General features: G+C 61.3%; 81 protein-coding genes and 1 other RNA gene. 35 read left to right on the top strand and 47 right to left on the bottom strand.

The annotated features are described in order from the left end of the window. Positions 1-260 precede the first annotated feature (260 nt). From ccoG to hemN, 6 genes are all read left to right on the top strand, one after another. Positions 261-1664, top strand: coding sequence for a cytochrome c oxidase accessory protein CcoG (ccoG, locus tag ACW9IB_RS09825; protein ID WP_457413423.1), 1404 nt, complete (start codon positions 261-263; stop codon positions 1662-1664). Positions 1665-1678: 14 nt separating this feature from the next. After that, entirely contained in the window at positions 1679-2218 is a 540-nt protein-coding gene (locus tag ACW9IB_RS09820; RefSeq protein WP_457413421.1) for a FixH family protein, read from the top strand. Positions 2219-2333: 115 nt separating this feature from the next. After that, entirely contained in the window at positions 2334-4784 is a 2451-nt protein-coding gene (locus ACW9IB_RS09815; RefSeq protein ID WP_457413420.1) for a heavy metal translocating P-type ATPase, read from the top strand. 14 nt (positions 4785-4798) lie between these two features. Continuing rightward, on the top strand, positions 4799-5011 hold the full coding sequence (ccoS, locus tag ACW9IB_RS09810) for a cbb3-type cytochrome oxidase assembly protein CcoS (RefSeq protein ID WP_457368624.1): 213 nt from the start codon (positions 4799-4801) through the stop codon (positions 5009-5011). After that, complete coding sequence (locus ACW9IB_RS09805; RefSeq protein ID WP_457413419.1) at positions 5004-5687, top strand: sulfite exporter TauE/SafE family protein; 684 nt, start codon at positions 5004-5006, stop codon at positions 5685-5687. Before ccoS ends, ACW9IB_RS09805 begins: the two co-directional genes overlap by 8 nt. 103 nt (positions 5688-5790) lie before the next feature. Then, positions 5791-7173: an oxygen-independent coproporphyrinogen III oxidase gene (gene hemN, locus ACW9IB_RS09800; protein WP_457413418.1), complete on the top strand. Its 1383-nt coding sequence runs from the start codon at positions 5791-5793 to the stop codon at positions 7171-7173. Between the two features lie 7 nt (positions 7174-7180). On the opposite strand, the gene ACW9IB_RS09795 is transcribed toward hemN, so the two are convergent. After that, positions 7181-7648, bottom strand: a complete 468-nt coding sequence (locus ACW9IB_RS09795; RefSeq protein ID WP_457368627.1) for a hypothetical protein — start codon at positions 7646-7648, stop codon at positions 7181-7183. 153 nt (positions 7649-7801) lie between these two features. Here ACW9IB_RS09795 and fnr point away from each other — a divergent pair, with 153 nt between their 5' ends. Next, positions 7802-8536, top strand: a complete 735-nt coding sequence (fnr, locus tag ACW9IB_RS09790) for a fumarate/nitrate reduction transcriptional regulator Fnr (RefSeq protein ID WP_457368628.1) — start codon at positions 7802-7804, stop codon at positions 8534-8536. An 80-nt stretch (positions 8537-8616) separates the two neighbouring features. After that, positions 8617-9165, top strand: a complete 549-nt coding sequence (locus ACW9IB_RS09785) for an adenine phosphoribosyltransferase (RefSeq protein ID WP_457368629.1) — start codon at positions 8617-8619, stop codon at positions 9163-9165. A 109-nt stretch (positions 9166-9274) separates the two neighbouring features. On the opposite strand, the gene ACW9IB_RS09780 is transcribed toward ACW9IB_RS09785, so the two are convergent. From ACW9IB_RS09780 to dnaX, 5 genes are all read right to left on the bottom strand, one after another. Further along, positions 9275-10423 (bottom strand): acyl-CoA dehydrogenase family protein, encoded by a 1149-nt coding sequence (locus ACW9IB_RS09780; protein WP_457413416.1) that lies wholly within the window; start codon positions 10421-10423, stop codon positions 9275-9277. Between the two features lie 198 nt (positions 10424-10621). Continuing rightward, on the bottom strand, positions 10622-11224 hold the full coding sequence (gene recR / locus ACW9IB_RS09775; protein WP_176996300.1) for a recombination mediator RecR: 603 nt from the start codon (positions 11222-11224) through the stop codon (positions 10622-10624). A 57-nt stretch (positions 11225-11281) separates the two neighbouring features. Next, entirely contained in the window at positions 11282-12307 is a 1026-nt protein-coding gene (locus tag ACW9IB_RS09770) for an NADP-dependent oxidoreductase (RefSeq protein ID WP_457368631.1), read from the bottom strand. Between the two features lie 199 nt (positions 12308-12506). Further along, a complete protein-coding gene (locus ACW9IB_RS09765; protein ID WP_003193199.1) occupies positions 12507-12845 on the bottom strand; it encodes a YbaB/EbfC family nucleoid-associated protein in 339 nt (112 codons plus the stop codon). Between the two features lie 43 nt (positions 12846-12888). Continuing rightward, positions 12889-14937 carry a DNA polymerase III subunit gamma/tau gene (gene dnaX, locus ACW9IB_RS09760; protein ID WP_457413415.1) on the bottom strand — a complete coding sequence of 683 codons (2049 nt, stop codon included), beginning with the start codon at positions 14935-14937 and terminating at the stop codon, positions 12889-12891. A gap of 133 nt (positions 14938-15070) precedes the next feature. Between dnaX and ACW9IB_RS09755 the strand changes: the two genes are divergently transcribed. Further along, on the top strand, positions 15071-15823 hold the full coding sequence (locus ACW9IB_RS09755; RefSeq protein WP_457413414.1) for a substrate-binding periplasmic protein: 753 nt from the start codon (positions 15071-15073) through the stop codon (positions 15821-15823). A 55-nt stretch (positions 15824-15878) separates the two neighbouring features. Next, the gene (locus ACW9IB_RS09750) at positions 15879-16256 is read left to right on the top strand and encodes a VOC family protein (RefSeq protein WP_457413412.1); all 378 of its coding nucleotides are present in this window, start codon (positions 15879-15881) and stop codon (positions 16254-16256) included. Here the strand turns inward: ACW9IB_RS09750 and ACW9IB_RS09745 are convergent. After that, positions 16164-17132: a DMT family transporter gene (locus ACW9IB_RS09745; RefSeq protein ID WP_457368636.1), complete on the bottom strand. Its 969-nt coding sequence runs from the start codon at positions 17130-17132 to the stop codon at positions 16164-16166. The genes ACW9IB_RS09750 and ACW9IB_RS09745 overlap by 93 nt on opposite strands. A gap of 101 nt (positions 17133-17233) precedes the next feature. Between ACW9IB_RS09745 and ACW9IB_RS09740 the strand changes: the two genes are divergently transcribed. Next, positions 17234-18097, top strand: a complete 864-nt coding sequence (locus ACW9IB_RS09740) for a LysR family transcriptional regulator (protein ID WP_457368637.1) — start codon at positions 17234-17236, stop codon at positions 18095-18097. Here the strand turns inward: ACW9IB_RS09740 and ACW9IB_RS09735 are convergent, their stop codons facing one another. The 9 genes from ACW9IB_RS09735 to ACW9IB_RS09695 form a co-directional block, all read right to left on the bottom strand. Further along, on the bottom strand, positions 18098-18688 hold the full coding sequence (locus tag ACW9IB_RS09735) for a hypothetical protein (protein ID WP_457413411.1): 591 nt from the start codon (positions 18686-18688) through the stop codon (positions 18098-18100). Next, positions 18689-19735, bottom strand: coding sequence for an N-acetylmuramidase family protein (locus ACW9IB_RS09730; RefSeq protein WP_457368639.1), 1047 nt, complete (start codon positions 19733-19735; stop codon positions 18689-18691). A gap of 177 nt (positions 19736-19912) precedes the next feature. Then, positions 19913-21874: a hypothetical protein gene (locus ACW9IB_RS09725; RefSeq protein WP_457413410.1), complete on the bottom strand. Its 1962-nt coding sequence runs from the start codon at positions 21872-21874 to the stop codon at positions 19913-19915. A gap of 145 nt (positions 21875-22019) precedes the next feature. Further along, an RNA gene (gene ffs / locus ACW9IB_RS09720) (signal recognition particle sRNA small type) lies at positions 22020-22116 on the bottom strand. Positions 22117-22352: 236 nt separating this feature from the next. After that, positions 22353-23513 (bottom strand): zinc-binding metallopeptidase family protein, encoded by a 1161-nt coding sequence (locus ACW9IB_RS09715; RefSeq protein ID WP_457413409.1) that lies wholly within the window; start codon positions 23511-23513, stop codon positions 22353-22355. 204 nt (positions 23514-23717) lie between these two features. After that, the gene (ligA, locus tag ACW9IB_RS09710) at positions 23718-26075 is read right to left on the bottom strand and encodes an NAD-dependent DNA ligase LigA (protein WP_457413407.1); all 2358 of its coding nucleotides are present in this window, start codon (positions 26073-26075) and stop codon (positions 23718-23720) included. A gap of 64 nt (positions 26076-26139) precedes the next feature. Next, a complete protein-coding gene (gene zipA, locus ACW9IB_RS09705) occupies positions 26140-27003 on the bottom strand; it encodes a cell division protein ZipA (RefSeq protein ID WP_457413405.1) in 864 nt (287 codons plus the stop codon). 260 nt (positions 27004-27263) lie between these two features. Next, positions 27264-30752, bottom strand: coding sequence for a chromosome segregation protein SMC (gene smc / locus ACW9IB_RS09700; protein WP_457368647.1), 3489 nt, complete (start codon positions 30750-30752; stop codon positions 27264-27266). A 2-nt stretch (positions 30753-30754) separates the two neighbouring features. Continuing rightward, positions 30755-31414, bottom strand: coding sequence for a GntR family transcriptional regulator (locus tag ACW9IB_RS09695; RefSeq protein WP_457368648.1), 660 nt, complete (start codon positions 31412-31414; stop codon positions 30755-30757). A 281-nt stretch (positions 31415-31695) separates the two neighbouring features. Here ACW9IB_RS09695 and xdhA point away from each other — a divergent pair, with 281 nt between their 5' ends. From xdhA to guaD, 4 genes are all read left to right on the top strand, one after another. Continuing rightward, positions 31696-33144 carry a xanthine dehydrogenase small subunit gene (gene xdhA, locus ACW9IB_RS09690; RefSeq protein WP_457413403.1) on the top strand — a complete coding sequence of 483 codons (1449 nt, stop codon included), beginning with the start codon at positions 31696-31698 and terminating at the stop codon, positions 33142-33144. Next, complete coding sequence (gene xdhB / locus ACW9IB_RS09685) at positions 33137-35536, top strand: xanthine dehydrogenase molybdopterin binding subunit (protein ID WP_457413402.1); 2400 nt, start codon at positions 33137-33139, stop codon at positions 35534-35536. The genes xdhA and xdhB overlap by 8 nt, the downstream gene beginning before the upstream one ends. A 115-nt stretch (positions 35537-35651) precedes the next feature. Further along, positions 35652-36491, top strand: a complete 840-nt coding sequence (gene xdhC, locus ACW9IB_RS09680) for a xanthine dehydrogenase accessory protein XdhC (RefSeq protein WP_457368652.1) — start codon at positions 35652-35654, stop codon at positions 36489-36491. Positions 36492-36503: 12 nt separating this feature from the next. Then, entirely contained in the window at positions 36504-37808 is a 1305-nt protein-coding gene (gene guaD, locus ACW9IB_RS09675; protein WP_457413400.1) for a guanine deaminase, read from the top strand. Between the two features lie 216 nt (positions 37809-38024). On the opposite strand, the gene ACW9IB_RS09670 is transcribed toward guaD, so the two are convergent. After that, complete coding sequence (locus ACW9IB_RS09670; RefSeq protein ID WP_457365288.1) at positions 38025-38789, bottom strand: GntR family transcriptional regulator; 765 nt, start codon at positions 38787-38789, stop codon at positions 38025-38027. 226 nt (positions 38790-39015) lie between these two features. On the opposite strand from ACW9IB_RS09670, the gene ACW9IB_RS09665 reads away from it, so the two are divergent. Next, complete coding sequence (locus ACW9IB_RS09665) at positions 39016-40206, top strand: benzoate/H(+) symporter BenE family transporter (RefSeq protein ID WP_457413399.1); 1191 nt, start codon at positions 39016-39018, stop codon at positions 40204-40206. A 54-nt stretch (positions 40207-40260) separates the two neighbouring features. Here ACW9IB_RS09665 and ACW9IB_RS09660 read toward each other — a convergent pair whose 3' ends face one another. After that, a complete protein-coding gene (locus tag ACW9IB_RS09660; protein ID WP_034099703.1) occupies positions 40261-40605 on the bottom strand; it encodes a YggL 50S ribosome-binding family protein in 345 nt (114 codons plus the stop codon). 236 nt (positions 40606-40841) lie between these two features. Here ACW9IB_RS09660 and dacB point away from each other — a divergent pair, with 236 nt between their 5' ends. Continuing rightward, entirely contained in the window at positions 40842-42302 is a 1461-nt protein-coding gene (dacB, locus tag ACW9IB_RS09655) for a D-alanyl-D-alanine carboxypeptidase/D-alanyl-D-alanine endopeptidase (RefSeq protein WP_457413398.1), read from the top strand. Between the two features lie 249 nt (positions 42303-42551). On the opposite strand, the gene ACW9IB_RS09650 is transcribed toward dacB, so the two are convergent. Continuing rightward, positions 42552-44936, bottom strand: coding sequence for a sensor domain-containing diguanylate cyclase (locus tag ACW9IB_RS09650; RefSeq protein ID WP_457413397.1), 2385 nt, complete (start codon positions 44934-44936; stop codon positions 42552-42554). 138 nt (positions 44937-45074) lie between these two features. After that, positions 45075-47339: a bifunctional 23S rRNA (guanine(2069)-N(7))-methyltransferase RlmK/23S rRNA (guanine(2445)-N(2))-methyltransferase RlmL gene (gene rlmKL / locus ACW9IB_RS09645; protein WP_457413396.1), complete on the bottom strand. Its 2265-nt coding sequence runs from the start codon at positions 47337-47339 to the stop codon at positions 45075-45077. 532 nt (positions 47340-47871) lie between these two features. On the opposite strand from rlmKL, the gene rmf reads away from it, so the two are divergent. Then, complete coding sequence (gene rmf / locus ACW9IB_RS09640) at positions 47872-48087, top strand: ribosome modulation factor (protein ID WP_002553055.1); 216 nt, start codon at positions 47872-47874, stop codon at positions 48085-48087. Positions 48088-48362: 275 nt separating this feature from the next. Here the strand turns inward: rmf and ACW9IB_RS09635 are convergent, their stop codons facing one another. The 5 genes from ACW9IB_RS09635 to sctC all read right to left on the bottom strand — a co-directional run bounded on the left by ACW9IB_RS09635 (position 48363) and on the right by sctC (position 52160). Next, positions 48363-49382 (bottom strand): quinone-dependent dihydroorotate dehydrogenase, encoded by a 1020-nt coding sequence (locus tag ACW9IB_RS09635; RefSeq protein ID WP_457413395.1) that lies wholly within the window; start codon positions 49380-49382, stop codon positions 48363-48365. Positions 49383-49468: 86 nt separating this feature from the next. Continuing rightward, positions 49469-49930 carry a transglycosylase SLT domain-containing protein gene (locus ACW9IB_RS09630; protein WP_457365282.1) on the bottom strand — a complete coding sequence of 154 codons (462 nt, stop codon included), beginning with the start codon at positions 49928-49930 and terminating at the stop codon, positions 49469-49471. Beyond that, a complete protein-coding gene (locus ACW9IB_RS09625) occupies positions 49923-50321 on the bottom strand; it encodes a winged helix-turn-helix domain-containing protein (protein ID WP_457365281.1) in 399 nt (132 codons plus the stop codon). Before ACW9IB_RS09625 ends, ACW9IB_RS09630 begins: the two co-directional genes overlap by 8 nt. Before the next feature lie 168 nt (positions 50322-50489). Continuing rightward, the gene (locus ACW9IB_RS09620; RefSeq protein ID WP_457413394.1) at positions 50490-50702 is read right to left on the bottom strand and encodes a FliM/FliN family flagellar motor switch protein; all 213 of its coding nucleotides are present in this window, start codon (positions 50700-50702) and stop codon (positions 50490-50492) included. A 15-nt stretch (positions 50703-50717) separates the two neighbouring features. Further along, positions 50718-52160: a type III secretion system outer membrane ring subunit SctC gene (sctC, locus tag ACW9IB_RS09615; RefSeq protein WP_457413392.1), complete on the bottom strand. Its 1443-nt coding sequence runs from the start codon at positions 52158-52160 to the stop codon at positions 50718-50720. 249 nt (positions 52161-52409) lie between these two features. On the opposite strand from sctC, the gene ACW9IB_RS09610 reads away from it, so the two are divergent. From ACW9IB_RS09610 to cobA, 5 genes are all read left to right on the top strand, one after another. Then, positions 52410-53636, top strand: coding sequence for a CmpA/NrtA family ABC transporter substrate-binding protein (locus tag ACW9IB_RS09610; RefSeq protein WP_457413390.1), 1227 nt, complete (start codon positions 52410-52412; stop codon positions 53634-53636). Between the two features lie 13 nt (positions 53637-53649). Further along, on the top strand, positions 53650-54225 hold the full coding sequence (locus ACW9IB_RS09605) for an ANTAR domain-containing response regulator (protein WP_457365277.1): 576 nt from the start codon (positions 53650-53652) through the stop codon (positions 54223-54225). A gap of 211 nt (positions 54226-54436) precedes the next feature. Next, positions 54437-55648 carry a nitrate/nitrite transporter gene (locus ACW9IB_RS09600; protein ID WP_457365276.1) on the top strand — a complete coding sequence of 404 codons (1212 nt, stop codon included), beginning with the start codon at positions 54437-54439 and terminating at the stop codon, positions 55646-55648. Continuing rightward, positions 55648-57318: a protein kinase domain-containing protein gene (locus tag ACW9IB_RS09595; RefSeq protein ID WP_457413425.1), complete on the top strand. Its 1671-nt coding sequence runs from the start codon at positions 55648-55650 to the stop codon at positions 57316-57318. The genes ACW9IB_RS09600 and ACW9IB_RS09595 overlap by 1 nt, the downstream gene beginning before the upstream one ends. Positions 57319-57344: 26 nt before the next feature. Next, positions 57345-58088, top strand: coding sequence for a uroporphyrinogen-III C-methyltransferase (cobA, locus tag ACW9IB_RS09590; RefSeq protein WP_457413388.1), 744 nt, complete (start codon positions 57345-57347; stop codon positions 58086-58088). Between the two features lie 60 nt (positions 58089-58148). On the opposite strand, the gene ACW9IB_RS09585 is transcribed toward cobA, so the two are convergent. The 8 genes from ACW9IB_RS09585 to ppsA all read right to left on the bottom strand — a co-directional run bounded on the left by ACW9IB_RS09585 (position 58149) and on the right by ppsA (position 66244). After that, positions 58149-59132 carry an OmpA family protein gene (locus ACW9IB_RS09585; RefSeq protein WP_457413387.1) on the bottom strand — a complete coding sequence of 328 codons (984 nt, stop codon included), beginning with the start codon at positions 59130-59132 and terminating at the stop codon, positions 58149-58151. A 107-nt stretch (positions 59133-59239) separates the two neighbouring features. Beyond that, positions 59240-59830 carry an RNA polymerase sigma factor SigX gene (sigX, locus tag ACW9IB_RS09580; RefSeq protein ID WP_457365273.1) on the bottom strand — a complete coding sequence of 197 codons (591 nt, stop codon included), beginning with the start codon at positions 59828-59830 and terminating at the stop codon, positions 59240-59242. Between the two features lie 87 nt (positions 59831-59917). After that, complete coding sequence (locus ACW9IB_RS09575; protein WP_457365272.1) at positions 59918-60742, bottom strand: mechanosensitive ion channel family protein; 825 nt, start codon at positions 60740-60742, stop codon at positions 59918-59920. A 2-nt stretch (positions 60743-60744) separates the two neighbouring features. Next, positions 60745-60990, bottom strand: coding sequence for a CrfX protein (locus ACW9IB_RS09570; protein WP_411392141.1), 246 nt, complete (start codon positions 60988-60990; stop codon positions 60745-60747). 86 nt (positions 60991-61076) lie between these two features. Next, positions 61077-62072 (bottom strand): zinc transporter ZntB, encoded by a 996-nt coding sequence (locus tag ACW9IB_RS09565; protein WP_457365271.1) that lies wholly within the window; start codon positions 62070-62072, stop codon positions 61077-61079. A gap of 25 nt (positions 62073-62097) precedes the next feature. Continuing rightward, positions 62098-62589, bottom strand: coding sequence for a ribonuclease E activity regulator RraA (rraA, locus tag ACW9IB_RS09560; RefSeq protein ID WP_457413386.1), 492 nt, complete (start codon positions 62587-62589; stop codon positions 62098-62100). 183 nt (positions 62590-62772) lie between these two features. Beyond that, on the bottom strand, positions 62773-63762 hold the full coding sequence (locus tag ACW9IB_RS09555; protein ID WP_457413384.1) for an alpha/beta fold hydrolase: 990 nt from the start codon (positions 63760-63762) through the stop codon (positions 62773-62775). Positions 63763-63868: 106 nt separating this feature from the next. Continuing rightward, positions 63869-66244 (bottom strand): phosphoenolpyruvate synthase, encoded by a 2376-nt coding sequence (ppsA, locus tag ACW9IB_RS09550; RefSeq protein ID WP_457413383.1) that lies wholly within the window; start codon positions 66242-66244, stop codon positions 63869-63871. 178 nt (positions 66245-66422) lie between these two features. On the opposite strand from ppsA, the gene ppsR reads away from it, so the two are divergent. Beyond that, positions 66423-67241 carry a posphoenolpyruvate synthetase regulatory kinase/phosphorylase PpsR gene (gene ppsR, locus ACW9IB_RS09545; RefSeq protein ID WP_457365267.1) on the top strand — a complete coding sequence of 273 codons (819 nt, stop codon included), beginning with the start codon at positions 66423-66425 and terminating at the stop codon, positions 67239-67241. A 132-nt stretch (positions 67242-67373) separates the two neighbouring features. On the opposite strand, the gene ACW9IB_RS09540 is transcribed toward ppsR, so the two are convergent. Further along, a complete protein-coding gene (locus tag ACW9IB_RS09540; RefSeq protein WP_457413381.1) occupies positions 67374-68798 on the bottom strand; it encodes an aminotransferase-like domain-containing protein in 1425 nt (474 codons plus the stop codon). 160 nt (positions 68799-68958) lie between these two features. Here ACW9IB_RS09540 and ACW9IB_RS09535 point away from each other — a divergent pair, with 160 nt between their 5' ends. The 5 genes from ACW9IB_RS09535 to ACW9IB_RS09515 are packed head-to-tail and all read left to right on the top strand — an operon-like array spanning position 68959 to position 74442. Continuing rightward, positions 68959-69852 (top strand): DMT family transporter, encoded by an 894-nt coding sequence (locus ACW9IB_RS09535; RefSeq protein ID WP_457365293.1) that lies wholly within the window; start codon positions 68959-68961, stop codon positions 69850-69852. 35 nt (positions 69853-69887) lie between these two features. Beyond that, the gene (gene moeB / locus ACW9IB_RS09530) at positions 69888-71750 is read left to right on the top strand and encodes a molybdopterin-synthase adenylyltransferase MoeB (protein WP_457413380.1); all 1863 of its coding nucleotides are present in this window, start codon (positions 69888-69890) and stop codon (positions 71748-71750) included. Between the two features lie 16 nt (positions 71751-71766). Beyond that, on the top strand, positions 71767-72681 hold the full coding sequence (locus ACW9IB_RS09525) for a PLP-dependent cysteine synthase family protein (RefSeq protein ID WP_457365292.1): 915 nt from the start codon (positions 71767-71769) through the stop codon (positions 72679-72681). A gap of 37 nt (positions 72682-72718) precedes the next feature. Beyond that, complete coding sequence (locus tag ACW9IB_RS09520) at positions 72719-73711, top strand: serine O-acetyltransferase (protein ID WP_457365264.1); 993 nt, start codon at positions 72719-72721, stop codon at positions 73709-73711. A 2-nt stretch (positions 73712-73713) separates the two neighbouring features. After that, positions 73714-74442: an alanyl-tRNA editing protein gene (locus tag ACW9IB_RS09515; RefSeq protein ID WP_457413379.1), complete on the top strand. Its 729-nt coding sequence runs from the start codon at positions 73714-73716 to the stop codon at positions 74440-74442. Positions 74443-74516: 74 nt separating this feature from the next. Here the strand turns inward: ACW9IB_RS09515 and ACW9IB_RS09510 are convergent, their stop codons facing one another. The 7 genes from ACW9IB_RS09510 to ACW9IB_RS09480 all read right to left on the bottom strand — a co-directional run bounded on the left by ACW9IB_RS09510 (position 74517) and on the right by ACW9IB_RS09480 (position 83863). Beyond that, positions 74517-75299 carry a hypothetical protein gene (locus ACW9IB_RS09510; RefSeq protein ID WP_457413378.1) on the bottom strand — a complete coding sequence of 261 codons (783 nt, stop codon included), beginning with the start codon at positions 75297-75299 and terminating at the stop codon, positions 74517-74519. 148 nt (positions 75300-75447) lie between these two features. After that, entirely contained in the window at positions 75448-76932 is a 1485-nt protein-coding gene (gene prpD, locus ACW9IB_RS09505; protein ID WP_457413377.1) for a 2-methylcitrate dehydratase, read from the bottom strand. A 155-nt stretch (positions 76933-77087) separates the two neighbouring features. Next, positions 77088-78278, bottom strand: a complete 1191-nt coding sequence (gene prpF / locus ACW9IB_RS09500; RefSeq protein WP_457365260.1) for a 2-methylaconitate cis-trans isomerase PrpF — start codon at positions 78276-78278, stop codon at positions 77088-77090. Between the two features lie 11 nt (positions 78279-78289). Further along, positions 78290-80884, bottom strand: coding sequence for a Fe/S-dependent 2-methylisocitrate dehydratase AcnD (gene acnD / locus ACW9IB_RS09495; protein WP_457413376.1), 2595 nt, complete (start codon positions 80882-80884; stop codon positions 78290-78292). A gap of 207 nt (positions 80885-81091) precedes the next feature. Beyond that, positions 81092-82219: a bifunctional 2-methylcitrate synthase/citrate synthase gene (prpC, locus tag ACW9IB_RS09490; RefSeq protein WP_457413374.1), complete on the bottom strand. Its 1128-nt coding sequence runs from the start codon at positions 82217-82219 to the stop codon at positions 81092-81094. Positions 82220-82259: 40 nt separating this feature from the next. Further along, positions 82260-83153, bottom strand: coding sequence for a methylisocitrate lyase (gene prpB, locus ACW9IB_RS09485; RefSeq protein ID WP_457365257.1), 894 nt, complete (start codon positions 83151-83153; stop codon positions 82260-82262). Beyond that, the gene (locus tag ACW9IB_RS09480; RefSeq protein WP_457365256.1) at positions 83153-83863 is read right to left on the bottom strand and encodes a GntR family transcriptional regulator; all 711 of its coding nucleotides are present in this window, start codon (positions 83861-83863) and stop codon (positions 83153-83155) included. The genes prpB and ACW9IB_RS09480 overlap by 1 nt, the downstream gene beginning before the upstream one ends. Positions 83864-84135: 272 nt before the next feature. Here ACW9IB_RS09480 and rloA point away from each other — a divergent pair, with 272 nt between their 5' ends. From rloA to pabB, 4 genes are all read left to right on the top strand, one after another. Further along, positions 84136-84672, top strand: coding sequence for a retropepsin-like aspartic peptidase RloA (gene rloA, locus ACW9IB_RS09475; protein ID WP_457365255.1), 537 nt, complete (start codon positions 84136-84138; stop codon positions 84670-84672). A 5-nt stretch (positions 84673-84677) separates the two neighbouring features. Next, positions 84678-86210 carry an osmotic stress tolerance membrane protein RloB gene (gene rloB / locus ACW9IB_RS09470; protein ID WP_457365254.1) on the top strand — a complete coding sequence of 511 codons (1533 nt, stop codon included), beginning with the start codon at positions 84678-84680 and terminating at the stop codon, positions 86208-86210. Next, positions 86210-87196 carry an alpha-L-glutamate ligase-like protein gene (locus tag ACW9IB_RS09465; protein WP_457413373.1) on the top strand — a complete coding sequence of 329 codons (987 nt, stop codon included), beginning with the start codon at positions 86210-86212 and terminating at the stop codon, positions 87194-87196. Before rloB ends, ACW9IB_RS09465 begins: the two co-directional genes overlap by 1 nt. Positions 87197-87397: 201 nt before the next feature. Then, positions 87398-88741 carry an aminodeoxychorismate synthase component I gene (pabB, locus tag ACW9IB_RS09460; RefSeq protein ID WP_457413372.1) on the top strand — a complete coding sequence of 448 codons (1344 nt, stop codon included), beginning with the start codon at positions 87398-87400 and terminating at the stop codon, positions 88739-88741. Positions 88742-88819: 78 nt separating this feature from the next. On the opposite strand, the gene ACW9IB_RS09455 is transcribed toward pabB, so the two are convergent. The 3 genes from ACW9IB_RS09455 to ACW9IB_RS09445 form a co-directional block, all read right to left on the bottom strand. Next, entirely contained in the window at positions 88820-89023 is a 204-nt protein-coding gene (locus ACW9IB_RS09455; RefSeq protein WP_177037561.1) for a YbdD/YjiX family protein, read from the bottom strand. Next, positions 89016-91124, bottom strand: a complete 2109-nt coding sequence (locus ACW9IB_RS09450) for a carbon starvation CstA family protein (RefSeq protein ID WP_457413370.1) — start codon at positions 91122-91124, stop codon at positions 89016-89018. The genes ACW9IB_RS09455 and ACW9IB_RS09450 overlap by 8 nt, the downstream gene beginning before the upstream one ends. 246 nt (positions 91125-91370) lie before the next feature. Beyond that, positions 91371-91823: a MarR family winged helix-turn-helix transcriptional regulator gene (locus tag ACW9IB_RS09445; RefSeq protein ID WP_177037559.1), complete on the bottom strand. Its 453-nt coding sequence runs from the start codon at positions 91821-91823 to the stop codon at positions 91371-91373. Between the two features lie 255 nt (positions 91824-92078). Between ACW9IB_RS09445 and ACW9IB_RS09440 the strand changes: the two genes are divergently transcribed. Next, the gene (locus ACW9IB_RS09440; protein WP_457413368.1) at positions 92079-92393 is read left to right on the top strand and encodes a cupin domain-containing protein; all 315 of its coding nucleotides are present in this window, start codon (positions 92079-92081) and stop codon (positions 92391-92393) included. 228 nt (positions 92394-92621) lie between these two features. On the opposite strand, the gene ACW9IB_RS09435 is transcribed toward ACW9IB_RS09440, so the two are convergent. From ACW9IB_RS09435 to thrH, 3 genes are all read right to left on the bottom strand, one after another. Further along, a complete protein-coding gene (locus ACW9IB_RS09435) occupies positions 92622-92978 on the bottom strand; it encodes a helix-turn-helix domain-containing protein (protein WP_457413367.1) in 357 nt (118 codons plus the stop codon). After that, entirely contained in the window at positions 92978-93280 is a 303-nt protein-coding gene (locus ACW9IB_RS09430) for a type II toxin-antitoxin system HigB family toxin (protein WP_457365247.1), read from the bottom strand. The genes ACW9IB_RS09435 and ACW9IB_RS09430 overlap by 1 nt, the downstream gene beginning before the upstream one ends. A gap of 237 nt (positions 93281-93517) precedes the next feature. Then, entirely contained in the window at positions 93518-94135 is a 618-nt protein-coding gene (thrH, locus tag ACW9IB_RS09425; protein WP_457365246.1) for a bifunctional phosphoserine phosphatase/homoserine phosphotransferase ThrH, read from the bottom strand. 151 nt (positions 94136-94286) lie between these two features. Between thrH and ACW9IB_RS09420 the strand changes: the two genes are divergently transcribed. After that, on the top strand, positions 94287-95021 hold the full coding sequence (locus ACW9IB_RS09420; protein WP_457365245.1) for a phosphoadenylyl-sulfate reductase: 735 nt from the start codon (positions 94287-94289) through the stop codon (positions 95019-95021). Positions 95022-95068 lie beyond the last annotated feature (47 nt).

Genomic DNA, 95068 nt, shown 5'->3' with positions numbered 1-95068 from the left:
TGCGGTGTATCAGTCAACTTGATTTGCGACTGACGCATCGCATTCGCGAGCAAGCCCGCTCCCACAGGGGACCTCCTTCGTTTTTGACGACCGAGCCAGCCAAAACCGAGCCTACTTGCCAGATCAATTGATCCAGGTCACGTAGGTCGCCCCCGATCAGCAGCAATGGAGGCGTATCATAACGACACTGCAACAGCCTGTTTTGACCCCGACCGGCACGTACTGGCCGAGGCAAATCTCCACCGCCGTGGGATGCAATGATGAGCAACCAGATACCGGTACATGACGTTACCCCGCCTGCCAAGACCGTCGATCTCTACGCCTCGCGAGAGAAAATCTACACCCGCGCCTTCACCGGCCTGTTCCGCAATTTGCGCATGCTCGGTGGCGCCTTGCTGTTCCTGCTCTACTTCGGCACCGTGTGGCTGAACTGGGGCGGTCACCAGGCGGTATGGTGGAACCTGCCCGAGCGCAAATTCTTCATTTTCGGCGCGACCTTCTGGCCCCAGGACTTCATCCTGCTCTCGGGCATTCTCATCGTGGCGGCCTTTGGCCTGTTCTTCATCACCGTGTATGCCGGACGCGTCTGGTGCGGTTACACCTGCCCGCAAAGCGTGTGGACCTGGATCTTCATGTGGTGCGAAAAAATCACCGAAGGCGACCGCAACCAACGCATCAAGCTCGATAAAGCGCCGATGGGCGCCAACAAATTCCTGCGCAAGTTCAGCAAGCACACCCTGTGGCTACTGATCGGTTTTGTCACCGGCATGACTTTTGTCGGCTACTTCTCACCGATCCGCGAACTGGTGTTCGACTTCTTCACCGGCCAGGCCGATGGCTGGTCGTATTTCTGGGTCGGGTTTTTCACCCTCGCCACCTACGGCAACGCCGGCTGGCTGCGCGAACAGGTGTGTATCTACATGTGCCCCTACGCGCGCTTCCAGAGCGTGATGTTCGACAAGGACACCCTGATCGTCTCCTACGACCCGCGCCGTGGCGAAGCACGTGGCCCGCGCAAGAAAGGTATCGACTACAAGGCCCAGGGCCTGGGTGACTGTATCGATTGCACGATGTGCGTGCAGGTCTGCCCCACCGGCATCGATATCCGCGACGGCCTGCAGATCGAATGCATCGGCTGCGCAGCATGCATCGACGCCTGCGACAACATCATGGACAAGATGGAATACCCGCGCGGCCTGATCAGCTACACCACCGAACACAACCTGTCCGGGCAGAAGACCCACACGTTGCGCCCGCGCCTGATCGGCTATGCGCTGGTGTTGCTGGCGATGATCAGCCTGTTGGTGACGGCGTTCTTCATGCGTTCGCTGGTGGGTTTCGACGTGAGCAAGGACCGCGTGCTCTACCGCGAGAACGCCGAAGGCCGCATCGAAAACGTCTACAGCCTGAAGATCATGAACAAGGACCAGCGCGACCACACTTACATACTCGACGCGGCAGGCCTGCCGGACCTCAAGCTGCAAGGCCGGCGCGAAATCAAGGTGGCGGCCGGTGATATCGTCAGCATGCCGGTAGAGCTGTCGAGCGCGCCGGAACAACTGCCGTCGAGCACCAACGAGGTGAAATTCATCCTTACCGATGCCGATGACGCCAGCGTCCATATTGAAGCCAAGAGCCGATTCATCGGCCCACAAGTTCGTTGAAAGAGAGCCCGACAATGTCCACAGCAACTGCCACAAGCCCTTGGTACAAGCACCTCTGGCCCTGGATCATCATCGGGATCCTGGCCTGCTCGGTGACCCTGACGTTGTCCATGGTGACCATCGCGGTAAAAAACCCGGACAACCTGGTCAACGACAACTACTACGAGGCCGGTAAAGGCATCAACCGCTCCCTGGACCGCGAACTGCTGGCCCAGACCCTGCAACTGCGCGCCAAACTGCACCTGGATGCGCTGACCGGTGAAGTCGAACTGCACCTCACCGGCAACAGCAACCCGAATACCCTGGAACTGAACCTGATTTCCCCGACCCAGCCCGAGAAGGATCGCAAGATCAGCCTGGCCCGCAGTGACAGCGAAGCAGGGCGCTACATCGGCCAGGTTACCGACAAGGTCGAAGGTCGCCGTTTCGTCGAACTGCTGGGCGTGGAAGGCGACCGCACCTGGCGCCTGTTCGAAGAGGAACAGGTCGGCCATGACAAGGATTTGCTGCTGGGTGATGAGCCGTTGCAGGGTGCCGAGGCGCTGAAAAAGTAAAAAGCCTGCGCTTCGCGCATCGCGGGCAAGCCCGCTCCCACAAGGGATTGTGGTCCGAATGTGGGAGCGGGCTTGCCCGCGATGAGGCCCTCCCAGCCAACCAAGATTCATAACCATGACCAGCCCCACCCCTTGCTACCACTGCGCCCTGCCCGTCCCCTCCGGCAGCCGCTTCACTGCCATGATCCTCGGCGAACGCCGCGAACTCTGCTGCCCGGGCTGCCAGGCCGTGGCCGAGGCCATCGTGGCCGGCGGCCTGGAAAGCTATTACCAGCACCGCAGTGAAGCCTCGGCCAACCCTGAAGCACTGCCGGTGCAACTGGTGGACGAACTGGCACTGTACGACCGCGCCGAGGTGCAAAAACCTTTTGTGCGCCACGACGGCGAACAGGCTGAAACTACGCTGCTGATGGAAGGCATCAGTTGTGCGGCCTGCGGCTGGCTGATCGAAAAGCACCTGCGGCGCCTGCCCGCCGTGGCCGAGGCGCGGCTGAACCTGTCCAACCATCGCCTGCATGTGCGCTGGGCCGATGGGCAATTGCCGCTCAGCCAGTTGCTCAGCGAACTGCGCCATATCGGCTACGCCGCGCACCCTTACCAGGCCGACCGCGCCGCCGAGCAACTGGCCGGTGAAAACCGTCTGGCCCTGCGTCAGTTGGGGGTAGCGGGCCTTTTGTGGTTCCAGGCCATGATGGCGACCATGGCCACCTGGCCGGAATTCAATATCGACCTGAGCCCGGAACTGCACGTGATCCTGCGCTGGGTCGCGATGTTTCTCACCACGCCCATTGTGTTCTACAGCTGCGCGCCGTTCTTCAAAGGCGCCCTGCGTGACGTGCGCACACGCCATCTGACCATGGATGTGTCAGTGTCCCTGGCGATTGGCAGCGCTTACCTGGCCGGCATCTGGACCGCGATCACGGGCGTGGGCGAGTTGTATTTCGATGCCGTGGGCATGTTCGCCCTGTTCCTGCTGGCCGGCCGCTACCTGGAGCGCCGGGCCCGGGAGCGCACGGCGGCCGCCACGGCGCAGTTGGTCAACCTGCTGCCGGCCTCGTGCCTACGCCTGAAGAACGACGGCCAGAGCGAACGCATCCTGTTGAACGAATTGGCGCTGGGTGACCGGGTGCTGGTGCAACCGGGGGCGGTCTTGCCCGCGGATGGCATGATCCTCGAGGGTCAGTCGAGCATTGATGAATCCCTGCTGACCGGCGAGTACCTGCCGCAGCCGCGCCAGATCGGCGACGCCGTCACCGCCGGCACCCTCAACGTCGAAGGCGCATTGACGGTCGAAGTGCGCGCCCTGGGCCATGACACGCGCCTGTCCGCCATCGTGCGCTTGCTGGAACGCGCCCAGGCCGAAAAACCGCGCCTGGCGCAAATCGCCGACCAGGCGGCGCAATGGTTCCTGCTGTGTTCGCTGATCGCCGCCGCCGTCATCGGCCTGGTGTGGTGGGAGCTGGATTCATCACGGGCCTTCTGGATTGTACTGGCGATGCTGGTAGCCACCTGCCCCTGCGCATTGTCACTCGCCACGCCGACGGCACTCACAGCCGCCACCGGCACTTTGCATAAACTCGGACTGCTGCTCACCCGTGGCCATGTGCTGGAAGGCCTGAACCAGATCGACACGGTGATCTTCGACAAGACCGGCACGCTCACCGAAGGGCGCCTGGCGCTGCGTATCATCCATCCCCTGGGCACGCTGAACCGCGATGAGTGCCTGAGCCTCGCCGCGGCCCTGGAGAACCGTTCCGAACACCCGATTGCCCGCGCTTTTGGCCGTGCGCCACTGGCCGCCGATGAAGTCACCAGTTCGCCGGGGCTGGGCCTTGAAGGCCGTGTCGGCGAGCGCATCCTGCGTATCGGCCAACCCGGTTTTGTCTGTGGGTTGAGTGGTTGCCCGGTCCCCGCCGCACCGGATGAAGCCGGACAGTGGTTGTTGCTGGGCGACCGCGAGGGTGCCCTGGCCTGGTTCGTATTGGATGACCGCCTGCGCAGCGACGCCCCCGCCCTGTTGGACGCCTGCAAGGCACGGGGTTGGCGCACGCTGCTGCTGTCCGGGGACAGTTCGCCGATGGTTGCCAGTGTCGCCACCGAATTGGGCATCGACGAAGCCCACGGCGGCCTGCGCCCCGACGACAAGCTGCAGGTGCTGCAACAGCTTCACCAGCAGGGCCGCACCGTGCTGATGCTCGGTGACGGGGTCAACGATGTGCCGGTGCTTGCCGCCGCCGATATCAGCGTGGCCATGGGCTCGGCCACGGACCTGGCCAAAACCAGCGCCGACGCGGTGCTGCTGTCCAACCGCCTGGATGCTCTGGTGCACGCTTTTGGCCTGGCGCAACGCACCCGCCGGATAATCCTTGAAAACCTGCTGTGGGCGGGGTTGTACAATGGCCTTATGCTGCCGTTTGCCGCCCTCGGCTGGATCACCCCGGTCTGGGCGGCGGTGGGCATGTCCATCAGCTCGTTGACCGTGGTGCTCAACGCCTTGCGCCTGACTCGCCTGCCGGGTTCGCAGGGCGCCAGCGCCCCCACACTCACCCGCCCGCTGCCGGCCTGAGCCCTGGAGTACCGATGCCAGCTTTATACGTGATGATTCCGGCAGCGCTGTTGTTGGTGGGCGTGGCCATCTACATCTTTTTCTGGGCGGTGGACAGCGGCCAATACGACGACCTCGACGGTCCGGCCCACAGCGTGTTGTTCGACGACCAGGACCCCAACCACCTGGCCGGCATCGAAGAAGCCAACCCATCCGAGCAACCGCCCAAAGATCCACCCCATGCTTGAGCTGCTGCCTCTGCTGGTCTCGGCCCTGATCCTCGGCCTGTTGGGCGGCGGCCATTGCCTGGGCATGTGCGGCGGGCTGATGGGCGCGCTGACCCTGGCGATCCCCAAGGAGCAACGCAGTCGCAGGTTTCAACTGCTGCTGGCCTACAACCTGGGACGTATCCTCAGCTACGCCGCTGCCGGCCTGTTGATCGGCCTGGCCGGCTGGGCCGTCGCGAACAGCCCGGCGGCGATGTTCATGCGCGTGCTGGCCGGGTTGCTGCTGATCAGCATGGGCCTGTACCTGGCGGGCTGGTGGAGCGGCCTCACCCGCATCGAAAGCCTGGGACGCGGCCTGTGGCGGTACCTGCAACCGATCGCCAATCGTTTGCTGCCGGTGTCCAGCCTGCCCCGCGCCTTGCTGTTGGGCGCGTTGTGGGGCTGGTTGCCGTGCGGATTGGTCTACAGCACATTGCTGTGGGCCGCCAGCCAGGGCAACGCGCTGGACAGCGCATTGCTGATGCTGGCGTTCGGCCTGGGCACCTGGCCGGTGCTGCTGGCCACCGGCCTGGCCGCCGAACGTGTGACTGCGTTGCTGCGCAAGCGCAGCATACGCATGGCCGGTGGCGTGCTGGTGATCCTGTTCGGTATCTGGACCTTGCCAGGCCCCCACCAGCACTGGCTGATGGGGCATTGAAACACCCTGTGGCATAGCGCCGCTCCCCGTTGATGCAAATCAAGATGCCCCTGGCGCCACGCCCCTAGACTCGGCCCACTAGCCTTTTCGGGGGACTACCCGCATGCTCGACGCCATTCGTTGGGACACTGACCTGATTCACCGCTACGACCTGGCGGGACCGCGCTACACGTCCTACCCCACTGCCGTGCAATTCGACAGCCAGGTCGGCACCTTCGACCTGCTCCATGCCTTGCGCGACAGTCGCAAAGCCGCGCGGCCCTTGTCGCTGTATGTGCATGTGCCGTTCTGCGCGAACATTTGCTACTACTGCGCTTGCAACAAGGTGATCACCAAGGACCGTGGCCGCGCCCAGGCCTACCTTCAACGTGTGGAGCAGGAAATCCAGCTGCTGGCCTGCCACCTCGACCCCAAACAGAAGGTTGAACAGCTGCACTTCGGCGGCGGCACCCCGACTTTTCTCAGCCATGACGAATTGCGCCAGCTCATGGGTTGCCTGCGTCGGCATTTTCACTTGCTGGATGAAGACGGCGGTGACTACGGCATCGAAATCGACCCGCGCGAAGCCGACTGGGCCACCATGGGCCTGCTGCGCGAACTGGGCTTCAACCGCGTGAGCATCGGCCTGCAAGACCTCGACCCCGAGGTGCAGCGAGCGGTCAATCGCCTGCAAAGCCTGGAGGAAACCCGCGCAGTCATCGATGCGGCCCGTACCCTGCAATTTCGCTCGATCAATATCGACCTGATCTACGGCCTGCCCAAGCAGACACCGCTGAACTTCGCTCGCACCGTGGAGGAAGTGATCCGCCTGCAACCGGACCGCCTGTCGGTGTTCAACTACGCGCACCTGCCGGAGCGTTTCATGCCCCAGCGGCGCATCCACAGCGACGACCTGCCCTCGCCGGCGGCCAAACTGCTGATGCTGCAAACCACCATCGAACAACTGACCCAGGCCGGTTATCGCTACATCGGCATGGACCACTTCGCCCTGCCGGACGACGAACTGGCCATCGCCCAGGAAGAAGGCACCCTGCAACGCAACTTTCAGGGCTACACCACCCACGGCCATTGCGACCTGATCGGTCTTGGCGTGTCAGCCATCAGCCAGATCGGCGATTTGTATTGCCAGAACAGCAGCGACCTCAATGGTTACCAGAACACCCTGGCCAGCGCGCAACTGGCCACCAGCCGTGGCCTTTTGTGCACCGGGGATGACCGCTTGCGACGGGCAGTGATTCAGCAGTTGATCTGCAATTTCAGCCTGGCATTCGAGGGGATCGAACAGGCCTTCAACGTGGATTTTCGCGGGTATTTCGACGAGGTCTGGCCACAGCTGGAGGCCATGGCCGCGGACGGCCTGATCGAACTCGACGCCCGCGGCATTCAGGTATTACCCGCCGGGCGGCTGCTGGTACGGTCGGTGTGCATGGTGTTCGATGCCTACCTGGAGCACCAGAACCGGCAGCGTTTCTCGCGGGTGATCTGAACCGGCGTTATTTCGACGCCAGGCTCATCGCTTGCAGTTGCGCTTCGGGCGACTCGTCCTTCATGGCCTTGCCCAGTTGCATCTGGGCCATGGTCAGGCTGCCCTGCAAGGTCGACAAGGCTGACTGCAAGTTACCCACGCGGGCCTGGCGCTGCTCCGGCGTCAGGGAGGTATCGGCCATGGCCGCCGCGATCTCGGCCATCTTGTCGGCGATCTGCTTTTTCAACTCGCGGATCATTTTCAGCAGTTGCTTGACGTTGTCCTTGAGGTTGCTGTCATCAATGTCTTTGTTGCGATCATTCTTGACGGCCTGAAAACCCGCGCTGGAGATGGTGACGGCCACACCCGCAGTGGTCTTGGGATCGCCCTGAGGCGCCAATGGATTACTGGTGTCTTCTCCCACAGCATCCTTTCTGGGCTCCGGCACCGTTGGAATTTGAACATTTGCGGGGTTGACACCACTGATGGAAACCATGATCCGGGCCCTGGATAGTTGAGATGTAGACCTGTATCGACCCTGATACAAAAACCTTTATACCGTTGCCGGTTTTTTGTACACGCTGGCCTCATGGGGGCCCGGTGCGTTACCCTTACGTCTTATGTGTGTTTTCCCACAAGGATTTAAGAGATGTCCGAGCCAGTCAAACTGCGCGCTCACAGCCAGGCTCACTGCAAGGATTGCAGTCTGGCCCCCCTCTGCCTGCCACTTTCGCTGAATCTGGAGGACATGGATGCACTGGACGAGATCGTCAAACGCGGTCGCCCGCTGAAAAAGGGCGAGTTCCTGTTTCGCCAGGGCGACCCATTCGACTCCGTCTATGCAGTCCGTTCCGGCGCGTTGAAGACCTTCAGCCTGAGCGATGGCGGCGAAGAGCAGATCACCGGTTTCCACCTGCCCAGCGAACTGGTGGGCTTGTCGGGCATGGACACCGAGAGTCACCCGGTGTCGGCCCAGGCCCTGGAAACCACGTCGGTGTGCGAAATTCCCTTTGAGCGCCTGGATGAGCTGGCCCTGCAATTGCCGCAATTGCGTCGCCAACTGATGCGGGTGATGAGCCGCGAGATTCGCGACGATCAGCAAATGATGTTGCTGTTGTCGAAGAAAACCGCCGACGAGCGAATCGCCACTTTCCTGGTCAACCTGTCGGCGCGCTTCCGTGCCCGGGGGTTCTCGGCCAACCAGTTCCGTCTGAGCATGTCGCGCAATGAAATCGGCAATTACCTGGGTCTGGCGGTGGAAACCGTATCCCGCGTGTTCACCCGTTTTCAGCAAAACGAGCTGATCGCCGCCGAAGGCAAGGAAGTGCATATCCTCGACCCGATCCAGTTGTGCGCGCTGGCCGGCGGGTCGCTCGACGGCTGATCCAGACACCTGCGGCCGCGCCAACCGACGAGGCCGCAGGTATACTTCGAGTCCGTTTCCAGCCCCAGGACTCTTCGACGATGACCTTCGACTCGTTCGACATCAAATCCCTGATCCGCCCCGTCATCGACTTCCCCAAGCCTGGGGTGATCTTTCGTGACATCACGCCCCTGTTCCAATCGCCCCGCGCCCTGCGCCTGGTGGCCGACAGCTTTGCCCAGCGCTACGTCGAAGCCGACTTCAGCCACATCGGCGCGATGGATGCGCGGGGCTTCCTGATCGGTTCGATCATCGCCTACCAACTGAACAAACCGCTGATCCTGTTCCGCAAGCAAGGCAAGCTGCCCGCGGATGTGCTGGCCGAGGGTTACCAGACCGAGTACGGCGAGGCCTTTCTGGAAGTGCACGCCGACAGCCTGTGCGAAGGCGACTCGGTGCTGATGTTCGATGACCTGATCGCCACTGGCGGCACCTTGATTGCGGCGGCCAACCTGGTGCGGCGCATGGGGGCGAAGATCTTCGAAGCGGCGGCGATCATCGACCTGCCGGAGCTTGGCGGCTCGCAGCGCCTGGAAGACATGGGGATCCCGACGTTTTGCCTGACGCAATTCGGGCTGACTGAAAAGTAACGTTTGCATGAGCCGGCCTCATCGCAGGCAAGCCAGCTCCCACTTTTGAAATGCGATCCTCTGTGGGAGCTGGCTTGCCTGCGATAAAGCTCTCAAGAACAACACAAGATCAAAGCCCCATCTGCTTGGCGATGATTTCATTCATCACCTCGCGCGTCCCACCCCCAATGGACAGAATGCGATTGTCACGGTACAGCCGCTCCACCAGGTTGCCGCGCATGTAGCCCTGGCCGCCGAAGATCTGCACAGCATCATGGGTGACGCGGTCGGCGGTGTCGGTGGCGAGGTTCTTGGCCATGGAAATCTCCTTGATCACGCTGATGCCAGTGGCCATTTTTGCCGCCTGCCGGTAGGTAAATTCCCGGGAGACTTCCACGGCAGTGGCCATCTCGGCCAGGCGATGCTTGAGTACCTGGAACTTGCCGATGGGCTTGCCGAACGCTTCGCGCTGGGCGGCCCATTGGAGGCTTTGCTCAAGGGCCATCTGCGCGGTCATGTTGGCCATCAGCGCCAGGGCCAGACGCTCGCTCTGGAAATTGCCCATGATGCAGGCAAAGCCCATGTTTTCGGTGCCGATGAGATTGCCCACAGGCACCCGGCAGTCGTCGAAGAACAGCTCGGCGGTATCCGACGCCCACCAGCCCATTTTTTTCAGGGGCTGGCCGACGGTGAAACCGGGCGTGTCTTTTTCGATCAACAACAGGCTGATTCCCGCGAAACCAGGCCCGCCCGTGCGGACCGCCACGGTGTAATAGTCGGCACGGACACCGCTGGTAATGAAGGTTTTGCTGCCGCTGACGCGGTAATGATCGCCGTCACGAACGGCACGGGTTTGCAAGCTGGCCACATCGGAACCGCCGCCCGGTTCGGTCACGGCCAGGGCGATGATTTTCTCTCCGGCCAGCACCTGGGGCGCCACTCGCTCACGCACTTCGGGCCGGGCCCATTTGACGACCGGGGGCAAGCTGATATCCAGCGACCCCAAACCGGCCACCACCCCGCCCGAGCCGCAGCGCATCAGCTCTTCGCTGGCCGCTACCTTGGCGAACAGATCGCCCTCGTGGCTGCCGCCCAGCGCTTCGGGATAACCAATACCCAGGATCCCCGCCGCACCGGCCTTGAGGTACAGCTCACGGGGAAAGCCTTGCGCCTCTTCCCACTGCTCGATGCCCGGCAACATCTCGCGCTCGACAAAACGGCGCACGCTGTCGCGGACCAATTGGTGGCTGGGGTCGAAGTAGTCCTGAAAGGCAGACATCGGCAAGCTCCACGGAGAGGTGGAGCGAAATTACCAAGCGCTTGCTTGGTTATCAAGCCTGATGCCAATCTCACTTACTGTACAAAACAGATGTGGGAGCTGGCTTGCCTGCGATACAGACACCGAGGTTTATCAGAAACAGTCTCGGTGATGCTATCGCAGGCAAGCCAGCTCCCACGTTTTGATTTGTGCCGCGCTCTAGAGCGCGATGGGCTTGCGGCCTGCGAAGGAATGCGCCAGCGTCCCGCCATCCACCAGTTCCAACTCGCCTCCCAACGGCACGCCGTGGGCGATGCGCGAAGTGATCAAGCCTTTGTTGGTGAGCAACTGGGCGATGTAATGCGCGGTCGCCTCACCTTCCACCGTGGGGTTGGTGGCCAGGATCACCTCGGTGAAGGTGCCCTGTTCTTCGATACGCGCCACCAATTGCGGAATGCCGATGGCCTCGGGGCCCAGGCCGTCCAGCGGCGACAAATGCCCCTTGAGCACAAAATAGCGACCGCGATAGCCGGTCTGTTCCACCGCATACACGTCCATCGGCCCCTCCACCACGCACAGCAGCGTGTCGTCGCGGCGTGGGTCGGCGCATTGCGGGCAGAGTTCTTCTTCGGTGAGGGTGCGGCACTGCCGGCAGTGGCCCACGCCCTCCATGGCCTGGCTCAGGGCCTGGGCCAACCGGGCACCGCCACTGCGGTCACGCTCCAGCAGTTGCAGCGCCATACGCTGGGCGGTTTTCTGGCCCACGCCCGGCAAAATACGCAGGGCGTCGATCAGTTGGCGAATCAGGGGGCTGAAGCTCATGGGCAAGGGTCCGACAAAACAACGAGACGCGGTTTATACCCGCGCCCCGGATGAGCGTCAAATGCGCACCACCAACTTGCCGAAGTTGCGCCCCTCCAGCAAACCGATAAAGGCTTCGGGCGCTTGCTCAAGACCGTCGACCACGTCTTCGCGGAACTTGATCTTGCCGTCCCGTACCCAGGGCGCCATGGCACTGAGGAATTCGGGCTGGCGGTCACCATAGTCGTCGAACACGATAAAGCCCTGGATGCGCACACGCTTGGTCAACAGTGTGCGTTGCAACGCCGGCAGCCGATCCGGGCCGCTGGGCGGCTGATGGGCGTTGTAGCTGGCGATCAGCCCGCACAGGGGAATGCGCGCCTTGGCGTTGAGCAGCGGCACTACGGCGTCGAACACCTTGCCGCCGACGTTTTCAAAGTAGATATCCACGCCCTTGAAACAGGCCAGCGCCAGTTCCTCGGCGAACCCTGGGCTCTTGTGATCGATACAGGCATCGAACCCCAGCTCGTCCACCACGTAGCGGCACTTGTCAGCGCCTCCGGCGATGCCCACCACCCGCAGGCCCTTGAGCTTGGCCACCTGCCCCACCACCGACCCCACCGCGCCGGAAGCAGCAGCCACCACCAGGGTTTCCCCCGCTTTGGGCTGACCGATGTCCATCAAGCCCATATAGGCGGTCATGCCCGGCATGCCCAACACACCCAGGGCCATGGAAGGGCTCGGTAGACCACGCGGCACCGGCACCAGGTTTCGTCCATCGGAAATGCTGTGGCTCTGCCAGCCGGTAGAGCCAACCACCAGGTCACCCACCTCGAACTTGGGGTTGCGCGACTGTTCGATTCGGCTGACAGCGCCACCGGTCATCACCTCATCGATTTCCACCGGCGCTGCGTAGGACGGCGCATCGCTCATGCGCCCGCGCATGTAGGGGTCGAGGGACAGGTAGAGGGTCTTGAGCAGCACCTGGCCGTCCGCCAGCTCCGGCAGGGTGACGCGCTCCAGGCGGAAGTTTTCCGGGGTCGGCGCGCCCTGGGGGCGTGAAACCAGAACGATGCGCTGGTTGAGGGTCAGTTCTTGAGGCATCAGAGGCTCCTTTTATCGAATCCATCGGTATAGGGTGCAGACCGTGCTGGCTGGGTCAGGGTTCAGATTGGACGCGAAGCGTCCAGGCCGGCATTCCCTCGCAGAGCATGGGAACGATGCACACCGAGGTGCAACTGAATAACCCAAAAAAAATGCCAGGCACGGGGCCTGGCATTGGAGTCTAGCTAACGCTCGCCGATCAGAACGGCAGCTTCATGCCCGGCGGCAGTTGCATGCCGGCGGTCACGCCGGACATTTTGTCCTGGCTGTTGGCTTCGATCTTGCGCACAGCGTCGTTGACGGCCGCAGCGAACAAGGCTTCGAGCATTTCCAGATCGTCTTCGCCGACACCCGGCAGCACGCTTGGGTCGATGCTCACGCGCTTGATGTCGTGGCGACCGGTCATCACCACGCTGACCATATCGCCGCCGGCTTTACCGGTGACTTCGGCGTTGGCCAGTTCTTCCTGCATCTTGGCCATCTTTTCCTGCATCTGCTGCGCCTGCTTCATCAGGCCGGCCATGCCACCTTTCATCATGGGAATCACCTCAAAGTACGTGGATCAAGTAAGTAGCCCGGTGTCAGGACGCCTGGGGCACCGGGGCTTCGACAGGTTCAATAGTATCGTGACGGACGACCGCACCGAACTGTTGCATCATTTGCTGGATGAGCGGATCACCGTGGATCGACTCCTCGGCCTCGCGCTGACGGTTGAGGCGCCGGCGGGTCGCGGCCTGGGCCGGGGTTTCCTGCTCGGGCTTGATCAGCTCGATGGCGATGGTCAGCGTGCGCTCATGGTACTGGTTCAGTGCATCATTCAGACGGCGTTGCTGGGTGGCGTTGAACAGGGCGCTGTGGGCCGGGTCCAGGTGCAACAGCCAGTGGTCGCCGTCGATGGAAATGAGTGTGCAGTTGGCCGCGATGCTGCCGGTCATGCCGGAAATCGGCAATTTCGGGAACAGCTCCAGCCATTGCAAGGCCAGGCCGGTAGCCGGGGCGGCAGCCGGTTCCGCCTCGGGCTCCGGAGCCGGCTCGGCGGTGTGCTCGCTGGCCATGTCATCCAGGTAGCTGTAGGCCGAATCCATGTCCGGCTCGATGTAGTCTTCGTCCAGCGGCGGCTCGTCGTCGAGGTCGATGCCGGGAATGGCAGCCTCCACCTGGGCGACGGTCGGCTCGGGAACCGGCGCGCTGACCCACTCGGGTGCATCCGGCACCACGCTGTCCGGGGTCGGCGTGGGCATGGGCGTCAGTTCGGGCTGCTCGCCAGTGGTTTCCAGCACCGGCTCCACAGCGGGTTGCTGCTCGACTTCGGCGTCGACCGGGTCGTTCCAGGGCAAATCGACCACCGGAGCCGGCTCTGGCTCTGGCAAAGGTTCCGGCTCGACTACCGGCGCGGCCACCACGGGCGCAGGCGCGGGGGCAACCGGCTCCGGAGCGACAGCCACTGGAGCGACAACGGCCGCGCCAGCCACTGGTTTGGCGGAATCAACTGTGGCCTGGCTGATCCCCACTGGCTTTAGCGGCTGTCTCGGCGCGTCTGCCGCATCGGCAGGCCGGAAGGCGAGCATCCGCAACAGGACCATCTCAAACCCGCCTCGCGGGTCCGGCGCCAGGGGCAGGTCCCGACGGCCGATCAGGCCCATCTGGTAGTAGAACTGCACATCTTCGGCGGGCAGCGCCTGGGCCAGGGCCAATACGCGGTCGCGGTCGCCATGGCCGTTGTCGACACCGTCGGGCAGGGCCTGGGCAATGGCCACGCGGTGCAGCACATTGAGAATCTCGGACAACACGCCGTTCCAGTCCGGGCCCTGCTCCGACAGGTGGCGCACGGCCTCAAGCAGCGCCTTGGCATCGCCGTCGAGCAGCGCGTGCAGCACGTCGAACACCTGGCCATGGTCCAGGGTGCCGAGCATGGCACGCACGTCGCTGGCCATGACCTTGCCTTCACCAAAGGCGATGGCCTGGTCGGTAAGGCTCATGGCATCGCGCATCGAACCGTCGGCGGCGCGGCCCAGCAACCACAATGCGTCGTCTTCGAACGGCACGTTCTCGACACCCAGCACGTGGGTCAAATGCTCGACCACCCGCTCGGGGGTCATGTTCTTCAGGGAGAACTGCAGGCACCGCGACAAAATCGTTGCAGGAAGTTTCTGCGGGTCGGTGGTGGCGAGGATGAATTTGACGTAGGGCGGCGGCTCTTCCAGGGTTTTCAACAGGGCGTTGAACGAGTGGCTGGACAGCATGTGCACTTCGTCGATCAGGTAGACCTTGAAGCGGCCACGGCTCGGCGCGTACTGCACGTTGTCCAGCAGCTCGCGGGTGTCTTCGACCTTGGTACGGCTCGCGGCGTCGATCTCGATCAGGTCGACGAAACGCCCTTCGTCGATTTCCCGGCATACCGAGCAGGTGCCGCAGGGCGTGGAGGTGATGCCGGTTTCACAGTTAAGGCACTTGGCGATGATGCGCGCAATGGTGGTCTTGCCCACCCCCCGCGTACCGGTGAACAGGTAGGCGTGGTGCAGCCGCTGGCTGTCCAAGGCATTGATCAGAGCCTTGAGCACATGGGTCTGGCCGACCATTTCGCGGAACGAGCGCGGGCGCCATTTACGTGCAAGAACCTGATAACTCATCGAAAACCGTCGCAACTGGGAAGCAGAGGCCGGTAATGCTAGCGGAGCAAGGGGGAAATTGCATCCGGCACGCTCGCCTAATCTGACTAAGCTCTCCTGAGTGGCCCCGAAAAGGCCTGAACCCGGAGAGTCTATGCGCGTAGTCCTGGGCGCTTTATGGATGATTACCACGGCCAGCCTGGCGGCGCCTGCCCCGCTGCGCTTCGCGATTTCCGACAGCTGGGCGATGCCCATGGTGCAACTCGAGGAGGGCCGGCCCACCCAAGGCATTTTGTATGACCTGATGCTGAGCCTGGCCACCCAGGTCGGCCACCCGGCCGAATTCCATGTGCTGGCGCGGGCGCGCATCGCCGGCGCCATGGAGCACGGTGAAATCGACGTACGCTGCTACGTCTCCCAGGCCTGGCTCGACAACCTGTCCGGCGACTACACCTGGAGCGTACCGCTGATGGTGCAACGCAACGTGTTGGTGAGCGCCCGCGTGCCGGCCCAGCCCTTGCACCTGAACCACTTGCCGCCGCAATCGATCGGGACGGTGCTCAATTACCGCTACGCCACCCTTGACCCGCTGTTCGCCAGCGGCCAGCTCACCCGCGATGACGCCCGCAGCGAGGAACAGGTGCTGCACAAGCTGGTGGCCGGTCGCTTCAAGTACGCGGTCAGCAACGAATGGATCCTGGAACGCTTCAACCAGCGCATGCCGGTCGCCAAACGGCTGCACCAGGTTGCAGTGATCGACGAGCAAAGCCTGGGCTGCATCGTGCGCAATGACCCGAACGTACCGGTGCAACACATCCTGCGCACCTTGTTGCGCATGAAGATGTCGGGAGAAATCGACGAGATCATCCGGCTGTACACCGGCGAACACACTCCTGACAAGAACTGACAAGGCCGCCCCCTAGACTGGCACCTGCCTACTCATCAGTTCTCAAGGAAACCCCATGGACACCCTCGCTCATTACTTTCTGCTCTACGTCGACAGCACGGCCACCAGCGCCAACTTCTACAGCCGCCTGCTCGATACACCTCCGGTGATCCTCGATCCCACGTTCGCCCTGTTCAACCTGGCTGACGGCGTGAAGCTTGGCCTGTGGGCACGTCACGCCGCCAAACCCGAGGCCCAGGCCCCGGGCGGCGGCAGCGAGGTGGGGTTCTCCCTGCCCGACCCGGGCGCCATCGATGCCTTGCACGCCCAATGGGTCGAGCGCGGCGCAACGATCATCCAGTCACCGACCGCCCTGGACTTCGGCTACACCTTTGTCGCCGAGGACCTCGACGGCCATCGCTTGCGGGCGTTCTGCGTGAACGAGAACAGCTGACCGCCGCCAGCGCCCTTCCAGGCTGATGGCCGCGACGCTGGCCAGCACGATCACGCCGCCGAGCATCACCTGCACGGCAATGTGCTCGCCCAGCAACGTCGCGGCCATGCCCATCGCCACCGGTGGAATCAGGTACATCGCCGCCGACGCGCGGCTGACCTCGACATGCTTGAGCACATAGCCCCAGGCCAGGTACGCCAGCGCACTGGGAAATATGCCGAGCACCAGCACCGCCAGGTTTTCCGCCAACGGTGCGTGCACCACGGCGGCGGGCAGGCCCGGCAGGTTCACGCAGAGCATCAGCGTGCCCACCCACACCATGTAGCACGCCATGGTCAGCGGGCTGTAGCGATGGGCGTAGTGTTTCTGAATGGCGAAGTACAGGCTCCACGACAGCGCCGCCAGCAGAATCAGCAAGCCGCGCGGATCGATGTCGCCCATGCCATGGTCCCCCCAGATCACCACCAGCACGCCGAACAACCCCAGCAGCAAACAACTCCAGCGCCAGGCGCTGACCCGCTCCTTCAATACAAAAAACGCAATCAGCACACTGAACAGCGGCGCCGACTGCGCCAACACGCTGGACGCCGCCGCTGTCACCCATTGCTGCCCATAGTTGAGGCTGGTGTGGTGCAGGAACACGCCGAAGAAGCCCAACACCAGCAACCAAGGCAGATCGCGCAAGCGTGGCCGACCGATACCCGCCACCAGCGCCACCCCGCCCATGAATACCGACGCGATCAGAAACCGCAGCAGCGCCAGTTGGCCAGGGCTGTAGCTGTGCAGGCCCATGTGCACACCGATCGGCGAATAAGCCCAGCAAAGGATGACGCTGGCGATGACTAGCGTAAGCTTCAGGGGTGACGGGGAATTCATCGGCAGCGTCCAGAAACAGGAAGGAATGCCGTCAGTCTTGGCCCAGGCAAGGCGCAGGACAATTAACCGTTTCTGACTTCTGAAATCACTGGAACTGAGCAATGGAACTGGCCCAACTGAAAATGGTGAGAGCCGTGGCGCAAACCGGCAGCGTGGCCCAGGCCGCCCAGCTCTTGCATTGCGTGCCATCCAACATCACTACGCGCATCAAGCAGTTGGAAAGCGAATTGGGCACGCCGCTGTTTATCCGCGCCGGTCGCGGACTGGCGATCAGCGCCGCGGGGGAGATTTTCCTGGATTACTGTGAGCGCATCCTGGCGCTGGTGGACGAGTCCAAGCGCGCCGTGGACGCCAACGCCATTCCCCGTGGCACCCTGCGCATCGGTGCCGTGGAGTCCAGCGCCAGCGGCCGTTTGCCGCCACTGCTGGCCGAATACCACCGACGCTATCCCGACGTCACCCTTGAACTGGTCACCGGCGCCTGGGGCCCGTTGCTCGACGACTTGCAACACCACCGCCTGGATGTGGCGCTGGTGGCCTGCGGCAGCAAGCGCGCCAAGCTCGAACACAGCGTGGTCTACAGCGAGCGCCTGGTGCTGATCGCCAGTGCCTCCAGCGCGCCGATCCATAGCGCCGCCGACCTGGCCGGGCGTACCTTGCTGGTCTGGCCCACCGGGTGTCCTTATCGGGCGGCGCTGGAAAACTGGGTCAAGCCCCATGACTTCAAACCGGCCATCGCCAGCTATGCCAGTTGGGGCACGATCATCGGTTGTGTGAGTGCAGGGATTGGCGTGGCGCTGGCACCGGAAGGCATCCTGGCCCGCTATGAGCAGGCCAATCAGCTGGCGTCCTACCGCTTCGACGAACTGCAAGCGGTGGACAACCTGCTGTTCTGGCACAAGGACACCCAGCGGCATCTGGCGCGGGATGCGTTCGCCGGGCTATTGCGCGAAACCTTCGGCTGATCAGCTCTTCGGCGCAGCCAACCGGGTGTACTGGTCCTGCTTGATCCAGCCAGTGAACGAACGGTCATCGGCGTTGATGAACTCGACCTGGGCCCAGCCGTCCTTGTAGGCCAGCACGCCGACCACATCATTCTTGACGATGTACGGACGCTTGGCAGTGTTGGTACCCGGGTTTTTCAGCAGGTAGGCCTTGTCGGCGGCAACCGTGACCAGGCCGATCCAGTTCTTGTTGGCGGTCTGGCTCAGCTCCAGGCCGGTGGCGATTTCGGGCATCAGCACATTGAGGCAACCGGGATGCTGACGGCCCTGTTCCACGGTCAGGGTCACGCCATCGGACGAGGCGGCCACGCTGCCGGGAAAGACGTCTTTGCGCCAGGTGGTCAGCGCGCCGGGCTTGCCTTGCAGGTAGAACGAACAACTGCGGCTCACGCCCTCGCCCATGGCTTCGGTGTAGAAGCCCTCCACCTGATGGTCCGGCGTGACCGCCAGCATCAACCCTTCGTACTTGCCCGAGTGCAACGAAGCAGTGCCTGCGAAGGCAGGTACCACGGCACACAACGACAGCACACCAATCGCGAGAAAACGGGTCATTTAATGTTTCCCTTCCAGTTTGTCATAGGCTTTTTTCATCAGGACGTCGTAGTTGCCGTAGTCCTCGCCGTTATAGTTCAAGGCCATGCCGGTAAAATCCTTGGCTTTCATGGCCTTCATCAAGGCCGGGCTCTTGCTGCAAAAACCGAGAAACGCCTTTAGTTGGTTGCCGGCATTCACCTTTAATGCCGCCGCGAATTCAAATACGGTCTTGTAACCGCACGAGGCATAGTTGAAACCCATGATCTGAAACATGCCCCACGAAGCCGACATCAACGCGGCCTCCTGGTCCAGGCCAAACGCGGTAGCCATGGTTTCCCAAGCCTTGGTCTGGTCCTTGTTATTGGTCTGCCACTGCGGCCCGGCCTTCTTCTTGTAGGGATAGGACAACAGCGGGTGAGCCTGGTCGTAGATGTGCTTGGTGTACTTGCGAAACAGATGCCCTTCGAAGGCGATCACCGGCAACTTGGCCGGCCCGAATCCCGAACGTCCGCCGGACTCCACGGTGGCGAAGGCCTTGATGATGTTCACGGAAATACCGTTGCCCAATTGTGTGGCGGCGTTCTGGAAGTCCGTCTCGCTGAGGGTCATGCCCCCGTCGCACGTGGCCTGGAGCATCAATTGCCGGTTGCGCCGCTCGGCTTCGATCATTGCGCGCATGCGGTCCAGGTACACATTGACCGTGGCCTGTACGGCGTCGCCGTTGTTATTGCCGAATACGTTGAGAAAGCTCGGAATGCGCATCGTCGGAAACGCTTTCACCGGCACCTTCACCGCTTCTTCGATCAAGCTGTTGAAGGTGCGGCCCGTGGGGTCGATCACGCCGTCGGGGTGGGCATATTTGAGATGGCGGAACTGATACTGGCTGATGCACTGCACCAGCTGGCCGTCGCACTTGCCGTTTTCGGCCAACGGAAAACCCAGTTTGGGAATGATCAAATTGAACAGGTACTGGATGCACTGCACATCGGCGGGCAAGTTGCGGGCTTTGCCCGGAGCGCCTACCGAAGCACTGATAAGACGGGGCAACCCTTGCAGGCTTTTCATGACAGACATCCTTGTTAGTTAAAGAAGTGATAGCACTTCAATATCAAGTCCGCGCCCTTGTCATACTCTGAAACAAGTGGCTGGCGCAAACTAACAAGGCAGTTTTGGGTTGTAAAGCGACGGGATTGAAAGTTGTGAAAAGCTCGTGGGTTTTCCAGGCCTTTAATCCCGGCTCAATCAATAACCGTGTGACTCACGGAATTTCTGATACTTGTGGTAATCGATCCAGTCGACCACGTCATAGGGCAGATACAGCTGGAGCCTGGCACGGGACACCGCGATGTAGACCGCACAAATGCGCTGGTCGAACTCATACGCATCCTTGAACTTCGTGTTGGTCAGCAGTTCGGGGGTCAGCAGGACCCGATCGAATTCCAGCCCTCCGGCTTCCTGCGCCAGCATCAGCATGCAGCGCTGACCGGGGCGGCCATTCGGCCTGTTCAAGCGGGTGACGTCGGACACGTAGAAGCCTTCTTCCAGCTTGGCGTCGATCCAGGCAAACGACGCATCGAACTGGGCTGCATCACGCACCTGACGCCAGTCCGCCATGTCGCTGAAGTACGGATGGGGGCCCTTCTCGGTGTAGTCATCGCTGTAGAAGTCCGGCTTGAACAACGCGATGGCGGTCATCATGAACAGCGTGAGATCGTCCTGCGCCGCCTTGTCCACGAAGCTGAACGCACAATGGGCATCCTGCAACTGGACGGCCCACTTCATCGTGTCCCAATGGGAAGCGGTCAACACCACACAGCCCTCGGGCGGCACGAAACCTTCCGGGTACAACTCGATGCCCACGTCCGCGTCGCGAGCGCCTTCGAACAGCTCCTTGCTCTTCTCGGTGTGAAGGCTGATCAACGGGTTGACCAGCCGCTCGATATTTCGACCCGAGCGCACCGAGAACGTGACGTTGCTCTGGCGCACTTCGCGCGTTCGCTTGGCCAGGGTGCCACTGGCCCGCTGGTACTCGTCTCCCAGTGTGATCAGCGCCTGCCGGCCACGCTCGATGATCTGCAACAGCGACGGCGGGATGTCCTGGCTTTCGTCGATCAGCACGTGGGTATACCGAGGCGGCACCACGCCACCGGCCAGACTGGCCCGCTTGATCATCAGCAGCGTCTCGAAGCCGGTCTGCCGACCCCATGCCGGGTTCGCCTCCAGGTACGTCCACAGACGGGCCGAATACTCCAGCAGCACCCGGGACTCGACGTTGGACAGCGCGAGCTGGAAGTACGGCAGGTGGCGGGCCGTCAACGTGTGGCTGGCGGAATGGCAATAGCCTTCAAGCACTTTGAGGCACAGGTCCAGCGTAGCCTGGGCGTCGTGCCCGCGAAAACCGAGGATATTCAGTTCCTGCGCCACCGCCCGCTTGCCTGGCAGGCGAGTACCTGAAGCCTGCGGTTGAGGCCTTGGACCGTACAACAGGCCCCTGGCAAACGCGGCGAAAGTCAGCACCGAACGCCCTTCGGGAGAGAGCCCCGTGCGTGCGCACAGCGTTGCCAGCTTGCCGCCGGTGCGCGCCAGCACCAGCGTGACACCGGGCCGCAGACACTCCACCAAGGCACCGATCAGATGGCTTTTGCCGATCCCGGCATAGCCCTGCACGTGCAAGTCCTCATCCAGATTGGCACGAAAGGTCCTGACCAGCTTGTCCTGCTCGGCACTCAGCCAGCGCTCGCGATGCCGGGGCGTGACCATCTGCTGGCGAAACGGATTATTGCCCTGAAGGTGGCGCAGCTTGTAGTCAAAGTCCCATTTGCCATCGGGTAACAAATAACCTTGCGCCCGGACCTCATCCTCAAGGAGAAAACGCAGCTTCAGCTTTTTGACGTTTTCCAGGCCGAAGTACAACTTGCGCGGGTCGAACAGACGCTGCGCCTCCGACTGCAAGCCGTCACCCCCTGCCTGCCGGTTATCGACAGCCCACCCCATCAGCCTGGCCAGCACCTTCTCCGCCGCGCCGGCGGTGAGGTCCTTTTCAGCCACTTGCGCCAGGTTCTGAATAACCAGAACCGCCGCCAGCTCCGGATCGGAGAGAGAGAGAAGGGATTTCGCGTCGGCCGCGTCCAACACACCTTTGGCGGTTTCAAAGGTGACAGGCAGGAAGACGGGGCTGGATAAGTCAAAGTGTTCCGAGTGCATACATCCTCATGGCTTGGGGAAGACACGACAGGCGTTGTGAAACAGCCGTCATGCACCGCGCAGCAGAACATTGCGTGGACTGGTTGGAAGTTCTTTGGAGTGTGACGCGAAGGAGATACTGCAAGAAGGAGCGCTATGGAGGCAACCCCACCAGCCACACCCCGGCACACAATGTTCCCGCTGTGGCTGCTGCCTTCCGGCTCTGACCAGGTTCACGGGTAATCGTTGCGGGGGGACCGATGGGGTCACCATAACGACACTTGCCTCTCGGCAAGCGGGGCCATTGTACCGATCTCATAGGAAGTTACAACCGCTGATGTCGGTTTAAAAATATGAAGAGGCTCAAGCACTTGTCGGTGCCCCCGAGCGCACCCTAACACCCTGTGGGAGCCGGGCTTGCCCGCGATGCGGGTGACTCGGTGCATCTGAGCGACCATCGGGAGGCCATCGCGGCGAGCCCGCTCGCACATCCAGCGAATTATTGAGCCTGTACCACCTCATCCGCCCGGCCACCCTCTTCCTGGATCACCAAGTGAATGAAGTGCAGCTTGGCGATGACCGCAGGCGGCAGGACAAAGGGGTAGAAATCCGGCTGGCCCATGCTGCGGGACAGTTCGTTGAGCATGCCGGCCAGCTCGATCCAGGCGTTGACGAATGACAGGAACGCCGGCCCGCCAGGGTGTGTCGGGTCGTAGAGGCTGGTGAGGGGGAACGGCTGGTAATCCAGGTCCATCTCGCGGGCGCTCATGCCGAAGCCAAGCGCGGTGTCGACAGCGTCCATCATGTGCAGGTAGTGGGCCCAGGTTTCGGCCCAGTCTTCCCAGGGGTGCATGGTGGCGTAGGCACTGACGCAGGTTTGTTGCCAGTCCGGGCGTGGGCCGTTCTGGTAGTGCTGGTCGAGGGCGTCGGCATAACTGGCGCGTTCGTCGCCGAACAGGTGTCTGAAGGGTTCGATCCATTGAGTCGTGGCGATCAGCCGATCCCAATAGTAATGGCCGACCTCATGTCGGAAATGCCCGAGCAAGGTGCGGTAGGGCTCGCGCATCTGGACCCGGACCTTTTCCCGGTGAGCGTCGTCGGCTTCCTTGATATCCAGGGTGATCAGGCCGTTGGCATGGCCGGTCATGGGCACGTTGCCTTCCAGGTCGATACCGACGAAGTCGAAAGCCAGGCCGGTGTCCTCGTCGACGCTTTTGGGCACCACGGGCAGGCCGAGGCTGATCAACTGCGCCACCAGGCGGCGCTTGGCGGTCTCCACTTTGCGCCAGCGTTCGTGGTTTTCCGGGATGGATAGATCGGGGATGGTGCGGTTCAGGCTACACGCCACGCACAGCGTGGCGGTGCTGTGGGCCGGGATCAGCCAGTTGCAGGCCGCCGGGGTGTCCAGGTTGGCGCAGCGGCGAAACGCCCCGGCTTCATGGTTATCGTCTTGCAGCCAGGTGCCTTCCACCGGGCCCGGTTGCAGGGACGCCAGCCGGGCTTGCTGGGGCTGATAACCCAGCAGCGCCTGGCACGCCAGGCATTGGCTGTTGCGAAAGAACAGGGATTGCCCGCAGCGGCACTGCCACACCTTACTGTTGCGGCCTGCCGTGAACGGGGCGGCGATGCGCGAACTGAGCTGCTCGAAGTAGCGGAACATGGCGATCTCTCCCTGGAAGACAGAGACTAGATCAATTTCCCTTCGAAATCGTTCCGTACGCGTGTGGTGAGCGGGCTTGCCCGCGCTGGGTGGCGAAGCCGCCCCAACAAGGGCGCTGCAATGTTTCAGGAGGATCGCGGCGCCTGGGTTTGGGGCTGCTTCGCAGCCCGGCGCGGGGCAAGCCCGCTCACCACAAAGTCCCAATCAGACGGAAATGTTGTGTTTGGCGAGGAAGGCGACGAATGCTTCTTCATCCAGCACTTTCAGGCCCAGCTCGCTGGCCTTGGCCAGCTTGGAACCGGCACCCGGGCCGGCGACCACGCAGTGGGTCTTCGCCGACACAGAGCCGGCCACCTTGGCGCCGAGGCTTTCCAGCTTGTCCTTGGCCACGTCGCGGCTCATCAGCTCCAGGGAGCCGGTGAGCACCCAGGTGTGCCCGGCTTCCGGCAAGCCTTCGACCACCTTTTTCTCGCTCTGCCAGTGCATGCCGAAGTCCTTGAGCTGTTGCTCGATGGCCAGGGCGTGGTTGGCGTTGTCCGGGTTATCGAAGAAATCGCGCACGGCCTTGGCCTGTTTCTCGGGCAACGCCTGGCGCATATCCAGCCAGTCGGCCTTGATCACGCCTTCCAGGGTGATGAACTTGTCCGCCAGTTTCTGCGCAGCACCCGGGCCGACGCTGGGCACGTGCAGCTTGTCGAGCAGGCCGCCCAGGGTGGTACTGGCGGCGAACTCCGCGCTCAACTCGCCCTGATCCTGCAATTGCAGCGCGCATTCATCCGGGGACAACAGCGCGCCGATGACGTCCTGGTTGTGGCTGTCTTCGAAAAAACTGTGAATCTCATGCGCCACTTCCAGGCCCACATCCGGCAGGTAAGTCAGCACTTCCGGCAAGGCTTTCTGTACCCGCTCCAGGGAGGCCAGGGAGCGCGCCAGCACCTTGGCGGTTTCCTCGCCCACATCGGGAATGCCCAGCGCGTAGATAAACCGTGCCAGGGTCGGGCTCTTGCTGTTTTCGATGGCGGTGATCAGCTTCTTGCTGGAGATGTCGGCGAAACCTTCCAGGTCGATGATCTGCTCGTACTTGAGTTTGTAGAGATCCGCCGGCGAGCCGATGAGTTTTTCGTCCACCAGTTGCTCGATGGTCTTGTCGCCCAGGCCGTCGATGTCCATGGCGCGGCGCGAGACGAAATGAATGATCGCCTGCTTGAGCTGCGCACCACAGGCCAGGCGCCCGACGCAACGGTACACCGCGCCTTCGCTGACGGTTTCCTTGCCCTTGCTGCGCTTGACCAGTTGCGTGCGCTCCACATGGGAGCCGCACACCGGGCAACTCTCGGGGATCTGCACGGCGCGGGCATTTTCCGGGCGACGTTCGGCGACCACCGACACCACCTGCGGGATCACATCACCCGCACGGCGGATGATCACGGTGTCGCCGATCATCAAGCCCAGGCGCGCCACTTCGTCCATGTTGTGCAAGGTGGCGTTGGACACGGTGACACCCGCGACCTTGACCGGTTTCAACCGCGCCACCGGGGTTACGGCGCCGGTGCGGCCGACCTGGAACTCCACGTCGAGCAGTTCGGTGAGTTCTTCCATGGCCGGGAATTTATGGGCAATGGCCCAGCGCGGTTCGCGGGCGCGAAAGCCCAGTTCACGCTGGGACGCAATGCTGTTGACCTTGAACACCACGCCGTCGATTTCATAGGCGAGGCTGTTACGTCGCTCGCCGATGTCGCGGTAATAGTCCAGGCAATCCTGAATGCCCTTGGCCAGCTTCAGCTCGTGGCTGATGGGCATGCCCCATTTTTTCAGCTGTTGCAGGTTGCCGATGTGGGTGTCGCTGAGGTCGGTGGTCACACCGTAGCAGCAGAATTCCAGCGGGCGGCTGGCGGTAATCTTCGAGTCCAACTGGCGCAAGCTGCCGGCGGCGGCATTGCGCGGGTTGGCGAAGGTCTTGCCGCCGACTTCCAGTTGAGAAGCATTGAGCCGCTCGAAACCGGCCTTGGACATGAACACTTCGCCACGTACTTCCAGGGTCGCCGGCCAGCCACTGCCGTGCAGTTTCAAAGGGATATTGCGTACGGTGCGCACGTTGACGCTGATGTCTTCGCCGGTAGTGCCATCCCCCCGGGTAGCGCCGCGCACCAACTCGCCATTTTCATACAGCAGGCTGACCGCCAGGCCATCCAGCTTGGGCTCGCAGCTGTACTCCACCGCCGCACCGCCGCCGAACAGATCACCTACCGGTAGGTCAAGGCCCTCGGTGACCCGGCGATCGAACTCCAGCATGGTGCTTTCATCGAACGCGTTGCCCAGGCTGAGCATGGGAATTGCGTGCCTGACCTGAGTGAACGCCGACAGCGCCGCACTGCCCACCCGCTGCGTCGGTGAGTCCCGGGTGACCAGTTCCGGATGCTCGGCCTCCAGGGCCTTGAGCTCGTGGAACAGTCGGTCGTACTCGGCGTCCGGAATGCTCGGCTCGTCGAGGACGTGGTAACGGTAGTTGTGCTGATCCAGTTCAGCGCGCAGTTCGAGGATGCGGGTGTGGGCGGCGGTCATGGGTGTTCTCTCATAAAGCAAAAGAGCAGCCGAAGCTGCTCAAATGTTGGTGCGCTTATGTTACTCAGCGTTTCTGGGTCAGGGCGCGACGCTCGAACTCGACGATGCGCTGACGGTAATGCTCGATGGTCTGGGCGGTCAGGACGCTGCGTTGATCGTCCTTGAGTTCGCCGTTCAGTTCCTGGGACAGCTTGCGCGCCGCCGCCACCATCACGTCGAAGGCCTGCTTCGGGTGACGCGGGCCTGGCAGGCCGAGGAAGAAGCTCACCGCCGGGGTGCTGAACAGGTCGATATCGTCCAGATCGAAGGTACCCGGCTTGACCGCGTTGGCCATGGAGAACAGCACCTCACCGTTGCCGGCCATGCTTTCGTGGCGGTGGAAGATGTCCATTTCGCCGAAGCGCAGGCCGCTTTCGAGGATGTTCTGCAACAGCGCCGGGCCCTTGAAGCCAGCCGCATCACGACAAATAACGCTGATCACCAGCACTTCTTCGGCCGCCGGCTGATCGCTCACGGACTGACGCGACGCCTGCTTGCCAATGTTCTCATCGGGGAAATCATCGTCGCGGCTGCTGAAGCTCGGACCTTCGTCCACGTCCAGGTTCAGGTCGCCCTGGTGGGGCTCGGCCACCGCAGTAGCAGCGCGTTTCCCACGCTTGGCGGACGGCTCGCGGGCTTCACGCACCGGCGCGCTCATCGACGGCAAGTCGTGCTCGTCCAGTTGCGGCTCCTTGTGGGTGTCCAGCACGCGGGACGGGCCCAGCAGCTCGGCATTGCCGTCGTCATCGGGCAGGTTGGACAGATTTCGGTCCAGACGGAATTTGAGCTTGCCCTTGCCACCGCGCATGCGGCGCCAGCCATCAAAAAGAATACCGGCAATGACAATAATGCCGATGACGATCAGCCACTCGCGCAGACCGATTTCCATGTAATCCCGTGCCTCTAATAAAAAATGCTGAAAAATAAGGGGTTTAGCACTGTGCAAACCGCTTTAAAACGTGGCGCCAACTCTATGTTCTGACTGACGTTTTGCCCACGCATACGCAAAATTGACATTAAACTAGCACGACCAAAGATAACTTTACACCGTCTGTCAAAATGCCTTCGAACAATTATGTCGTTAGGCCATCTTTACGCGACCTGCAAAAGACCTTACCGCGCGCCGAAAATTCTCCTGCAAAGCGCAGGTCAGGATTCCACCATCGCCATCGCTTCTTCCACATCCACCGCCACCAGACGCGAACAGCCCGGCTCATGCATCGTGACCCCCATCAACTGATCGGCCATTTCCATGGCGATCTTGTTGTGGGTGATATAGATGAACTGCACGGTCTGGGACATCTCTTTCACCAACCGCGCGTACCGTCCAACGTTAGCGTCATCCAGCGGGGCGTCAACTTCGTCGAGCATGCAGAACGGCGCCGGGTTCAACTTGAAGATGGCAAATACCAGGGCCAATGCGGTCAGGGCTTTCTCGCCACCGGACAACAAATGGATGGTGCTGTTCTTCTTGCCCGGAGGCCGCGCCATGATCGTCACCCCAGTATCGAGTAGATCTTCGCCCGTCAGTTCCAAGTAAGCGCTGCCACCACCGAAAACTTTCGGGAATAACGCCTGTAAACCGCCATTAATCTGATCAAAGGTATCCTTGAAGCGGTTGCGGGTTTCCTTGTCGATCTTGCGGATCACGTTCTCCAGGGTGTCCAGGGCTTCGACCAGGTCGGCATCCTGAGCATCCAAATAACGCTTGCGCTCGGATTGCTGCTGGTATTCGTCGATGGCCGCGAGGTTGATCGCACCGAGGCGTTGAATACGCGCGGCGATGCGCTCAAGTTCTTCTTCGGCTTCTTGCTCGCTGGCCTGGGCGGTCAGGGTGTTGAGCACGCCGTGCAGGTCGTAGCCGTCCTCCAGCAACTGGTCTTGCAGGGTTTTACGGCGCACGGTCAGGGCCTGCCATTCCATGCGCTGTTGTTCGAGCTGGCCGCGGATCAGCTGGGATTGCTGCTCGGCCTGGGTCCGGCGTTTTTCCGCGTCGCGCAGTTCACGGTCTGCATCTTCGAGAGCGATCTGCGCGGTCTTGAGTTCTTCGTCGACAGTCATGCGCTTGTCGAGCAATTCCTCGAGCTTGAGCCGCAGCTCTTCCAGCGGCGCTTCGCCCTCCTCCAGGTTGAGACTCAATTGCTCGCGCTTTTCGGTGAGGCGTTCGGACTGCATCTCCAGACGCTCAAGGGCCTGGGCCGTCGACGCGTGCTGGGCTTTGAGCGAGCCCAGGCGCACCGCCAACTGATGGGCGTGGTCCTTGTGCTGGCGGGCTTCCTGGCGTACGCGATCCAAGCGTTCACGCAGACTGTCACGCTGGGCCAGCAGCAATTCGCGCTGCTCGGTGTCGAGAGCCATGCTGTCGAGCGCGTCCTGCAAATGCACACGCGCTTCGCCGATCTGTTCGTGCTCCAGGGCACGTTGCTCGCCCATCTCGGCAATTTCTTCATCGAGACGGGTGCGACGCAAGGACAATTGCTCCACCTTGGCCTTGCTCGCCGAAAGCTGGGCCTTGAGCTCGCCTTGCTGGCGCGCCTCGTCCTGCAACAGGCGACGCAGGTGTTCGCGGCCGGTTTCCTGCTGGCGTTGGGTGGCGCGCAGGGTTTGCAACTGGGTTTCCAGGCCCTCAAGGGTAGCTTCGCGTTCTTCACGCTCAGCGATCAGGTTGACGATTTCCTGGCCGCGAGCCAGCACGCCGCTTTCCGCTTCACTGGCGCGGCGCACCCGCAGGAAGTGCCGCCCCACCCAGTAGCCATCGCGGCTGATCAGGCTTTCACCGGCAGCCAGCTGGCCGCGCTGAGCCAACGCGTGTTCCAGGGAGTCCACCGGTTTGACCTGGCCCAGCCACGGTGCCAGATCAATCGCGGCCTCAACCTTGTCCAGCAGGCTGCCCGGCACCCGCGTGCCGTCCGCCGCCGGGCTGAGCAAACGCAAATCGCCCTGGGCGAAGCCTGTCAGGTCAAAACCGCCGAAATCATCCACCAGCACCGCTTGCAGGTCGGCACCCAGTACGGTTTCTACCGCCAGTTCCCAGCCAGCTTCGACTTTCAAGCCTTCAGCCAGGCGTGGGCGCTCGGCCAGGTGCTGGTCGCGCAGCCACTCGGCGGTGCCGGTGCCGGGGTCCAATGCCGCTTGCTGCAAGGCTTCGAGGGAGGCCAGGCGACCATTGAGGCGCTGCAGATCGCCCTGGGCCTGTTGCTGCGCCTGGGTTGCCTGTTGCAATTGCTGACGCAGTTGCTCCAGGCGTTCCACTTGCTGCTCTTCGCTGGCCTCCAGCTCTTCCAGGGTCATCTCGCTTTCAGCCAGTTGCTCGCTGAGTTCCAGGATCGCGGCATCTTCCGGGTCGGCGGAGAGCAACGCACGCTCTTCCTGCATGCGCCGCTGGCGTTCGGCCAGGCGCTCCATGCTGGTTTCCAGTTGCTGGATGCGCGACTGCTGCACTTCGGCCTGGCGGCGTGGCTCGGCGGATTGCAGGTTGAAGGCGTCCCACTGCTCCTGCCAGCCGTGCATGGTGGTTTCGGACTCTTCCAGCGCAGCGGCGGCTTCTTCGGCGGCGGCGCTGGTGACTTCCTGCTCGGGCGTGAGCATGTCCAGCTCTTCGCCGAGCGTCAGCAGCAAGGTGCGGTCATGGCCCAGGTGAGACTCGGTCTCCAGGCGCGCGCGCTCGGCTTCTTTCAAATCATCCTGCAACTGGCGCAAGCGCTGCTGGCCATGCTGGATGCTTTGCTCGACGCGGGCGATATCGCCGCCCACCGAATAGAAGCGCCCCTGCACCAGATTGAAGCGCTCGGACAGGTCATGGTGCCCGTCGCGCAGGCGTTCGATGCTGGCGTCGGCATTGCGCTGTTCGGCCACCAGGGCTTCGAAGCTGATTTCCTGGGTGCCGATGATCGCTTCGCGCTGACCCACCTGGTCATTCAGCGCCTGCCAGCGCAGGGCCGAGAGCTGCGCCTTGAGTTGGCGTTCTTCGGCCTTGTATTCCTGATACTTCTCCGCTGCCTGGGCCTGGCGATGCAAGCGTTCAAGCTGGCGCTCCAACTCCTCACGCAGGTCGGTCAGGCGCGCCAGGTTTTCGTGGGTGCGGCGGATACGGTTTTCGGTCTCGCGACGGCGCTCCTTGTATTTGGAGATGCCGGCGGCTTCTTCGATAAAGTTGCGCAGGTCTTCGGGCTTGGCCTCGATCAGCTTGGAGATCATGCCCTGCTCGATGATCGAGTAGCTGCGCGGGCCCAGGCCAGTGCCCAGAAAGATGTCGGTAATGTCCTTGCGGCGGCACTTGGCGCCGTTGAGGAAGTAACTGTTCTGACTGTCGCGGGTCACTTTGCGGCGAATGGAAATCTCGGCATAGGCCGCGTATTCGCCGATGAGGGTGCCGTCGGAGTTGTCGAACACCAGCTCGATGCTCGCCTGGCTCACCGGCTTGCGGCTGGTGGAGCCGTTGAAGATGACGTCGGTCATCGACTCGCCGCGCAGGTTTTTGGCCGAGCTCTCGCCCATCACCCAGCGGACGGCGTCGATGATGTTCGACTTGCCGCAACCGTTGGGCCCGACCACCGCCGCCATGTTACTGGGGAAGTTCACCGTGGTCGGGTCGACGAAGGATTTGAACCCCGCCAGTTTGATGCACTTGAGCCGCACGTTTAGGCGTCCGCCAACGCAGCGATGATCAACGAGCAACTGCGCTGGCCGTAAGCCGACAGCACCAGGCGAATTTGCACCAGGTCACGGGCCAGGACGGCGGCGAGCAGTTGCTCGAACAACACCAGGTATTCGCTCATCGAGGCCTTGCGCTGGTCCAGGGCCAGGTAATAGGCACGGTTCATCGCCGGCTGCAGGTTCTCGACAGTCTCTTGCAGGTACGGGTTGTTGGCGAAGGGGTACGCCGGGCGCATCACATTGAAGCTTTCGGCGACGAAGGCGCGGATGTCCTGACGGTCGTAGGCGCTGACCAGACGCTGCTGGATCTGCAGGAACGGCGCCATGTCGGCGTGGCTCTGCCAGCCGCTGGCAACCGCGTTGGCCAGCAGGATGTACAGCTCACCCATCAACGTGCACAGGCTCTGCACCTTGTGGGCGGTGAGTTCGGTGACGTGGGCGCCACGGCGCGGCAGGATCGCGATCAGGTGGCGACGTTCGAGAATCAGCAGGGCTTCGCGCACGGAACCACGGCTGACGTTCAGCGCCAGCGTGACCTTCTGTTCCTGGATCCGCTCCCCAGGCTTGAGTTCGCCGCGAATGATACGTTCGGCGAGGTGGTGAGCGATTTGCTCGGCGAGACTGTCCGGCGCCTTGAACGTCATGTTTTCCCTTCAAAATCATCTATCGGTACAAGCGCGGCAGTGTAGCGCAAATGCCCGGCTGATGGCGCTAGGCCCACGCGGCTGAATTTGGCATGAAATACGCAACCCTTAAAGCCTGGAAATCGCCAAAAACGCCGGTTCCAGGAGACTGGACCATACTTGAACAGGTTGTAATCGCAATTTCTTGACCTTTCGGTCAGAAAATCATTGACCGAAAAGTCAGACATGACTAGATTCGGCGCAAAGCGGTTAACAACAATAATGAGTCTGCGAGGCCTTCCGTGATCCAGTTTTTACTCAACCAGGAACTCCGTAGCGAGCATGCCCTGGACCCCAACCTGACCGTGCTCAACTATCTGCGCGAGCACCTGGGCAAATCCGGTACCAAGGAAGGCTGCGCCAGCGGCGATTGCGGTGCGTGCACCGTGGTGGTCGGCGAGTTGCACACCGATGAACAGGGCACCGAACAGATTCGTTATCGCAGCCTCAACTCGTGCCTGACCTTTGTGTCATCCCTGCACGGCAAACAACTGATCAGCGTCGAGGACCTCAAGCACCAGGGCCAACTGCACAGCGTGCAACAAACCATGGTGGAGTGCCACGGCTCGCAGTGCGGCTTTTGCACCCCGGGCTTCGTGATGTCGCTGTTTGCCCTGCAAAAGAACAGCGACGCCCCCGACAGCCAGAAAGCCCATGAAGCCCTGGCCGGCAACCTGTGCCGCTGCACCGGCTATCGCCCGATCCTGGCCGCCGCCGAACAGGCGTGCTGCAACAAACCGCAAGACCAGTTCGACAGCCGTGAAGCCCAGACCATCGCGCGCCTCAAGGCTATCGCCCCCACCCAAACCGGCGAACTCAACAGTGGCGACAAACGTTGCCTGGTGCCCCTGACCGTCGCCGACCTGGCCGACCTCTACGACGCCTACCCGCAAGCCCGTCTGCTGGCCGGTGGTACCGACCTGGCGCTGGAGGTCACCCAGTTCCACCGCACGCTGCCAGTGATGATCTACGTCGGCAATATCGAAGAAATGAAGCGCATCGAGTCCTTCGAGGATCGCCTGGAGATCGGCGCCGCCACTGCCCTTTCCGACTGTTACACCGCGCTGGACCACGAATACCCGGACTTCGGCGAACTGCTGCACCGTTTCGCCTCGCTGCAGATCCGCAACCAGGGCACCCTGGGCGGCAATATCGGCAACGCCTCGCCGATTGGCGATTCGCCACCGCTGCTGATTGCCCTGGGCGCGCAAATCGTGCTGTGCAAGGGCAACACCCGCCGCACCCTGGCGCTGGAAGACTATTTCATCGATTACCGTGTCACTGCCCGCCAGGACAGCGAGTTCATCGAGAAGATCATTGTGCCCAAGGGCCACGCGCTGTTCCGTGCCTACAAAGTCTCCAAACGCCTGGACGATGACATTTCCGCAGTCTGCGCCGCCTTCAACCTGACGCTCGACAACGGTGTGATCAGCGATGCCCGCGTGGCTTTCGGTGGCATGGCCGCTATCCCGAAACGCGCCAAGCACTGCGAAACCGCGCTGATCGGCGCCACCTGGAACGCCGCTACCGTGGAAAAGGCCTGCGCCGCCCTGACCCAGGACTTCACCCCGTTGTCGGACTTCCGCGCCAGCAAGGAATACCGCCTGCTCAGTGCGCAAAACCTGCTGCGCAAATACTTCATCGAACTGCAAACGCCGCACATCGAGACTCGGGTGACCGCTTATGTCTAACCATCACGCCGTCGTTAAAACCCAGGCCGAACTCGCCGAGCTGTTCGCCCAGGACCTCACCTCCGGGGTGGGCCGCAGCGTCAAGCATGACAGCGCCGCCAAGCACGTGTCCGGTGAAGCCCAGTACATCGATGACCGCCTGGAATTCCCCAACCAGTTGCACCTGTATGCGCGCATGTCCGACCGCGCCCACGCGAAAATCCTCAGCATCGACACCGCGCCCTGCTATGCCTTTGAAGGCGTGCGCATCGTCATCACCCATGAAGATGTGCCGGGCCTGAAGGACATCGGCCCGTTGATGCCCGGCGATCCGTTGCTGGCTATCGACACCGTACAGTTTGTCGGCCAGGTGGTGTTGGCGGTTGCCGCCCGCGATCTGGAAACCGCGCGCAAGGCGGCGATGGCCGCCGTGATCGAATACGAATACCTGGAGCCGGTGCTCGACGTAGTCGAGGCGTTTCGCAAGAAGCACTTCGTGCTCGACAGCCACACCCACCAGCGCGGTGATTCGGCGGGCGCACTGGCCACGGCGAAACACCGTATCCAGGGCACCCTGCATATCGGCGGCCAGGAGCATTTCTACCTGGAAACCCAGATTTCCTCGGTGATGCCCACCGAGGACGGCGGCATGATCGTCTATTGCTCCACCCAGAACCCCACTGAAGTGCAGAAGCTGGTGGCCGAGGTGCTGGACGTGTCGATGAACAAGATTGTCGTCGACATGCGCCGCATGGGCGGTGGTTTCGGCGGCAAGGAAACCCAGGCGGCCAGCCCGGCGTGCCTGTGCGCGGTAGTCGCACGCCTCACCGGGCAGCCGACCAAGATGCGCCTGCCACGTGTCGAAGACATGCTGATGACCGGCAAGCGCCACCCCTTCTATATCGAATACGACGTGGGCTTCGACGACAGCGGGCGCCTGCACGGCATCAACCTGGAGCTGGCCGGCAACTGCGGCTGCTCGCCGGACCTGTCGAACTCGATTGTCGATCGCGCGATGTTCCACTCCGACAACTCGTATTACCTGGGCGACGCCACGGTCAACGGCCATCGCTGCAAGACCAACACCGCCTCCAACACCGCCTATCGCGGCTTCGGCGGCCCGCAAGGCATGGTGGCCATCGAGGAAGTGATGGACGCCATCGCCCGCCATCTGGCCCTCGACCCGCTGGAGGTGCGCAAGGTCAACTACTACGGCAAGACCGAGCGCAACGTCACCCACTACTACCAGACCGTCGAGCACAACATGCTCGAAGAAATGACCGCCGAGCTTGAGGCCAGCAGCCAATACGCCGAGCGCCGCGAAGCGATCCGCCTGTACAACGCCCACAGCCCGATCCTGAAAAAAGGCCTGGCCCTGACTCCGGTGAAATTCGGCATTTCGTTCACCGCCAGTTTCCTCAACCAGGCCGGTGCCTTGATCCATATCTACACCGACGGCAGCATCCACTTGAACCACGGCGGCACCGAGATGGGCCAGGGCCTGAACACCAAGGTCGCGCAGGTGGTGGCCGAGGTGTTCCAGGTGGAAATCGACCGCGTGCAGATCACCGCGACCAATACCGACAAGGTGCCCAACACCTCGCCAACGGCGGCCTCCAGCGGCGCCGACCTGAACGGCAAGGCCGCGCAGAACGCCGCCGAAACCATCAAGCAGCGCCTGGTGGAATTTGCCGCACGCAAATACGACGTGAGCGAAGCGGATGTGCAATTCCACAATGGCCATGTGCGCGTGCGTGACCAGATCCTCACGTTCGAGGCGCTGATCCAGCAGGCGTATTTCGCCCAGGTCTCGCTGTCGAGCACCGGCTTCTACAAGACCCCGAAAATCTACTACGACCGCAGCCAGTCCCGTGGCCGACCGTTCTACTACTTCGCCTTCGGCGCGGCCTGCTGCGAAGTGATCGTCGACACCCTGACCGGCGAATACAAGATGCTGCGCACCGACATCCTCCACGACGTGGGCGCCTCGCTGAACCCGGCCATCGACATCGGTCAGGTGGAAGGCGGTTTTGTGCAGGGCATGGGCTGGCTGACCATGGAAGAGCTGGTGTGGAACAACAAGGGCAAGCTGATGACCAACGGCCCGGCCAGCTACAAGATCCCGGCCGTGGCCGACATGCCTCTGGACCTGCGGGTGAAGCTGGTGGAGAACCGCAAGAACCCCGAAGACACGGTGTTCCACTCCAAGGCCGTGGGCGAACCGCCGTTCATGCTCGGGATCGCCTCGTGGTGCGCGATCAAGGATGCGGTGGCGAGCCTGGGTGATTATCGCCATCAGCCGAAGATCGATGCGCCGGCCACACCGGAGCGGGTGTTGTGGGGGTGTGAGCAGATGCGGCAGTTGAGTGTTGCGAAGGTGGTTGAGGCTGATACCGAGATGGCTTCGCTCTAGACCGGGGTGCTGCCATCGCAGGCAAGCCCGCTCCCACATTTGGAACGCATTCTCCTGTGGGAGCTGGCTTGCCTGCGATGGCGGCCTGACTGACAACAGTAATGTTGAGGTGAACATGAACAACTGGATCAGCGCCCTCGCCAACTTACAAAACAGCGGCGAACCCTGCGTGCTGGTGACCATCATCGAAGAACTCGGCTCCACACCGCGCAATGCCGGCTCCAAGATGGTGATCAGCGCCGCGCAGACCTTCGACACCATTGGCGGCGGGCACCTGGAATACAAGGCGATGCAGATCGCGCGGGACATGCTCGTGCGCGGCCAGCAAAACACCCATCTGGAGCGTTTCAGCCTGGGGGCCAGCCTGGGCCAGTGCTGCGGCGGCGTGACCGTATTGCTGTTCGAGCCCATGGGCCAGGTGCAGGCGCAGATTGCGGTATTCGGCGCCGGCCATGTGGGGCGTGCGTTGGTGCCGCTGCTGGCGAGCCTGCCGTGTCGGGTGCGCTGGATCGACTCGCGTGATCAGGAGTTTCCGGAGCATATCCCCCAGGGCGTGCGCAAAATCGTCAGCGAAGAGCCGGTCGATGAAATTGCCGACCTGCCGGTGGGCAGTTACTGCATCGTCATGACCCACAATCACGCGCTGGACCTGGAACTCACTGCCGCCCTGCTCAAACGTAATGACTTTGCCTACTTCGGTCTGATCGGCTCGAAGACCAAGCGGGTCAAGTTCGAACACCGCCTGCGTGATCGCGGCTTCGACACCGCGCAGTTGCAACGCATGCGCTGCCCCATGGGCCTCGCCGAGGTGAAAGGCAAACTGCCGGTGGAGATCGCCATTTCCATCGCCGGCGAAATCATCGCCACCTATAACGCCAATTTCGGCCAGCACACCGCCAGCGCCGAACCCATTGCCAAACTGCTGCCGGCGTCACGCCGCAGCCAAGCCCTTTGAATCGAGATGACCATGCCTTTGACTCGCAAAGCCTACCGTGCCGCCCTGCTGCACAGCATCGCCGACCCTGCGCACGTGGGCATCGAAGCGTCCTATGAGTATTTCGAAGACGGCCTGCTGGTGATCGAAAACGGTCAGATCAGCGCCATCGGCCATGCCAGCGATTTGCTGCCGACCCTGCCCGCCGATATCGAAATCACCCATTACCAGGACGCACTGATCACCCCCGGCCTGATCGACACCCATATCCACCTGCCGCAAACCGGCATGGTCGGCGCCTATGGCGAGCAGTTGCTCGACTGGCTCAACACCTACACCTTCCCGTGCGAAAGCCAGTTCGCCGACAAGGCCCATGCCGAGGAAGTCGCGGATATTTTCATCAAGGAACTGCTGCGCAACGGCACCACCACCGCACTGGTGTTCGGCAGCGTGCACCCGCAGTCGGTGAACGCGTTCTTCGAAGCGGCCGAAAAACTCGACCTGCGCATGATCGCCGGCAAGGTGATGATGGACCGCAACGCGCCGGACTACCTCACCGACACCGCCGAATCCGGCTACCGGGAAAGCAAGGCGTTGATCGAGCGCTGGCACGGCAAAGGCCGACTGCACTACGCGGTCACCCCACGGTTTGCGCCGACCAGCACGCCGGAACAACTGGCACTTGCCGGGCAACTGCTGGGGGAATACCCGGATCTCTACATGCAGACCCACATCAGTGAGAACAAGCAGGAAGTCGAGTGGGTAAAAGAGCTGTTCCCCGAGCGCAGCGGCTACCTGGACGTGTACGACCATTACAAGCTACTGGGCGAACGCTCGGTGTTTGCCCACGGCGTGCACCTGTGTGATGACGAGTGTGCACGGCTGGCAGAGACGGGTTCTGCGGTAGCGTTCTGCCCGACTTCGAATTTCTTCCTGGGCAGTGGTTTGTTCAACCTGCCGATGGCCGAGAAACATAAATTGAATGTGGGCCTGGGAACGGACGTGGGCGGCGGCACCAGTTTCTCACTGCTGCAAACCCTGAACGAAGCCTACAAGGTCATGCAGTTGCAGGGCGCGCGGTTGAGTCCGTTCAAGTCGCTGTACCTGGCCACCCTGGGTGGCGCGCGGGCACTGCGCCTGGAAGACAAGATCGGTACGCTGCAACCGGGGACGGATGCGGACTTTTTGGTGTTGGATTACAACGCTACGCCGCTGCTGAGCTATCGCTTGAAGCAGGCGAAGAACATAGCCGAGACGTTGTTCGTGTTGATGACCCTGGGGGATGACCGGACGGTGTTGCAGACGTATGCGGCGGGGCAGCTGGTGCACCAGCGCTAGTCCCAAGAACACCATAAAACAAATGTGGGAGCAGTTCACTGTGGTGAGGGGCTTGTTGTAGTGAGCGGGCTTGCCCCGCGCTGGGCTGCGAAGCGGCCCCAATAAAGCACCGCGTTATATTTGTTAGAACGCGGTGTCAGGGCCTAGGGCCGCTTCGCGCCCCAGCGCGGGGCAAGCCCGCTCACCACACAAGCCCCCTCAACATTTGAGGAACGTTTACAGCTTTATTGAAGAGCGTCCCGGCTTCTTGGTCTGCAGCAGGTGCGAAAACACTGCATGCAAATCATCCGACGCGCTCTCTTCATCGAGGTTGAGTTTGCTGTCGATGTGATCCATGTGATGCATCATCAAATTCACCGCCAACGCGGCATCCCGGGCCTCTATCGCATCGATCAACTGCGTGTGTTCATCATAGGAACAGTGCGAGCGGTTGCCGCTTTCGTACTGGGCGATGATCAACGAGGTCTGGGACACCAGGCTGCGCTGGAAGCTGATCAGCGGTGCGTTCTTCGCCGCCTCCGCCAGCTTGAGATGGAATTCGCCGGAAAGGCGGATGCCGGCACCGCGATCGCCGCGGGAGAAACTGTCGCGCTCGTCGTTGACCATCTGGCGCAGTTCAGCCAGTTGCTCCGCCGTGGCGTGCTGCACCGCCAACTCGGTGATCGCCCGCTCCACCAGACGCCGCGCCATGAATACCTGGCGGGCCTCTTCGACACTCGGGCTGGCAACCACGGCGCCGCGATTGGGCCGCAGCAACACCACCCCTTCATGGGCCAGGCGCGACAGCGCACGGCGAATGATGGTGCGGCTGACGCCGAAGATTTCGCCCAGGGCCTCTTCACTCAATTTGGTACCGGGTGCCAGGCGTTGTTCGAGGATCGCCTCGAAGATATGCGCGTAGACGATATCGTCCTGGGTTCCGCTGCGACCGGCCTTGCCGGCTCGCGGTTGTTTCTTGAGAGGTTGCAACTGTTCGTTCATGGGCACTCGGGTCGGGAGAACGGCGGCGAATTAACGGTAATACGGCAACGGACGGTCGCTGGCAAGTATCACCTAAAAACAGGGCACATTGTACACAACCCAATGGGCCAACACACTGTACGGCTGTTTGCGGTGTCGGCTGTATTGCAATGAGTCGTTACGTTTGAGTTTAGGCTTGAATCTGTGCCTTCACCGGCAAACACTCAGGTAAAAGGAACACCGCCCCATGCCCGATGCCACCCACGCGCCCCTGCGCCCGCTGGCCGATACGTCTCCATCGGCCATCGTCGCCGGCTTCATCGCCATGATGACCGGCTACACCAGTTCCCTGGTGCTGATGTTCCAGGCCGGCCAGGCCGCCGGCTTGACCACGGCGCAGATTTCCTCGTGGATCTGGGCGATTTCCATCGGCATGGCCGTGTGCAGCATCGGCCTGTCGCTGCGCTATCGCACCCCGATCACCATTGCCTGGTCGACCCCCGGCGCGGCGCTGCTGATCACCAGCCTGGGCGGTGTGAGCTACGGCGAAGCCATCGGCGCCTACATTACCTGCGCGGTATTGGTCACGCTGTGCGGCCTGACCGGCAGTTTCGAAAAACTGGTCAAGCGCATCCCTGCTTCACTGGCGGCGGCCCTGCTGGCGGGGATTCTGTTCAAGATCGGCAGCGAAATCTTCGTCGCCGCGCAACACCGCACCGGCCTGGTATTGGGGATGTTTTTCACCTACCTGATCATCAAGCGGGTATCGCCGCGTTATGCGGTACTCGCCGCGCTGATCATCGGTACCGCCCTGTCCGGGCTGATGGGGCTATTGGATTTCAGTGGTTTTCACCTGGAAGTGGCGACGCCGGTCTGGACCACCCCGCACTTCTCGCTGGCGGCGACCATCAGTATCGGCATCCCGCTGTTCGTAGTCGCCATGACCTCGCAGAACATGCCCGGCGTCGCCGTGCTGCGGGCCGATGGTTACAACGTACCGGCCTCGCCGCTGATCACCGCCACCGGCCTGGCCTCACTGGTGCTGTCGCCCTTCGGCTCCCACGGCATCAACCTCGCGGCGATCAGCGCGGCTATCTGTACCGGCCCCCATGCCCATGAAGACCGTAACAAGCGCTACACCGCTGCGGTGTGGTGCGGGGTGTTCTACGGCATTGCCGGCGTGTTCGGCGCCACGCTGGCAGCACTGTTCGCGGCACTGCCAAAAGAGCTGGTGCTGTCGATCGCGGCGTTGGCGTTGTTTGGCTCAATCATCAATGGCCTGAGCATCGCCATGAATGAACCGAAAGAGCGGGAAGCGGCGCTGATCACCTTTATGGTCACTGCGTCCGGCTTGACGCTGTTTTCCATCGGCTCGGCGTTCTGGGGGATTGTGGCGGGGGTGTTGACGCTGTTGATTCTGAACTGGCGCAAGGCCTGAAACTGCAAGGTCCCTAACGAAACAGCGACCCGGGCGGGTCGCTGTTTCAGCACATCAGGCTACCGGATTGATCGGCGTCTCTGGGTGCCAGGCATCCAGCAGCGGGCTCACTTCAACGCGAGTCAGCTCTGGGCGGGCCTTCAACCAGGCCTCGACGGTTGCACGCTGTTCTTCGCTGACCGAACCACGCTTGGCCGAGCACACCAGACCGAAGTCGTCGCCGCCCACGTAATCCAGGCCATTGCCGTCCATCGCTTCAGTCAGGAATGCTTCGAGGAAAGCGTCAACCGCTTCGTCGTCCAAACCTTCTTTGAAATCCAGGTTCAGCTCGAAACCCAGCTCTTGAAATTCATCAACGCACAGTTTTTTGCGCAGACGCCGGGAACGGTTAGTCGCCATGGAACAATCCTCTTGAGTAATAACGGGCGGCACTTTAGCAGTTTAAGGCGGCGATTGCCCGACTCTCTGGGACAGGCGGCCAATTGCCCGCAAAAAAACCACGATTAGCAGCTATCGTTCAGCTACAAGTGGATCCACCTTGGGGCATAATGCCGACACTTTCATGACCAATGAGGGATTTTTCCTATTTACCCCTCGCCTTTTTCACCCTCCTCAGCAGTAGGGTTTTACTTCTTATGATCAAATCGTTGCGTTCAGTCTTTTTTGCCGGCCTTATTCTGCCCCTGGCCTTTTCCGCCGCCGCCGCCCCGATCAACAACACCCTGCCCCCCAATGTTCAGCAGGCCCTGTCCAAAGCCAAGCTGCAAAACACCGCACTGTCCCTGGTGATGCTGCCGCTGAACGGCCCCGGTACTCCCACCATTTTCAACGCTGACGTTTCGGTGAACCCGGCGTCCACCATGAAGCTGATCACCACTTATGCGGCCCTGGAAATGCTTGGCCCCAACCACCAGTGGAAAACCGAGTTCTACACCGACGGCACCCTCAGCGGTGGTGTGTTGCACGGCAACCTGTACCTCAAGGGCGGTGGCGACCCCAAGCTGAACATGGAAAAACTCTGGCTGCTGATGCGTGACCTGCGCGCCAACGGCGTGCAGCAGGTCACCGGCGATCTGGTACTGGACCGGGGTTTCTTCGTTCAGCCGCAGTTGCCTGAATTCAATGACGACGGCAACGACGAGAACAAGATGTTCCTGGTCAAGCCGGACGCCCTGCTGGTCAACCTCAAGGCCCTGCGCTTCGTGGCCCGCAATGACTCGGGCCGGGTGATCGTGTCGGTCGAACCGCCGATTGCCAGCATCCGCATCGACAATCAGGTCAAGGTGTCCAACGCCAAGCAGTGCACCGGCGACGTACGCTACAACCCGGTGACCGCCGCCGACGGTAGCGTGACCGTGACCGTCAGTGGCCAACTGGCCGACGGCTGCAGCTCGCAGACTTATCTGTCGCTGCTGGACCACGCCACCTACACCGCTGGCGCTGTTCGGGCGATCTGGCAGGAATTGGGCGGTACCATCCAGGGCCGCGACATCCAGGCGCCGGTACCCAAGGACGCTAAAGTACTGGCCCGCGCGTTTTCCCCAGACCTGGCGGAAATCATCCGCGACATCAACAAATACAGTAACAACACCATGGCCCAGCAACTGTTCCTGAGCCTTGGCGCGCAGTTCCGCAACGATGCCGATGGCGACGATGCCAAGGCCGCGCAACGGGTGGTACGCCAGTGGCTGGCGAAGAAAGGTATCACCGCACCGCACCTGGTGATGGAGAACGGTTCGGGTTTGTCCCGTGCCGAGCGCGTCAGCGCACGGGAGATGGCAGCCATGCTGCAAGCGGCCTGGAAGAGCCCCTACGCGGCGGAATACATCAGTTCGCTGCCGATTGCCGGCACCGACGGCACCATGCGTAAACGCTTGAAGACCACCGCCATGCGTGGCGAAGCCCATGTGAAGACCGGCACTCTGAACACTGTGCGCGCGATTGCCGGGTTCAGCCGCGACAACAATGGCAACACCTGGGCCGTGGTGGCGATCCTCAACGATCCCAAGCCCTGGGGCGCTTCGTCGGTGCTGGACCAAGTGCTGCTGGACCTGTATCGCCAGCCGAAAGCAGCGGCCGCCGCTCCGGTCCTGTAGGGCTGAACGGAGTCTTGTGGTGAGCAAAACAGGCTTTTTTGTAGTGAGCAGGCTTGTCCTGCGCTGGGGCGCGAAGCGGCCCTGAAACCAGCCGGTGCGTTTCCGTCTGAAAACACGCGGTGCCCTGGATGGGACTGCTACGCAGCCCGGCTCGGGACAAGCCCGCTCGCCACAATGAGTCCACTCACCAGCCTCCTCCCGCCCATCTCACTCACTCTTGATTGTTCCCACATTGGGACTGCGGCAGTCTCAAGCACGCAAGCGCTCTGCCTCGACCCGGTCCCTGCCCGCTTGTTTGGCCACATACACGGCCGAGTCTGCGCGCAGCAGCAGCCCGTCGATGCCCTCGTCCACCCGCCAACTGGCCACGCCAAAGCTGGCGGTCACGATGCCCACCGGTTCCATCGGCGCACTGCGCAATGACTGCCACAGCTCCACGGCCAGGCTGTAGGCCTGGTCGCCATCGGTGTTCGGGCACAGCACCATGAACTCTTCGCCGCCCAGCCGGCAGAACACGTCAGTACGACGCAAACGCAGGCTGATGCGCTTGCACAGCTCTTGCAACACGCCATCACCGACCCCGTGGCCGTGTTGGTCATTGATCCGTTTGAAATGGTCGATATCGAGCATGATCACCGACAACGCCCCCGAAGAGCGGTTGAGACGAACCATCTCGGCCTTGAGACGGTCCTGGAAATAGCGGCGGTTGTGGATCCCGGTGAGGGAATCGGTGATCGATTGCGCCCGCAGCTCTTCCTCCACCCGCTTGAGATCGGAAATGTCCGACACGTAGCCATGCCACAAGGTGCCGCCGCTGGGTAACTCTTCCGGCGTGGCTTCACCCCGAATCCAGCGCAAGCCCCTGTGCGGCAACAGCACCCGGTACTCTTCGCGCCAGTGGCTCAGTTGCAAGGCCGACAGGCGAATCGACGCGCGCACCCGCTCTGCGTCCAGCGGATGAATGCGCTCGAAGACCTTTTTTGCATCCTGTTGCAGCACGCCGGGCTCGATTTCATAGATGTCGCGCATGCCGTCGCTGGCGTAGATAAAGCGCCAGTTATCCTGGGGTTCCAAAGTGAACTGGAAGATCCCGCCCGGCACATGGGCACTGAGCTTCTTCAGCAGACGGTCCCGTGCCGCCAGCGCCTCGTAGGCGCGCTTCTGCTCGGTGATGTCCAGGTAAATCGCCAAGTGGCCGATCCATAAGCCATGGTCATCGAGCAACACCGTGGCCAGCATGTTGACGGTCAGTTGGCTATTGTCCTGGCGCAACAGCGTCCATTCACGGGCTTCGTGCAAGTTGTCGGGACTTTCCACCAGCATCGCCTGGCTCGCCGGGATGCGCTTGCCCAACGCCAGGCTCAGGTTGGCGGCGCGCGCTTCCAGTTCCGTCGGCAGGTGCAGGCTTTCCAGGGTCAACCGACCCACCACCTGTTCGGCCTTGAACCCGAGCATCTGCTCGGCACCGGCGTTGAAGGTGTTGATGACGCCACGCAAGTCAGTGGCGATGATCGCCACTTGGGTCGCCGCGTTCAGCACGCTGCGCAACTGACCATGGGCACCGCGCAATTCCTGTTCGCGCAAGCGCAGTTGTACGGTGCGCTGCTCCACCAGTTTCAGCGCCCGTTGGCGCTGACTGACCAGCACATAGAGCAAGGCGCCGAGCAGCAGGCTGAGCAGGCCACCCATGCCGAGAATGGTCACCAGCGAAGAATGATTGGCCTGGTCGAAAACCTGGCTGGGTCGCAGGGTCAGGGCGTAGACATGATCGCCGAGGGTCAGGCGGCGGGCGGCGATCAGGTCGCTGTCGGCCAGCGCATTGCTGGACTCGTACAGCACACGCTTTTGCGTGTCGGACGTGTCGACGATCTGCATCACCAGGTTGTCACGGTCGGGCTTTGGCAACCCCTCGGCCACCAGCTGGCGCATGCTGATCACCGCCATCACGTATCCATAGGGCTCGCTTTGACCCTCTTGGGAAACCGGTGCCACCAGCAACACGCCCGTGGCATACGCAGGTTCCACGCCCACCAGTTGCATCGGTTGGGACACTGCCGGCTTGCCGGATTTTTGCGCACGCTCCAGCACCGAGCGGCGCAACGGCTGGGCCAGCAGATCGAAGCCCAACGGTGAACCGAGCAGGCTCTGGGTCTGGCTGTACAGTACCGGGACGTACTCGTCGCGCTCGGCGGCCGGGGCCAGTTCGCCTGACGAATTCAATTCGCGGATGCTGAAGGGCACGCCCCTCAGGTTGGACACGTCGTGCTCGAACTGGCTGCGCTGCGCACGAAACACCCGGGGCGCCCAGGCATAGGCACGGGCACGCAGCAACAAGGGTTGGGCGAAACCGTCGAACTCTTCGCGGGACACATCACTGGAATTGACAAAGAAGCGTCGCAGGCTGCCCAGGCGTTGCTCCTGGTCTTCGAAGCGTTCCTGCAGACGGGTGTAGCGTTCGTTGACGAGCAACTGGAAACGCTGGCGCACCTGTTGTTGATACAGATCGGAAGCGGCCCAGGCAATGATCGCCGTCAACGCGCTACCTGCCAGAAACACCACCAATGCCACCAGCCAAGCCGACGCCTGCTCACTGATGAAGGCTAGGATTTTCGGGCGGACGGCTTGCAACGGCATAGGCAACACTCACAACGCCAGCGTGCGGGGGGTGTCACTTTGGCTAGGCCTTAGTTATAGCTATCGGCCCGGGGTTTGACCAGCGTAAAAAAGCCGCAAGCCCGGAATTTTCAGGGCTTGCGGCTTTTTGTACGGCCATCAGCGTGCGCTGATTTTCCAGGCCCGATGGATCTTGGCATTGCGCGCAAAATCCGGGTCGAGGGTCTTGTCGCTGATTTCCTCGACCGCATAACGCTGGCTGAGGTTGTCCTCGAGCACGAACTTGCGGAAGTTGTTCGAGAAATACAGCACGCCCCCCGGTGCCAGGCGCGCCATGGCCAGGTCGAGCAACTGCACGTGATCGCGCTGCACGTCGAAGATGCCTTCCATGCGCTTGGAATTGGAGAAGGTCGGCGGATCGATGAAGATCAAGTCGAACTCCTCGCGGCTCGCTTCCAGCCACGCCATCACGTCACCCTGCTCCAGACGGTTCTTGTCGGAAAAACCATTGAGCGAGAAGTTGCGACGCGCCCAATCCAGGTAAGTCTTGGACAGGTCGACACTGGTGGTGCTGCGCGCGCCCCCCTTGGCCGCATGCACGCTGGCGGTCGCGGTATAGCAGAACAGGTTGAGGAAACGCTTGCCGGCCGCCTCTTTCTGGATGCGCATGCGCATCGGGCGGTGGTCCAGGAACAGGCCGGTGTCCAGGTAGTCAGTGAGGTTGACCAACAACTTCACGCCGCCTTCGCTCACTTCGGTGAACTTGCCCTGGGCACTCTGGCGCTCGTACTGCTTGGTGCCGCTCTGACGCTCGCGGCGCTTGACCACCACGCGGCTCTTGTCGATGTTCAGCGCCTGGGGAATTGCCGCCAGCGCATCGAACATGCGCGCCGAGGCTTTTTCCGGGTCGATGGACTTGGGCGCGGCATATTCCTGTACATGCACCCAATCGTGGTACAGGTCGATGGCCATGGAGTATTCCGGCATGTCGGCGTCGTACACGCGGTAGCAAGAGACGCCTTCGCGCTTGGCCCATTTGCCCAATTGCTTGAGGTTCTTCTGCAAGCGGTTGGCGAACATCTGCCCGCCTTCGCTCAGGCGCGCCTGTTCGACCACCGGAGCCGGCGCCGGCTTGATCGGGTTACCGTTCTTGTTGTACTGGCGCTCTTGCGGCTCGCTCGGCGCCTGATCATAGGCCGCCTGCTCGCGCTCGGCCTGGCGCTGCTCCGGAGTACGACGCTCGCCGGTGACGAACTGATCCGGGTTGACCTTGATCAGCAGCAGTTTGCACGGCAGTGCGCCGTTCCAGAACGAATACTGCTTGTGGCTGCGGATGCCCATGCGCTTGCCCAGGTCCGGCGCACCGGTGAACACCGCCGCTTCCCAGCCCATGCACGCCTGGCGCAGACGCTCGCCGAGGTTCTGGTAGAGGTACAACAGACTGGCTTCGTCACCCAAACGCTCGCCGTAGGGTGGGTTGCAGATGACCAGGCCTTTTTGATTCTGGTCCGGACGCGGCTCGAAAGTGCCGACTTCGCCCTGGTACACCTTGATCCAATGGCTCAGGCCCGCACGTTCGATGTTGTTGCGCGCTGGCTGGATCAAACGCGGGTCGGCTTCGTAGCCACGGATCCACAGCGGCGGCTTGCTCATGCCGATGGATGCGCGATCGGTGGCCTCGGCGTGCAGCTTTTTCCACAGTGCCGGAACGTGACCCAGCCAGGTAGTGAAGCCCCAGAGTTCACGATTGAGGTTGGGCGCCATGTCGGCGGCAATCATTGCGCCTTCCACCAGGAAGGTACCCACGCCGCACATCGGGTCGCTCAGCGCACCGCCTTCAGCCGCAATGCGTGGCCAGCCGGCACGAATCAGGACTGCGGCTGCGAGGTTTTCCTTCAACGGCGCAGCGCCCTGCTGCAAGCGGTAGCCGCGCTGGTGCAGGCTGTGACCGGACAGGTCGAGGGACAGAATGGCCTCGCCACGGTCCAGACGCAGATGGATGCGCAGGTCTGGGTTGATCTTGTCGATGGACGGCCGCTCACCGCTAGGCGTGCGCAGCTTGTCGACGATGGCGTCCTTGACCTTCAAGGCGCCGAAGTGGGTATTGTCGATGCCCGAGCCATGGCCACTGAACTCAACGGCCAGGGTGCCATCGGGCACCATATGGTCGGCCCAGTCGATATCCAGCACGCCGTGGTAGAGGTCTTCGGCGTCCTTCATCGGAAAGCGCTTGAGCACCAGCAACACGCGGTTGGCCAGGCGTGACCAGAGGCACAGGCGATAGGCGGTCTCCATGTCGGCCATGCCGCGAACGGCCGAGGTGTGCTCGCGGGCGTCCTCAAGGCCAAGCCCGACGGCTTCCTCGATCAGCAGGCCTTCGAGGCCCTTGGGGCAGGTGAGGAAGAGTTCAAAACGGTCCGACATGGGGCATTCCAGGCTTTTCAGCAATAAGTGAACGGGCGACGCATCGCCGGCTCGGTTTTTAATCAGGCACTTTTCTTGAAGAGTGCCCGCGTGGCACGAATGTGCCGTCCCACCCCACCTGCCGGGCCCTTGGGCCTTGATTGACGGGGCAGATCAATACTGTGGTGCAACAAAAAGAAATATTCCGACCCTTCGTCGAATAGTAACCGACTGCGCCGGGAGGACATTCTCACTAAAGGATTAAACCCATCCTCTTTGCAGGGTGCATCATAGCTGGCTTTGCCCGGTAATTGGGGCGAAAAGCCATCCCAGCTTATGGCTATAGCATCGTTCTCGTTACGTGCTTATGACAAAACGGTCATTGAATCCATGTGACCTATTGGTTAGAACTCAACACAGGTTGGCGCCGTAACGACGTCGACACATTGGCTCGCCACGCCGGCAGCGAGCCCACCAACGGCAGAAAAACTCTGCCCGGCCTCGGACGAGGCCGAAGGATATCAAGACAGTCAACAAGTGAGGGAAACACCCTATGAGAAGACTTAAGCGTGATCCGTTGGAAAGAGCATTTTTACGCGGATATCAATATGGCGTTCATGGCAAATCCCGTGAGCTTTGCCCATTTACTCTACCGTCGGTACGCCAAGCCTGGATCAACGGCTGGCGAGAAGGACGCGGCGACAACTGGGACGGTATGACTGGCACTGCGGGCATCCACAGACTCAACGAACTTCACGCCGTCGGCTAATCAGGGCACCAATTCCGACACACCACCTTTGAAACAGTAACGACTTACCATGCGCGCCCCATCCGGGCGGCGGGCTTCGGCCCAGGGGCTCCTTTATGGAGCCCTTTTTATTGGCTGGGAAAAACTGCCTGACGGACTCGGACTAATCTAATGGTGGCAGCGGGCTTGCTCGCGAAGGCGTTCTTTCAGCCGAAACTTGCTTCACTGACCCACCGCTTTCGCGAGCAAGCCCGCTCCCACACAAGTCCGCTCCTGCAATACCTGCAATCAAAGCATCAGCGCAGTGCAGCGATCGCATCCACCGACTGGCGAATCAGTTCCGGGCCCTTGTAGATGAAGCCGGAATACAGCTGCACCAAGCTGGCACCAGCGGCGATCTTCTCGGCCGCGTGCCTGCCTTCGGTGATGCCACCCACCGCGATGATCGGCAAACGCCCACCCAGCTCCGCCGCCAGCACCTTGACGATATGGGTGCTCTTGTCACGTACCGGCGCACCCGACAATCCGCCCGCCTCATCGCCATGGGCCAGACCTTCGACACCTGCGCGGCTCAGGGTGGTGTTGGTGGCGATCACCGCATCCATGCCCGAATCCACCAGGGCCTGGGCCACCAGCACGGTTTCCTCGTCGCTCATGTCCGGGGCGATCTTGATAGCCAACGGCACACGCTTGCCGTGCTGCACGGCCAAGTCTTCCTGGCGCTGGCGCAAGGCTTCGAGCAATTGCTTGAGCGAATCGCCGAACTGCAGGCTGCGCAGGCCCGGAGTGTTGGGCGAGCTGACGTTGACGGTGACATAGCTGGCGTGGGCGTAGACCTTGTCCAGACAGATCAGGTAGTCATCCACGGCACGCTCCACGGGCGTATCGAAATTCTTGCCGATATTGATGCCCAGGATGCCCGTGTACTTGGCCGCCTGAACCCGTGACAGCAAGTGATCGACGCCCAGGTTGTTGAAGCCCATGCGGTTGATGATCGCCTCGGCTTCCGGCAAGCGAAAAATCCGCGGCTTCGGGTTGCCTGGCTGTGGCCGGGGGGTCACGGTACCAATTTCGACAAAACCGAAGCCCAGTTGTGCAAAACCATCGATGGCGGCGCCATTCTTGTCCAGGCCGGCCGCCAGCCCCACTGGGTTGGGGAACTCAAGCCCCATGACCGACACCGGCATTTTTGCCGGCGCCTTGCACACCAGCCCATTGAGCCCCAGACGGCCGCCCGCGCCGATAAGGTCCAGGGACAGATCGTGGGAAGTTTCCGGGGAAAGTTTGAACAACAGCTGGCGGGCCAGGGTATACATGGGCGGGCTAGACTCGGATGGCGGCGAAAGGTGGCGGCGATTATAGCCGGGGTGGCGGGGTGCGCGCGAGGCGTGCTGCCCAATCGTCAATGCCGCTGCATCACCAGGCCTTCGTAACGTGCCCAGATCTTCTGCGCATAACGCAGACGCAACGCCTCGCGCTGCGGTCCCGGACCCGGCCCGACGTTATAGGCCCCTACCGCCGTCCAGTTGTAGCCGAACCGCTGGATAAATCCGGCAAGGATCGAAGCCCCCACCTCCACCGATAAACACGGTTCACTCAGCAGCCGTTCTTCGGTAATTCCCAGCTTGAGCAGGCGCGGGAGGTGAATGCTGTTGATCTGCATCAGGCCGATATCGCGGGTGCCATTGCTGTTGACGCGGTTCACGGCGTCCGGTCGATTACCGGACTCGACCGCCGCGATGGCCTGCAGCAACTCAGGCTCGAGGTCATAGCGGCTGGCCACCTCCGCCCAGCAAAATGCCAACACCGGGCTGCTGCCCATCAGCAGCGTCAACAATAGGCACCGCCCCCAGGCCTTAACCATGGCTGACTTGCCCACAGGCCGGGCAGACCTGACCCACGCTTCGTGCCACGCTACGGCCCGGTTCGTGGGAACGCACCGGGCAGGTAAAACGATACCCCCTGCCATAAATGGTCTTGATAAACCGCTTGTCTTCCTTCAAGTGCTTGCGCAGCGAATAAATGCAGCGTGTCAGAGACTCCTCGGCCACATCGCCCTGGGGCCAGGCCAGTTCCAGCAGGCGATCCTTGGTCATCAATGCACCGCCAGAGGCCAGCAGCAAGCGCAAGACCAAGCCTTCCTTGGGCGGCAACTGAATGTCCGCGCCTTCGGTGGTCAAGCGCCCATCACCGTGCAAGGTCCAGCGCGCAAAAATCAGGGATGCCGCTGGCAATCCATTACTCATGGCGGCCATATCCACCTCTGCATCTATGTACTGACATCGAATTCCTTATTTGCACTACCGGCTCATGCGCCAACCCCTCGACTATAAAAAACGAGCCAGGGAGGCACGCCAGGGAAAACCCCAAATTTCCCGGGTTTCCTGGAAGCACCCCGTCAGACAAATCGTCACAGGACCTGATCAAGGCAGCCAATCCTGATACACCTCCAGCAACTCAACCCCCAGCCGATCCTCCAGTTGCACCAGTTCGCCCATGGCCAGCAGTTGGCCGTTGACCCTCACCTCCACACAGTGGATGACCTCGGGCGCCAACGGCAGCACCTTGCCCGGCGCAAAAGCAGCCAAGCGCCTGCGGCTGATCAATTGTTCCTGCAGAAGGATTTCCAGATGCATGGACACACGCCTTGTTCATTGAGATAGATCGCGACCCGGTCGCACGAACGCCCGCTTGACACGTTCGTACTGCGCCGCCGTCAACGGCGGAGGACCAAAGGCATCGACCAGGCCTTTTGAGTCACCGCCCACCGCCCGGGCCTGAATGACGAACAGGCGCACCCTGTCTTTCCCCGACTCGGCACTGCGCTCAAACGCTCCCACCCACAAGCGTCGCCCCTGCGGCACGCGTACCACACTGCCGATGCTCATATGCCCCACTGCGCCGCCCTTTCCACGGGGGCTCGTGTCTATCCGACGCCCATCCTCGACGCTGAGCAGCATCTCGATTTCGTTCGTTTCGGCGATACGCGGCAACACACTGACCTGGGTGCTGTACCGCACAGGCGTTGAGTCGGTGCTTTCGTTACGGGAGGCAGGCAAGTAAAACCGGTGATGCTCCTGGAACACCGCCGGTACATTCTCCTGCGCCAGGATGACCGGCAATGCCACCAGATTCGCCCGGCGCCGACGCTCCAGCGCGGAGAGTTGTGCCATCAGGCGGTTATCCTCCTGCGGTTCGAGCACGCGTGTCGTCCAGAAAGGCGCAGCGCTCTGGGATGCCCATTCCAGGTTGATCTTCTGGAGTTCGTCGCGCTCGATATCCACCCGCCATAACGCCACTTCGATCGCTTGCTTGGGCACGTCCAGCTCTGCGATCAATCGCTCGATGAAGCGCAGTTGGGCCGGCTTGCCCTTGATCAGCAGGCTGTTGGTGTCCGGGTAGGCGAATACCGCCAGTTGCCTGTCCGCCAGTGCGCCTTTTTGCTCAGCCGAAAGCAGGGTTTCCAGGGTAGCGGCCAGCCCCGGTACATTTACCGTGCTGTCCCCCAGGCTGTATTGGCGATCCGCCACGTGGGTGTTGAGCACCTGCACCACCCTGAATGCCTGCGCTCCCACTCGCAGATCAGCCTTCGGTCGATCCATCAGTTGGGCCAGACGCAGTACTTGATCCACATAGTTCGGCGGGCCTGAGACATAAAAAGTACGCTCGCCACTTTTACGCAGCGGGTAGCGCGACTCATCGAGCCCCGAACGGCGCATGTGGTCGCGCAACCGGTCGACCGAGATATGCCGCAAAGCCACGGCCGAGCTTTTCGCCTCGTTGGCGTGGTACAGGTGCAAGACCTGCCCGTCGCCGTACCAGATCAGATCGTGCTGCTGCGCAACGGTTTGCAGTGTCTGTTGCGCCGCGTCGAAATCGAATGTGCCGCTGAGATGCCGGCGGGCCACCTCGCGACTGACCACGACCGGCAACCCCAGGGGTTCTGACAGCGCAGTAAAAAAGGTATGCAGGTTTTGCTCGTGCGCCAGATAGGTCTCGCCACGGGCGGAGGCACCACTCAATAGCAGCGCAGCGCACAGCAGCCAGACGCAGAGCCGAGCGCGCAAAATGGTGGCAGGGAAATCAGCGTACACCGTGGTTTTTCCTGGGCAGCCTGGCATGAAGAGGCGGCCATACTGAAAGGCCGCCGCCTTTCAATCTTGATGGAAAGCTGATGGCGGACACTGCTTGCCGACCCGTGGCATGTGCCTTGCTAAGGACTCTGCATCAGGGCCCGCGCCAACGACGGAGCAGGCTGACGGACAAAGGCGTCGTTACCCGCATTGGCTTGCACCGCCATCGAGGGAAACGACGCTTTTTTTTGAAAGAAAAGGTAGATGTCGATGAACGATTCGGTTGGCAACAGCCCGATGAAAGACCCACTGGCCTGGGTCAACGGCAGTGATGCACCGGAAAAAAGCAGCCTCGACCTGGGTTTCATGGCTCTGACCGACTGCGCCTCGCTGGTCGTGGCCGCCACCCAGGGGTTTGCCCAGCCCTATGGCCTGACCCTTAACCTCAAGCGCCAACCCTCGTGGGCCAGCCTGCGCGACAAGCTGGTGACCGGCGAACTGGACGCCGCCCACAGCCTGTACGGGCTGATCTATGCCGTGCACCTGGGCATCGGCGGCGTGGCGCCGACCGATATGGCGGTGCTGATGGGGCTGAACCAGAACGGCCAGAGCATCAACCTGTCCAACGGCCTGCAACGACAAGGGGTGATCACTCCTGAGGCACTTGATCGCCACGTGCACCAAAGCCGCACAAAACTCACCTTCGCCCAGACCTTTCCCACAGGCACCCATGCGATGTGGCTGTATTACTGGCTGGCAAGTCAGGGCATTCACCCGTTGCAGGATGTGAACAGCGTGGTGGTGCCGCCGCCGCAGATGGTCGCGCATTTGCAGGCCGGGCGTATCGACGGGTTCTGTGTCGGCGAACCCTGGTGTGCCAGCGCAGTGCAGCAAAACCAGGGCTTTACCCTGGCAACCACCCAAGCGATCTGGCCGAATCATCCGGAAAAAGTATTGGGCTGCACCCAAGCGTTCGTCGATCAGTACCCCCACACCGCCCGCGTACTGGTGATGGCGATTCTCGAAGCCAGCCGTTTTATCGAGCAAAGCCCGGAAAACCGTCGCTCTACCGCACAGTTGCTCAGTGCCCGCGAATACCTCGACACCCCGCTCGACTGCATCGAACCCCGCCTGTTGGGGAACTATGACGATGGCCTGGGCAACCAGTGGCAAGACCCCCACGCCCTGCGCTTTTTTGAAGGCGGCGACGTGAACCTGCCGTATCTGTCCGACGGCATGTGGTTCATGACGCAGTTTCGTCGCTGGGGCTTGCTGCGCGAAGACCCCGACTACCTCGGCGTTGCCCGGCAGGTACAACAGCTGGCGCTCTATCGCCAGGCAGCCGACGCCGTGGGTGTTCCGGCCCGGTCTTCGGACGTGCGCAGCAGCCAACTGATCGACGGCAAAGTCTGGGATGGCACCGACCCCGCCGCCTACGCCCGCAGCTTCCGTCTGCATGCCCTGGCCGATCATTCCGGCCGCCAGGCCTTGCGCTGACAGGAGCATGAACATGTTGCGAATCCTGTTGATCAACGACACCCCGCGCAAGGTCGGGCGCCTCAAGGCCGCGCTGACCGAGGCCGGATTTGAGGTGATCGATGAGTCAGGCCTGACCATCGATCTGCCGGCACGCGTCGAAACGGTGCGCCCCGACGTGATCCTGATCGATACCGAGTCACCGACTCGCGATGTGATGGAACAAGTGGTGCTGGTCAGTCGTGACCGGCCACGGCCTATCGTGATGTTTACCGACGAACACGACCCGAGCGTGATGCGCCAGGCGATCAAGTCCGGTGTGAGCGCCTACATCGTCGAAGGTATCCAGGCCCAGCGCCTGCAACCGATTCTCGACGTGGCCATGGCCCGCTTTGAAAGCGACCAGGCCTTGCGCGCCCAGCTCCAGGCCCGCGATCAGCAGTTGGCAGAGCGCAAACGCATCGAGCTGGCCAAGGGCATGCTGATGAAAATGAAGGACTGCAATGAGGAAGAGGCCTACACCCTTATGCGCCGCCAAGCCATGAGTCGCCAACAGAAATTGATCCAGGTGGCAGAGCAGATTATCGCCATGAGCGAGCTGCTGGGCTGAGCTGGCTCAGCTTTTGCTAAGTACTCGATACAGGTAGCCAACGGCGGTTGCCCCTCCACGACAAAGACGTCGCACATCCGGTTTGCCCTCGCGAACCCGGTGGCGGCGTTTTTTTGTTTTTGGCCCCAAGGACCGGGGCCGATGGGGCGGCCTCCGTGGGCGGCCCCATCACCAGGCCTTCTTACAAGACTTCCAACCGTTGAGGTGCGTGATGAAATCAAGCTTCTGGAAATCCGGGCACACCCCGACCCTGTTTGCCGCGTTCCTGTATTTCGACCTGAGCTTCATGGTGTGGTACCTGCTGGGCCCGCTGGCGGTGCAGATTGCCGCTGACCTGCACCTGACCACCCAGCAACGTGGCCTGGTCGTAGCGACGCCGATCCTCGCCGGCGCGGTACTGCGCTTTCTGATGGGCATGCTGGCGGACAAGTTGTCGCCCAAGACCGCCGGACTGATCGGTCAGGCGATCGTGATCGTGGCGCTGCTGTGTGCCTGGAAGTTGGGGATTCACAGCTACGAGCAGGCGCTGTTGCTCGGCGTATTCCTTGGCATGGCCGGCGCGTCGTTCGCCGTGGCCCTGCCCCTGGCCTCGCAGTGGTATCCGGCCGAGCACCAGGGCAAGGCCATGGGCATCGCCGGGGCCGGTAACTCGGGTACCGTATTTGCCGCGCTGCTGGCCCCTGTACTGGCAGCGGCCTTTGGCTGGAGCAACGTATTCGGCTTTGCGTTGATTCCACTGATCCTGACCCTGATCGTATTCGCCTGGCTGGCACGTAATGCGCCCGAGCGTCCGAAAGCCAAGTCCATGGCCGACTACTTCAAGGCCCTGGGTGACCGCGACAGCTGGTGGTTCATGTTTTTCTACAGCGTGACTTTCGGCGGTTTCATCGGCCTGGCCAGTGCATTGCCCGGCTACTTTAACGACCAATACGGCCTGAGCCCGGTCACCGCCGGTTATTACACGGCGGCCTGCGTGTTTGGCGGCAGCCTCATGCGCCCTCTGGGCGGCGCCCTGGCCGACCGTTTCGGCGGCATCCGTACGCTGCTCGGCATGTACAGCGTGGCAGCCATCTGCATCGCAGCAGTGGGTTTCAACCTGCCCAGTTCCTACGCGGCACTGGCACTTTTCGTGTGCACCATGCTCGGCCTCGGTGCCGGTAATGGCGCGGTGTTCCAATTGGTGCCCCAGCGGTTCCGTCGCGAAATCGGCGTGATGACCGGCCTGATCGGCATGGCCGGCGGCATTGGCGGCTTCGCCCTGGCCGCGGGCATGGGCGCCATCAAGCAAAGTACCGGCAGCTATCAGTTGGCCTTGTGGTTGTTCGCCAGCCTGGGCGTACTGGCCTGGTTCGGGCTGCACGGCGTGAAACGTCGCTGGAGGACCACTTGGGGTTCAGCGGCCGTGACGGCTGCACGCGTCTGATGAGCCTGCAACTGAGCGTGGCCCAGGCCAGCGCCATCGGCCCTCGGGCGGAAAACCAGGATGCGCTGCGGGTGGTCACCCCCGTGGCGGAGCTGGCCGCAAGCAAAGGCTACCTGTGCGCCATGGCCGATGGCGTCAGCCAATGCGCCGACGGCGGCCTGGCCGCACGCTCGACCTTGCAGGCTCTGGCCCTGGACTATTACGCCACGCCCCAGACCTGGGGCGTGGCCCAGGCCCTGGAACGCTTGTTACTGGCACAGAACCGTTGGCTACAGGCCAATGGCGGTGGTCAGCCACTGCTCACCACCCTCAGTGCGCTGGTCTTTCGTGGCCAGCATTTCACCCTCGCCCATGTGGGGGACTGCCGGGCGTATCGCTGGCTGAATGGCGAGTTGCAACGCATCAGCGAAGATCACGTGTGGGAACAGCCGGGCATGCAGCATGTGCTCAAGCGCGCGCTGGGCCTGGACCAGCATCTGGTCCTGGACTTTCTCGATGGTGCGTTGCGTGAAGGTGAATGCTTTCTGCTGCTCAGTGATGGCGTGTGGGCCACGCTGGGTGATCACAGCATTCAGGCGATCCTGCGGGAACAGTCGGACCTCGACTTGGCGGTCAACACCCTTGTCAGTGCGGCCCACTTGGCGGGCAGTCAGGATAACGCCAGCGCGCTGCTGGTGCGCGTCGACCAACTCGGCGCTGCCACTTTGGGCGATGCACTGATGCAATTGCAGCAATGGCCGCTGCCGCCGCCGCTGAAAACCGGACAACATTTTGAAGGCTGGCAAGTGGAAACCCTCCTGGCCCAGAGCCGGCAATCGTTGCTGTACCGGGTGCGGGATGCGCAGCAACAACCCTGGTTGCTCAAGACCCTGCCCCTGAGCCGCGACGATGACAATGATGCCGGCCAGGCCTTGCTGTCGGAAGAATGGTTCCTGCGCAGGGTCGCGGGTCGGGCGTTTCCGGAAGTGCACGCCGGCAGCGGACGTCAGCACCTGTATTACGTGATGCGCGAATACCCGGGGCAGACCCTCGCCGAGCTGTTTCGGCGGCAGGGCCCGCTGCCCTTGGCACAGTGGCAATCCGTGGCCGAACGTTTACTGCGGGCGGTGGGCCTGCTGCATCGTCGGCAGATCCTGCACCGCGACATCAAGCCGGAAAACCTGCTGTTGGGCGAGGATGGTGAGCTGCGTATGCTGGATTTCGGTCTCGCCTACTGCCCGGGCCTCTCGGAGGACCGCGCCCACGTACTGCCTGGCACGCCGAGCTTCATTGCTCCCGAAGCCTTCAATGGCGAGCGTCCTACAGTTCAACAGGACTTGTATAGCGTCGGCGTCACCTTGTATTACCTGCTGACCGGGCATTACCCCTACGGTGAGATCGAAGCATTCCAACGGCCCCGCTTCAATCAGGCTGTCAGCGCCAGTCGCTATCGACCCGACCTTCCGGACTGGCTGCCGCTCTGCCTGGAGCGGGCCATAGCCGCCCAGCCGACGCAACGTTATGAAACCGCCGAAGAATGGTTACTCGTACTGGAGCAGGCAGAGCGACGCGAGCTGAGCATCCGCCCCAGGCCCTTGCTAGAACGCGAGCCGCTGAAGGTCTGGCGCACCCTGGCGCTGCTGTCGCTGCTGATCAATCTGGTCCTCCTGTATTCACTCTTTCACAGCTAGAGCCATCTCTGGACGAGGAAAAACACATGAACGCAAAAGTCTGGCTGGTGGGTGCCGGCCCCGGTGATCCCGAGTTGCTGACCCTCAAAGCTGTACGTGCGATGTGCGAAGCCGATGTGGTGTTGATCGACGATCTGGTCAACCCGGCGGTGCTGGAACATTGCCCTGGTACGCAAGTGATCACGGTGGGCAAACGCGGCGGCTGCCGCTCGACGCCCCAGGACTTTATCCATAGGCTGATGCTGCGCTATGCGCGCCAGGGCAAATGCGTGGTGCGGCTCAAGGGCGGCGATCCCTGTATTTTCGGGCGTGGTGGTGAGGAAGCCGACTGGCTGCGCGAGCGCGGCATCGAGGTGGAACTGGTCAACGGGATCACTGCCGGACTGGCGGGCGCCACGAACTGCGACATACCGCTGACACTGCGCGGCATAAGTCGAGGCGTGACGCTGGTGACCGCCCATACACAGGACGACAGCCAACTGAACTGGCGCGCGCTGGCGGAGGGTGGAACCACCCTGGTGGTGTACATGGGGGTGGCGAAACTGGAGGAGATTCGTCGGCAGTTACTGGAGGGCGGCATGGCCGCGAATATGCCAGTGGCAATGATCGAGAACGCATCGCTGCCCCAGCAGCGGGAATGTCGCAGCACGCTGTCACACATGCATGAGACCGCGCTGGCCTTCGAATTGAAGAGCCCGGCGATCCTGGTGATCGGCCGTGTTGCCGCAACTGCGCAGGCGGTACGGGTCGCTGTGGCGGCGAGCGCCTGAGGCAAATCGCAGACGAAAAAAAACCCGGCCTGAGCCGGGTTTTTTTCAACTACTCAGTGATTACTGAGCAGCTTGAGCTTCAACCGAGGCTTCTACGCGACGGTTAACAGCACGGCCTGCTTCAGTTGCGTTGTCGGCAACTGGACGGGATTCGCCGTAGCCAACCGAGCTAACACGGTTAGGAGCGATACCGTCTTTGACCAGAACTTGCTTGACCGCGTCAGCGCGACGCTGGGACAGCTTCTGGTTGTAAGCGTCTGGACCTACGGAGTCAGTGTGACCTTCAACCACGGTGGTGGTTTGTGGGTACTGCTTCATGAAGTCGGCCAGGTTTTTCACGTCGCCGTAGCTGTTAGGCTTAACAACGGCTTTGTCGAAGTCGAACTTGACGTCCAGCTCAACACGTACAACTTGAGCAACTGGAGCTTCTGGCTCTGGAGTTGGCTCTGGAGCTGGTGCTGGAGCAGGAGCAGGAGCGACTTTGCCAGCGTTGCCGCCGAAGTTCACACCCAGGCCGACCAGAGCGGAGTAGTCCCACTTGCCGTTGTCCAGGTTGTAGTCAGACTCAACGCCAGCACGGGCGAACAGGTTGTTGGTGAAGTAGTACTTCACGCCAGCGCCAGCGATAGCCAGGGTCGACTGGTCGCGACCGCTGTGGCCGTCAGCCTGTACGTTGGTACGGGACTGGTGACCGAAACCGCCTTCTACGTATGGACGCAGGGAGTCGACACCGGCCTGACCGAAGTGGTACTGAGCAGTTACGCTGCCAGTGTCACCCTTGATCTTCTGGTTGCCAGTACCGTCGTTCGAACGGGTGTGCTTGGTGGTGTCGTAGTTCAGGTTGATCGACACGTCGTCGGTCAGGAAGTAACCGATGCTAGCGCCTGGGTTGAAGCCGTCTTCGATGTGCTTGACGCTATCGTTGTACTGCTTCTTGTAGAACAGCTGGCCTTCAACTGCGCCTTGGCCTTGTGCCAGAGCGCCGAAAGAAGTGGCAGCAATAAGAGAACCAATGGCCAAGCCCAAGGTGTTTTTCAGTTTCATCCGTTAAATCCCCATCTGGTGATTGTAAAGCAGTCCCACAAACCGGGGGACAACTCGGCGACAAGTCTAACAGAACTTGCCTACACGTAAGAGATATTTGCCACGCACTAAGTTTCAGTCTCGTCCGCAAATTTCTCACGTAATTTATCAAGAGCACGTTTGTAACGCATTTTTGTAGCACTCAAACCCATGTGCATGATGTCAGCGATTTCCTGAAACTCGAGCTCTGCGACAAAACGTAGCACCAGAATTTCTCGGTCAATCGGGTTCACATACACTAACCAGCGATCGAGTCCGCCCTTTTCCTCGGGAGCAGGTGCCTTCTCTTCAGAGGCCTCCTCAAGGGGGTCGAGACTCAAAGCGTCCATCAACCGACGCTTTCGCCGCTCCTTGCGATACTGCGTGATGCACTCGTTGTACGTGATGCTATATAGCCATGTCTTGAACTTCGATTTACCCTCAAAGTTCTTGAGGCCATACAGCACCTTGAGCATCACTTCCTGACAGACATCATCCGCATCTCTATCGTTCCCTAAATACCTTGAACAAACGTTGAACAAAGTGCGTTGATATCTGCGCATCAATTCTTCGTACGCGCGAGTTACGTGAAACAGCTCCGTGTGCGCGCGCGCGACCAACTCCTCATCAGAGAGCTCACGGGGGTCATAGCGCGTAGACAGCGTTTGGGCTTTATTCAAAACAAGTCGTGCCGACAGTCGGGTCAATGTCCGCCACAGCCCGTTCAGCCGGGTTTGCGGCGGCGTACATTAGCAGGGTTTGCCGGTCTACCGGCTACTGACCTGCTGTTCCAGGAGGATCCGGTTGGACAACGACACCAGGTCGCCGTCATCGGTCAGCACCGTCGTCTTGACTGTGCCGATCTCCTCGATTTGCCCTTCGACCTCACCTATCCGTACCTGTTGCCCAACCTGATACAACTCACGCACATAGATTCCCGCAAGAATCTGACCGGCAATTTCCCGGCTTCCCAGCCCCATGGCCAGCGCAACGGCCAGACCAACGGTAATCAACACAATCACGATCACATGGTTGAGCAGGTCAGTCTTGACCTCCAACTGGCTGATCGCGACGGAAATACTGATGATGATCACCAGACCTTGCGCGATCCGCCCCAAGCCTGCCGCATAGTCCAGCCCCACGCCTTCGGCGGCGCCGCGCACCAGCCCATTGGCCAGTTGCGCCAGCAAAACACCGACCAGCAGTACCAGCGCGCCGCCGAAAACCTTCGGCAAATACAACGCAAGCATGTCGAGCGTAGCTGAAACTCGCTCAAGTCCAAGGGATTGAGCCGCAGAAACCAGAAAAATCAGCAAAACGAACCAATAAACGATCTTTCCGATCAAGGTGGAGATCGGCACTTGCAGACCGACACGCCCCAACAATTTGGTCAGGCCGGTACCCGCCATCAGGCGATCCAGGCCAAGTTTTGCGAGCAACTTGGACAACAGGGTGTCGAGCAGCTTGGCCACGACAAAGCCCAGCAATACCAGGACCAGTGCCCCAAACAGGTTGGGAATGAAATTCGCCACCTTGGTCCACAATGCGGTCATTGCAGTGACCAGGCTCTGGGTCCAGAGATCAAGTTCCATATTCAATCAGCCTTATCAGCAGTGCGAGCAAGAGATTTACGACGGGAAACCGGAGAAACATGCGCCGAACCGTTGTTGAGGGCCATCATCAACGCTGGCAGCCAGCGGCCGAGCAAGCCGAACAGGTCACCCGCCCCCACCTGCCGGTTGGCGGTTTTCAACACGCGGCCCAGGCAGGCATCGTCGTCGCGGTTGGACGGCGAAGCATTGAGCATGTCACGCAAAGACTGTTCGAACGGATCGTGCATAAAGACCTCTCGCAAGTGTTTTAAAAGACGAGGGTAAAATTCCTAAGGTCACATGAGACCATTCCTACGTTCAGGTCATATTCAGCTCAAACCCAGCGCAATCGTCGAAATAACCACCATTGTCCAAGCGCCACGACCACCATCAGCAGGCACGCAAACACGAATCCATAGGGGCTGGCCGAGAACGGGATGCCCCCCACGTTGATGCCCAGCAACCCCGTGAGAAAACTCATGGGCAGAAAGATTCCGGTGACGATCCCGAAGCGATACATGGTGCGGTTCATACGCACGCTCAGGCGCCGGTCTTCAGCCTCCAGCACAAGCCCCACGCGCTCTCGCGTCAATTCCAGCTCTTCCAGATAGCGGGTCAGGCTGTTGTTCAATTCATTCCAGTAGTCGGCATCGTCATCGCAAAACCAGGGCAGCTTGATCCGCGTTAGCTGGCCGAAAATGTCTCGCTGCGGTGCCAGGAATCGCTTGAGCCCCGCCGCCCGGCGACGGATCTGCAGGACGCTGCCATGTTCCGGGGTATACCGTTCGTCGGCATCCAGCTTTTCTTCCTCGGTATCGACGATTTCCGACAAATCCGTAACCAGGTCCTGCACTTTGTTGGTGAGGTACTGGGCCATATAAAGGATGAGCTCAGAGGCGGTCTTCGGCCCTTTGCCCTCCGCCAGTTGCACCAGCAACTCGTCAGTGGCGCGCAGCGGGCGCAATCGCAGGGAAATCACGCGGCTGGCCGCCGCAAAAATACGCACCGAGACCATGTCCTCGGGCTCGGCCCCCGGGTTGAGGTTGACCCCGCGCAAAAACAGCAGCAACTCGGCGTCCGGCAAAGGCAACAGGCGCGGACGGGTATTCTCCTCCAGCAGCAAGTCACAAGCGAACTCACTCAGGCCACTGGATTTGCGCAACCAGGTCTGCGTCTGGGGATGACTACGATCCCAGTGCAACCACAGGCTTTCCTGGGGTTGCAGTTGCAGGTCGTCGAGTTCAGTCCGGGCAATCGAACGCGCACCGCCTTTACCGTCCAGCACCAGGGCGTGCACCAGCCCCCATTGCGCGTTTTCTTCCTCGAACATCCTCACTCCTGTCGGCTATCGCGGTTTATTCAGGCATCTTCAGCGGGCTTGGCGACACGATCACGCCATTATTGTCGGCGTAGATGTACTCGCCCGGGCGGAAAGTCACGCCGGCGAAGTTCACCACCACATTCAGGTCGCCGATACCCCGCTTGTCGGTCTTCATCGGATGACTGGCGAGCGCCTGCACACCGAGATCGGTCTGGGCGATGACATCGACATCACGGATGCACCCGTAGATCACCAGCCCTTCCCAACCGTTTTTCGCAGCTTTCTCGGCGATCATGTCGCCCAGCAAGGCACGGCGCAGGGAACCACCACCGTCAACCACCAACACCTTGCCAGCCCCCGGCAAATCCGCCTGTTCCTTGACCAGCGAGTTATCTTCGAAGCACTTGATGGTAACGATCTCGCCACCAAAGGAGTCGCGGCCACCGAAATTGCTGAACATCGGCTCAAGTACCTGCACCAGGTCCGGGTAGGCGTCGCACAGGTCGGGGGTGACGTAATGATTCATCGAAAAATTCCTTTCTGCCAAAGAAGTGTCTTTCAAGGAAGTGCCGGTCGAAGGGCGAGCTCTCCCACTCGGTCCGCCGCAACGCAATTACCACTGCGCGACTGATTATGACCGGAAGCGCTCAGCGCGTCATATGTTAGCCGCAACCCGGCACAAGCGAAACGCCCTTGGCAGAGCGCTCCCTCAAACCGCCGCCAACGCCGGGGGCGCGGCACCGAACAACGGTGTCAGCGGATCGTTGAGCCATTGCGCAACCAATGGCCAGACTTCAGCCTGGGCCGCTTTGCTGACCAGCATCTCCACATGGCCGAAATCCCCGGTAAACCCTTGCTCACGCCCCAGACAAAGGTACTGGCGATGCTCGGAACCCACCTGCTCGAACAGTGCGCGGCAGGCCCAATCCGGGTCCTGTCGATCGCCCGCTGCGCTGACGGCGAGCAGCGGCACATCGACCTCGGCCAGGCCTTTCCACCAGTCACGGTCAGCGTCACCGAAGCGCCCGAACAGGCTGTGCCAGCGCATGGCTTCGAGCATGACGCCGATGGGTTCGTCTTCGGGGCCGCGCTTGAGCCGCGCTCCCGATATGTGGGCGAAGCGCTTCAGTATCAACCGTCCGGTCCACTCCACTGGTGGAATCTTCAGCGGCCAGTAGGTACGACTCACCTGGCATCCAAACAGCGCGGCCGAAGCCACCGCCGGCGCGCCCAGGTATTGCCCGCCCAGGGCTGCTGCCAGGGTGATCCCGCCCAGCGAATGACCGATCCAATGCGGCACCTGCGCGCTTTGTTCACGCACGAACGCGCCAATGGCCGGTAAATCGTAACGCGCATAGTCGGCGACCCGGTTTCTGGCGTAATCGTGGTTGCGTCGTGAGAGGCCATGGCCGCGCATTTCAGGGATCCACACATCGAACCCCCGGCGCGCCAGGCTGGCGCCCAAACCGATGCCCTTGGGCGAATACCAGAAGCGCCGGTTGGAGAAACTGCCATGCAACAAAATAACCGGGATGCCCCGGTTTTCCGGGACATCCGCCAGCCCCAGACGGGTCACCGCCAGCTCGACAGTGCCGTCCGGGCTGTTACCGGGTTTGAGGCGGTACACATCTTCACTCAGGTCGCCGCGACGCTCAGCGCTGATCAGGGCGACAGGAAACAGGTTGCTGCTGCTTTGCATAATGCTCTTGCACAAAAAAGGGCGGCGTCCGGAAGGAGTTCCGCCCTGCACAGATAAGAATGCCGGCCACCCTCGACAGGTGACCGGCACTTTTGACGTGACGACTTTAGACGGACGCTTGCCCTTCCGCCAGGAAGAACCAGGTCTCCAGCACGGAGTCAGGGTTCAGCGAGACGCTTTCGATGCCCTGCTCCATCAACCACTTGGCCAGGTCAGGGTGATCGGACGGGCCCTGGCCGCAGATACCGATGTACTTGCCGGCCTTGTTGCACGCCTGAATGGCATTGGCCAACAACTTCTTGACGGCCGGGTTCCGCTCGTCGAACAAGTGGGCAATGATCCCCGAGTCGCGGTCCAGGCCCAGGGTCAGTTGGGTCAGGTCGTTGGAGCCGATGGAGAAGCCGTCGAAGAACTCGAGGAACTCGTCGGCCAGCAAGGCATTGGACGGCAGCTCGCACATCATGATGACGCGCAGGCCGTTGTCACCCCGGGCCAGACCGTTTTCGGCCAGCAGATCCACCACTTGGCTCGCCTCGCCCAAGGTACGCACGAACGGCACCATGATTTCGACGTTGGTCAGGCCCATTTCATTGCGCACGCGCTTGAGGGCGCGGCACTCGAGCTCGAAGCAGTCACGGAACGACTCGCTGATGTAACGCGAGGCGCCACGGAAGCCCAGCATCGGGTTTTCTTCTTCCGGTTCGTAGAGCTTGCCGCCGATCAGGTTGGCATATTCGTTGGACTTGAAGTCCGACAGGCGCACGATGACCTTTTTCGGGTAGAACGCCGCCGCCAGGGTGCTGATGCCTTCCACCAGTTTCTCGACGTAGAAGCCCACCGGGTCGCTATAACCGGCGATGCGCTTGTCGACGCTTTCCTTGATGTCCAGCGGCAGGCCGTCGTAGTTCAACAGGGCCTTGGGGTGCACGCCGATCATGCGGTTGATGATGAACTCCAGGCGGGCCAGGCCCACCCCGGCGTTCGGCAACTGCGCGAAATCAAAGGCACGGTCCGGGTTGCCGACGTTCATCATGATCTTGAACGGCAGGTCCGGCATGGCGTCGATGGAGTTCTGCTTGATGTCGAAGCCCAGCTCGCCTTCGAAGATGAAGCCGGTGTCGCCTTCGGCGCAGGATACCGTCACGCCCTGGCCGTCCTTGAGCAGTTGGGTCGCATTGCCACAACCCACCACCGCCGGAATCCCCAGCTCACGGGCAATGATCGCCGCGTGGCAAGTACGCCCACCGCGGTTGGTCACGATGGCGCTGGCGCGCTTCATCACCGGCTCCCAGTCCGGATCGGTCATGTCGGAGACCAGCACGTCGCCGGGCTGAACCTTGTCCATCTCGGACACGTCCTTGATGATCCGCACCTTGCCGGCGCCGATGCGCTGGCCAATGGCACGGCCTTCCACCAGCACCTTGCCGGTTTCTTTCAACAGGTAGCGTTCCATGACGTTGGCCGAGGTGCGGCTCTTCACGGTTTCCGGACGGGCCTGCACGATGTACAGCTTGCCGTCGTCACCGTCCTTGGCCCACTCGATGTCCATCGGGCACTTGTAGTGTTTCTCGATGATCATCGCTTGCTTGGCCAGTTCGCTGACTTCCGCATCGGTCAGGCAGAAACGCGCACGCTCGGCCTTGTCGACCTCGACGGTTTTCACCGAGCGACCGGCCTTGGCCTCGTCGCCGTAGATCATCTTGATGGCCTTGCTGCCCAGGTTGCGGCGCAGGATGGCCGGGCGGCCCGCTTCAAGGGTGTGCTTGTGGACGTAGAATTCGTCAGGGTTCACCGCGCCTTGTACGACGGTTTCACCCAGGCCGTAGGCGCCGGTGATGAACACCACGTCACGAAAGCCCGATTCGGTGTCCAGGGTAAACATAACGCCGGCGGTGCCGGTTTCCGAACGCACCATGCGCTGCACGCCGGCGGACAGGGCCACCAGCTTGTGGTCGAAGCCCTGGTGAACACGGTAGGAAATGGCGCGATCGTTGAACAGCGAGGCGAACACTTCCTTGGCCGCGCGGATCACGTTGTCCACGCCGCGGATGTTGAGGAAGGTTTCCTGCTGGCCGGCAAAGGAGGCGTCCGGCAAGTCTTCGGCGGTGGCCGAGGAACGCACGGCAACGGCCACATCGGGGTTGCCGGCCGACAGGGTGGCGAAGGCGGCACGGATTTCTTCGTTGAGCTTCTCGGGGAACTCGGCTTCCATGATCCATTGGCGGATCTGGGCGCCGGTCTTGGCCAGGGCGTTGACGTCATCGACGTCCAGAGCGTCCAGCGCGGCGTGGATCTGGGCGTTGAGGCCGCTCAGCTCGAGGAAATCGCGGTAAGCCTGGGCCGTGGTGGCGAAACCACCGGGCACCGAGACACCAGCGCCTGCAAGATTACTGATCATCTCGCCGAGGGATGCGTTCTTGCCCCCCACATGCTCTACATCATGGACGCCGAGCTTATCGAGGGAAACTACGTACTCTACCAAGGTGATCTCTCCACTAACTGTGTTGGAAAAGCTCAGGGCGCGGGCTGCTCAGTAGGAGCGTTCGCCTGCGTTTGTGGCCTGGACCTGGAAAATAAGTGAGAATGCGGCCCACTGCGGGACGGCAAAATCGCGCCTATCATATCCAAGATTCGTCATCAGCTTAAGGCCCAGGGCTCAAATGAAACGATCTGCTTTCTTTATCTCCGACGGCACCGGCATCACCGCCGAAACACTGGGCCAAAGCCTGCTCGCGCAGTTCGAAAACATTACCTTCGCCAAATTCACGCGGCCCTATATCGACAGCGTGGACAAAGCGCGGGCCATGGTACAACAAATCAATCTGGCGGCTGAAAAAGACGGTTTTCGGCCGATCATTTTCGACACCATCGTCAATCAGGACATTCGTGAGATCCTCGCAACCTCCAATGGTTTCATGATCGACATCTTCTCTACGTTCCTGGCGCCGCTGGAGCAGGAGCTGAGTGAACATTCGTCGTACTCGGTAGGAAAGTCCCATTCCATTGGCCACAACTCCAACTATATGGAGCGCATCGAGGCGGTGAACTTCGCCCTCGATAACGATGATGGCGCCCGTACCCACTACTATGACAAGGCTGATCTGATCCTGGTGGGCGTGTCGCGCTGCGGCAAGACCCCGACCTGTCTGTACATGGCCATGCAATTCGGCATCCGCGCGGCCAACTACCCGCTGACCGAAGATGATATGGAGCATCTGTCGCTGCCGTCCGCCCTGCGCTCGCATCGACACAAGCTCTTCGGCCTGACCATCGACCCCGACCGCCTGACCTCGATCCGCAACGAACGCAAGCCCAACAGCCGTTACTCCAGCTATGCCCAGTGCGAGTTCGAAGTGCGTGAAGTAGAAAATCTGTTCCGCCGCGAGAATATTGCGCACATCAATTCCACGCATTTCTCGGTGGAAGAGATCTCGGCGAAGATCCTTGTGGAGAAGGGTGTGGAGCGCCGCTTCAAATAAAAGGGTGTCGACCGAACTGACGCTATCGCAGGCAAGCCAGCTCCCACATTTGACCGAGTTTCAGCTTTGGAATGCAGTCGAATGTGGGAGCTGGCTTGCCTGCGAAGAACGGTAACGCGGTGAACCTGCCGATTACAGGTGAAACCGCCCCCCGCCCTGCCCCAGCGCCGTGGCCAGCGCATCGAAGCCCGCCCGTAACAACTGATCATCGCCAGACGTATTGCAGATACTCGCCCGAATAAACTGCGGCACCGCCGTCTGCCCCACGGCGAACGCTTCGGCCGTGGCAATCAGGTAATTGTTCTGCTTCAACTCCGCCTCGATTTCCGACGCCCGCCACGGCTCCGGCACTTCAATCCAGAAGTGCGGGCTGTTGAGGTGGGTCCGGTATTGCAGACCGCTCAACAGGTCGCGCACCAGGGCCTTGCGTCGACTGATCTCGTTGATCTGCTGGCGCAGCAGGTATTCGGCGGTACCGTTCTCGATCCACTGCGTTGCCAACTCGAGCGTCACGGGCGTGGCCATCCAGCAGGTCGAACGCAGCGCGGCCGAGATACGACTGACGAGTGCCGGCGGCGCATGCACATAACCTACCCGCAGCCCGGCGGACACGGCCTTGCTCAGGCTGCTGATCAGAATCGTACGCTCGGGCGCGAAATAGCTGAGGGGCGGTGGCCGGTCTTCCACCAGCACGCCGTGGGCCTCGTCTTCAAGAATCAGCAAGTTATGTTCACGACACACCCTGGCCAGTGCCTCGCGACGCGGTACCGACAGCACCGCCGTGGTCGGGTTCTGGATCGTCGGCGTGCAGTACAGCGCCGAAACCCGGTGATTACGACAGACTTCATCCAGCGCACTCGGCAGCACGCCTTCGTCGTCCATCTCCAGCCCGATCAGGCGAATCCCCAGCATGCGCGCGGCGGTGATCAACCCTGGGTAGGTCAGTTGTTCGGTGACCACCGTATCCCCGGCCCGCAGCAGCGCCATCATCGAACACAGCAAGCCATGCTGACCGCCATTGACGCAGATGACCTGCTCGGGAATCGGATGGAAATCACGCTGCACCAGCCACTGCGCGCCCGCGTCACGGTAGCGTGGCAAGCCGGCGTCCGGCGTATAAGCACTGATGTCTTCGAGAAACTTGGCGTTGGTCGACAGGGTCTGGAAGCTCTGGGCGAGAAAAGTGGTTTCCTGCCCGGGGATATGCATGTTGCGGCTCATGTCGAAGTACTGGCGTGGCTCCTCGCTGAAGTTGCGAAAGCCTTCATCGCGCTGGCGCTCCATCCCGCGCTTGCGCACGAACGTGCCGTCGCCCACGCGCGCCACCACCAGCCCCAGTCGTTCCAGCTCACCGTAGGCACGGCTGATGGTGCCGATCGTGACGCCAAGATTGTCGGAAAGCACCCGATGGGGCGGCAGTTTTCTTCCCGGTTCAATCAAGCCTTCGAGGATGCCTCTTTCCATGACATCGGACAGGCGCTTGTACTTCACGCCCTGCCCGTTGGACAACCCCTCACGCATAATTGACACCATGTCAATATTTGTTTTGACAGTCATCTTTGGCCCTAATAGTGTGCTTTTACGGGTTCAATCGCCGAATTTTACAACTCATTACAAGATCAATATAGAGTTCAATTCCGGCTCAGGGAAGCAATAAACGATGCCAATGTCCGCCGTTCTCGAAAACACTGCAAAAACAAAAACTCAAAAACAGTGGTTGGCCGGATTGGTGACCAGCGCGATGTTTCTGATCGTGTGCCTGAGTTGGGGCACCACCTGGCTGGGTATCAAGATTGCCGTGGAGAGCGTGCCGCCCCTGACCTCCGCCGGCTTGCGCTTTCTGATCGCCTTCCCGCTTTTCCTGTGTTTTGCCAAGGTGCGCCGCGAGCCCATCCTGTTCCCGCGGGAAAGCCGCTGGTTCTTCGTCTTTGTGACCCTTTCCTACTTCAGCGTTCCCTACTACCTGCTCAACTACGGCGAGATGCATGTGTCGTCCGGCCTGACCGCGCTGCTGTTCAGTTGCATGCCGGTGTTCATCCTGATCTTTTCCGCCTTGTTCCTGCGTGAACGCATCTACTTTTCCCAGGTGGTGGGCATCGGCATCGGTTTCGGCAGCCTCTACATGATCATCAAGAGCCAGGGCCTGCACCTGGACCACGCCGAATTCTTCGGCGTACTGGCGATCCTCACCGCCGCGATCATGCATGCCCTGTGCTACGTGATCACCAAGCAGAAAGGCAGCGCCATCAGCGTGATCACCTACAACACCCTGCCCATCGGCATTGCCGGGCTGATGCTGTTCGTGGCCGGCCTGTGGTTCGAGGCCCCGACGTTCGACGCCATCACCCTGCGCTCCTGGGGCGCGCTGTTCTACCTGGGGCTGGTGGCCTCGGTCGGCGGATTCATCGTGTACTTCATGCTGCTCAAGCGCTTGAGCCCGATCATCCTGTCGTTCGTGTTCATCATCTTTCCGGTGTTCGCGGTGATCATCGGCGCCTGGTACGAAGGCGTGTCGATCACCCGTGACCTGATGCTGTATTCGGCCATCCTGCTGGCCGGTTTTGCGATCACCAAATTGCCCGTTGAAAAACTGCTGGCCAAGAAAAATTGAGCCTTGCGACCCTCCCACACGCACGCGAGAGAAACATGGAAGTCCTCCGCCCCACCGCCCTGGAACAGATCTACGCCCACGCCAGCCGCAGCTATCCCGAGGAATGCTGTGGTTTCGTCTTCGCGGATGGCAGCGTGTACCTGGGCAGCAACATCCAGAACGAGTTGCACCGCAAAGACCCCGGGATGTACCCGCGCAGCGCCGCCAACGGCTACACGTTCTCGGTGGCCGACACGCTGCTGATGAACAAGGCGTTTCGCAGCGACAACCCGGTGGTGGTCATCTACCACTCCCACCCGGACGTGGGCGCGTATTTCAGCGACGAAGACCAGGACAAGGCGCTGTTCATGGGCGAGCCGATCTACCCCGTCAGTTACCTGGTGGTGGACGTCCGCCAAGGCCACGCCCTGGGCTCCAAGCTGTTTGCCTGGGACGGCAGGCAGTTTGCTCTCAACCCTTTCGACGACCTGCACACGGAGCTGTCCATGAATGCTGTCTCTTTCCCCGACATTCTGGTTCGCGTGGCCAAGCTGCCGGAATCGACCCTCCAGGGCACCGGATCGACCTTGCGCGAAGTCATTGAAAACCTCTGCGGCAGCCACCCGCAATTACGCGCGCACCTGTTCCACGAGAAGAACAACCAGCTCAAGGAACACTTTCTGTTCACCGCCGAAGAAGAACTGATCAGCGCCGACGACCAACTTCCGGAAAAGGCCCGGATCGAAGTGCTGCTGGCCACATCCGGTGGCATGGACGTCGACGCCCTGAGCAACGAAGAAGTACAGCGCTACGTACGCCACATCACCCTGCCCGGCGTCGGTCGCGAAGGCCAGTTGAACCTCAAGAAAGCCAAGGTCTTGATCATCGGCACCGGTGGCCTGGGCTCGCCCATCAGCCTGTACCTGGCGGCAGCCGGTGTCGGCACCCTGGGCCTGGTGGATTTCGATGTGGTGGAAAGCAGCAACCTGCAACGCCAGATCGTGCACGGCAACAGCACCCTGGGCCTGCCCAAGGTGGAGTCCGCCAGGCAACGCTTGCAAGACCTCAACCGCCATATCCGGATCAATGCCCACGACACTGCGTTGAACGCCGACAACGCCCTGGAACTGGTGGGCGCCTACGACCTGGTGATCGACGGTACCGACAATTTCGAGACCCGCTACCGGGTCAACGACGCCTGCGTTCAGTTGGGCAAACCGTTGATCTACGGTGCCATCTACCGTTTCGACGGGCAGATCAGCGTGCTCAACCATAACGGCGGGCCGTGCTACCGCTGCCTGTTCCCCAGCCCACCGCCCGCCGAGCTGGCGCCCAATTGCAGCGCGGGCGGGGTGATCGGTGTGCTGCCCGGCGTGGTCGGCATGATCCAGGCTACCGAGGCGATCAAGCTGTTGATCGGCATCGGCGAGTCCTTGTCCGGCCGCTTGATGCGTTTCGACGCGCTGGCCATGAAGTTCAGCGAGATCCGCTTCAAGCGCCGTGCCGACTGTCCGTGCTGCTCGGAGTTGCGTCAAGCCGAAACCCAGACGCCCACCGCCTGCGCCGACGCCATCCCCAGCCAGCCCTCCCTGGCCGAAGAGCGCTACATCAAGCCCCGCGTACTCAAGCAAGTACTGGAACACCCACGCAGCGACGAAGTGCTGCTGGATGTGCGCGACGCCAGTGAACTGGAGGTGTGCAAATTGCCGGGCGTGGTGCATATCCCGCTGGCCGAACTGGACTCACAGCTCGACAGCCTCAGCCGCGACAACACCCATTACCTGATCTGCTATGCCGGCACCCGTGCCGAGCAGGCCGCAAGCACCCTGCTGGCCGCCGGCTTTGCGCACACCAAAGTCCTGCAAGGCGGCATGAAACACTGGGTGCGCGACGTCGAGCCCGACATGCCGCTGTACTGACCCGGAGGGCTGAATGATGCTGCATAACTCCATTCTCGACGTGATTGGCCACACGCCGATCGTGCGCCTGGCACAGTTTTCCGAAGACCTCGGCATCGAGGTCTACGCCAAGCTCGAATCGCTCAACCCCGGCGGCAGCCACAAGGCACGCATCGCCCTGGGCATGATCCTCGACGCCGAGCGGCGGGGCATCCTGATCCGTGACTCCGGGCAGACCATCATCGAGCCCAGCGGCGGCAACACCGGCATTGGCCTGGTGATGGCCGGCAATGTGCTGGGCTACAAAGTGGTGCTGGTGATTCCCGACAACTACAGCCCCGAAAAACAGAAACTGCTGCGTCTGTATGGCGCGAAGGTGGTGCTGTCGGACAGCCGTCTGGGCAACAATTCCCACGGCGAAAAATGCATGGAGCTGCAACTGGAAAATCCCAGCTACGTGATGCTCAACCAGCAGCGCAACGGTGCCAACCCGCAGACCCATCGCGACACCACCGCGCCGGAAATCCTCCGCGCCTTCGGCGAACGCCGCGTGGACTACCTCGTCAGCGGCATCGGCACGGGCGGGCATATCACCGGCATCGGCGAAACCTTGAAAGCAGCCTGGCCGCACTTGCGCGTGATGGGCGTGGAGCCGGAGGAATGCGACCTGCTGAAGAACCGGCACGCGCCGCATCACATCCAGGGCCTGTCGATCGGCCTGATCCCGAGCATCCTCAACCTGGATGTGATCGACGGCATGCTCAAGGTCTCGCGCCAGGCCTGCATCGACATGATGAAACGCATCATGCGCACCGACGCCATCAGCCTTGGGCTGTCCTCGGCGGCGAACATGGTGGCCATCGCCAACCTTGCCCCGGAACTGCCACCTGAAACGGTGGTGCTGACCCTGGTCTACGACAATGCCGACAGCTACCTGCCCAGTTTCGAATAACCGGTTTTCCAACCATCCAGAATGCGGGGGTGCCTCCATGGGGGGCTTTATCGACATGCAACAGTTGCACGATGAGTTGCTCACCCACCTCATCAAGTCCCTCACGCCCACGCAAATGAAGCAACTGGAGCCGCACCTGGCGCCGCTGATCCAGAACGCGGCCCAGGCGGTGGCCGAGGACCTGATCGCGTATGCCTACCGCGATCCGGCTTCACGCGGGCGCGGCGAGCTGATCCTGGAGTCCTACGCCTCGTTCAAGGCCGTGCTGTATTACCGCCTCGCGCACCTGGTGTGGAACTTCCCCGACCAGACCAACGGCGTGTTTTCGCGCATCGCCCTCAAGCTCGGCAACCAGGGCAAGATCCTCTCCGGCGCCGAAATCCACCCTGCCGCGCGCATCGGTCGGCGTTTCGTGCTGGACCACGGCTACGGCACGGTGATCGGCGAAACCTGCGAGATCGGCAACGACTGCTACATCCTATGCGGCGTGACCCTGGGCGCCCGGGGCATCGCCAACAACCCCGACGGCAAGCGCCATCCGCGCCTGGGCAACAATGTCGAAGTCGGCTCCGGGGCGCGGGTGCTGGGTTACGTGCAGATCGGCGACAACGTGTTCATCAGCCCGTCCTGCGTGATCACCCAGGACGTGCCCGCCGGCACCAAGGTCAAGGTGGTGAACCAGATCCAGTTGCAGAAGAACGACGACTCGGAGCCCAGCAATTACCTGGGCGCCTTTGCCCTCCATGACCGCCTGCACGTGGTCGGCGAAATCAATATCAGCCACCGGGTCACGGTGCTGGATGCCGACTTTCACCCCTTGCCGGGCCTGATGCTGGAACCCACGGTCAAGGAGCGGCATCACCTGCAATTTCGCCTGCGCCGCGTCGAAAACGCCGACACCCTGCCGCGCCTGCCGCTGAACCTGAAAGTCTGCGGCCCCGAATTTGAAGTCACCCTGCTCTCTCCTCCTGGCTTGAGTGCGATGGTGCGAACCCTGCTGCAAGCCAGCCCATTGATCGTTGGAGGTTGAACATGTCTGTGCACACCATGGAAACCCTGGCACTGTTCGACAGCGCGCCTTATCAGAATGCGTTCAACGCCCGGGTGATGGCCGTCAGCGAACACGGCGTCGCCCTGGAGCACACCCTGTTCTACCCCACCGGCGGCGGGCAGCCTGGCGACACCGGCCACCTGATCCTGGCAGACGGCACACGGGTCGAAGTAACCGGCACAGTGCGCGACCCGGTGTTGCGCTCGATCATCTGGCATCAGGTGGAACACTGCCCGCCACAGTTGATCGCCGGCGTGCAGGTGGAGGCCGGTATCGATTGGGAACGGCGCTACCAGCACATGAAAATGCACACCTGCCTGCACCTGCTGTGCTCGCTCATCGATGCGCCCGTGACCGGGTGCAGCATCAGTGCGGACAAGGGCCGCCTGGACTTCGACCTGCCGGAAATGACTCTCGACAAAGACAGCATCACCCGTGACCTGAACGCCCTGATCGAACAGGCCCATCAGGTGAAAACCCTGTCGATGCCCGCCTCCGAATACGCCACCCTGCTGCAGATCACGCGCACCCAGGCGGTGGCACCCCCGGTGATCCAGGGCTCGGTGCGGGTCATTGAAATCGGTGGTATCGACATCCAGCCGTGCGGCGGTACGCACGTGATCAACACCGAGGAAATCGGCCGGGTGTTCTGCGAGAAAATCGAGAAGAAGAGCAAACATAACCGCCGGGTGATCGTGCGGTTCGAATAGAGAAGCGCGCCGACGGCGACCAATGGCAGGCCGCGCGCCTGGCGCTGCCTGCCGACCTGACCGCACTCGATCGTTTATGCGCCCGGGGTACTGCTCTGTTGGTTCAGTTCAACGATTTGACTTTGCAGCTCTTTGATCACGACCTTGAAATGCTCAATCATCTTTTGGATGTCGGCGCGCAGGGCTTCGTTTTCACGTTTCAGGTTTTCAACGCTGCTTGGCGTACCAACATCCTGCGCACTGGTGCTCGCGGCGGCCGTTTCAACAGAGGCAGGTTGAGGCGAAGACGTAGAAGGAGACTCAGGTGCTTCCTGGCCTGCGAGTTTTTGTTTCAATTCGCCGATCTGCTGTTGAAGTTGCTGCACGACGGCATTGAACTGCGCCGTCAGATCGTTGACCGTCATGCGCAATTGCTTGTTCTCCTCGGCCAGTTCCTGAAGCCCATTAGAGGCAGTGGCACCCACCGAAGCCTGGGCTGGCGCCTGAGCTTGAAGTTGAGGCGCTGCTGAAGCAGGACTGTTTTTAGCCCCTAACTGCTGCTGTAACTGGGTAATTTGTTGCTGCAGCCCGCTGATGATCGACGTGAACTCATCCACCACTTGCTTAAGCTGGCCACGCAGCGCCTTGTTGTCGTTGCGCAGTTGATCAATGACTGCCGATTGCCCCTGGGTCGGCGCGCTTTCAATCCTGCCCTGTGTTCCAAGCGCTTTGCGCTGCTGAGTGGTAACGTTTGCACGCGCCCGCCCAGTATTTTCATCGCTCCTTACGGCTTCGTTGTGTGGGACTGGAGCAGCAGTGGGCGGAGTTTGGTAGCCGGGCTGATAGGACACAGCGGGTTGACTGTTCACACGACTCATACAAGTACCTCTATTCAGGATTCGATGCTCAGGTAGGTGACCAGACAACCTTTTACGGCTGACTGGCCTACCTGATTGGCACTTCTCCGAAATATGGTTCCCAACCTGTAGGACGAATAACAGGCAAAGTGTTTCAGAGCAAAAACGGCTAGATCACGAACAACCCCACAAAGTGATGAACCGGAGTTTTTTCAAGCAACGCCTGATCCTTGCACAACGCAAAAATCTCGGTACTGCGCTGCGCGGTAAACCGCGTGGCCAGGTTGGCCTTGAACTTATCTTCCAGCAACGGGACGCCATCGGCCCGACGGCGGCGGTGGCCGATGGGGTATTCCACCGCCACCTGACTGGTGCTGGAACCGTCGTGGAAAAACACCTGCACGGCGTTGGCGATGGAACGCTTGTCGGCTTCCAGGTATTCACGGCTGTAGCGGGGCTCTTCGACGATAACCATCTTGTCGCGCAGTTCGTCGATGATCGGGTGCGCGGCATGGAACGCATCTTCGTACTGCTCCGCCACCAGGTTGCCGAACGCCAGCGGCACGGCAGTCATGTATTGCAGGCAATGGTCACGGTCTGCTGCATTGGCCAGTTGACCGGCTTTGGAAATGATGCGAATCGCCGACTCGTGGGTGGTGATGACGATACGCTCGATCTCATGCAGACGGCCTTTCACCTGCGGGTGCAAGATGACAGCCGCTTCGCAGGCGGTCTGCGCATGGAACTCGGCGGGGAAGCTGATCTTGAACAGCACGTTTTCCATCACATAGGTGCCGTAGGGTTGGGACAGGCGAAACGCACGCTTGTCCTCGGGCTTGAGGGCCAGGTCTTTGTTGGTGTGGCTGAACAGCACGTCGTAGAAACCCCATTGCGACGCGCTCAACACACCGGGAATACCCATCTCGCCCCGCAACGCGATATCCGCCAGGCGCACGCCGCGACTCGATGCATCCCCCGCCGCCCAAGACTTGCGCGAACCGGCGTTCGGCGCATGTCGATAGGTACGCAGTGCCTGGCCGTCGACGAAGGCCTGGGACAAGGCCGCGAGCAGTTGCTCGCGATTGGCGCCCATCAGCTTGGCGGTCACCGCCGTGGACGCGACTTTCACCAGCAGCACATGGTCGAGGCCGACGCGGTTAAATGAGTTTTCCAGGGCAATCACGCCCTGGATCTCATGGGCCATGATCATTGCCTCAAGCACGACGCGCATGGTCAGCGGCGCATCGCCATTGGCCACGCGCTTTTGCGACAGGTGATCGGCTACCGCCAGAATGCCGCCGAGGTTATCCGAAGGGTGGCCCCATTCGGCGGCCAGCCAGGTGTCGTTGTAGTCGAGCCAGCGCACGATGCAGCCGATATCCCAGGCGGCCTTGACCGGGTCCAGGCGGAACGAGGTGCCGGGCACTCGCGCGCCAAACGGCACCACCGTACCCTCGACAATCGGCCCCAGGTGCTTGGTGCACTCGGGGAAACGCAAGGCCAGCAGGCCGCAGCCCAAGGTATCCATCAGGCAGTTGCGGGCGGTGTCCAGTGCTTCCCGGGAATCGATGCGGTAGTTGAGAACATAGTCGGCGATATCCTGCAAAACCTGGTCGTAGTCCGGACGGTTGTTCTGGTCGACGTTGGCGCTCATGGCGGTACTCCGAAAAATGGGTTGGGGATGGTCCTCGGGCTCACGGTTGTCAGGGTGCAGATCTTGATTGTCTGCCTTGGAATAGAAATCCCTCTGTGGGAGCGGCGGTTCGACGCTTCGACTTGCCCGCTCCCACATTGGGCCGGTGACAGTCGCTAGAACGCGTCGCCGGGCACGCGGACGAAGCCTTCCATCAGTACTCGGGCACTGCGGCTCATGATGGCTTTTTTCACCACCCACTCGCCGTTGACCTGGCTGGCTTCGGCCCCGACGCGCAAGGTGCCGGACGGATGCCCGAAGCGCACCGCATTGCGTTCGATGCCACCGGCGGCCAGGTTGACCAGCGTTCCGGAGATCGCCGCCGCCGTGCCGATCGCCACCGCTGCCGTGCCCATCATGGCGTGGTGCAATTTGCCCATGGACAGCGCGCGCACCAGCAGGTCCACATCGCCGGCCTTGATCGCCTTGCCGCTGGAAGCCACGTAATCCGCAGGTTTGGCCACGAACGCCACCTTGGGCGTGTGCTGGCGCCCGGCGGCTTCGTCCACATGCTGGATCAGCCCCATGCGCACCGCGCCGTAGGCCCGCACCGTCTCGAACATGGCCAGCGCTTTCGGGTCGCTGTTGATCGCACTTTGCAACTCGGTACCGGTGTAGCCCAGGTCTTCGGCGTTGATGAAGATGGTGGGAATACCGGCGTTGATCAACGTGGCCTTGAAGGTGCCGACACCGGGCACGTCCAGCTCGTCGACGAGGTTGCCGGTGGGGAACATCGAGCCACCGCCGCCCTCTTCTTCCGCTGCCGGGTCCATGAATTCCAGCTGCACCTCGGCCGCCGGGAAGGTCACGCCGTCCAGTTCGAAGTCGCCGGTTTCCTGCACCGCACCGTCCGTGATCGGCACGTGGGCAATGATGGTCTTGCCGATATTGGCCTGCCAGACCCGCACCACCGCCACGCCGTTGCGGGGAACGCGCGACGCATCCACCAGGCCGTTGCTCACGGCAAAGGAGCCCACCGCCGCCGACAGGTTGCCGCAGTTGCCGCTCCAGTCCACGAACGGTTTGTCGATGGAGACCTGGCCGAACAGATAGTCCACGTCGTGGTCGGCGCGGGTGCTTTTGGCCAGGATCACGGTCTTGCTGGTGCTGGAGGTGGCGCCGCCCATGCCGTCAATCTGCTTGTCGTAGGGATCGGGGCTGCCGATCACCCGCAGCAACAGCGCGTCACGGGCAGCGCCCGGCACCTGGGCCGTGGCGGGCAGGTCCTGGAGGCTGAAAAACACGCCCTTGCTGGTACCGCCACGCATGTAGGTGGCGGGGATCTTGATTTGCGCTACGTGTGCCATGGTTGTCCTCTTCAGGCAGTCGCCGCCGATTCCAGAAAGTCCTGGGCAAAACGTTGCAACACGCCGCCCGCCTCGTAGATCGACACTTCTTCGGCGGTGTCCAGGCGGCAGGTCACCGGCACTTCGACACGCTCGCCGTTCTTGCGGTTGATCACCAGCGTCAGCGTGGCACGCGGGGTGCGCGCGCCGATCACGTCATAGGTCTCACTGCCATCGATCTTCAAGGTCGTGCGGTCGGTGCCCGGCAGAAACTCCAGGGGCAACACGCCCATGCCCACCAGGTTGGTACGGTGGATGCGCTCGAAGCCTTCGGCGGCGATCGCCTCTACACCGGCCAGGCGCACGCCCTTGGCGGCCCAGTCGCGGGACGAACCCTGACCGTAATCGGCACCGGCGATGATGATCAGCGGCTGCTTGCGCTCCATGTAGGTCTCGATGGCTTCCCACATCCGCGTCACCCGGCCTTCCGGCTCGATACGCGCCAGGGAGCCCTGTTTGACCTTGCCGTTTTCCTGGACCATTTCGTTGAACAGTTTCGGGTTGGCGAAGGTCGCGCGCTGGGCGGTCAGGTGGTCGCCACGGTGCGTCGCGTACGAGTTGAAGTCGACTTCCGGCACACCCATTTTCGCCAGGTATTCGCCAGCGGCGCTGTCGAGCATGATCGCGTTGGACGGCGACAGGTGGTCGGTGGTGATGTTGTCCGGCAGCACCGCCAGCGGGCGCATGCCCTTGAGCGGACGCGCACCGGCCAGCGCACCTTCCCAATACGGCGGGCGACGGATATAGGTGCTTTGCGGACGCCATGCATACAGCGGCTCGACTTTGGGGCCGGTGTCTTCGTGAATCGCGAACATCGGGATGTAGACCTGGCGGAACTGCTCCGGCTTCACCGCCGACTGCACCACCGCGTCGATTTCCTCGTCGCTCGGCCAGATGTCCTGCAAGCGGATTTCCTTGCCGTTGGCGTCCAGGCCCAGCACGTCTTTTTCGATGTCGAAACGGATGGTGCCGGCGATCGCGTAGGCCACTACCAACGGCGGCGAGGCCAGGAACGCCTGCTTGGCGTACGGGTGAATGCGCCCGTCGAAGTTGCGGTTGCCCGACAGCACGGCGGTGGCGTACAGGTCGCGGTCGATGATCTCTTGCTGGATCACCGGGTCCAGTGCGCCGGACATGCCATTGCAGGTGGTGCAGGCAAACGCCACCACGCCAAAGCCGAGTTTTTCCAGCTCGTGGCCCAGACCGGCTTCTTCCAGGTACATGGCCACGGTTTTCGAACCCGGTGCCAGGGACGATTTGACCCACGGCTTGCGGGTGAGCCCAAGCTTGTTGGCGTTGCGTGCCAGGAGGCCGGCGGCGATCACGTTGCGCGGGTTGCTGGTGTTGGTGCAACTGGTGATGGCGGCGATGATCACTGCGCCATCCGGCATCTGGCCGGGCACTTCTTCCCATTGACCACTGATGCCTTTGGCGGCCAGGTCGCGGGTCGCGACACGGGCGTGCGGGTTGCTCGGGCCGGCCATGTTGCGCACGACACTGGACAGGTCAAACGTGAGCCCGCGCTCGTATTGCGCGCCCTTGAGGTCATCGGCCCACAGGCCGGTGTGGCGAGCGTACTGCTCCACCAGCGCGACTTGTTCGTCTTCGCGCCCGGTGAGTTTGAGGTAAGCGATGGTCTGCTGGTCGATGTAGAACATCGCCGCCGTGGCGCCGTATTCCGGGGCCATGTTGGAGATGGTCGCGCGGTCGCCGAGGGTCAGCGCCGAAGCACCTTCGCCGAAGAACTCCAGCCAGGCACCCACGACTTTTTGCTTGCGCAGGAATTCGGTCAGCGCCAGCACCATGTCGGTGGCAGTGATGCCCGGCAGCAGCTTGCCGGTGAGTTCCACGCCGACGCTTTCCGGCAGGCGCATCCACGAGGCACGACCCAGCATGACGCTCTCGGCTTCGAGGCCGCCGACGCCAATGGCGATCACGCCCAGGGCATCCACGTGGGGGGTGTGGCTGTCAGTGCCGACGCAGGTATCCGGAAAGGCCACGCCGTCGCGCACCTGGATCACCGGGGACATTTTCTCCAGGTTGATCTGGTGCATGATGCCGTTGCCCGGCGGGATCACGTCGACGTTCTTGAAGGCCTTTTTGGTCCACTCGATAAAGTGGAAACGGTCTTCGTTGCGACGGTCTTCGATGGCGCGGTTTTTCTCGAACGCGTCCGGGTCGAAACCACCGGCTTCGACGGCCAGGGAGTGGTCGACGATCAGCTGGGTCGGCACCACCGGGTTGACCTGGGCCGGGTCCCCCCCTTGTTGGGCAATGGCGTCGCGCAGGCCGGCGAGGTCCACCAGGGCGGTCTGGCCCAGAATGTCGTGGCACACCACACGGGCCGGGAACCACGGGAAATCGAGGTCGCGCTTGCGTTCGATCAGTTGGCTCAGGGACGCATCGAGGGTGGCCGGGTCACAGCGACGCACCAGGTTCTCGGCGAGGACGCGAGAGGTGTAGGGCAAGGTGGCGTAGGCACCGGGGGTGATTGCATCGACTGCCGCACGGGCGTCGAAGTAATCCAGGCGGCTGCCGGGGAGCGGTTTGCGAAATTCAGTGTTCATCGTCAGGACTCGGTCACGGTAGTTAGGTGGAACGAACCTGCGGCATCGGTCTGGATGAACACGGTCCCTGTGGGAGCCGGGCTTGCCCGCGATAGCGATGTAACTGTCGACACCTGTGTTGAATGTCAGTCAATCATCGCGGGCAAGCCCGGCTCCCACATTGACCCGGTTCCAACGCTTAAAACCGGTGCCTCAGGCTCATCCCATTCAGCGACGTTCGATTGGCACGAACTTGCGCTGTTCTACGCCGGTGTATTCGGCGCTTGGACGGATGATGCGGTTGTTGGCGCGCTGTTCGAACACGTGCGCTGCCCAGCCAGTCAGCCGCGAGCACACGAAGATCGGGGTGAACAGCTTGGTCGGGATGCCCATGAAGTGGTACGCCGAGGCATGGTAGAAGTCGGCGTTGGGGAACAGTTTCTTCTGGTCCCACATGGTCTTGTCGATGGCTTCGGAGACCGGGAACAACACCTTGTCACCCACTTCGTCAGCCAGCTTTTTCGACCAGCCCTTGATCACTTCATTGCGCGGGTCACTGTCTTTGTAGATCGCGTGGCCGAAGCCCATGATCTTGTCCTTGCGCGCCAGCATGCCGAGGGTGCCTTCGACCGCTTCTTCAGCGGACGAGAAGCGCTCGATCATTTCCATCGCCGCTTCGTTGGCACCGCCATGCAGCGGGCCACGCAGCGAGCCGATGGCGGCGGTGACGCAGGAATACAGGTCGGACAGGGTCGAAGCACACACCCGCGCCGTGAAGGTCGAGGCGTTGAATTCGTGTTCCGCGTAGAGGATCAACGAAACGTTCATGACCTTGACGTGCAACTCGCTCGGCTTCTTGCCATGCAACAGGTGCAGGAAGTGGCCGCCAATGGAGGGTTCATCGGTCACGCAGTCGATGCGCTTGCCGTCATGGCTGAAGCGGTACCAGTAGCACATGATCGCCGGGAAGGCGGCCAGCAGACGGTCGGTGACATCGCGCTGCACGCTGAAGTCTTTCTCGGGCTCGATGTTGCCCAGGAACGAGCAACCGGTGCGCATCACGTCCATCGGGTGGGCGTCGGCGGGGATGCGTTCCAGCACTTCCTTCAGCGCTTGCGGCAGGTCGCGCAGCTTGCTCAACCTGGCGCTGTAGGCAGCCAGTTCGGTCTTGGTCGGCAGCTCGCCGTACAGCAGCAGGTAGGCGACTTCTTCAAACTGTGCATCGGCGGCCAGTTCGCGTACGTCGTAACCGCGATAGGTCAGGCCGGCGCCGGCCTGGCCGACGGTGGATAACGCAGTCTGCCCGGCCACCTGGCCACGCAGGCCGGCGCCACTCAATACTTTTGCTTCAGCCATGTCGGTTCTCCAATCTTGAATTTATTAGGGAGGCTGTTCTTTACTTCTTGGCTGCGAACAGCGCGTCGAGCTTCTGCTCGAAGGTGTGGTAGTCGATGCGATCGTAAAGCTCCATGCGGGTCTGCATGGTGTCGATCACGTTCTGCTGGGTACCGTCGCGACGGATCGCGGTGTAGACGTTTTCGGCCGCCTTGTTCATGGCACGGAAGGCCGACAGCGGGTACAGCACGATGGAAACATCGGCAGACTTCAATTGTTCGGTGGTGTACAGCGGTGTGGCGCCAAACTCGGTGATGTTGGCCAGGATCGGCGCTTTCACACGGGAGGCGAACAGTTTGTACATTTCAAGCTCGGTGATGGCCTCCGGGAACACCATGTCGGCCCCCGCCTCTATGCAGGCGGCGGCACGTTCCAGGGCAGACTCCAGGCCTTCGACCGCCAGGGCATCGGTACGCGCCATGATCACGAAGCTGTCATCGGTCCGTGCGTCGACGGCGGCCTTGATGCGGTCGACCATTTCCTGCTGGGACACGATTTCCTTGTTCGGACGATGACCGCAGCGCTTGGCGCCGACCTGGTCTTCGATATGGATGGCGGCGGCGCCGAACTTGATCATCGACTTGACGGTGCGCGCCACGTTGAACGCCGAGGAGCCGAAACCGGTGTCCACGTCCACCAGCAGCGGCAGGTCGCACACGTCGGTGATGCGGCGCACGTCGGTCAGCACGTCATCCAGGCCGGTGATGCCCAGGTCCGGCACGCCGAGGGAGCCTGCGGCCACCCCGCCACCCGACAGGTAGATGGCCTTGAAACCGGCGCGCTTGGCCAGCAGCGCGTGGTTCGCGTTGATCGCGCCAACCACCTGCAAGGGCTGTTCGCCGGCGACCGCATCACGGAAACGCTGGCCTGGAGTCGTCTTGTTATTGGAACTCATCATTCACCTCGTGAGGGGGAAGTGCCGTCGGGGAAGTGACGGGCAATGTTGCGTTTGGACGCGCCGATATGGCGGCGCATCAGCAGTTCGGCCAGTTCACCGTCGCGATCGGCAATCGCGTCCAGAATGCGGTGATGTTCGGCAAAGGCCTGGCGTGGACGGTTGGGCGTCGTGGAAAACTGGATGCGGTACATGCGCACCAGTTGGTACAGCTCGCCGCAGAGCATCTGCGTCAGGGTGCGGTTGCCTGCGCCCTGGATGATCCGGTAGTGGAAGTCGAAGTCACCTTCCTGCTGGTAGTAGCCAAGACCGGCCTGGAACGCCGCGTCGCGCTCGTGGGTGTGCAATACCTGGCGCAGTTCTTCGATTTCCGCGTCGGTCATGCGCTCGGCGGCCAGGCGGCAGGCCATGCCTTCGAGGGATTCGCGGATTTCATACAGCTCGATCAGTTCAGCGTGGCTCAACGACACCACCCGCGCGCCCACATGGGGCACACGCACCAGCAGGCGCTGGCCTTCCAGGCGATGAATCGCTTCGCGCAGCGGCCCACGACTGATGCCGTAGGTACGCGCCAGCTCAGGCTCGGAGATCTTGCTGCCCGGGGCGATTTCGCCCTTGACGATGGCGGCCTGGATGCGGCGGAAGACGTTCTCGGACATGGTCTGGGATTCGTCTGTCGTCGCCACCAGCGCTTCCGATTGATCCAGCATATTGTCGACACCTTCAAAAGCAATGCCGCAAAAACTAGCCAATAAGCCCTAAGTAGTCAAAGAATAAATCCACATTGTCGACAATCGTCTAATAACCCCGCTTGCACTTTATCAGGGCATGGCCGCCTGCCAGCGCTGGCGCCAAAAAAGCATCATGTTAGAATGCCCGCCGCATTTGCCTGACATCACGTGATGAAACGGCGCACGAGGGAGCTTGCGCAGCAATGCCAGTCGCCTTGAATTGACCATCGCACTGCACCGCCTCGGGATTTATGAGACTCAAGCCCTTCCTCTTAATGATTTGCCTGTTGTCCCTACCGAATCTCGGCGTCGGCGCCGAGAAGACCGTGTACGGCCTCAATGAATACGCGCAATTGGCCGGCATCGACCTTGAAGTCGCGGCCAAACTGGACACCGGCGCCAAGACCGCTTCCCTCAGCGCCCGCGATATCAAGCGTTTCAAGCGTAACGGCGAGTCCTGGGTGCGCTTCTACCTGGCAATCGACACCGCCCATTCCCACCCCATCGAACGCCCACTGGCCCGCGTCAGCAAGATCAAGCGCCGCGCCGGCGACTACGACCCCGATGAGGACAAGAACTACACCGCCCGCCCGGTCATTGCCCTGGATATCTGCATGGGCACCGCTTTACGCAGCATCGAAGTGAACTTGACTGACCGTAGCGCATTCCAATACCCGCTGCTGATCGGCTCCGAAGCGCTGAAACGCTTTGATGCGCTGGTCGACCCCAGTCTTAAATATGCTGCAGGCAAACCCGCCTGCGCCGCCGACGCTCATACCGCCGAGTAAACCGAATGCGCTCTCTTACCCTGCACCTGAAAATCCTGATCGCCGTCCTGGTGGTACTGGGTATTTCGGTCACCGCTTATCAGATTTTCGTGCTGGGGATCCCGGTGACCGAGGACGCCACGGACGACCTGTGGAACATCGACGCCAAGGTCGAATTCGTGCCCAACCCGAAAGACCCGGTGAAGATCCAGATGTTCGTGCCACCGCTGAGCCGCGATTTCGTGAGCCTCAACGAGAGCTTCATCTCGAACAACTACGGGGTGAGCGTCAACCGCATCGACGGCAACCGCAAGGTCACCTGGTCGGCACGCCGCGCCAAGGGCAACCAGACCCTCTATTACCGTTTGGTACTGACCAAGCGCTACAGCGGTGAAAAGATCAAGGTCAAGGGCCCGACCTTCCGCGACAGCATTGCCGTGGAGGGCCCGGAAAAAATCGCCGCCGAAGCCTTGCTCGCGCCGATTCGCCAGCACTCGGCCGACGTCGAGACCTTTATCAGCGAAGCCATCAAGCGCACCAACAACCTCAACGACGATAACGTGAAGCTGCTGCTGGCGGGCGACCCGTCCACGCCGCACAAGGCCAAGATCGTGGAGTTGCTGCTGTCCATCGCCCACGTGCCGGTGGAAAAGGTCCACACCATCCGCCTCGTCGCCGACCAGCCACAAACCCCGGAACTGTGGTTGCGCAGCTTCAATGGCAACGACTGGCTGTACTTCAACCCGGAAACCGGCGAACAGGGCCTGCCGGCGGACCGCCTGCTGTGGTGGACCGGCGATGAAAACCTGATCACTGTCGACGGCGGCAAGAAGGCGACCGTGACCTTCAGCCTCAACAACAGCGAGATGAACGCCATCCGTCTGGCCAAGCTGACCGACGAAAACACCGACGCGAATTTCCTCGAATACTCGCTGTACGGCCTGCCGCTGCAAACCCAGCAGACCTTCATGATCATGGTGATGATCCCGATCGGTGTGCTGGTGATCCTGATTCTGCGCAACCTGATCGGCCTGCAGACCCTCGGCACATTCACCCCGGTACTGATTGCCCTGGCGTTCCGCGAGACGCAACTGGGCTTCGGGATTGTGCTGTTCACCCTGATCACGGCGCTGGGCCTGTCTTTGCGTTCCTACCTGGAACACCTGAAGCTGCAAATGCTGCCACGGCTCTCGGTGGTGCTGACCTTCGTGGTGGTGCTGATCGCGGCCATCAGCCTGTTCAGCCACAAGCTGGGGCTGGAGCGCGGGCTGTCGGTGGCGCTGTTCCCGATGGTGATCCTGACCATGACCATCGAACGCCTGTCGATCACCTGGGAAGAACGCGGCGCCAACCATGCGCTGAAAGTGGCGATCGGTACGCTGTTCGCCGCCGCCCTGGCGCACATCATCATGAGCGTGCCCGAGCTGATCTACTTCGTGTTCACCTTCCCGGCGATCCTGTTGATCCTAGTGGGTTTCATGCTGGCCATGGGGCGTTATCGCGGTTACCGCCTGACCGAGCTGGTGCGTTTCAAGGCCTTCCTGAAGGCTGACCAGTAATGTTCGGTTTCTGGAAAACCTGGAAAGCCCTGGAAGCGCGGGGAATCATGGGCATCAACCGGCGCAACGCCGACTACGTGCTCAAGTACAACAAGCGCAGCCTGTACCCCATCGTGGATGACAAGATCATCACCAAGGAGCGGGCGCTGGCGGCGGGCATCCATGTGCCGGAAATGTACGGCGTGATCAGCACCGAGAAAGACATCGACAAGCTCGATGACATCATCGGCGGGCGCAGCGACTTCGTGATCAAGCCGGCCCAGGGTGCCGGCGGTGACGGCATCCTGGTGGTGGCCGACCGTTTCGAGGGGCGCTATCGCACGGTGTCCGGCAAGATCATCAGCCATGAAGAGATCGAGCATCAGATCTCCAGCATCCTCACTGGCCTGTACTCACTGGGTGGTCACCGCGATCGTGCGCTGATCGAATACCGCGTGGTCCCCGACCAGATATTCAAGAGCATCAGCTACGAAGGGGTGCCGGACATCCGCATCATCGTGCTGATGGGTTACCCGGTAATGGCCATGTTGCGCCTGCCGACCCGCCAATCCGGCGGCAAGGCCAACCTGCACCAGGGCGCCATCGGCGTGGGCGTCGACCTGGCCACTGGCCTGACCTTGCGCGGCACCTGGCTGAACAACATCATCACCAAGCACCCCGACACCACCAACGCGGTGGATGGCGTACAACTGCCGAACTGGGACGGGTTCATGAAACTCGCTGCCGGTTGCCATGAACTGTGCGGGCTGGGTTACATCGGCGTGGACATGGTGTTGGACCAGGAAAAAGGCCCGCTGATTCTTGAGTTGAATGCGCGGCCAGGGCTGAATATCCAGATTGCCAACGACTGCGGTTTGACCCTGCGTACGCATGCGGTAGAAGCGCGACTGGAAGAGCTGAAAGCCGCTGGCGTGACGGAAACACCGGAGGAGCGGGTGAGGTTCGTGCAGGAAATGTTCGGGCATATTCCCGCGGTAGAGGGCTGACGGCCTCATCGCAGGCAAGCCAGCTCCCACAGGTTGAACGCATTCCCATGTGGGAGCTGGCTTGCCTGCGATGGCTTTCTAACCAGCAACTGATCTTTCAGGATAAGGCCTCAATCTGCTTATCCCCGACATCCCCTCTAGGACCATAACCGACAGGGGACTACAATCCCCTCCCCCACGCCAACGGCTGATCCACCCCGCATGTCGACCTGTTCCGTACACCCGCTGCCCTATCGAGCCAACCCCGCCGAGTATTTCGCGGCGATTCGTCACGCCCCTGGCGCGGTGCTGCTGGATAGTGGGCGACCGGCAGCCGAACGCGGGCGTTATGACCTGCTGAGCGCCTGGCCACAAGCGACATTGACGGTATCGCCCGACGAAAGTGGTGTTAATTTCCTGCAACGCTTGCGGGCAAATCTTACGCAGTTGGGCAAGGCGGATCTGCCTGCTGGCTATGAGCTGCCGTTCGCGGGAGGGCTGATCGGTTACCTGAGCTATGACTTTGGTCGCCATCTTGAGCACATGCCGCACCCTGCCGCAGACGATTTGCACCTGCCGGACGCGCGTTTCGGGCTATATGCCTGGGCAATGATCAGTGACCATCAGGCGCAGACCAGCCAACTTGTGTTTCATCCGGCCCTGGCCGAGAGCGAACAGCAGCGCTTGATCACTCTGTTCGGCCAGCCGGTAGCCCACAACGCGGCGACCTTCAAGCTTGACGGCCCCATGGCCCCAGACCTTACCGCCGAGGACTACCGACAAGCCATCCTACGTATTCAGGACTACATCCAGGCCGGCGACTGCTACCAGGTCAACTTTGCCCAACGCTTTCGTGCAGTGTGCAGCGGCGATCCCTGGGCGGCTTACTGCGCCTTGCGTGCAGCCTGCCCGACGCCGTTTTCCGGGTTCCAGAGCCTGCCCGATGACGGCGCGGTGCTGAGCCTGTCGCCGGAGCGCTTCGTGCACGTCAGCGAACGCCGCGTCGAGACCCGCCCCATCAAGGGCACCCGCCCCCGTGGAACGACGCCTGAAGAAGACGTCGCCAACGCGGCCGAACTGCTGGCCAGCCCCAAGGACCGCGCCGAAAACCTGATGATCGTCGACCTGCTGCGCAACGACCTCGGGCGTACCTGCCGCACCGGTTCGGTAAAAGTGCCGGAACTGTTCAGCCTGGAAAGCTACCCCAATGTGCATCACCTGGTGAGCAGCGTCACCGGCGAATTGGCGGCCGACAAGGACGCCCTCGACCTGATCGCCGGCAGCTTCCCCGGCGGCTCCATCACCGGTGCGCCCAAGATCCGCGCGATGCAGATCATCGACGAACTGGAGCCGACCCGGCGTGGGTTGTACTGCGGTTCGCTGGTGTATCTGGATGTGCGCGGTGAGATGGACAGCTCGATTGCCATCCGCAGCCTGCTGGTGAAAGACAGGCAAGTGTGTTGCTGGGGCGGCGGCGGGATTGTCGCCGACTCGCAGTGGGAGGCGGAGTATCAGGAATCGCTGACCAAGGTAAGGGTGTTGCTGCAAACGCTGGAAGGTTTGTAAGCCAGTTTTCGCAATGGGATCGGAACAACGCCACCCATTCGGGTGGCGTGCTTTTCATGCCTCAATCGAGCGCCTGGCTCAGCAACAACGTGTGGTGCATTGGCGCTTGCTGTAACGGGCGTCCTGGCGTTCGCGGAAGAACTGTTCATACGTCATCACCGGCTCACCCGGATGGCTGACGGCTCTGAGCGCGACATAGTTTTCGTAATCCGGTATACCGACCATCAGGCGTGACAGTTGCCGGAACCATGTGAAGCTCCGTTTCAGTTGTGCTTTAAACATGGACTGGGCCCTTCGTGGATGAGGGATGGGTGGCGGTCGGTGAACTGTATCGAGACACCGCCTCGTAGGGGGTTTCCTTGTCGCTGCGATGGGGGGCTTGCCAGGCCAGACGCGCAACGTTGCATGAGTAGACCAGCACGCTCAACACCACAAACAGGAACAGCACTGTGAGTGTCGAGTTGATGTACGCATTGAAAATGACGTCGTGCATCTGCCCCAGATTCTTCGCGGGTGCCAGGACCGTGCCCGAATCCAGCGCGGCCTGATATTTACGCGCCAGGGCCAGAAAGCCGATTGCCGGGTCTTTATCGAACAGCTTGATAAGGCTGGCATAGGTGGTGCAGATGACGAGCCACACAGTGGGTAACAGGGTTACCCAGATGAAGCGCTGCCGCTTCATCTTGATCAGCACCACGGTCGCCAGCATCAATGCAATTCCCGCCAGCATCTGATTGGAAATACCGAACAGTGGCCACAAGGTATTGATGCCTCCCAATGGATCGATCACTCCCTGGTAAAGCAGATAGCCCCACATCGCAACGCACCCGGCTGTGGCCGTGATGTTCGCGGCCCAAGAATCCGTACGCTTGAATGCGGGCGCAAACGCTCCGAGCAGATCCTGCAACATGAAGCGCCCGGCCCGCGTGCCCGCATCCACAGCGGTGAGGATGAACAACGCCTCGAACAGAATTGCAAAGTGGTACCAGAAAGCCATGGTGTCTTTGCCGGGCAGCACATGGTGAAGAATCTGCGCGATCCCCACGGCCAGAGTGGGCGCCCCACCTGCACGGGCAAGCACCGTGTTTTCACCAATGTCCCGCGCCACCGCCTGCAATGCATCGGGGGTGATCACAAAGCCCCATTGGCTGACCGTTTGCGCGACCGTGACGACGTCCGACCCGACGATCGCCGCAGGGCTGTTCATCGCGAAATACACACCCGGCTCAATCACCGATGCCGCGACAATCGCCATCACCGCCACCATCGACTCCACCAGCATCGCGCCATAGCCGATGAAACGCGCGTTGATCTCGTTATCGAGCATCTTCGGTGTCGTGCCCGAGGCGATCAGGGAGTGAAAGCCCGACACCGCACCGCAGGCGATGGTGATGAACAGGAACGGAAACAGCCCGCCACGCCAGACCGGTCCGCTGCCATCCACGAATTGCGTGATCGCCGGCATTTTCAGTTCGGGAACCGTGAGCAATATGCCGATGGCGAGCGCGACGATCGTGCCGATTTTAAGGAACGTCGATAAGTAGTCCCGCGGCGCGAGGACCAGCCAGACTGGCGTGATCGAAGCCACAAAACCGTAGCCCACCAGCAGTGCGCAGATTTGGGGGCCGGTAAAGGTGAACACGCTGGCCCAGTAAGGGTTCGAAGCAATCTGGCCGCCCAGCCAGATGGAGGCGAGCAACAGCACCACGCCAATGATCGAGATCTCGCCTATCCGTCCGGGACGGATGTAGCGCATATAAACGCCCATGAACATCGCCAGCGGCACAGTGGCCATCACCGTGAACATGCCCCAGGGGCTTTCGGCCAAGGCCTTGACCACAATCAGCGAGAGCACGGCGAGGATGATCACCATGATCATGTAACAACCGAACAAGGCGATGGTGCCAGGGATGCGGCCCATTTCCTCGCGCACCATCTCGCCGAGAGAACTGGCATTACGGCGCATCGACAGAAACAGCACCATGAAGTCCTGCACGGCGCCGGCCAGCACCACGCCCACGATCAGCCAGAGAATGCCTGGCAAATAGCCCATTTGCGTGGCCAATACCGGCCCCACCAACGGACCTGCCCCCGCAATCGCTGCAAAGTGATGACCGAAAAGCACATTTTTATGGGTAGGAACAAAGTCGAGCCCATCGTTGTTCCGTACGGCTGGCGTCGCTCGGGAGGGGTCGAGCTGCATCACATGCCTGGACAGGAACAAGCTGTAATAGCGGTAAGCGACGAGATAGATAGCGACGCTGGCCACTACCATCCACAGCGCATTCACGGGTTCGCCGCGCCGTAAAGCCACTACGGCCAACGCACAGGCGCCGAGGACTCCAATCCCAAGCCAGCCCAGATGTTTGGAGAGCGTTGTCATTGATCACTCCGACCAGCACGCAACGCTGGCAGTCTTATTGTTGGAGGTGCTCAACGACCGGCCCGGGCCGTCCTCTATCGGACACACCGGAGCAGTCGCAGTGCAGGTTTTTTCAAGCCTCCCAATGAAACTGCGTCCATGTATCCGCCATGTGTCCAGGAATCTTCGCTGTGTATCCTTAAGTATCTTGCCCTGATGCTGCCGGGCGGTGCGCGCCCGGTTCTTAAGGGTGAAGCCAGCCCGGCATCAGGCTCGCGAACGATTCAGGCTGTCGCGCAGCTTGCTGATGGCACGTTGCATCTGGGTGAACTCCTCGGGCGAAAGGCCTGTCGCCTCGGTGATGTCGAGTTCCGGGCAACTTTCACGCAGCGCGCGTCCCTTTTTCGTCAGGCTGACCTGAACGACCCGCTCGTCTTCGGCATCCCGGCGGCGCGTTACAAAGCCGGCGACCTCAAGCTTCTTCAGGATCGGCGTCAGGGTATTGGACTCCAGAAAAAGCTTTTCCCCCAACGCACTGACAGTCACGGGTTCCTCTTCCCAGAGCGCCACGATCGTAATGTATTGCGTGTAGGTCAGACCGAATTTTTCCAGCACGGGTTTATAGATTTTCCCGAACGCGAGATTGCTGGAATACACCGAAAAGCACAGGAATTCAGAAAGGCTCTGGATGTCTGGCGTGATGGGCTGTTTGGTTTTCATCGAAAAGCTCCCTGATGCCTGCTGGTACTTCAACGGCGAACCGCCAATTTACTACGCATGCGATCAAATCGGAAGAGTGGTTGTTTCCGGTGCTTACCCAGGCAGCGAATCCACGGCGGCTCTGGCCTTGAATACATGCCCTGAGAAAAAGTTTGACAAGGCCGGGCAAATCATAGAAATTTAAATCGCATTCGATTTAATCGAATGCGAAAAACTACCGAAACCCCATTGATCAAACCCTGAAGGAAGAAAATCATGATCCACTTGACTGAGTCCCAGCGCGTCTTCGAAAGCACCGAACATCCCGGCGTCAGCTTCCTGTCCATCTGGGGAGAAAATGGCGACGGCTCGGAGCTGGTCAAATTCACCACCGGTGCGCGCTTTCCGCTGCATGATCACGAAGGTCGCGAGGAAATCATGATGCTTAGCGGGCGCATCCGCTTCGGCGACCTGGTCCTGGCGGCGGGTGACTACCTGAAAATCGGGCCGGGCGAAGAACACGACGCCGTTGCCCTGGAAGACGCCTCGTTCTTCCTGTCCCATCAAGGCGCTTCACTGATCAAAGAGTGATGCCTGGGCCTGTAGCCTGATCGTTTGAATGGATACGTGCCGTCGACGCACGCCAAAAAACATCGCATGCGATCATATCGCACATGAAAACAGAAGTTCGAACACTGTGCAGCCGACTCGTTCAACGCAGAAGGCTGCCGATTCAACCCACGCTTTGCGCCCGAGTGACAATTGATCGCCGGATGAGCAAAGGTGAGACCAGGCTTGCCCTGGTACTGCATCTGTCCGCTACTCCCCCGCCAGCAAACGCTCATAGGGAATACGCAGACCTTCGTGCAAGCGCTTGATCATCGCCAGGCTCAACTTGCGCTTGTGATTCAACACTTCCGACACCCGCCCGCTCGTACCGATAAAAGGCTCGAGGTCACGCGGGGTCAGCCCCAACTGCTCCATTCGAAACTTGATGGCCTCCACCGGATCTGAAGGTGGCATCGGGTAATGCTCGGACTCGTATTTTTCAATGAGAATGGCGAGGATTTCCAGCTCGTCACCCTCGGGAGAGCCGATTTGCGCTCCCCATAGCTGCTCTACGCGCGCAAGCGCTGCAGTCAGGTCATCCCGTGAATGTATGGGTTTGATGTTCATCACACGGTCTCCGCGTTGATCTGATCGTACTGCGCGTGAGTCCCAACGAAACGTATGAACCCAAGCTGTCGCTGATAGTCGATCGCCATGATTACTCGATATTTATTGCCACCGACGTTGAATACCACCCTGCCACCTTTAAGAACGCTTGCCGTTCTGAGCTCTGCCTTGAGCGCCTGCGGTGTGGAGTAAATCGCTTTTTCCAAGTGACGGTACAGCTCAACCAGCGGTGTTTGGGCATCGGCATGGGCTGGATGGCTTTCCCAGAATATTCGTAAGGTAGATAGAGCGATTATGCGTATCGCTGCAACCTCCCAATTCGGGAGATCGTAGACACAGCCTGGATTAAATGCAATCCGGGAAACAATTTCTGATGGGTAAACAGACGCTTCATGTGATCCCTCACAAACAGCTGCGGACAGTCGGAGCTGGACGCTATCTTCCAGCTCACACACCGTCCACAGTTGTTCTGAATCAGGATCTTTCCTGCCATTGGGTCAAACGCAGCAGCGCTGACAAGGGCTCGACGCTGAGGACAGTCAGAGACTCAACGACCGATTCGACGCCTTGATGAACTCTTTCTTCAAGTCCTCGAATGTATGCACCGCCGGGAACTGCGGGAACTCGCGGATCACGTTCTCCGGCGCATGGAACAGAATCCCACGGTCGGCTTCACCCAGCATGGTGGTGTCGTTGTAGGAATCGCCAGCGGCGATCACGCGGTAGTACAGGGTCTTGAAGGCCAGTACCGACTGGCGCTTGGGATCTTTCTGGCGCAGCTGGTAACTCACCACCCGGTCATGCTCATCGGTGATCAGGCGATGGCAGAGCAAGGTGGGAAAGCCCAGCTGGCGCATCAGCGGTTGGGAGAATTCGTAGAAGGTGTCCGACAGAATCACCACCTGAAAGCGCTCTCGCAGCCAGTTGACGAACTCGATGGCGCCATCCAGCGGCTTGAGGGTGGCGATCACTTCCTGGATGTCGGCGAGCTTGAGCCCGTGCTCGTCGAGGATGCGCAGGCGCTGTTTCATCAGCACGTCATAGTCGGGAATGTCACGGGTGGTGGCCCGCAGGGATTCAATACCGGTTTTTTCGGCGAAGGCGATCCAGATTTCCGGAACCAGCACCCCTTCCAGGTCAAGACAGGCAATTTCCACAAGACACTCCCATTTACAGGTGGTTGGTTGAGCGAGCAAAAGGACTGCCGAACTCTAGCGACTCAAGCTCGCCGCCGCAACGCAGGGCGGATTTGATACCATCGCCCCCCTAGAGAGCGCTCAGCGCCACTGACCTGTAGGAACCGTCCTGATGAACCAAGCCTTCGACGTCGCTGACCTCGCCGCGACCTATGCCAACAAGTCTGCCCAGGACATCCTCAAGCTGGCGTTCAGCCAGTTTGGCGACGACCTGTGGATTTCCTTCAGCGGTGCCGAGGACGTGGTGCTGGTGGACATGGCCTGGAAGCTGAACAAGAACGTCAAGGTGTTCAGCCTCGACACCGGCCGCCTGCACCCGGAGACCTATCGGTTCATCGAGCAGGTGCGCGACTTCTACAAGATCGACATCGAACTGATCTCGCCAGACCAGAGCAAGCTGGAACCCTTCGTCAAAGAGAAAGGCCTGTTCAGCTTCTACAAGGACGGCCATGGCGAATGCTGCGGCGTGCGCAAGATCGAGCCGCTGCGCCGCAAACTCGCAGGCGTCAGCGCCTGGGCCACCGGCCAGCGCCGCGACCAGAGCCCCGGCACCCGCAGCCAGGTAGCGGCGCTGGAAATCGACACGGCCTTCTCCACCCCGGAACGCACCCTGTACAAGTTCAACCCGCTGTCGCAGATGACCAGCGAGGAGATCTGGGGTTACATCCGCATGCTGGAACTGCCCTACAACAGCCTGCATGAGCGCGGGTTCATCAGCATCGGCTGCGAACCCTGCACCCGTCCGGTACTGCCCAACCAGCACGAGCGCGAAGGTCGCTGGTGGTGGGAAGAAGCCACGCAGAAGGAATGCGGGCTGCATGCCGGTAACATCATCAGCAAGGCGTAAGCCTGGCGCGGTATAAAAATGTGGGAGCGGGCTTGTGTGGGAGCTGG

The organism is Pseudomonas sp. SDO524_S393 (genome assembly GCF_054071875.1).
The sequence above is the reverse complement of the archived record's forward strand: the minus strand, read 5'-3'. Positions and strand labels throughout refer to the sequence as shown.

What these genes read in the sequence shown, in the direction of transcription:
- acnD (WP_457413376.1), bottom strand. Translation starts at nt 80,884, where the DNA reads ATGAACACTGAATTTCGCAAACCGCTCCCCGGCAGCCGCCTGGATTAC.
- ACW9IB_RS09450 (WP_457413370.1), bottom strand. Translation starts at nt 91,124, where the DNA reads ATGACAACGCTCTCCAAACATCTGGGCTGGCTTGGGATTGGAGTCCTC.
- ACW9IB_RS09785 (WP_457368629.1), top strand. Translation starts at nt 8,617, where the DNA reads ATGACCTTCGACTCGTTCGACATCAAATCCCTGATCCGCCCCGTCATC.
- ACW9IB_RS09630 (WP_457365282.1), bottom strand. Translation starts at nt 49,930, where the DNA reads ATGGTTAAGGCCTGGGGGCGGTGCCTATTGTTGACGCTGCTGATGGGC.
- zipA (WP_457413405.1), bottom strand. Translation starts at nt 27,003, where the DNA reads ATGGAAATCGGTCTGCGCGAGTGGCTGATCGTCATCGGCATTATTGTC.
- ACW9IB_RS09480 (WP_457365256.1), bottom strand. Translation starts at nt 83,863, where the DNA reads ATGCTGGATCAATCGGAAGCGCTGGTGGCGACGACAGACGAATCCCAG.
- ACW9IB_RS09420 (WP_457365245.1), top strand. Translation starts at nt 94,287, where the DNA reads ATGAACCAAGCCTTCGACGTCGCTGACCTCGCCGCGACCTATGCCAAC.
- ACW9IB_RS09740 (WP_457368637.1), top strand. Translation starts at nt 17,234, where the DNA reads ATGGAACTGGCCCAACTGAAAATGGTGAGAGCCGTGGCGCAAACCGGC.
- ACW9IB_RS09510 (WP_457413378.1), bottom strand. Translation starts at nt 75,299, where the DNA reads ATGAGTCGTGTGAACAGTCAACCCGCTGTGTCCTATCAGCCCGGCTAC.
- ACW9IB_RS09635 (WP_457413395.1), bottom strand. Translation starts at nt 49,382, where the DNA reads ATGTATACCCTGGCCCGCCAGCTGTTGTTCAAACTTTCCCCGGAAACT.
- ACW9IB_RS09650 (WP_457413397.1), bottom strand. Translation starts at nt 44,936, where the DNA reads ATGCCGTTGCAAGCCGTCCGCCCGAAAATCCTAGCCTTCATCAGTGAG.
- ACW9IB_RS09735 (WP_457413411.1), bottom strand. Translation starts at nt 18,688, where the DNA reads ATGACCCGTTTTCTCGCGATTGGTGTGCTGTCGTTGTGTGCCGTGGTA.
- rloA (WP_457365255.1), top strand. Translation starts at nt 84,136, where the DNA reads ATGAGACTCAAGCCCTTCCTCTTAATGATTTGCCTGTTGTCCCTACCG.
- ACW9IB_RS09600 (WP_457365276.1), top strand. Translation starts at nt 54,437, where the DNA reads ATGAAATCAAGCTTCTGGAAATCCGGGCACACCCCGACCCTGTTTGCC.
- xdhC (WP_457368652.1), top strand. Translation starts at nt 35,652, where the DNA reads ATGAACAACTGGATCAGCGCCCTCGCCAACTTACAAAACAGCGGCGAA.
- fnr (WP_457368628.1), top strand. Translation starts at nt 7,802, where the DNA reads ATGTCCGAGCCAGTCAAACTGCGCGCTCACAGCCAGGCTCACTGCAAG.
- ACW9IB_RS09805 (WP_457413419.1), top strand. Translation starts at nt 5,004, where the DNA reads ATGCTTGAGCTGCTGCCTCTGCTGGTCTCGGCCCTGATCCTCGGCCTG.
- ACW9IB_RS09585 (WP_457413387.1), bottom strand. Translation starts at nt 59,132, where the DNA reads ATGAAACTGAAAAACACCTTGGGCTTGGCCATTGGTTCTCTTATTGCT.
- ACW9IB_RS09815 (WP_457413420.1), top strand. Translation starts at nt 2,334, where the DNA reads ATGACCAGCCCCACCCCTTGCTACCACTGCGCCCTGCCCGTCCCCTCC.
- ACW9IB_RS09625 (WP_457365281.1), bottom strand. Translation starts at nt 50,321, where the DNA reads ATGGCCGCCATGAGTAATGGATTGCCAGCGGCATCCCTGATTTTTGCG.
- ACW9IB_RS09770 (WP_457368631.1), bottom strand. Translation starts at nt 12,307, where the DNA reads ATGCCTCAAGAACTGACCCTCAACCAGCGCATCGTTCTGGTTTCACGC.
- ACW9IB_RS09610 (WP_457413390.1), top strand. Translation starts at nt 52,410, where the DNA reads ATGAACGATTCGGTTGGCAACAGCCCGATGAAAGACCCACTGGCCTGG.
- ACW9IB_RS09555 (WP_457413384.1), bottom strand. Translation starts at nt 63,762, where the DNA reads ATGCAAAGCAGCAGCAACCTGTTTCCTGTCGCCCTGATCAGCGCTGAG.
- ACW9IB_RS09605 (WP_457365277.1), top strand. Translation starts at nt 53,650, where the DNA reads ATGTTGCGAATCCTGTTGATCAACGACACCCCGCGCAAGGTCGGGCGC.
- ACW9IB_RS09750 (WP_457413412.1), top strand. Translation starts at nt 15,879, where the DNA reads ATGGACACCCTCGCTCATTACTTTCTGCTCTACGTCGACAGCACGGCC.
- ACW9IB_RS09780 (WP_457413416.1), bottom strand. Translation starts at nt 10,423, where the DNA reads ATGTCTGCCTTTCAGGACTACTTCGACCCCAGCCACCAATTGGTCCGC.
- dnaX (WP_457413415.1), bottom strand. Translation starts at nt 14,937, where the DNA reads ATGAGTTATCAGGTTCTTGCACGTAAATGGCGCCCGCGCTCGTTCCGC.
- ACW9IB_RS09660 (WP_034099703.1), bottom strand. Translation starts at nt 40,605, where the DNA reads ATGGCGACTAACCGTTCCCGGCGTCTGCGCAAAAAACTGTGCGTTGAT.
- ACW9IB_RS09695 (WP_457368648.1), bottom strand. Translation starts at nt 31,414, where the DNA reads ATGACGTTCAAGGCGCCGGACAGTCTCGCCGAGCAAATCGCTCACCAC.
- ACW9IB_RS09595 (WP_457413425.1), top strand. Translation starts at nt 55,648, where the DNA reads ATGAGCCTGCAACTGAGCGTGGCCCAGGCCAGCGCCATCGGCCCTCGG.
- hemN (WP_457413418.1), top strand. Translation starts at nt 5,791, where the DNA reads ATGCTCGACGCCATTCGTTGGGACACTGACCTGATTCACCGCTACGAC.
- moeB (WP_457413380.1), top strand. Translation starts at nt 69,888, where the DNA reads ATGGAAGTCCTCCGCCCCACCGCCCTGGAACAGATCTACGCCCACGCC.
- ACW9IB_RS09765 (WP_003193199.1), bottom strand. Translation starts at nt 12,845, where the DNA reads ATGATGAAAGGTGGCATGGCCGGCCTGATGAAGCAGGCGCAGCAGATG.
- ppsR (WP_457365267.1), top strand. Translation starts at nt 66,423, where the DNA reads ATGAAACGATCTGCTTTCTTTATCTCCGACGGCACCGGCATCACCGCC.
- guaD (WP_457413400.1), top strand. Translation starts at nt 36,504, where the DNA reads ATGCCTTTGACTCGCAAAGCCTACCGTGCCGCCCTGCTGCACAGCATC.
- xdhB (WP_457413402.1), top strand. Translation starts at nt 33,137, where the DNA reads ATGTCTAACCATCACGCCGTCGTTAAAACCCAGGCCGAACTCGCCGAG.
- ligA (WP_457413407.1), bottom strand. Translation starts at nt 26,075, where the DNA reads ATGACCGCCGCCCACACCCGCATCCTCGAACTGCGCGCTGAACTGGAT.
- ACW9IB_RS09525 (WP_457365292.1), top strand. Translation starts at nt 71,767, where the DNA reads ATGCTGCATAACTCCATTCTCGACGTGATTGGCCACACGCCGATCGTG.
- rraA (WP_457413386.1), bottom strand. Translation starts at nt 62,589, where the DNA reads ATGAATCATTACGTCACCCCCGACCTGTGCGACGCCTACCCGGACCTG.
- ACW9IB_RS09520 (WP_457365264.1), top strand. Translation starts at nt 72,719, where the DNA reads ATGGGGGGCTTTATCGACATGCAACAGTTGCACGATGAGTTGCTCACC.
- ACW9IB_RS09730 (WP_457368639.1), bottom strand. Translation starts at nt 19,735, where the DNA reads ATGAAAAGCCTGCAAGGGTTGCCCCGTCTTATCAGTGCTTCGGTAGGC.
- ACW9IB_RS09795 (WP_457368627.1), bottom strand. Translation starts at nt 7,648, where the DNA reads ATGGTTTCCATCAGTGGTGTCAACCCCGCAAATGTTCAAATTCCAACG.
- ACW9IB_RS09670 (WP_457365288.1), bottom strand. Translation starts at nt 38,789, where the DNA reads ATGAACGAACAGTTGCAACCTCTCAAGAAACAACCGCGAGCCGGCAAG.
- ACW9IB_RS09725 (WP_457413410.1), bottom strand. Translation starts at nt 21,874, where the DNA reads ATGCACTCGGAACACTTTGACTTATCCAGCCCCGTCTTCCTGCCTGTC.
- ACW9IB_RS09570 (WP_411392141.1), bottom strand. Translation starts at nt 60,990, where the DNA reads ATGCACGATCCGTTCGAACAGTCTTTGCGTGACATGCTCAATGCTTCG.
- ACW9IB_RS09745 (WP_457368636.1), bottom strand. Translation starts at nt 17,132, where the DNA reads ATGAATTCCCCGTCACCCCTGAAGCTTACGCTAGTCATCGCCAGCGTC.
- ACW9IB_RS09440 (WP_457413368.1), top strand. Translation starts at nt 92,079, where the DNA reads ATGATCCACTTGACTGAGTCCCAGCGCGTCTTCGAAAGCACCGAACAT.
- ACW9IB_RS09445 (WP_177037559.1), bottom strand. Translation starts at nt 91,823, where the DNA reads ATGAAAACCAAACAGCCCATCACGCCAGACATCCAGAGCCTTTCTGAA.
- prpB (WP_457365257.1), bottom strand. Translation starts at nt 83,153, where the DNA reads ATGAGTTCCAATAACAAGACGACTCCAGGCCAGCGTTTCCGTGATGCG.
- ACW9IB_RS09540 (WP_457413381.1), bottom strand. Translation starts at nt 68,798, where the DNA reads ATGACTGTCAAAACAAATATTGACATGGTGTCAATTATGCGTGAGGGG.
- ACW9IB_RS09565 (WP_457365271.1), bottom strand. Translation starts at nt 62,072, where the DNA reads ATGTTCGAGGAAGAAAACGCGCAATGGGGGCTGGTGCACGCCCTGGTG.
- ACW9IB_RS09620 (WP_457413394.1), bottom strand. Translation starts at nt 50,702, where the DNA reads ATGCATCTGGAAATCCTTCTGCAGGAACAATTGATCAGCCGCAGGCGC.
- recR (WP_176996300.1), bottom strand. Translation starts at nt 11,224, where the DNA reads ATGAGCTTCAGCCCCCTGATTCGCCAACTGATCGACGCCCTGCGTATT.
- prpC (WP_457413374.1), bottom strand. Translation starts at nt 82,219, where the DNA reads ATGGCTGAAGCAAAAGTATTGAGTGGCGCCGGCCTGCGTGGCCAGGTG.
- pabB (WP_457413372.1), top strand. Translation starts at nt 87,398, where the DNA reads ATGTCGACCTGTTCCGTACACCCGCTGCCCTATCGAGCCAACCCCGCC.
- prpF (WP_457365260.1), bottom strand. Translation starts at nt 78,278, where the DNA reads ATGGCACACGTAGCGCAAATCAAGATCCCCGCCACCTACATGCGTGGC.
- rmf (WP_002553055.1), top strand. Translation starts at nt 47,872, where the DNA reads ATGAGAAGACTTAAGCGTGATCCGTTGGAAAGAGCATTTTTACGCGGA.
- ACW9IB_RS09575 (WP_457365272.1), bottom strand. Translation starts at nt 60,742, where the DNA reads ATGGAACTTGATCTCTGGACCCAGAGCCTGGTCACTGCAATGACCGCA.
- ACW9IB_RS09455 (WP_177037561.1), bottom strand. Translation starts at nt 89,023, where the DNA reads ATGTTTAAAGCACAACTGAAACGGAGCTTCACATGGTTCCGGCAACTG.
- ACW9IB_RS09435 (WP_457413367.1), bottom strand. Translation starts at nt 92,978, where the DNA reads ATGAACATCAAACCCATACATTCACGGGATGACCTGACTGCAGCGCTT.
- cobA (WP_457413388.1), top strand. Translation starts at nt 57,345, where the DNA reads ATGAACGCAAAAGTCTGGCTGGTGGGTGCCGGCCCCGGTGATCCCGAG.
- rlmKL (WP_457413396.1), bottom strand. Translation starts at nt 47,339, where the DNA reads ATGTCGGACCGTTTTGAACTCTTCCTCACCTGCCCCAAGGGCCTCGAA.
- ACW9IB_RS09715 (WP_457413409.1), bottom strand. Translation starts at nt 23,513, where the DNA reads ATGTTCCGCTACTTCGAGCAGCTCAGTTCGCGCATCGCCGCCCCGTTC.
- ACW9IB_RS09665 (WP_457413399.1), top strand. Translation starts at nt 39,016, where the DNA reads ATGCCCGATGCCACCCACGCGCCCCTGCGCCCGCTGGCCGATACGTCT.
- ccoG (WP_457413423.1), top strand. Translation starts at nt 261, where the DNA reads ATGAGCAACCAGATACCGGTACATGACGTTACCCCGCCTGCCAAGACC.
- ACW9IB_RS09820 (WP_457413421.1), top strand. Translation starts at nt 1,679, where the DNA reads ATGTCCACAGCAACTGCCACAAGCCCTTGGTACAAGCACCTCTGGCCC.
- ACW9IB_RS09515 (WP_457413379.1), top strand. Translation starts at nt 73,714, where the DNA reads ATGTCTGTGCACACCATGGAAACCCTGGCACTGTTCGACAGCGCGCCT.
- ACW9IB_RS09465 (WP_457413373.1), top strand. Translation starts at nt 86,210, where the DNA reads ATGTTCGGTTTCTGGAAAACCTGGAAAGCCCTGGAAGCGCGGGGAATC.
- rloB (WP_457365254.1), top strand. Translation starts at nt 84,678, where the DNA reads ATGCGCTCTCTTACCCTGCACCTGAAAATCCTGATCGCCGTCCTGGTG.
- ccoS (WP_457368624.1), top strand. Translation starts at nt 4,799, where the DNA reads ATGCCAGCTTTATACGTGATGATTCCGGCAGCGCTGTTGTTGGTGGGC.
- ACW9IB_RS09755 (WP_457413414.1), top strand. Translation starts at nt 15,071, where the DNA reads ATGCGCGTAGTCCTGGGCGCTTTATGGATGATTACCACGGCCAGCCTG.
- prpD (WP_457413377.1), bottom strand. Translation starts at nt 76,932, where the DNA reads ATGAGCGCCAACGTCGACCAGAACAACCGTCCGGACTACGACCAGGTT.
- dacB (WP_457413398.1), top strand. Translation starts at nt 40,842, where the DNA reads ATGATCAAATCGTTGCGTTCAGTCTTTTTTGCCGGCCTTATTCTGCCC.